This is a genomic window from Pedobacter polysacchareus (assembly GCF_019802255.1).
In the GTDB taxonomy this organism is placed as follows: domain Bacteria; phylum Bacteroidota; class Bacteroidia; order Sphingobacteriales; family Sphingobacteriaceae; genus Pedobacter; species Pedobacter polysacchareus.
Genome location: NZ_JAHYSS010000004.1, coordinates 495,240 through 610,582 on the forward strand (window position 1 = coordinate 495,240; position 115,343 = coordinate 610,582).

The window sequence follows — 115,343 nt, forward strand, 5'->3', positions numbered from 1 at the left end:
CAGCGCTCCAACGCACAAGAAGTGATTACCATTCAGGATGCGATTGATAAAACCTTGAACAATAACCTTCAGGTAAAACAATCCAAATTTAGTGAGAGCCTATCTGACGAAAATTTAAAACAGTCTAAAAATGCGTTACTGCCTACTTTAAATAGTAACAGCAGTTACAATGTTAACTTCGGACGTAGTGTGGATCCATCCACCAATGCCTTTAACAGTTCCAAGTTCTCCTCTCTGAATGCCGGATTATCCGCAGGAGTGAATATTTTTCAAGGCTTTCAGAAGGTCAATCAGATCAAGCAGAACATGCTGTTACTGAGTGCCGATAAAACCAATACCGAAAAGATTAAAAATGATCTTGTCTTACAAGTCGTAACCAGCTACCTGCAGATTCTTTACAATAAAGACCTGCTAAAAGCGGCAAAAGAACAGCAGGCTGTGGCTAAAGCGCAGCTGGATAGAGAACAGCAGCTTTTAGATGTAGGGAATAAAACACTCGCAGACCTTTCTCAGGCAAAATCGCAATTGGCAACTGCCGATCTGACGGTGACCAATGCAGTCAATGCACTAAGCATTTCTTACCTGACGCTGGCGCAATTGATGGATGTCCCTTCTGCTACACAGTATGAAGTCCAGGCCCCATTGTCCAACCTTGTGACACCTGCCGCTTCCAGCGGCAATGCCGAGGAAATTTACGAATCTTCTATGAAGCTTTTCCCGGATATCAAACTGGCAGGTTTGCGCGCTGAAGCCGCAAAAAGAGGCATTGAAGTAGCGAAAGGAAACTATTACCCTACCTTATCTTTTGGTGCAGGTTTAAGCACGAACTGGTCGAGTGGCAGAAACCAAATTACACGTACTAATGAAGTGATTGGTTTGTCACCAGTAGGAGTGGTGGAAGGTTCTGGTGCGATTGTAAATACCCCTATCTTCAGAACGCTGAGTGAAAAATATCATTTTGATGATCAGATCCGTGATAACTTTGGTCAATATGTAGGTCTTTCCCTGCAAATTCCAATCTTTAATGGCTTCCAGGCTAGATCAACGGTAAGAAAGGCAAAAATTAACCACCTGCAAAGCCTGGCCGAAGAACAACTAACAAAAAACAATTTAAATAAAGTGATTTATCAGGCCGTTGCCGATTTAAAAGCCGCAGAAGGCCGTTTAAGCGCAACTACCAATACTTTTATCGCACAAAAAGATGCTTTCCACGTTATTGAGCAGCGTTATGCAGTTGGATTGGTTAATTCTTTAGATTTCAGTACTTCACAGTCCAACATGAATAAAGCAGAGGTCGACATGATACAGGCGAAATACGATTTAATATTCAGGGCTAAAGTAATTGATTACTACCTGGGCAAACAGATCGTTTTTTAAGCCTTCACAAGATCCGATTGATATAAATATATAAACAAAAACAAATGAAACTAAAACCGATACTCATTACACTAGGCATCCTCATTGCTGTAGTCGTTACTTTAAAGCTTACGGGCGTTATTGGTGGTGAGAAGATTGAAAAAGTGACGATTGAAAAAGCTGCGGAGCGTGTCGTAACTGAAACCGTTACTGCGAGTGGAAAGGTGCAACCTGAAACCGAAGTGAAATTAAGTTCTGAGGTTTCCGGTGAGGTGACAGAACTATTAGTGAAAGAAGGTGACGTCGTTAAAAAAGGTCAGCTGCTGATTAAAGTTCGTCCGGATGTATTGAAATCGGGTTATGATAGAGCCGTAGCTTCTTACAGTTCACAGAAAGCAAGTGTGGCTTCTGCCTTACAGGTAATGAAACAAAATGAAGGTAATTTTGTGAATGCTGAGGCGACTTACAAACGTAATGTAGAACTGTTCAAAAAGAAAGTAATTTCTGCTTCGGAGTTTGATGCCGCTAAAGCGGCCTACTTAACCGCAAAAACAAATCTTGCCAGGTCTAAAGAAGACTATACTGCGGCTAAATTCCAATTGGAGCAATCAGGAGCAAATGTTCAGGAGGCAAATGCAAACTTAGCAAAAGCAACAATTTATGCACCGGTTAATGGAGTGATCTCGAAACTATCTGTAGAGTTAGGTGACCGTATTTTGGGTACTGCACAGATGGCTGGAACTGAAATTATGCGGATCTCTAACCTGACTACGATGGAAGTAAACGTAGATGTAAATGAGAATGACATCAACAGGGTAAATGTTGGCGATAGTGCAAAAATCGAAGTAGATGCTTTTGCAGATAAAAAATTCAAAGGTGTAGTGACTGAAATTGCAAGTTCTTCTAAAGATATTGGTTCAGTAACGACCTCTGTAGATCAGGTGACCAATTTCGTCGTGAAAATCAGAATCCTTGCTGATTCTTATGAAGGCGTTAAAGGTGGTGCTAAAGATCTTCCTTCTCCATTCAGACCAGGTTTATCGGCAACGGTAGACATCATGAGTCAGTCAGAGAAAGGCCTGGCCATTCCAATCCAATCTGTATTTACAGAAAGTAAAAAAGCAGAAGATAAAGGCAATGAAAATGACCAGAATGCAGACAAGCAAAAAACAAAACTAACCGATAAAACGGTGAAACAATTCGTCTATATTTTCAATGCCGGAACAGTTAAAAAAGTAGAAGTAACGACTGGCATTCAGGACGATCAGTATATCATTATTAAAAGTGGTGTGAAAGCCGGACAAGAAGTCGTATCGGGTCCATACTCCGCCATTCAGAATAAATTGAAAGATGGAATGAAAGTAGAGAAAACTACTAAAGATCAATTGTTTGTCAATCCAGACAAAAAGTAAACTTTTTCAATCCTATTTAAATGAGTAAATTGCCCCGGTTAAAACAATAACCGGGGTTTTTTTATTTAATACTGTATGATACCTAAAGTTGCAATGATTGGTGGGGGTAGTTGGGCTACTGCTATTGTAAAAATGCTTTCAGACAATGAAACACCAAAAGAAATCTATTGGTGGATGCGCAATGAAATCGCCATCGACCACCTTCAAAAGTATAAACACAATCCAAATTACCTGAGTTCTGTTGAAATCAGGCTTCCTGATACCCATATCTCCAGTAACATCGTGAGTATCATTCAGCAGTCGGATTACATCATTTTAAATGTTCCTGCTGCGTTTTTAAAAGAAACACTGAAAGAAGTAACCCCGGAACTGTTAAAGGGTAAGAAAATCATTTCTGCCATTAAAGGGATTGTCCCAGATGAAAACCAGATTATCGGTGAATTCCTGCAGCAGAAATATCAGGTACCATTGAAAGATATTGTGGTGATTAGCGGCCCATGCCATGCAGAAGAAGTGGCACTGGAAAAGCTGTCTTACCTGACCATTGCTTGTTTAGATGAAGAATTATCCGGAGTCTTTGCCGGGTTACTCCGCAATAGATACATCAAAACCAATGTCTCCGACGATATTTTTGGAACGGAATACGCTGCGGTATTGAAAAATATTTACGCAGTAGCCAGTGGAATATGTCATGGTGTAGGTTATGGCGATAACTTCCAGGCCGTATTGATCTCCAATGCCATTCGTGAGATTAAAAGGTTTGTGGATGCAGTACACCCTATAGACCGCGACATTAAAGAGTCTGCCTATCTGGGAGATTTACTCGTCACCGCTTATTCTCAGTTCAGCAGGAACCGTACTTTTGGAAACATGGTAGGGAAGGGCTATACCGTGAAATCTGCACAGTTGGAAATGAATATGGTGGCAGAAGGTTATTACGCCGTAAAATGTATGCACCACATCAACCTCAAGTATAAAGTAGATATGCCCATCAGCAGAGCTGTATACGCGATTCTTTATGAACAGCATGCCCCACAGCAGGAAATGCAGCTGCTCACCGAACAGCTCAATTAAAAACAATTCCTCAAATCACTTGTTATCAGATCATAAAAATAACATCGTGCTATGAGAAAACAAATTTTAGTTGCCGGACTGGCATTGGCATGCTTTACCGCATTCGCTTTTAACGCCACTGCGCAGGAGAAAAAAGAATCCGTTGGCCATGCCATCGGTAAAACCGCTACCAAAGTAGGGAATAAAACTGCAGAAGTAGCTGTAAAAGGAGCTTCAAAGGTTGCAGATAAAACTTATAAAGGAAAAATGGCACCGGATGGTTCTGATGTATACATCAACGGTAAAAACAAGAAGTATTATATCAATAAAAAAGGAAACAGGATTTATCTGAAAGAATCTCAGATTAAAAACAGACCGGAAAAGAAAAGTTAATCGCATAAAGATACAGGTTGAAAAACCTGATTTACTAAAAAAGCCGGTCTCCATATGGAAACCGGCTTTTTTGTATGATATGGGATTAAGATCTACGTCTTCTGTCGCCGCTACCAGCACTGCTTCCGCCTTCGCGTCTGCCTGCACCACCAGCGTTTCCGCCACGATCTTCACGGCTTCTTCCAGAGAAATCTCTGAAACCACCGCCGCCGCTTCCGCCTTCGCGTCTGCCGCCACCACCGCTGCTTCTTCTATCGCCACCGCCGCTTCTTCCGCCACCGTAACTTCCGCCTTCGCGTCTGCCACCGCCACCGAATCCGCCACGACGCTCACCGCCACCACGACGTTCGCCGCCACCGTCTCCATCAGCAGTTTTCTCAATTCTAACACCACGGTTGTTGAATTCAACACCCTTGAAATTATTGAATAAAGATTCTACAGTTGCATCTTCTACTTCAAAGAATGAATACACACCTTTTAAGTCGATTTTGCCAATGCTTTTTCCACTGATTTTACCGTTGTTACAAACAAAAGATAATAAATCACCTCTTGTAAAGTCATCTACCGAACCTAAGTTGATAAACAAACGGGTGTAACCTTCACTGTTTCTTGGACCTCTTTCACCGCGCTCTCCACGTTCACCTCTCTCACCGCGATCATCAGCCGAAGAATTCAAATCAGGAGCGTTTTTGTAATACTCTAAAAAGCGGTTAAACTCTAAAGATGCAAAACGTTTGATCACTTCTTCTTTACTCAATTCAGCAAACTCATCCATAATTCTAGGGATGTATTGCTCAATTTGAGATTCGTTAACTTCTACATTGTGAACCTTGTGTACCAAAGCAAATAATTGCTTCTCACAAACGTCAAAACCTGTAGGTAAAGTAGCTTTGGTAAATGGTTTACCAATGATTCTTTCAATCTGACGGATTTTTCCAAGTTCTTTAGAGTTAACGATACAGATAGAAATACCCGTTTTACCAGCACGGCCAGTACGACCAGAACGGTGGGTATAACTTTCAATTTCGTCAGGCAATGAATAATTCACAACGTGTGTTACGTTCTGAACGTCAATACCACGTGCCGCAACATCAGTAGCAATTAACAATTGCATGTTACGCTCACGGAAACGCTGCATTACTTTATCACGTTGTTGCTGAGATAAATCTCCGTGTAAAGCATCTGCATTATAACCGTCTTTGATCAAGTGCTCAGCAACGTCCTGTGTATCCATTTTGGTTTTACAGAACACTACCGCAAAGATCTCTGGGTTAAAATCTACGATACGTTTTAAAGCAGCGTATTTATCTCTAGCACGTACAATATAGTACTCATGCTCAATATTTACGTTACCAGTGTTTTTGGTACCCATGGTTAACTCTACTGGAGAGTCCATGTAGTTTTTCGCTATTCTTCTAACCTCTGGAGGCATAGTAGCGGAGAATAACCAAGTTTTTTTGTCGTCAGGAGTGGTAGACAAAATGTCGTTGATGTCTTCCTGGAAGCCCATGTTCAGCATCTCATCAGCTTCATCTAAAACTACATATTTCACATTCGTGAAATCAATAGCTTTTCTGCCAATAATATCCAACATACGACCAGGTGTAGCCACAACAATTTGTACACCGTTTCTAATCTCACGCAACTGTTGCATAATGTTAGCGCCACCGTAAACGGCAACTACACTAGCACCAGAGATGTTTTTTGAGAAATTCTTGATGTCATTAGTAATCTGTAAGCAAAGCTCTCTCGTAGGGCATAAAATCAATGCCTGAGGCTTATTGCTTTTAAAGTCTATCAATTCTAACAGCGGCAAGCCAAATGCGGCTGTTTTCCCTGTTCCTGTTTGGGCCAAACCAACAAAATCGTTATTGCCCTCTAACAGCACAGGAATACTTTGTTCCTGAATAGGTGTTGGATTTTCGAAACCTAAATCCTTTACAGCATTAACAACGTCATCACTTATCCCCAATAATTTAAATGGGTTTATCATGTATTTATTATAATTAAGCCGCAAAGATACAGTTAATTATTGGCATTTCACTTGTGCGTAACTAAATAAAAATGAGGTAATTAATTATCGGAGCCGATCTGCAGACTTCAATAATTGCTCGTCTTTTCGGATTCCGCGAATCGCTAATGCGCAAAATATTAGGCTGATAAGGGGTAAGAAAGCACCAATACCAAGGTTTACTGAAGCGATTCCACCAGGCATATTTTGTGCCGCATCATAGACCCAAAAACCTAAAAAAAGTGTAGAAACCATCGCAAAAATAATTAAACGTTTTTGTCCGACTCTGTTTTTAAAAGTGAAAATCGTAGCCAAACACAGCATACTTACCGCAACCGTATTCATAAATAATGGCTTGAAGTATTCGATTTTTCCCGCAACACCATTTGTTTTCTGGTATAAGCCTGTCGCAAGAATCCAATATTCTGAACCATTAGACTGGCTGCTCACAATCGGAACAAATAATAAAAGTAATATAGTCAGGCCCGCCAATAGCAGCCAAATTGATTGTACTCTTTGTATCATATCTTTCAATAATTTCAACAAATATATTAAAAGGGCCATACTAAGCAATCAATATCTTGATCCAAAAGTTTAAATTTGCCCTATTGAAACCGAACATACAACGATATTTTGTGGAATTGTCCTATAACGGGACGGCTTACCACGGCTGGCAAATTCAGCCGAATGCAGTCACCGTACAGGAATGCCTGGACAAAGCTTTGTCCGTTTATTTCCGTCAGCCAGTAGCTTCTTTAGGCTGCGGCCGTACCGATGCAGGAGTTCATGCGACCCAGTTTTTTGCGCATTTCGACCTGGAAATCCTATCGGATAAGCCGGTTGAAGTAGAACGCTCCATCGCAGGAATCAATTCCCTGCTGCCTTACCAGATTGCAGTGAAAAGAGTTTTCCCAGTCGCAGATGATGCACATGCCCGTTTCCATGCCACGCAAAGAGCTTATCATTATTACCTCCATTTTCATAAAGATCCTTTCAAACTGGATCGTTCCTGGTTGTTTAAAGGAGATTTGGATGTGGCAGCCATGAATGAGGCCGCAAAGTTGATTCTGGAACATACCGATTTCTCCTGCTTCAGTAAATCCAATACCCAGACCTTTACCAATAACTGTAAAGTGACGGCCGCTTATTTTGAAGAAATAGAAGGCGGATTGAAATTTACGATTTCCGCAGACCGGTTTCTGAGGAATATGGTACGTGCCATTGTGGGCACCTTAATCCGTGTGGGTAAAAAGGAAATCAAGAAAAAGGATTTTCAGGAGATTATGGAGCAAAAAAATAGAAGTAATGCCGGACAATCAGTTCCTGCATGCGGACTCTATTTAGTAAGTGTTGTTTATCCTTATGTAACCTATTGATATGTCTAAAATAAGTGGTGATGCGTTAAATGTTGGCCTGTTGAAAAGAGTTTTTCAATACGTAAAACCTTACCGTACTATCTTTATATGGGCAATCGTATTGACAATATTGCTGGCCTTAATTGCGCCTGCAAGACCTTTCCTGATTCAATATACACTGGATCATTATATCATGAAGGGGGAGTACAGCGGATTGCTAAACATGACGATCCTGATGCTGGTGCTGCTGGTGGTTCAGGCAGGAATTCAATTTAGCCAGACCCTGCTGACCAATACCCTCGGGCAATCGGCCATTCGTGACCTCAGGATCAATGTATTCAACCACATCACCAAACTGCGCTTAAAATATTTCGACAATACCCCAATCGGACAATTGATCACCCGTACCGTTTCCGATCTCGAAACCATTGCAGAGATCTTTTCCGAAGGACTGATTGTGATCATCGGAGATATTCTGATGGTGATTGTCATCATTGGCGTCATGATTTACAGAGATTGGGCTTTAACTTTTGTGGTATTGCTGCCCATGCCTTTGCTCATGATCGCCACCTCCGTTTTTCAAAAAGCGATCAAATCTGCCTTTCAGGAAATCAGGACTGAGGTTTCCAACCTGAATACGTATTTGCAGGAGCACATTTCTGGTGTTTCTATCATCCAGTATTTCGCCAGAGAACAACAGGAATATAAAAAGTTTGTCAAAATCAATGCCCGTTACCGCGATGCCAATATCCGTTCTAACTGGTATTATTCTATATTTTTTCCGGTAGTAGAGATCATTTCTGCAATGTCATTGGGCTTACTGGTTTGGTATGGCTCAAAAAGTATCCTGGCTAAGCCAATGGATGTGACACCTGGAACTATTGCTGAGTTTATTTTATACATTAGTATGCTTTTTCGTCCGATCAGGGAGCTTGCGGATAAGTTCAATACCCTGCAGATGGGGATGGTTGGTGCCGAAAGGGTGTTCAAAGTATTGGATACCGATGAACATACCGAGGATAAAGGCACTTATGCGCCCGCAAAAATGGCTGGTTCTATTACTTTTGATCAGGTATGGTTCGCCTATATCGATGAGAACTATGTACTGAAAAACATCTCTTTTGAGGTGCAGGCAGGAAAAACCATTGCCCTGGTAGGCGCTACCGGTGCCGGTAAATCTTCAACCATTAATATCCTGAACAGGTTCTATGAAATTCAGAAAGGGGAGATTAAAATTGATGGGGTGCCAATTCAGGATTATAAACTGGATTTTCTTAGAAAAAATATTGCAACCGTACTGCAGGATGTGTTCCTGTTTTCGGATACTATATTTAACAACATTACCCTGAACAATCCGGAAATTGGAATGGAAGAAGTAGTGGATGCCGCTAAAAAGGTAGGCGCTCATGATTTCATAGAGCGATTGCCGGGCGGTTATCAATATAATGTGATGGAACGCGGTGCTACGCTTTCTGCCGGACAAGCACAGCTGATTTCATTTATCAGGGCATTGGTGTATAACCCATCTATTTTAGTGCTGGACGAAGCCACTTCATCGGTGGATACGGAAACAGAAATGCTGATCCAGCGGGCCATTGAAAACTTGATGAAAGGAAGAACTTCTATCGTAATCGCCCACCGCTTGTCTACCATTCAGAAAGCAGATCAGATTCTGGTGCTGGATAAAGGGGAGATTAAGGAAATGGGAACACACCAGCAATTGTTGAAACTGGATGGCTACTATAAGCGATTATATGACCTTCAATTCAATTCTGGCGGAATAGTATCGACCTAAAAAAAGAATTAAATATTCAGAATTGTGACCTTGTAGTCCGGCGCACTTATTGGGCCTAAACAGGGTCTTGGTAGTGGGCTGGTAGGGCCCTGCTAGGGCCAGTTTGCCTGAAGAGGCTTAGCCAGCCCTTTGATATGATACTATTGGAGGAGGGCAGTTCCTCTTTAGTCCTTCACGATTACACTAATCGTTTTGTCTAGTTTAATCGTGTGAATCACTTTTGTTCTTTCACTGTAAACGACTACTTTATTTTCATCCAGATATTGAATGAGTTTATAGGGTTCAGACAGCTGTACAAATCTCCATTGGGTATAAAACTGATCTGAAAGCGCTTTTTCCTTAGGAAGGTAAGTAATGGCGATTTCCACATCTGTGATCTCGCTGATGAAAAAATATTCATTGCTGGTGAGGACTTTCTTTGCGGTCGGAGCTTCCTGGAATTCTTTAATCGTAAGTGCTCTTAAAATATTAGAAGGCTGTGTTGGATTTCTGTTGATCACGTCTACAATCAGGTTGTTCACTTCGTTTTTGGTCGTCAGGAATTTTCCGTTTCCTATGTTAGTGATTTTGAATACGATATTAAGGGGGCTCATGGCAGGAAGTTTTTTTTGTAAAGAAAGTGGTATTTGTCATAATTATCAAAAAATTTGTAACAATGATTGGCTGATAGTGGAAATGGGTGTTTTTTGGATGATCCAAAAGGAAAGAAAAAGACGCCTTGCCAAAAATGAAAATAGATCGCCATCAAAAATAAAAATGGATTGTAATAAAAATGGTAATGAATTTGACAATCCATTCCAATTAGCTTAGATTTGCACAAAAAAAAATAGATACATGAGTGTTTTAGTAAATAAGGATTCAAAAGTTATTGTTCAGGGTTTTACTGGAAATGAGGGTACTTATCATGCCTCTCAAATGATAGATTACGGAACTAACGTTGTTGGTGGTGTAACCCCAGGCAAAGGTGGCCAGACTCATTTGGAAAGGCCCGTATTTAATACGGTAAAGGATGCGGTTGATCAAGCCGGTGCCAATGTATCTATCATTTTTGTTCCGCCAGCTTTTGCTGCAGATGCCATTATGGAAGCTGCTGAAGCAGGTATTAAAGTGATCGTTTGTATTACTGAAGGTATCCCAACAAAGGATATGATTCAAGTAAAAGAATATATTTCCGACAGAGATTGCCGTTTAATCGGTCCAAACTGTCCAGGTATCATTACTGCTGATGAGGCAAAAATCGGTATCATGCCAGGCTTTATCTTCAAAAAAGGTACAGTAGGTGTGGTTTCAAAATCAGGCACTTTAACTTATGAAGCGGTTGATCAGGTAGTGAAAGCAGGTTTAGGTATTACTACTGCAATCGGTATCGGTGGTGACCCCATCATTGGAACCACTACTAAAGAAGCGGTTGAATTGTTAATGAACGATCCAGAAACTGAAGGTATCATCATGATTGGTGAAATCGGTGGTGGCATGGAAGCTGAAGCTGCGCTTTGGATCAAAGAACATGGTACTAAGCCTGTTGTTGGTTTCATCGCTGGTCAGACTGCGCCTCCGGGACGTAGAATGGGCCATGCTGGCGCAATCGTTGGTGGCGAAGATGATACAGCTGCTGCAAAAATGAAAATTATGGCTGAATGTGGTATCCGTGTAGTAGAAAGTCCTGCTGAAATCGGAGAAGCAATGGCTGCTTTATTGAAGAAATAATAAGATCTTCTTGTATAAATCAAAAGCTCTGGTGAATTTTTCATCGGAGCTTTTTTTATTTAAGGATGACGGTATTATGGCAGTTTTGGAAAACTTTAAAAACCATTTAGCCGTATATTGTATTAAATAAAGGAGATACCGATGAAAGCCCTGATCAACAAAGCATTTATATTGGCCGGTTTACTGGTAGTCACTAGTCTAACGGCCTGTGCACAAAAAGAGAAAAAAGAACAAGTAGTCCAAAAAACAAGTAAGAATCCTATGGAATGGAATAAATTAACCAAAGCTGAAGAAGACGTAATCGTTGGTAAAGGGACTGAATACCCTGGAACCGGAAAGCTGCTGAATAATAAAGAAAAAGGAACTTATATCTGTCGTCGCTGCAATGCTCCATTGTTCCGCTCTGAGAATAAATTTGAGTCGGAATGCGGATGGCCTAGCTTCGATGATGAGATCAAAGGGGCAGTATTGAGAATTCCTGATGCAGATGGCATGCGTACCGAAATTGTATGCGCAAATTGTAAAGCACATCTGGGTCACGTATTTATTGGCGAAGGCTTCACAAACAAGAATACAAGGAACTGTGTGAACTCTATTTCTATGTCATTTGTTCCTGATAAGAAATAATCGAATTTTTCTGGAAATTACCATAATGCTCAGTGATAACTTGCTGGGCATTTCTTGTTTATCCGGATGTACTTTGCTTATGTTTGTCCTTTCACCAACAATTGTAAATATGAAGTATTGCTTATTTTTATGTTTGATGTTGTCTTTCACAGGCATTTCTGCCGGAGTCGACAATACCAGCGGAACAATAGAAGCGGATACAACGGTACGCACAAAAACAGGTTATGCCACTTATTACGCCAGGAAATTTGAAGGACGCCGGACCACCAGCGGACACCGGTACCGGGCCAGTAAAATGACCGCAGCCCACCTCAGTCTACCTTTCGGAACCATGGTTAAAGTAACCAACCTTTCCAACGGTAAAACAGTCCACGTTAAAGTGAACGACAGAGGTCCCCACAGTAAAAAATACATCATTGATCTTTCCGCCGGTGCAGCAAAAAAACTAGGCTTCTACAGTAAAGGCCATTCAAAAGTTGAAATCAGCTACCAGCTTGAATCAGAATAAGATTTCTTAAATATTTCGGTTTAATCTCTATTTATTAACATCGTTTACAAACTATGGTAATCGATAAAAAGAAATGAATACCAAAATTCAAGGTAATTAGTGTGTCAATTTCTTTTCAGCGTGTTGATAAATATGACCTCTTGTTAACAACTATTGTAAGGGAATCAGAGCGCCAGACTTTATATTTGTTATAGTAAAGTTCTTTAGTAAACCACATCAGGATTTTTAGTTAAAGCTTTAGTATTTAGTGATTTAAGATTGATGGTGAATTTTCTTCCAATCCAATTTAAAAACTGAGTATGGATAGCTTGTCCGCTGGATTCTAAGACGCTTTTAAATTATTCTATACATTTATCCTTATTAAAAAGATGCTTATGCAAGAAGAAGAAGTATTATTAAGAGAAAACAAAGATCGTTTTGTTCTTTTGCCAATTAAATATCCTGAAATCTGGGAAATGTATAAAAAGAGTGAAGCCAGCTTCTGGACTGCGGAAGAAATTGATCTTTCCGATGATCAGAAACACTGGGATAACTTGAATGATGGCGAAAGACATTTCATTTCTCATATTCTGGCCTTCTTCTCGGCAAGTGATGGTATCGTAAATGAAAACCTTGCTGTAAACTTCATGAGTGAGGTACAGCTTCCGGAAGCACGCTGCTTCTATGGTTTCCAGATCATGATGGAAAACATTCACTCCGAAACTTATGCTTTATTAATAGATACCTATATCAAGGATCCTGATGAAAAAGACAGGTTATTCCATGCCATTGATACCGTTCCTTGTGTGAAGAAAAAAGCAGAATGGGCATTGAGATGGATAGAAAATGGTAGCTTTGCAGAACGTTTAGTCGCTTTTGCTGCCGTAGAAGGAATCTTCTTCAGTGGTAGTTTCTGCTCGATTTTCTGGTTGAAAAAACGTGGCCTGATGCCAGGATTGACCTTTAGTAATGAGTTGATTTCCAGAGATGAAGGTTCACACTGTGAATTCGCATGTTTATTATATGGCATGTTGAAAAACAGATTAAGCGAAGAGCAGGTGCATGGCATTATTTCTGATGCAGTAGAAATCGAGAAAGAATTCGTAACGGATGCTTTACCGGTGGCACTGATCGGAATGAACGCCAAACTGATGTCTCAATACATTGAATTTGTTGCGGATAGATGGCTGCAGGAATTGGGTTATACCAAAATCTACAATGCCACTAACCCATTCGATTTCATGGAGATGATCTCGCTGCAGGGAAAAACCAACTTCTTTGAGAAAAGAGTAGGAGATTACCAGAAGAGCGGTGTCCTGACTTCAGCAGAAGATAAAGCAGCAGCTTTCTCTTTAGATGACGACTTTTAAAATACTGTGCTCTTTTTGAGGACAGTAACCTAAAATAAATAATTGAAATTCGGTGCCTTTGCCGGGATCTTTACCACCTCCCGATCAGCACCTCTAAAAAGCTGAAAAATATGTTTGTAATAAAAAGAGATGGCCGTAAAGAAGCGGTGAGGTTTGATAAGATAACGGCTCGCATTGAGAAGTTATGTTACGGTTTTAATGTCGAACTGGTAGATCCGATTGATGTTGCCAAGAAGGTAATTGAAGGTTTATATGATGGGGTAACGACCTCTGAACTGGATAACCTTGCAGCAGAAACCGCCGCCTCTTTAACTACGAAACATCCGGATTACGCTTTGCTGGCTTCCCGTATCGCGGTATCTAACTTGCACAAAAACACGACAAAATCGTTCTCAAAAACGATGGAAAGCCTGTATTTGTACATCGATGCCAAGACTGGAAAATCAGCTTCACTGATCGCAGATGATGTTTGGGAAGTGATTAAAGAACATGCAGATATTCTGGATAGTACCATTATATACGACAGAGATTTTGGTTTCGATTACTTCGGTTTTAAAACACTGGAAAAGTCGTACCTGCTGAAAATCGAAGGTCAGATTGTAGAACGTCCTCAGCATTTGTTCATGAGGGTTTCTGTAGGTATTCATAAAGGAGATATCGACAGTGTGATTAAAACTTACAACCTGATGAGTGAGCGTTGGTTTACACATGCTACACCAACCTTATTTAATGCCGCTACACCAAAACCTCAGATGTCTTCTTGTTTCTTATTGACGATGCAGGATGATAGTATTGAAGGAATTTATGATACGCTGAAACAAACGGCAAAAATTTCTCAAAGTGCTGGTGGTATTGGATTGAGTATTCACAATATCCGCGCTACAGGGTCTTATATCGGTGGTACCAATGGTACAAGTAACGGTATTGTTCCAATGCTAAAAGTATTCAATGATACAGCACGTTATGTAGATCAGGGTGGAGGTAAGCGTAAAGGTGCCTTTGCGATTTACTTAGAGCCTTGGCATGCAGATGTATTCAGTTTCCTTGACCTGCGTAAAAACCATGGTAAAGAAGAATTGCGTGCACGTGACTTGTTCTATGCGCTATGGGTTTGTGATTTATTCATGAGACGTGTAGAAGAAAATGGCGATTGGAGTTTATTCTGTCCGCATGAAGCACCAGGATTAGCAGATTGCTTTGGTGAAGAATTTGACGCACTTTATCAGCGTTATGAGCAAGAAGGAAGAGCCCGTAAAACGATCAAAGCTCAGGAATTATGGTTCGCCATCCTGGATTCACAAATCGAAACAGGTACGCCTTATTTATTGTATAAAGATGCGGCTAACAGCAAATCTAACCAGCAAAACCTGGGTACGATCAAAAGTTCGAACCTTTGTACAGAAATCATCGAGTATACTTCTAAAGATGAAGTTGCGGTGTGTAACTTAGCTTCCTTAGCCTTACCTAGATACGTGATTAACGGTGAGTTTGACCACCAAAAATTATATGATGTGACTTATCAGGCTACTTTAAACCTGAACAAGATCATCGATTACAACTATTACCCGGTAATTGAGGCGCAAAACTCTAACATGCGTCACAGACCAATCGGATTGGGCGTACAAGGGTTAGCAGATGCCTTTATTTTAATGCGTTTACCATTCGAAAGCGAAGGTGCACGTCAGTTGAATAAAGAAATCTTCGAAACGATTTATTTCGCGGCAATGACTGCTTCTCATGACCTTGCGGTAGTGAATGGTCCTTACGAAACTTTCAAAGGTTCTCCTTTGTCGAAAGGTAAGTTCCAGTTCGACCTATGGAATGTACAGCCAGATAGTAACCGTTGGGATTGGGATTCATTGCGCAAAAATGTAGTTAAAAACGGAGTCTATAACTCTTTATTAGTAGCGCCAATGCCTACTGCCTCTACTTCTCAGATCTTAGGAAACAATGAGTGCTTTGAGCCTTATACTTCTAACATCTACACCAGAAGGGTATTGAGTGGTGAATTCGTTGTCGTGAACAAACACTTACTAAAAGACCTTGTTGCTTTGGGCCTTTGGACTCCAGCAATGAAAGACAGAATTATTCTAGCAAATGGTTCGATTCAGGACATCGCTGAGATTCCTGATTATATTAAAGAATTGTACAAAACAGTTTGGGAAATCAAAATGCGCAGCATTATTGATATGGCTGCCGACAGAGGTGTTTACATCTGCCAGTCGCAATCACTAAACTTGTTTATCAATGCACCGAACACTTCGAAACTAACTTCAATGCACTTCTACGCATGGAAAAAAGGATTGAAAACTGGTATGTATTACCTGCGTACACAAGCTGCCTCACAAGCAGTTAAGTTTACAGTAGAGAATCAAGCCGGTAAAAACATGGAGCCAGTCATTCCTGAGCATATTGAGCAGGTAGTAGAAGAAATTACTGACGGCCCGGTTTGTTCAATGGAAGAAGGCTGCATTAGCTGCTCTGGTTAATTCCAATCTAAACGCATAAACCATCAGGGGTAAGCTTCAAAACTTACCCCTTTTTTATGGCTGTATGATGCCTGTTGAACTGAGGTTATCCACATTTTGATTTTCGTTTTTACACAGCTTGTCCACAGCTTCTACCTGGATTTTACACAATTGAATGCTCTTTTTCCACTGTTCTCCACGGTTTTTTTAGAATTACCAACAGGTTACTAACCTGTTCCCCACAGCTTGCCAACAGGTTTTACACAGGGTTATCCACACGTTTAAAAGTTACCCACAGGTTTCCCACAGCAGGTGATGAGTTACAAACAGGTTGTTCACCGACTGCCAACAGGTTGCTAACGCGTTACCCACAGGTTTTGCACAGGGTTATCCACATGCTTTTTACTTGTAAATAAGGCTTTTGTCATATTTATTAACGTTTACACAGCTTCATCTGCGATCTCGTATCTTTGTGAAATAATGGCCAAACACGAAATTATTCCATGCGAACGTTGCGGTGCACCTATAGAGTGTAAGGCCAACTCCTACACGAAATGTCAGTGCAGTTCAGTCCAGCTCAACCTGAATGAAGTACAGTACATCAGCGAACATTATGAAAGCTGTTTATGTGCGAAATGTTTGTTCGAACTTCAGCAGGAATATAGAGACCTGGTATCCGCTTAATTTCATGGCCCACACATCTTTCAAATAACAATTAGAGTGGAAATTATTTTCTGCTAACTTTGTATCACAAAATTTCATAGAATGGCTAAAGTACAGGTTGGATTGGTGCAGATGAGTTGTACCGGTAATAAACAAGAGAATCTAGATAAGGCGATCGTTAAGATCAGAGAAATCGCCGCTATGGGTGCACAGGTCGTGTGTCTGCAGGAATTATTTACTTCATTGTATTTCTGCGATGAAGAGAATTATGAAAACTTTAAACTCGCAGAGGCAATTCCAGGCCCATCAACAGATGTGCTGTCGAAAGTTGCTGCTGAGCTGAATGTAGTGATCGTAGCTTCTTTATTCGAGAAAAGAGCAGAAGGCCTTTACCACAATACCACAGCCGTATTAGACGCTGATGGTGCTTATCTGGGTAAATATCGTAAAATGCACATCCCAGATGATCCAGGATTTTATGAGAAGTTCTATTTCACCCCTGGTGATTTAGGCTATAAAGTATTCAAAACTAAATTCGCTAAAATTGGGGTATTGATCTGCTGGGATCAGTGGTATCCGGAAGCTGCCCGCTTAACCGCATTAATGGGTGCAGATTTCCTGGTGTATCCAACCGCAATTGGATGGGCAACTACTCAGGATGAAGCCACCAATGTAGAACAGTACAATGCATGGCAAATGATTCAGCGCGCTCATGCAATCGCGAACGGTGTTCCTGTAGTGAGCATCAACCGCGTAGGTGAAGAAGCTGGCGTTGCTTTCTGGGGCGGATCATTCGTTTCCAATCCTTTCGGAACGTTGTTGTATCAGGCAGACCATAGCAAAGAAGAATTGAAAGTAGTAGAACTGGACTTGTCAAAATCTGACAGCTACAGGACGCACTGGCCGTTTTTACGCGACAGACGTATCGATAGTTATTCACAAATCACCAAAAGATATATAGATGACGAATCTATTTAATGATAGTCCCAAGAAAGCAGGATACAGTTTCCCTGCCGAATGGGCAAAACACGAAGCAACATGGTTGAGCTGGCCACATAAGGAAGCCTCATGGCCAGGAAAACTGGACACGATTTATGGCCCTTACTGCGAGTTCATCAAAATTGTAGCCACAGGCGAAAAGGTAAGAATCAACATCAATGATGAGGAAACTAAAGCTTTTGCCATTTCAGAACTGGAAAAAGTAGGTGCCGATTTAAGTCAGGTGGAGTTTTTTATGAACCCAACCAACGATGCCTGGTGCAGAGACCATGGTCCGGCATTTTTGTTGAACGCAGCAAAAGATCAAAAAGCAGTAGTAGATTGGGGTTATAATGCCTGGGGTGGTAAATATCCGCCATTTGATCTGGATGACGTGATCCCAACGAAAATTGCCCGGCATTTTGACTTGCCGCTGTACCTTCCTGAAATTGTTATGGAAGGTGGTTCGGTAGAATTTAATGGTGCAGGAACAATTTTAACCACCACCGCTTGCCTGTTAAATGAAAATAGAAATCCTCATTTGACAAAGGAACAGATAGAACAATATTTATTGGAGTTCTATGGTGCTGAGCAAATCCTTTGGCTAGGTGATGGTATTGTTGGAGATGATACAGATGGTCATATCGATGACATCACCCGTTTTGTAAATGAAGATACCGTTTTAACGGTAGTAGAAAGCAACCCATTGGATGAAAACTATATTCTTTTACAGGAAAACCTGGAAGCATTGAAAGAAATGCGTTTACTGGACGGCAGGCCTTTGAATATTGTGAAATTGCCAATGCCTTCTCCAGTAATCCATGAGGATACGCGCTTACCAGCTTCTTACGCAAATTTCTATATTGCGAATGCAGCAGTGATCGTTCCTACTTTCAGGGATGTGAACGACGAGAAAGCATTGAAAATTATTCAGGAGGTTTTCCCGGATAGAAAGGTAGTAGGCATCGATTCTACAGATATTATCTGGGGATTGGGAAGTTTCCATTGCTTGAGTCAGCAGGAGCCGGCAGTTTAATTGTTACAATCATATTAACCAAACATATTTATAATGAAATTATTAGAAGGAAAAACAGCATTGATCACCGGTGCTTCAAAAGGAATCGGCCGTAAGATTGCGGAGAAATTTGCGGAGCAAGGTGCAAACGTTGCTTTTACTTACCTGTCTTCTGTAGAAAAAGGTGAAGCATTAGAGCAAGAGCTGCAAAGCTTCGGTACCAAAGTGAAAGGCTACCGCTCAGATGCTTCGAAATTTGCTGAAGCAGATCAATTGATCAATGATATCGTTGCCGATTTTGGTGCTTTAGATATTGTAGTGAACAACGCAGGGATTACTAAAGACGGTTTACTGATGCGCATGAGCGAAGAAAACTGGGATGATGTAATCAATGTGAACCTTAAATCTGTGTTTAACATTTCTAAAGCTGCTTCTAAAGTGATGATGAAAGCCCGTAAAGGTTCTATCATCAATATGAGCTCTGTAGTAGGTGTTCAAGGTAATGCCGGACAAGCGAATTATGCCGCTTCTAAAGCAGGTATCATCGGTTTTTCTAAATCTTTAGCGAAAGAACTAGGTTCCCGTAACATTCGTACGAATGTGGTCGCACCAGGTTTTATCCGTACAGAAATGACGGATGTATTGGACCCTAAAGTAGTCAAAGGATGGGAAGAAGGAATTCCTTTGAAAAGAGCAGGAGAGCCGGAAGATGTCGCAAATGTTTGCGTGTTTTTAGCTTCTGATATGAGTGCTTACGTGACAGGACAGGTATTGTCGGTTTGCGGAGGAATGTTATAAGAGATTTTCTGCGTTTATTAAGCGCTTAAAGAACTTTAAAAAGGAGTATCGGTGTTCTGGCTGGAACCTTTTGCCTGAAGGGGCAAAATTTCCTAGGCCCTCACACAGATGCTCCTTTTTTATGCGTAAAAATCTGGAAGGTGATAGGCTTTACTGTTAAATAATTTGATTTTATTTTTTAAAAATTAGCATCTTAGCCCTATACTTATGGGCAATTCCTTTAATTTTTATACGGTACTGACTTTGATCGCCTGTCTTTTATTAGGACTGCTGTTTGCTGGTGTCGCTTATCGTAAAACTGCGCATTTGGATTCCAGGTTGCGATGGTTCCTGGCTTCGTTAAGAGCGGTTGTGGTTGCGGTAATTTGTGCCTTGCTGTTTTTACCATTGATGAAGCGTTTAAGTTATCAGCTGGAGAAACCATTGATCATTATTGCGCAGGACAATTCGCTTTCTGTAGGCCATGTAGTGCCTGCCGGCTTTAACAAAGGGCAGTATGAAGCGGATTTGCAAAAATTAAGGGATCAGCTTTCTGGAAATTATGAGGTAAAAGTTTATCATTTTAGTGATAGTATAAAGAACGGCTTTGATTTTGGTAATAAAGGCAAGCTGAGTAACGCTACGGCACTGTTTAACCGATTAAATGAGGTGTACCTGAATAGGAACGTCGGCGCGGTAATTATGGCCTCAGATGGCATCTTTAACCGTGGTGGCAGTCCGTTATATGATTTAAACAAATTAAAGGCGCCGGTATATGCCATTGCTTTGGGCGATACGATTCCTAAGCGGGACCTGAGAATAGCCAATATAAATCATAATAACCTGGTTTATCTAAACAATGACTTTACGATAGAAGTGCAGGTTGAGGCTTTTGAAAGCAAGGGCGAGCTGGCAAAATTGAAAGTATTTGAAAATGGGAAACAAGTAGCTGAGCAGCAGGTGGCGATCAACAGTAATGCTTTTGCCGCCGCGATTCCTGTAAAATTGAAGGCCAATAAATTGGGTCTGCAAAAATATACCGTACAGCTGAGCCCATTGGCCAACGAGGTATCCGAGAAAAATAATACACAACAGATTTTTATAGAAGTGATTGATGCACGTCAGCAGGTATTGATTGCAGCTGGAGGGGTGCATCCAGATCTCACAGTGATCAGGCAGGCACTCAGTGCCAATAAGAATTACGAGATAAAAGTGGTTGTTGGGGAAGAGCTAAACGTACTGAATCCGAATGATTATGGTTTATTGATTTTATATCAATTGCCAGATGTACAGCGAACAGGAGCTGCTTTTATGGGCAAATTGCAGCAGAGTAATGTACCTGCCTGGTATATTGTTGGGGCGCAATCGGACATTAACCGCTTTAATGCACTGCAGAAACTAGTCAGCATTAATGGAGCAAACAGTGCCATTCAGGAAGCTTTCTCTACCGTGAATCCAGATTTTACAACTTTCAATATTGATGCTGCTGCGGTTAAGGTCATCCATGATTTTGATCCTTTACTGGCTCCCTTTGGTAAAGTGATGATCAATGGAGCTGGCTTTGTGGCCTTGAAACAGCGAATTGGAAAAATTAAAACGGATGCACCGCAATTATTTTTTGTGAATGACAATGGCCGTAAAGCCGGTTACCTGATAGGAGAAGGACTATGGCGCTGGAAATTATCTGAAGCAAAAGATGGCTTGACTCCTCCGGTATTGAATGATTTGATTGCTAAGACGGTTCAATATCTGGCAGTGAAGGACGACAAACGTAAGTTCAAAGTCTATCCTTCAAAAAATACTTTCGAGGAAAATGAGCAGGTATTGATCAATGCCCTGCTGTATAATGATAGCTATGTGGCAGTGAATGCGCCAGATGTGAGTCTGCAGTTGAAAAATGAAGCGGGAAAGGTGTTTAATTTTCTTTTTTCAAGAACAACGGCTGCTTATCAGCTGGATGCGGGGATGTTACCTGCCGGAAATTATACGTTCACAGCAAGCACCACGCTCGGCGACAAGAAATACCAGGCCCAGGGTGCTTTCTATGTGAATGCCATGATTGCTGAATATCAGCAAACGATTGCCAACCACCAATTGCTGAATAGTATGGCCATTCAGACGAATGGCAAGCTATATATGCCTTCAGATCTTCTCAAAATCAAACAGGAGATCGAAAAGAATGAAAACATTAAAACGCTGAGTTATGAAGACCTGAAATATGAAGCGCTGATAAATTTTAAATGGTTGTTTGCGATGATCATCTTATTGCTTAGCTTGGAGTGGTTTTTCAGAAAGAGAAACGGCGAAATTTAATTCCCACAGGATATGCAGATTGGTACAATGGAAACCATTGAAGTATTGGGTACGGTTGCCTTTGCAATCTCGGGCTCTTTTGCGGCTATGCAGAGAAGACTCGATCCTTTTGGGGTGCTGATCATCGCATTTGTGACTTCCATTGGAGGGGGTACGGTCAGGGATATGCTGCTGGGGGATACACCGGTAGCCTGGATGCGGGATATCAACTATTGTCTGCTGATTCTGTTCACTTCGCTGGCTACAATTTTCTTTAAAACACACATCAGAAAATTTAGAATTACCCTGTTCCTGTTTGATTCCCTCGGACTAGGTTTATTTACCATGCTGGGTATTCAGAAGGGGATTGCATTTGGATTGAGTCCAGGGATCTGTATCGCTTTAGGAACGATTACCGGATGTTTCGGTGGGGTAATTAGAGATACCTTCTTAAACACGATCCCTTTGATTTTCCGAAAGGAAATCTACGCCACTGCCTGTATTTTGGGCGGCTCTCTCTATTTTGGACTCAAGCATTTTAAAATGGAAGATGATATGGCCAATATCTCTGTAATTGCCTTTATCTTTATATTTAGAGTGGTAGTGGTCAAGTACAGACTCACCCTGCCTAAATTCGGATATTAGTTTTTAGGCGCTTCTTTTACAATCACAAAAACATCCTCATTGTCTTTCTTCATGAAGTATTTCTCACGTGCAAATTTCTCTGCCATGTTCAGATTGGTGCTCAACTCGCTCAGATCTTTCTTTACCTGTGCAGTTTCCTTTTCATAGAAATCCTTTTCTTCCTGAAGTTTGTGCACCTCAGAACGGAATTCGTATTGAGATACCATGTCATTCCTGTCGAAAAACAACATCCATACGATGAAGGCCGCCACAGACAGGAAGTATTTATTGCGTATTAGTTCCAGCAAACGTTCCATGATACAAAGATATAAAGATATGAAAGTACAAACCTATGAAAATATGAACACAATGTGCATAAGAATGTGATATACCCGGAAAAACAAAAACCGGGATACTTAAAAACAAAAAAACATCCGAAGGTTTAACGCTCCGGATGTTCTTTTTGTATGATTTGCAGGTTTTTTACATACGTACAAAATAAATGTCATTTGAGGACAAAAACACTTTATTTTGTGAAGCAATCCTGCTCACAACAAGGTAATGAATGAAACCAATTGGCTCATTCAATTCACTATTTTTTGAAATATTTGAAGTCTTTACCGATGAAACGTGCTGCAGAACCTAGTTCTTCTTCAATACGTAACAATTGGTTGTATTTTGCAATCCTGTCTGAACGTGAAGCAGAACCTGTTTTGATCTGACCACAGTTTAAAGCTACTGCTAAATCTGCAATCGTAGTATCTTCAGTTTCTCCACTTCTATGAGACATTACAGAAGTATAACCATTGGTTTGTGCCAGGCTAACTGCATTGATTGTCTCTGTTAAAGTACCGATTTGGTTTACTTTTACTAAGATAGAGTTTGCAGTTTTCTTGTCGATACCGTCTTGTAAACGAGTTACATTAGTTACGAATAAATCATCACCAACCAACTGAACTTTATCGCCAACTCTGTCTGTTAACATTTTCCATCCATCCCAGTCATTTTCATCCATACCATCTTCAATAGAGATAATTGGATATTTTTCCGTTAGCTGTGCAAGGTATTCTGCTTGCTCAGCACTGGTACGGATCGCACCTTTTTCACCTTCAAATTTAGTATAGTCGTATTTACCGTTCACGAAGAACTCAGAAGCAGCACAGTCAAATGCTAAGAAGATTTGCTCTCCTGCTTTGTAACCTGCTTTTTCAATTGCCTGAATGATCGTCTCCACTGCATCTTCCGTGCTGTCGAATGTTGGTGCAAAACCACCTTCATCACCTACAGCAGTAGAAAGACCACGGCCATGTAAGATTGCTTTTAAGTTATGAAAAACTTCTGTTCCCCATCTTAATGCTTCAGAGAAAGATGACGCGCCTACTGGCATGATCATGAATTCCTGGAACGCGATAGGCGCATCAGAGTGAGAACCACCATTCACGATGTTCATCATCGGGATAGGTAAAATGTTCGCATTCACACCACCGATATAACGGTATAAAGGCTGACGGCTCTCTTGAGCTGCTGCTTTAGCAACCGCTAAAGAAACACCTAAAATCGCATTTGCGCCTAAGTTTGCTTTGTTGTCTGTTCCGTCAAGTTTGATCATTAAGTTGTCAATTGCATTTTGTTCAAATACATCAACACCTCTTAATTCATCAGCGATTTTATCATTTACGTTGGCAACGGCTTTTAAAACACCTTTACCCAAGTACACAGACTTGTCGTTATCACGAAGCTCTACCGCTTCATGCATACCTGTTGAAGCACCAGAAGGTACTGCAGCACGACCAAGAACGCCATTTTCGGTCATTACATCTACTTCAATAGTAGGGTTCCCTCTTGAATCGAGGATTTGTCTGGCATGAACATCAATTATTAAACTCATTTTTATTGGATTTTATTTTGTTAGTCAGCCTTAGTGTAAATCTTACAATTACTATGGCGATATCCAAAGTTAAAAATTAAACACAAAAAAGCCGTAATTAATTTAATTACGGCTTTTAAAATGTTATATAATTAGTTTATAGCGACTTAAAAAACGGCTGACCTATGGTTTTGAGGCAAAAATAGCTTTATAGACCAATCCGGCGAGTATTGCACCAGCAATAGGGGCTACCCAGAACAGCCATAATTGGCCTACAGCTTCTCCACCTACAAATAGCGCCTGACTGGTACTTCTAGCAGGATTTACAGAAGTATTAGTTACTGGAATGCTGATTAAATGGATCAGCGTTAAGCTCAATCCAATAGCTAAACCGGCAAAGCCTTTAGGAGCCCTGTCGTCTGTAGCGCCCAGAATAACGAGTAAAAAGATAAAAGTCATGACTACTTCGCAAACCAATGCTGCAACCATGCTGTACTTGCCGGGCGAATGCGCTCCGTAGCCGTTGGTTGCAAAACTTCCGATTTCGCTGCCATTGCCAGTGGCGATCACATAGAGCACAGCAGCGGCTAAAATACCACCTAAAACCTGGGAAATAATATACGGGATCAGGTCTTTGCCATCAAAGCGGCCGCTCATCCATACGCCAACAGTGACTGCCGGATTAAAATGTGCACCGGAAATGTGTCCAACAGCATAGGCCATGGTCACTACCGTTAAGCCAAAAGCGAGCGCAACGCCCAGGAAGCCGATACCGGCACCAGGAAAATTGCAGGCCAGTACGGCGCTTCCGCAACCGCCAAGCACCAGCCAAAAGGTTCCAATAAATTCTGCAGCTAGTTTTTTCATTTTTTTAAGGTTTTTGTTGTTCGTTAATTTATACAGGAATTTACTAACATGTTTTTAATATTCCTAATGTGATTTTTTTGGTGGTATTTGATTGATTGTCAGATGTCTATGTGCCTATTTTTTTTGTATTTTAAGGCTGTTTTTCGCTTTTTTTGTCGCGCATTCTGAGGATTGATTTCAGCTGTTTTAGCCTGAAATTGTAGCCTGTTTTTGACCTGTTCCGACAGGTTTAATCAAAAAAAAAGCGTCCTTCCTTTCGGAAGAACGCTGAGTATGTTTTGTTTTGATAAGATTTGAAAAACCTGTTGCCAGATTTTACAAGCCAGCTATTCCCATTTAAATACTTTGACGGCCACGGCATAAATCCCGATACCCCATACAATCATGATCAGGATCTGGTGTTTTACATCCCATAATCCAGCACCTTCAAAAGCAACTTTTCTCATGGCATCGTTTAAATAAGTCAGCGGTAATGCCCTGCTAATAGGTTGTAACCATTCAGGGAAGGCATCGATAGAGAAAAATGTACCCGACAATAAGAATTGCGGTAAGGTAATGATGTTGGAAATAGGAGGGATGGTGCTTTCACTTTTAGCAATTCCAGAGACGACGAATCCAAAACCCATAAATACGATCAGGCCGATGATGGCCAGGATTAACATATTAATGACGGTAATTGCGCCATGAACCAGGGTGAAATGGAAAAAGAAATGACCAATCATGATGATAAATACGGCACCCAATAAGGCAAATCCAATCCTGGCAATTCCTTCACCGAAAACAATGCTTGATTTTCTCACCGGTGTGGCGAAAAAACGTTTGATCACCAGCGTCTGACGTAAATTGAAAAATACAAATGCAGTTCCGAATACACCTGTACTCAACAGAGAGAAGCCAAGCTGTCCCGGAAGAATAAAGTCGATGGTACGGTAAATACGACCCTGTACAGTGCTTTCGTTCAATTCTGCCACAGTTGGCATCATATCTTTGGAATTTAAGTTGTACATCAGGTTATGAATCACTGATTTCAGGACATTTCCTTTGTCTATAGAAGCGGAGGTATATGCTACCTTGGCTTTATAAGCAGGTTTCTCCGCTGTATTTTTTTCTACATGGATGAGGCCATCAATGCTGCCTTTCTCCAGATCTGTTTTAATTTCTGTGGCGTCTTTATCCCTGATCAGGTGTACTACCGGGTTTTCTTCCAGCGCCACAATGATCGGATTGTGCAGGTCAGAACCTGGTGCAATGGCCAGGTCGACTTTTATGCCGCCTTTGCCAAGAAATCCAAATACCAGGATAAAAACCAATGGGAAAGCCAGTGTAAATACTACGGCTGATGGGCTACGCATGATCGAACGGAAACTTGCTTTCGCAAGTGCCATGGTAGCTTTAGTATGATTGTAAGGTTTGCTCATGTTCTTATTAATTGTCTTCACGCCATTCTTTGCCAGTGAGCTGGATGAAAACATCTTCCAGATTGGCTTTTTTAACTTCTTTTTTTCTTTCAAAACCGGTGCTGATCAGCTGGTCTATCAGGTTGTCTGGCGTGTCTAATGCAATGATTTCTCCACGTTCTACAAAGGCAACGCGGTCGCACAATTGCTCTGCTTCATCCATATAATGGGTGGTGAGGACTACGGTAGTGCCGTTTTTTCTGATCTCGATGATTAAGTCCCAAAGGTTACGTCTGGCCTGTGGATCCAAACCAGTGGTTGGTTCATCCAGGAAGATGATTTTTGGAGCATTAATTAGGGTAGTGGCAATCGAAAAACGCTGTTTTTGTCCGCCGGAAAGCGCTTTATACTTGGCTTTGGCTTTATCTTGCAGGTTAACCTTTTCCAGCATTTCCATCGGGTTGATGTCTACGCCATATAATCCGGAAAACAATTCCATCAGCTCTACGAGGTTTAGATTAGGGTAGTATCCTGCAGCCTGTAGTTGTACACCAATAATTCTTTTGATCTTATTGGCTTCTTTATCGACATCATAACCATCTACCAGGATCTCTCCTGAAGTTTTCTCACGAAGGGTTTCTATGATTTCTAAGGTGGTGGTTTTTCCGGCTCCATTCGGACCTAAAAGTCCAAAGATTTCGTTTTGATACACATCAAAGCTGATGCCTTGTACTGCGGTAAAGTCGTCGTATTTTTTTACGAGGTTCTTCACACTAATGATGGCATTGGTGTTGTCCATGCTATAAATGTAAGAAGGTTTAGAAGGAATAGAAAACCTAATCCTGCTAAACCTTCGAATATAACGGTAAAATGATGTTTTATAGATAAATGGTCCTAATTACCAGGCCAAGTCATTTTTGATCATTTCAATGAAATCATCAAATAAGTAACGTGAGTCATGTGGACCTGGAGAAGACTCTGGGTGGTATTGTACCGAGAATGCTTTTTTACCTTTCACACGGATCCCTTCGATACTTTGATCGTTCAGGTTCAAGTGGGTAATTTCTACTTTATCCGATTTTTTCACTTCTTCAGCAATTACACCGAAACCATGATTCTGAGAAGTAACTTCACAGTGGTTTTTGATGATATTTTTTACTGGGTGGTTCAATCCTCTGTGTCCATTAAACATTTTCATGGTACCAATACCGTTAGCTTCCGCTAATAACTGGTGACCTAAGCAGATTCCGAACAATGGTTTGTCGGCCGCAAGTATTTGTTTTACAGTTTCAATTGCATAAGGCATTGCCGATGGATCACCAGGGCCGTTAGAGATAAAGTATCCGTCTGCATTCCATTTGTTCATTTCTTCAAAGCTGGTTTTAGCTGGGAATACCTGAACATACATATCTCTTGCTTCGAAGTTGCGCAGGATGTTCTTTTTAATTCCAAGGTCTAATGCTGCAACTTTATAAGTAGCGTCAGGGTTGCCATAGAAATAAGGTTCTTTAGTAGACACCTGAGAAGACAGTTCCAGACCGTCCATAGATGGAACTGCTGCTAATTTAGCTTTCAATTCTTCAAGATCAGTGATCTCTGAAGAGATGATGCCGTTCATTGCACCTTTATTTCTGATGTGACGTACCAAAGCACGAGTGTCAATATCTGAAATTCCTACAATGTTTTCATTCTGAAAATAGTCCTGAATAGACTCTGATGCTTCTTTACGGCTAAATCCGATGTTGTAGTTTTTACAAACCAGACCTGCGATTTTGATGCTGTCAGACTCAATTTCTTCTCTGTGGATTCCATAATTCCCAATATGTGCATTGGTGGTAACCATGATCTGTCCGAAGTAAGAAGGATCAGTGAAAATTTCCTGATATCCAGTCATTCCTGTATTGAAACAGATTTCTCCGGTCGTTGTGCCGATTTTTCCCGCAGCTTTTCCGTAGTAAACGGTGCCATCAGCCAATAACAAGATTGCAGGTAACTTGGTGTAGTTAGTCATTGTGTGTATAAAAATGAGAAATTATGGTGAAAAAAGAGAAAAACGATGGATCATGCGTGATTTTGATATCACTTCTGTAGTTAACAAATGTGCTGTTAAGTAACCCCTTCATTTCGGGATACAAAGATACATTTTTGAGGTTTTAAATCAAGGATTTTTTTCACATTCTGTCACAAAAGCAATTAAACTCGCTTTATTTCGGATGTAAAAAGTAATTTTGCCCAAACTAAAATATAAAAAAAGATGTCTGTAAATAAAGAAGTAAAACGGATCACGACCCATATTTTGCAAGCAATGAAGCAAAATGGTGAAAAGATTGCGATGTTAACTGCTTACGACTACTCGATGGCAACCATCCTTGATGATGCTGGTTTAGATGTTTTATTGGTTGGAGATTCAGCTTCCAACGTCATGGCAGGTCATGAAACTACCTTGCCGATTACCTTAGATCAGATGATCTATCACGCGCAATCGGTGGTTAGAGGTGCTTCACGTGCTTTAGTAGTAGTGGATCTTCCTTTTGGATCTTATCAGGGCAATTCTAAAGAAGCGCTAGTTTCTGCCATCAGAATTATGAAAGAGTCCGGTGCCCATGCGGTGAAGATGGAAGGTGGAACGGAAATCGTTGAATCTGTACAAAGAATCATTACTGCAGGAATCCCTGTAATGGGACATTTGGGTTTAACTCCTCAGTCTATATATAAGTTCGGTACTTACACAGTAAGGGCCAAAGATGAAGCGGAAGCTTTGAAATTGAAAACAGATGCGCTTGCTTTACAGGAAGCAGGATGTTTTGCCGTGGTATTGGAAAAAATTCCGGCGAAATTGGGTAAAGAAGTATCAGAATCTTTAATTATCCCTACGATTGGAATTGGTGCAGGAACGGATTGCGACGGACAAGTATTGGTGGTAAATGACATGATTGGTTTAACAAAAGGGTTCAAGCCTCGTTTCTTACGCCAATATGTGAACCTGTATGATGGTATTTTAAATGCCGCACAGTCTTATATTAAAGATGTGAAGTCGAGTGATTTCCCGAACGAAAAAGAGCAGTATTAAGTTTTATAAGCAGGGCTTTAACCAGCTCCAGACCTACAGATGCCAATAACAGCAAAAGATATACTTTATGAAGACAACCACCTGATTGCGATTAATAAACGCGCAGGTGATATTGTACAGGTAGATGAAACAGGGGACGAGCCCCTGGATGAAAAGGTAAAAAAGTACCTTGCCAAAACCTATAATAAGCCAAATAGTGCTTTCCTTGGCGTAGTACATCGTTTAGACCGTCCGGTAAGTGGCGTGATCTTGTTTGCAAAGACAAGCAAAGCCTTGGAACGGATGAATGCGATTTTCAAAAACAGAGAGGTAAAGAAAACTTATTGGGCAGTGGTGAGAAATAAGCCGGCACAGATTTCTGGAACTTTAGTGCATTGGCTGGTAAAGAATCCACAAAAGAACGTGGTAACACCGCATAATGTAGAAGTACCGGGCAGTCAGCGTGCGGAATTGAGCTATCGTCTGATTGGAGAACTGAACGGTTATTACCTGATTGAGGTAGATCCGCTCACTGGAAGGTCGCACCAGATCAGGGTACAGCTTTCTACGTTAGGATGTCCGATTGTAGGGGATAACAAATATGGTTACCCAAGAGGAAGTAGGAAAGGCAGCATTTGCCTTCATGCCCGCAGATTGCAATTTCTTCACCCGGTGAAAAAAGAACCGGTCAATATTTTCGCAAAGCTTCCGGTGGATGGCTTCTGGGAAAAGTTTGAAAATATGTAATATTTAAGCAGCGCTGCTGCTGTAAACCCCAATAAGCTGATGCGATAGATAGGAGCGTTAACTTATTGGGGTTTTTTATGCCTTTTCAAGCTTTAAGACTAGTTGCAAGGTTTAGGGCTAAAGACAACGTTATTGTCGAACTTCAGCTGTGCGCGGTTCTCAAACCTGTATTTTCCTTTTTCTTCTTTGACCGGGCCGTAGCCTTCGTAGAATTTACCATCCTTTTTAAGGAGCACAATTTCCCTCACAGATCTTAGGCCTTCCGAATCAAAAGTGTATTCTGCAATTAAAGTATCCCCTTTCATTTCTCCGGAAAGCGTGCCTTTATTGGCATCTTTTTCCCAAATGTGGTAATCCAGAAAGCCAGTGATTTCTTCACCATTGGTACGTAGCTGCATGGAAGCGGTATCTTTGTTTTTAATATATTCGTAGCAGTGGATCGAATGCTCAGGCTTGTCGTTGGTTGCGGTAAAAGTGGTGTCCACTGCAATGATTGCAGAAGAGTCTGTCAATTTTTTATCTGCCTGATTACTGGTGCAGGAAGCCATCATGGCAGCTAGGCCTGCAAATAATAAGAGATGTTTATTCATTTTTTTATGATTTGATTTCTTAGTCTACTGCAATTGGCCTGCCAAAAAGTACAAGCTTTAAAACAGCTGAACCAGAGATCATAGCATCTGAGGATACAGAAAGAGGGTGACCATAATTAAATGATACACCCCCCTAAACTGATTTGATGATGGTATGGCTTATAAAATAAACCCATGACCAATATTATTTAGCTCTTGGCTTGCTGTTCCAGACATAAGTTCCAGCAGAACCTGCGGCAAGTGTAGTACTTACCACCTGGCCATTGTATTTAATGTTGAAGGTTTGTGCCTCGTCACTGTTATTCATCGTCACTAATACTAGTTTTCCTGCGGGTGTTTTATAAGCAACGTTCTGGATTTTATCGTTTTGATTTGAAGCAATACGTACAGAACCAGTAGGTACGAATTTAGAAGTCTGACCGATTGAATAGAAGGCGATGTTTTTGCTCCAGGTTTTACCATCTACAGTAATTGCACCTAAACAGCTGGTACAGCCACCATCTGGCGTAAATGGACGGTATTGTGGATCTGCTGCAAGGTTCCATTCCAATACGGTTTTACTCCAATTTCTTGGTGCACCAATCATTAAGGTGGCAACATGCCATTTTAGGTCCTTGGCGAAATCACCAGGGCCACCTACCCATTGCTCTGTAAAATAGATGTTTTTGTTAGGGAAGGCTTCATGCACTTGTGATAAAGCAGAGATTTGTCCGCCATATAAGTGGAAAGCAGAACCATCGATGTACTGGTTAGCTTCCGGATCTTTTAAGATCGTGATTGGATAATCCGGACGATCTGCATTATGATCATAAATGATAATTTTAGTTTTGATGCCTGCGGCTTTAAATACTGGACCTAAAGCAGTTTTCACGAAGCTGGCCTGATCCTGTGGTGTCATGTACATGCTTGGGTTGTTGCCCGGATGTAATGGCTCGTTTTGGATGGTTACCGCATCAATGACGATGCCTTGTGCTTTCATTGCCTCAATATATTTCACGAAATATTTGGCATAAACCTGATAATATTCAGGTTTTAAACTACCACCACGGTAAGCTTGATTGTCTTTCATCCAGGTAGGTGCCGTCCATGGAGAACCCATGATCTTGATTTTTGGATTGATGGCAATGATTTCTTTTAACATAGGAACCAGGTCCGTCATCTCTTTTGCAATAGAGAAGTTTTTCAGTTCCGGGTCAGTTTGTCCTTTTGGCATTTCATTATAAGTGAAGGTTTCTGCACTTAAATCTGAAGCACCAACGCTCAAACGCAGGTAACTAATGCCAATCCCATTTCCGTCCGTAGAGAAAATCTCTTTTAGCATTGCCTTTTTCTCTGCAGTAGGAAGTCCGTTCATCAAGGTAGCACTTCCACCGGTTAAGGTATAGCCAAAGCCATCCATGGTTTGGAAAGTCTGCTGCTCATCTACTACAATATTGATGTGGTTATTCATCGCTGTAGAGAAATGTAAAGGTGTTTTTTGCTTTTGCAATAGGGCAGAGCGATCGCCGCTGGTGATCCATGATTCCACGCCAGTAGTTACTGGTGTTTCTTTTTTACTGGCACATGAACTCAATGCCAGGGCAGCAATCACGCTTAAATTTAATAATCTCATAGATGCTATAGCTAATTAAGGGATGTAGTTAAAATTGATTTTTTGATCTGCAATCTGAAGGGTAAATTCTCCTTCTTCCGTGATCGCTTTGCTTTCTGTATTGATGAAAGCCAGGTCTTCCGGTTGAATTTTAAAAGTAACCGTTTTTGTTTCTCCAGCTTTCAGGTCGATTTTCTCAAATCCTCTCAAACGTTTCACATCTGGAGTGATTAAGGTGGCATATAAATCTGAAGTAAATAGTAATACACTTTCTTTACCAGCTACTTTACCAGTGTTGCTTACGTTTACAGTAACCGTCAGCGTTTCTCCTTTTTTAAGGGTATTGCTGCTCAATTTCAATTGGTCATATTTGAAGGTAGTATAACTCAAACCAGCACCAAATACGTATTGAGGGTTATAATCCGCATCATAATTGTAAACACCTTCTGTGGTGCCTTTATTTTCTGATGGTTTATGGTAATAGGTAAACAAGGCGTTAGGGAATTGTGGGTACGTATAAGGCAGTTTTCCTGAAGGATTAACTACACCATACAGTACATCTGCAAGGGCATCACCACCGAAGTTACCCGGAAGGTAAGTCTGCACTACAGCAGCCATTTTCTTTTCAAATTTGCTGATCACACGTGGACGGCCTTCATTCAATACCAGGATTACTTTTTTACCGGTTGCCGCTAGTTTCTGCGCCAGTTCTGTTTGTAAATCCGACAGGTATAAATCGTTCATATTACCCGGAGATTCTGTATAAGAGTTTTCTCCAAGGCAAAGCACGATGACATCTGCATCTTTCGCTGCAGCAATGGTTTCGTCCATTTTATCTGCATAATCCTCATAATATTTGCCATCCATTTTATAGCTCACACCTGGAAAGTAAGTTACGTTTTCTTTTCCTGCTTTATTTTGCAAAGCTTTCAGGATGGTATTGTATTTAGCGGCAAACTCTTCCACTTTTTCCCCTTGCCATGAGTAAGTCCATGCTCCGTTTAAGGTCCTCATAGAATTGGCATTCGGGCCAGCAACCAGGATTTTTGTTCCTTTCGCCAATGGCAGGATCTGATCTGTGTTTTTCAATAAGGTGATCGATTCTGCTGCGGTCTGATAGGCTGCGTTTTCAAATTCCTTGCTGCCGAATTTCGGGTAGTCTTTAGGATGGGTAGTTGGTTTATCAAATAGGTTCAATTCATATTTTACCCATAAAATTCTTCTTACGGCATCATCAATACGAGATTCTTTAACTTTTCCTTCTTTCACTAAAGCCAAAAGGTTATCGCAGAAAGTCTCGTAGTTATAAGCGATCATCGACATGTCGATACCGGCATTAATAGCCAGCATAATCGCTTCTTTGTCGTCTTTCGCAATGCGATCTCTTTTGTAAAGGTTTTCAATATCACCCCAATCGGTCACTACTAAACCTTTGAAGTTCAATTCTTCTTTTAATAATTCCGTTAGGATATGGTAATTGGCATGAACCGGAACACCATTGATGATCCCAGAATTGATCATAATGGTTTTCGCACCTGCATCAATTGCCGCTTTAAAAGGAGGTAAATGGTACTCTCTTAATGCTTGATCTGAAATAAAAGCAGGAGTTCTGTCTTTTCCTGAAACCGATACCTGGTAACCCAGGAAGTGCTTGATCGAAGAAGCTACTTTTTCCGGATGTGAAACTTTGCCATCTTCACCTTCGTAACCTTTTACTGCGGCTACACCCAGTTCTTTAATCAGGTAAGGATCTTCTCCGAAACTTTCCCACTGACGAGGGAAACGCGGATCAGAACCTACGTCCAATAGCGGGGCAAAGTTCCATGGAATAGCGCTTGCGCGGGTTTCATAAGCAGTAATTGAAGCACCATTTTTTACCAGTGCGCGGTTAAATGTAGCTGCCTGACCAATTTGCTGTGGGAACATTGTTGCACCAACCGTATAGGTAGCACCATGGATTTCATCTACACCATAAATCACCGGGATTTTGTTTGGTGTTTGTTTCATCGCCACATTCTGAATCTTACTGATGATGTTATACCAAACCTGCGGGGTTCTTGCTCTGTTGTTTGAAGTATTTAAGATAGAACCAACATGGTATTTTACCAATACTCTTTGTAATTCTTTCTCGTCTAAACCGAAAGGTTCATCGCTTTCATAGCGTCCTTTTCCTTTTCCAACGACATCCAGTGTAATTTGGGCCATTTGTCCGACTTTCTCTTCAATCGTCATTTTTTTTAACAAGGCTTCTGCTTTTGCCTGGTTGTTATTTTGAGCGATAGCCGTACCAAAAGTACTGGAAAGCAACAATAAGGATAGGGTTGTTTTTAGTGTCATTTGTGTATTTAAAAAGGGAGCAATTGATATTGCTCCCGGTAAAAATTATTTGTTGATGGCCGTATTTCTATCTTGTTCTTTCTGCGACATCGGCAATAAGATTTTGTCGGCAGTAAGGTTATAGTTTAGCGATGCGCCATTTCCGTCTTTCTGTGCGTTCATCACCTGGATGGCACGATTGGTGCGGACCAGGTCATACCAGCGCTGTCCCTCAAAAGCAAGCTCCAGACGACGTTCTTTTTCAATTGCCAAACGCATTGCCGCCTGATCTGCTGCTGGAGTAGCACCAAGGTTCACACGGTTTCTGATTTGATCTACCAATGGTTTTGCCTGCGCCCAGCCACCTGGAGTTAACTCATTTAGTGCTTCCGCTTTTAACAAGATAATATCTGCCAAACGAAGGAAATAGATATTCGTCTGGTCATCATTTCTGTATTTATTGATGTAAGGATATTTCGCTTTTGGCCAAAAGGTATCGCTCCAGCCTTCCGAAGTAGTATTCAGGAATTTGATGCTTGAATTTTTACGGATCTGATCACCTTCTGCATCAAATGCTGCAGCAAGATCGTTAGTTGGGGTACAGAATTTTTTCCATCCGCCACCTACAATCACACTCGGCATCCAGTTTCCACGTTTATTGGCGCCATTGCCGCCATCAAACTGCATTTCCCAGATAGATTCTGAATTGTTTTTGTTAGTCCCTGTAAATAAACCATCATAGCTGCCAAATAAAGTGTATCCACCGCCAATAACCGCATCTGCATACTGGTTTACTTTTGTCCAGTCTGGGTTGGCTTTAGAGGCATATACTTTAGCCAATAACGCATTGGCTACACCTTTAGTGAAAATCCCCTTATTAGGAGCTGTCGTTCTGGTGTTGGCGAGCGCATATTCCAGGTCTTTAATGATCTGTTCGTAAACTACTGCTACACTAGATCTTGGAACCTGCATTTCTGCCTGATTGGCTGGTGTTTTTAGTACAATTGGTACCGGACCCCATAAACGTACTAGGTATAAGTATAGATAAGCCCTGATTCCGGCTGCTTCTCCCAGGATTTGTGATCTTCTATTGCCTTTATCTAATTCAGGATCTTGAATAAGGGGTACATTTTCTAATACCTCATTTGCATTTTTAATCTGTGAATACAGTTCTGACCAGTCTCTTTCCAGTACTTCATTGGTAGAGTTTACCCGAAACTCATCCATTTGAAACATCGCAGGGTTATCACCGCCAGCATAAGCGTTATCAGCAATCACATCCCCATTGAGCATGAAATCCCAGATGTGGGTATTGTTGTACATTCCTCCATAAGCACCTCCAAGTAGCTTTTCGGCCCCTTTAAGGTCTACAAAAGCCTCTTCCGGCGTTTTTTGGTTGAAGGGGGTTTTATCTAAAAAATCTTTTTTACAGCTGGTTTGTAGCCCGATAGTCAGGGCTGCAGCTGCTAAAATTGAATATAATTTAATTCTCATGTCTATTTGTTATTAAAATCCAACGTTTACACCTAAAAGGAAGCTTCTGCTTTGTGGGTAGGTGCCATAATCCACACCCATACTTGGGCCGTTTGCGCCATACTGACTTACTTCAGGATCCAAGCCTTTGTATTTTGTGAAGGTTAGGATATTGTAGCCAGTCACAAATACGGTAAGTCTGCTCATGTTCATACGGGCTAAGAAAGCATCACCGAAATTGTAAGAAAGGGTCGCGGTTTTTAGACGCAGGTAGGAAGCATTTTCTATGAATCTGCTGGAAGTAAGTGAGTTCTCGGTTTTTCCTTTTTCCGATCCTGGAATACTTCCATTCGTGTTTTGCGGCGTCCAGCGGTCTAATACAGTAGCAGACTGGTTTTTAGAGTCGTTAAGACCTTCTAAATCAATTCTGGAAGCATTGAACATCTGGTTACCCTGAACACCCTGGAAGAAGATGTTTAGTCCGAAATTACCATAACGGAAGTTATTGGTCATCCCATAGATGAAATCAGGTTGTGCTGAGCCGATAAAAGTTCTGTCATCCTTTACATCAATTTTACCATCGTTGTTCAGGTCTTCATAAGTTGCTTTACCTGTTGCTGGATCTACGCCTGTATATTTTAGACCATAGAAACTGCCCAATGGTCTGCCTGGAACCACACGAACAGCTGCAGTACGGGAGGAAATACCACCGAAATCTAATGATGGGGTAGAAGTACCTAAACTGGTTACTTTGTTTTTGTTGAAAGAGATGTTCATATCTGTAGACCAGCTGAATTTCTCTTTATCTACGTTTTTAGTGGATAATGTAAACTCCATCCCTTTGTTTTCCATAGAGCCTACATTATAGGCTTGTTCTGCAAAACCTGCCGATGGTGCTAATTGTACTTTGATCAATAGATCATTGGTTTTTTTCAAATAAGCGTCAGCCGTGAAAGTTACCCTGTTATTGAACATGGTTAAATCTAAACCAATATTGCTCTGCGTGGTTGTTTCCCAGGATAGACCCGTGTTTTTCAGGTTGGTCAGGTTATAATCACCCTGTGCATTTTCTTCATAAAGTTTCATCCAGGCATAGTCACCGATTCCTTCATCGTTACCTACTTTACCCCAGCTACCTCTGATTTTTAAATCGTTGATGGTTTTGCTGTCTTTCAGGAAGTTCTCACCAGAGATTCTCCATCCCGCAGATGCAGAAGGGAAATAACCGAAACGCTGCTCATCACTGAATCGCGAAGAACCATCGGCTCTGAAGTTTGCGCTCAATAAGTATTTGCTATCATAAGCATAAGTTACTCTGGTTAGGTAAGATTGCTTAGCCCATTGTGCTCTTTGAGGAACTTTAGGAACGACAACTGGCTTGTCATTTTTCTGATCAGTTTGTGGCTTATAGAACCTGTTTTCTTCATATTCTACGTAGTTGTAATCTGAAGATTGTAAGGTATAACCACCAGTTGCTGAAAATGCATTTTTACCAAAGTTTTTGGTATAGGTCAAGATGTTTTCATTCAGCCATACATTGTCGTTGGTTTTATTGTTTCTATAAATTCCACCTTCTGCACGTCCGTAAGTGGTTTTGAAGGCATCAAGGTTATAGTCATAATAATTCTGATTCACATTGGTACTGATTGTTGATTTGAAAATCAAATCTTTAGTGAATTTGATCTCTCCACCGAATGATCCGATAAAACGGAAGTTTCTGCTTTTATTTTTCGCACCATAAGCCTGGGCAATTGGATTGTCCCATCCACCAGAGTTTGGAATAGTGGTATATGTGCCATTCGGATTGTAAATACCAATGGTTGAAGGCGTAGTTAAAGCCGCTAAAATGGTACCTCCACGTGCAACACCTGCATTATCGGCTACATCAATAGAGTTTCTTGCGGTTAAAGCTGCGGTTCCAGTGAATTTTAACCATGGTGTAGCTACTTGTGAACCGTTAAAGTTAACTGTATATCGGTCCAGTTGTGCGGGAGCTACAATACCTTTGTCTTGTTGGTAGCCGGTAGAAAGGTAAAAATTGCCACCATTGCCACCACCAGATAGGGATACCTGATATTGGTTTTGTTTACCTGTGCCGAATGTTTCTTTTTGCCAGTCAGTATTGCTGCCATCGCCATAAGAAGTATAGCCCATTTCTTTCATCAAATCAATATATTGATCTGCATTCAGTACATCTTGTTTGCGCCAGAAATTCGAAATGCCAGTAAAAGCATTGAATTCCACTTTTACTTTGCCAGAAACACCTTTTTTAGTAGTGATTAAAACTACACCATTCGCACCGCTTGATCCATAAATGGCTGCTGCGGCTGCATCTTTCAAAATGGTTAAAGATTCTATGTCATTTGGGTTTAGGAAACCTGCATTTCTGGAAGTTACCCCGTCAATTACATATAGCGGACTGTTTGAAGCAGTGATGGAAGTATTTCCACGAATGCTGATTGCAATCTCTGCACCTGGTTTACCAGATTGTGCGGTAACCTGTACACCTGCCGCTCTACCTTGTACTGCTTGTAAAGGATTAGTGATGGGCTGATTTTTCAGGTCTTTAGAAGATACCGTGGTCACTGCTGTGGTCAGGTCCTTCTTGGTGGCAGTACCGTAACCGATCACGACCACCTCATTTAATTCATTATTGTCTTCGGATAGATTTACGTTCACAGTGGTGTTATTGTTCACCGCCTGCTCAATAGTTTTATAACCAATAAAGGAAAAAACCAACGTCGCATTGCCTGGGGCAGTCAACGTATACTTTCCATTATTGCCGGTCATTGCACCTTTAGCTGTTCCTTTAATTTTAACAGAAACACCTGGAAGCGGCAGACCTTTTTCGTCTTTCACCTCTCCCTTAACGTTAAGCTCCTGGGCCATACTCACAGAGATGGTACAGAGTAAGCTAAGGATAAAAAGAGTAAACTTTTTTCTCATAATTTTTGCTTTTGTTTAATGAATTTGATGTGATAAAGTTAACGTTGATTTTATGTTAAATCCTAGTGATTGGAAGGTTTTATTTTTGCTAAATCATTGATAATTAGGTTATTGAGTCGGTTTTGATACGCTTTAGTACCCTGGTTTGAAAATGGGCTTAAGTGTTGATAGACAGGGTGTAGTGTTGCTGTTCAGGCTTAGGCCATTACCTGATCTGATACGCTTAAGTACCCTTATCTTAAACACGTAAAAAAAATGTTAAATTACAGGATGGTATCCTGTGGGAGCGTTAAAAATCAGAATGATCAGGGGATTTTTAGTCTAAAACCAGCTGACTCCAGCCGTTTTTGCTGGCTTTTTTAAGCTGAGCTTTTCGCTCCTCCATCACTTGTTTGATACCGGATCCATAGGTCCAGCAGGTGCTTTGACGGATGCCCAGGATCTCCGATAATTTGTGAGAAGAGATTTTTCCCTTAGAAGAGTAAACCAGGAAAACCATATAGAAGGCCTTCACAATTGGGATACGGGTATTGTGGAAAATGGTGAAGCTGGTTACGGATTCTTCATAACCGCATTTGCTGCATCTTCTGCTATAGGCGATGTGTCCACTGTAAAAATGATCGTTCTTACATTTCCTGCAGTGGTAGCCGTTTTTCCATTTTAGTTCAGACAGGAATAGGTTGCAGCTTTCCTTATCCGGATAGATTTTGCTGAATTCTTCAAAGTCTACATCGGTAGACATTACCCGGTCGCGCGTTACCTTTTCTACATTGGTTTGCAGCTCCTGATTGTCCTGCTCCAGCAAAGTATTCATCCTGGAAATCTCCTCCGCCTGTTGTTTTAGCCGGTCGTTGGCATCCAGCAATTCTGCATTTTTTGCCTCAATAATTAGGGATTTATGATATACTTCCCTGGTACGTTCTTCTACCTGACTTTCCAATTCCTGATTTAAGGTGTCTTTTAGCTTCACATTCTCCGCCATAGAACGGATCATCTGACGGTGCACAATGTCTTTTTTCTTTCTCAAAATACTCACCTTATCGCCAATGGCAAAAGACAGAAATACCATTTCGAGGATAAAGCAGAAGCTGAGGCTGTAATAACTGATGGCTCCGAAGTTTAAAAAAGAGAAATGGAGCATAATGAAGAACTTCAGCAAGAAGCCTAAAAACAGGAAACTATACCCCAATACGAAGAATCGGGCCGGGAGATAACCTTGTCGGTAAATGTAAATACCAGTAAAAAAGGCCACCGACAAAGGAATGGCATCGAGAAATTTATAGCTGAATAGGTTTTGATTAAACACCAGACAGTATAAAAACCATAGGGTACGGAGGGCAATTACACCTAAAATCAGACGATTTAATTTTGGTGCTTTAGACTTGACAAATAACAGTTCCCGGGTAAAAAGCAGGGCAAAAATACTGACTGCATATAAGGCTACGGCATAGGCGGTCTGGTTCCATACAGGCTGATTTGGCCATAAATACTGATAGGCGATGCCATCAGTACTCATTTCAAAGAAGCCAACACTCAGATTGTAAAGTACATAATATAGGTATTGCTTCTGGCGCATAGCAATAAACATGATCAGGTTGTAAAAACTGAACACCAGGATCATTCCATAGAAAATACCAAAGTAAAAGTATTCGTCCAGAGCGTAGGAAATGAACCAGTCTACCGAGCGCAGTACGATAATAGCGTCACCAATTTGTGACGACTGAATCTTAAAATAATAGGTTTGTACCTCGTCATTATCGTTATTTAGATAGAATTCGAAGTTTTTATGGTGCAATTTCCTGCTGTAGAAAGGAAACTGATCGCCAAATTCTTTTACTTTATAACTGCCATCTGCCTGGGGGATATAAGCGGTAACATGGTCTAATGTCTGATCAAAAAATTCCAGCAAGAAGTACTTCTCTGCCTTACTGTTATTTTTAATATTGATCTTGAACCAATAGACTTTATTTAATTTAGTGGTTTGAGGGGTGCTGGTTTTACTGGGTTTAAACTGCTGAGAGATGGCTTTACTGCGAATCTGGTCAAAAGTAAGCTTCCCGGAAGTATCCGAAAGGACCTCAATCTGTTTAAAGGAAAAGATGTGCTGGTCAATTTTGTCGTTTATTTCTACAACTTCCTGTGCCCTTAAATCTTTGCTTGTAGCAAAGGAAAGTAAGATGATCAGGAAAATCGCTTTAAATAGAAATAAGAATTTTGAAGACATAAGGGCACACCGCAAATTAAATTACGGCGCGAAGGTCGGGTTAAAAATCTTAATGCACAACATCGATCCTGTCGTACTCAGCAATAGGGCAGGGATTTAGCAAGAATCAGATTTAATTTTATAGTCAAATGACTATTTTTACGGGATGCTAGCATCGTGTTTCTTTCTTGCTGTTCCCGCTGATTTTAACTTTGGAGAATGTCTGTGGTTTTTAGACCGTGGCTTTGATGATTGCCTATACAGTGTAGCTAAAAACAGTGTGACCAGGGCACTGCAGTTGACAAATGGGCTCGCATTGGTTCGTATCGAAGAGGAGGATGAACAGTTAAAGGTTTCTGTTTTAAATCGGGCTTTAAGCCCTGAAGAAATTGTTGAATTGAAAGGTTTTGTGAATGACTGGTTTGATCTGGACCTGGATCTTAAGCCATTCTATGAATTGATGCTCAGAGATCCTCGTTTGTCTTTTATGAAGGCACACTATTTTGGTCTTCGGCTGATCGGCATCCCCGATTTGTTTGAAGCCATCTGCTGGGCCATCATCGGACAGCAGATCAATTTAACTTTTGCCTATAAGCTCAAAAGAAAACTGGTAGAACGCTACGGAGAAACATTGGATTTTGAGGGGCAACAGTACTTTCTTTTTCCAAAGCCAGAAGTTTTAGTAAATGCAGTACAGGAAGAATTGCAGGCCATGCAATTTTCTAGAAGCAAAGCGGCGTATGTCTTACAGATCGCCGCTGCTTTTGATGATCAAAGGCTCAGTAAATCCGGGTTACTTGCAATGCCCGATCTAGCCTCCCGTCAAAAGGCTTTGATCAATGTGAAAGGAGTGGGGGTTTGGACTGCAAATTACGCACTGATGAAAAGTTTGAAGGAGCGCTCTTGTATCCCTCATGGTGATGCTGGGTTATTAAACGCATTGGTGAATCTAGGCATCATCAAAGATAAAAAGGACGTTGACGAAATTGAAGCCTTTTTTTCTGGATATGAGGGCTGGGAAAGTTACCTTGTTTTTTACCTCTGGAGAACGCTTTCTAAACGAGTGTAATTATACCTGCTCTCCTATTGGTGTATCATTTTTTGATGCTTCCCAACCAATCATTGCTGTTTTTCTGCTTGCTCCCCAATGGTATTGCCCCAATTCTCCTGTAGATTTAATCACCCTGTGACAAGGAATTAAGAAGGCTACCGGGTTTTTGCCTACTGCGCTGCCTACTGCACGATTGGCTTTAGGGTTTTGCAGGTCATTGGCAATGGCAGCATAAGTTGCCAGATCTCCAGAAGGAATTTTTAATAGCGTTTGCCATACTTTGATCTGGAAATCCGTTCCTTTTAAATGAAGTTTTACTTCGGATAACCTGCTCCAATCTGTGCTAAATATATAAAGTGCATGCTGTTGCAGCTGATCAAGCAGCTGCTGGTACTTTGCATTAGGAAATAGTTGCTGGAGTTCATGGAATGCCTGATTTGAATCGTCAGAAAAGGCCATGTAGCAAATGCCTTTAGCGGTGGAAGCCACCAATAATCGCCCAAAAGGACTGTCTGCGAAACTATAATTGATTTGTAACTGCTGTCCGCCATTTTTAAATTCTCCGGGTGTCATTCCTTCGATTTTGATGAAAAGATCGTGGAGCCTGCTGGTGCCTGATAAACCGGTTTCATAAGCAGCCTCAGCCAATTTGCCATTCTGATTTTTCAAGATTCCTTTCGCATACTCTATGCTTAGGTATTGCAGAAACTGTTTAGGACTCACACCGGCCCACTCCTTAAACATACGCTGGAAATGAAAAGGACTTAAATGAACATGTGCAGCGATATCTTCCAAAGAGGGCTGCTGTTTGAAATTCGTCTTTAAATATTCAATCGCTTTTTCAATTCTTTGATAATCGATTTGATCTGATGTTTCCATGGTTTTAAATTTATATCCCAAAATTAAGGGGTGGACGGCGCTGTGGAAACCCGAAACTTGCGCTATTTAAGTACTGTATTTCTTGTCTGGTGTAGTTTACAAGGGGTTCTGCAGATTAGGGTAGTTTTACAATTTACTATTCCTGATCTGAAATCGTAAGATTTAGTTCTTCTAGTTGTTTGTGCTTGTTTTCTGCAATTAAGGTATGGTGTTTTTGTTGCGTATCTGTGAGCAGATTAATCAATAATTTCTTGTTCGATGCCGAAAGGTCATGGAATAACAATTGATCCGCTTTGAATAAACTGGTGTGTAACAGCTGGAGGAGTTTTTCTCCTTTTGTACTCAATTTAACCAGCTTTGCTCTTTTATCTGAAGGGTCACTTCTCTCTAGCAATAGCCCTGCTTTTTTGATTCTGTTGAGGATATCGATGCCGGTAGATTGTTCAAAGAATACTGCCGCAACCACATCTGATTTCCTCGCTTCACGATAGCGGGCGATCGCCTTCATGAAGTAAAACCATTCCAGTTCAATTCCTGGAAATGCTTTGAGTACGGATTTTGCATAAACCACATGAATAGCATTCAATTGGCCGATCAGAGTAGCTAATTCCTGATCGACATCTTTATCCTCCAACGTAGCGGGTATTTGATCCGGTGCTACGGGGCCTTTATGATCCATCAAAAAATGACTGCAGAATTCCGCTGCATTGGCAGCGGGATTCTTGCTTTCATAATCGGCCCATGCCGTAATCAGTTCTACAATTGGTTTCATAGTCTTCAATTCATCTGCTGAAATTAGTGCAGCGAGTTTAAATACTGACGGAAGTAACCGCATTCTTGTATTGCTTCCTGGTAGAACCTGGTGTCAGCATATTGTCTTGCCAGCATGGCGAAGTTTTGCCCATAATAAAGTGCCTTGGTTTCTACACTCCAGGAATTGGCATCTTTATTTTCTGGAAGATCAAAAGAGCGATTATAACTTTCATTGCGTTCAACTTTGCTGGCCATAAAGGTACAGCGTGCCTGCTGTTCTTTGTTTTTTGTCGCCATTCTTGCCATCAGGTAATACTTTTCGGCTATTTTTCCCGAAAGATACATTGGTCTGAATGGGGCAGGAACACTGAAAGCGCTGCTGCCATAAGTATCAGTTAAACTGGAAATATAGAACCCACGGTTATTGCCATAATAACTAATATTGTAATAAGCATTGGCCAATAAATAGGCGTTATTGTATACATTTCTACCTGCTTTAATCTCCGCCTTCATGCTTTTCATCATCCTCAGTAGCTCAAGTGATTTGAACTTTTTAGATTGTGCCATCTGTTGATCGCAATCATGGCAATCATTTAAGCGCATATTGAATGGATTGGCCTGCAAGGTATCTGTTTGACGGCCGCTTTTCTCTAAAAATGGAATCGCTGCTTCTGGCTGATCCTGAAAAACAAGTGCCGTAGCCTGATAGAAATAAAGATCTTCCACTTTGTATGGATAATAACGAAGCATCGCTTTCTCAAAGGCGGTCTGCTTTTCATTGAGCATTAATGCCTTTAACTGCTCAATACGCTGATTATTGGTGTAAAACTCATGATAACTTCTGAAGATATTAGCTTTAACCAGATCCCCTTGTTTTTTATATAGATCGGAAATGACACCCATACTTTCATTTAGCGATTGATAAAACCTAAGGTCTTTGACTTGCTCTTTCCCATCTCTGAGGTTTGCGAACCAGTTTAGCGGTTCTATCATTTTAGCTTCTGCAGCTGCATCAATCTTTTTCAGTTGTCTCAGATACAAGCCCCAATCCAGGATTTTATACTGTGCCATTAACAGGTTGTTATCTGCTGGGAGCTGTGTTTTTGCCATTTTATAGAATTTCCCTGCAGTTTCATAGTTTTTGTCCATGAAGTTCAGGTATCCTGCAGCGAGGTTCCAGATATAAGGTTTTGAGGTATTGTTTTTTAAAGCAATCCCACTTACTAAGGCCGTGTTTTTCTTTAATATAGAGGTCGAATCTTCCTTTCCACCGTAATAATTGCGGAAACCAGATTCTGTAATATTGATTACCCGGCTCAACAGTAAGTCCAATTTTTCTGATTTAGGATCTAAAGCGATGATTTCTGGAATCGCCCTTTCTGTATCGTAATAGATACCCATTAAATGCCAAAGTGTGATTTTTTCTTCGGGTGTCTTCGCCATCTCTAAACTCTGTTTCCAATCGGCATCCGCATTTGGACGGAAAGACCATTTTGCCGGAATCTTCATTTCACTGCTGTAGTTATAGCAAAGGCTGAACAGGTAGTTGGAAGTCGCATAATCTTCCGCATAATAATACCTGCCCGCTACATAACCCAAAGTTCTGTAATACATCATGTTTTTAGGAAAAACATCCTTGTAGAGATTAAAGGCCTGTATGGTGGCTGCATCTTTTAGCGGTTTTACACCTTCGCTTCTTTCTGCAAAATAATAGTAGCGAACCAATTGAAACCACAATCGTTGCTTAATAAAAGGATCTTTAGCCTTTTTTAAAGCCAGTAACAAGTCCATCTCAAATGCTTTAGGCACACTGAATTCCTGTTTCTCATCCCAATAGTAATAACTTTTATAGCTGGCTGCATAAGTCTCGCTTTTCTTTGCCAAGTCCAGGTAATCAAAGAAGGCCGTTAACTGCTTTTTATTTATTTTTAGTTTTTTTAATTGTGGCAGGCTATCAGGAAGAACTGCAATTTTGCCTTTGTAATTTTGATAAACAGAATCAATTCCTTTTTCGCTGGCACGCAGTAAAAGATATTGAAGGTCAGCTTTGCTGAGTTTTTGTCCGAAATAATCATACCATTCGTCTACAATTTGCTGATTGAAACGGGTGTTGGAGTTATCGTCGTTATAATTATAGTCTTGTCCGTAATAAGCGGAGAAACCAGAATAGAAAAAAGGAGTATATTCTTTGGCAACAAAGGATTCCGGACTGAAACTTGAATAATCGTCGTCATAACCATAGTCTGCACATGCCCAAACTACTCCGGCAAGGGATACTGTGGAGATACCTAGTAGGGTCAGGAACTTTTTTGGTAGGTACTGCTTTAATAATTTGGTAGCTGAATTTAATGTTTTCATAGAAGCTGGTAGTAGTAATAGTATGCTATTGTATTTTAAGATGTTTTAATGAGGTGATCGTACTGTGTATTATCGTTATTGTTGGCGTTGGTAATCATATCGTCTTGTTGTTTTTAGTATGCAATGGTGTTTTTTGCTCAGCAGGGATAAAGGTACGAATGGATGATAATCCATTCCTTAAAATCTGGCAGAAACTTCTAATAGGTCTTTTGCTTTAAACATAGCTGGATCTAAGTTGCCAATTTCATAATAGATAATGGTTCTTTTTTCATCTTTGCTCAAATGTTTGGCCAATTGCTCAGCCGCCTGATCTAAAAGTTCTTTATCAGTTTCTTCAAGTTTGAAAAGATCCCCGGCTTTGACATAGACTCCTGCTGTAAAGAAACTTCTAAGGGCTTTAAATACATGTTTGTCGGAAGTAACTTCGAAATTATTGACATCAGACAGAATTGATTTGCCAATTTTTCCATAGACCTGGATCACCTGGCCATTTCTAATGTGAATAGACCAGGAGAATAAGGGTAGGGCAATGTCCAGTGGCAAAAGATATTTAGGAAGATGACTGACGTAGTTTGCTGCATCTTTAGAATTATAAATAGAATTCGGATCTTCCGGCTTAGCCGAAATTTTACCCATATTATAGAACATCAATATACCTCGATCCACAGGAGGAACACCGGTTCGGATTTGGTATTTGACTTGGTGTAATCTAATGGTCGCTTCCAGGCTTTTGTGACTAATGGCTTTGAAAGTTTTTAGAAAATGAAAGTATTTATCTTTTGTCCCCAGGCTCCAATCGCAATCAAATTGTACTTGTTGGTAATTGAGCTGTTGATCCATGCTAAGTTTGGATAACAATCGCTGTGTATGTTCCGCCAGACTATCTATTCCAGGTAGGGTTAGATTTTCGAAAGTCTGGTTGGTGATAAAAATGACCGGAATAACCTGCGAAGTATTTATTCCTTGTGTGAAATGAATGACTGCTTCCGGATAAGCCCGATTTTCTTTTGCATTCCATTTAATGTCAAAAAAACGGAGATATAGTTTATGCCCTGCCACTTTTTCCAGAATCTCTTGCTGCGGTTGCTCCAGGGAGAAACTTTGTTTCCAATAATAGAAAGCAGTATCAGCCTTGCCAGAAGGGGAGCAGGAGGCTAAAAAAGCAATACTAAGGAGTAAGCACAGGCGTAAAAGGAAAAAGGAGTACTTCATAATTCATTTTGATAGATGCGGCAAAGTTAAACTTATGTATGGATCCAAAATATTTTTTGGAAATAACAATTATTCATTTACTTTTGTACTGTAATAAAAATAATTACAGAATGAACAACGCAAGATTCGCCATTTCTTTACATATCCTGACTTTGCTGGAAAAAGCAAAAGGAGACTTGCTGTCTTCTGATTATATCGCTGGAAGCATCAATATCAATCCTGTTCTGGTTAGAAAAGAATTAATCAACCTTAGAAATCAGGGTTTTGTGGAAAGTAAGGAGGGTAAAAATGGGGGTAGTTTCTTGTCAAAATCAGCAGATAGCATTACCTTAGATCAGATTTACACCGCTGTACGGCAAAATAACTTATTAGGAACTTCTAAAAATGAGCCTAATCCACAATGCCCGGTAGGTAAACAAATCAATCAGCATTTAAATTCGTTATATGATAGTACTGAACAGGTTTTAATCCAGGAATTGTCTAAGAAAACTTTAGCTGATTTTAGCAAGCAGTTCATTTGATTTTTTTTACCTATAACTGTAACAAATAATATTACAATATATAATAATTAAAATAGAAAAGATGAAAGTATCATTAATTGGAGCAAGTGGCTTTGTAGGGGCACACTTATTAACAGAATTATTAAATCGTGGTCACCAGGTAACAGGGATTGTAAGAAACGCTGCTCAGGTGAAAGAAAACAATGCACAGCTCACAGTGAAAGCGGTGGATGTCCTGAATACGGTTGAATTAGCAGAAGCCATCAAAGGATCTGATGCAGTGATCAGTGCTTTTAATGCGGGTTGGACCAATCCAAATCTTTACGATGATTTTCTAGCGGGCTCAGAAGCCATTCAAAAAGCAGTGAAAGATGCTGGTGTACCTCGTTTAATTGTGATCGGTGGTGCTGGAAGTCTATTTATTAACGGTGCTCAACTGGTAGATGGACCTGATTTTCCGGCGGATTATAAAGCTGGAGCAACTGCTGCAAGAGATTACCTGAATGTACTAAAAAATGAAGAAGCATTAGATTGGACCTTTTTTAGTCCGGCAATAGAAATGCACCCAGGAATTACTACGGGACGTACAGGTCAATACCGTATAGGGACAGAGCATCCAGTATTTGATGAAGCTGGAAGAAGCTCACTTTCTGTGCAGGATTTGGCGGTTGCCATCGTTGATGAATTGGAACAACCTCAACATATAAAACAGAGATTTACTGCGGGCTATTAGTCAGTTGATGATTTCAAATGTCTCAAATAATAATAGCCAATTAAGAATGGAATGTGAAGGCCTTTCCCCTGGCAATGTAGCGCTGAACCAGGAGAAAGGCTTTTTTTGAATTGCTTTTATTCTTTTTAAGAAAAAGAGTTTTATATAAAGGCAGAGGTGTGGATTGAAATAATGACTTTTCGGTTACTGGATTTTCAGCTGATATTCTGGTACTTTTGCGGAGAATATATAACGAATGCCAAGACAGATTATAAGAAAACATTATCGAAGAGCAAGGTACGTATTGTACCGCGAGACCTTAATTGATGCCAAAGAGCATGTGCTGACTTTTATTGGCTCATTTATAGGAATTGGTTTAATTGGGCTATTGAATAGCCAGTACATGGTAGCCAACGACAATTTATTTATGATTGGTTCATTCGGGGCCTCCTCAGTATTGATTTATGGAATTATCAATAGTCCGCTTGCACAGCCTCGAAATCTGATCGGTGGTCATGTCATCTCTGCAATTATTGGGGTAACGATGTTGAAAATTATCCCAAATGAAGTCTGGATCGCAGGGGCATTAGCCGTTTCTCTTTCTATCGTAGCGATGCAAATCACGAAGACGCTCCATCCACCAGGTGGTGCAACTGCATTAATCGCAGTAACTGGCGGTGCGAAAATTAAGGAAATGGGTTACCTATATGTTTTCAGCCCTGTGTTTACGGGGGTTATGATTCTATTTCTAGTTGCTCTGGTATTCAATAATATGAGGCATCGTCATTATCCAGCTAAGCCGATCTTTAGGAAGAGAAAGCATCCTAAACAGGGGCAGGTGAGTTCTTAAAATAGAGATGGCCTTGAATTAGGGGCGATCTTGAAGGAATAATGATCCTGCGGAAATTACCCTAAAACATCATTTCATTTTTTTGATGCCCATTGCGTATTGCATTCCAGCCCATAAATGTTGTAAGAATAATGGCTCAGTATAGGATTCTGCAGTATGTCCTAGTCCGGTATAGAAAACCCTTCCTCCCTCAAAATCATGGTACCATGCCATAGGATGCTGCTGGCCGTTGCTGCCTCCCTGATAACTGCTTTCCTGAAGATTGAGTAATACATTTATAGTCGGAGAAATGTCCTTAAAGTTATACCATTCGTCTTTTCTGTTCCATACCTCGGGTAGATGCGCCGTAGCAATGGTCTTCGGATCGATCACTTCTAAGTTTGCGAACTGCTGTGCAGGGTGATTTACAAAATAAGCACCAACTAATTTCCCATACCATGGCCAGTCGAATTCCGTATCTGTAGCCGCATGCACTCCAACAAAGCCACCTCCCGAACGGATATAAGCCTCAAATGCTTTTTCCTGCTGAGGATTTAGTACATCACCGGTGGTATTCAGGAATACAACTGCCGCGTATTGTTTTAAGTTCTGGGTATTGAATTTTTGAGCATCCGTAGTTGTATCTGCTGTAAATTTATAGGCTACTGCCATCTTTTGTAAAGCGACAACACCTTCTTTAATCGAAGAGTGATGAAATCCTGATGTTTTAGAAAATATCAGGACCTTTTTTTGCTGAGCAAAGACGCTGGAATTACTGTTAAAAGCGAAAATAACCAAAAGGACGAAACTGAGGTGTCTATACATAATTAAGGAGCTTGAAGACTAATATATCATTTATACTTTATAATCCCCAAGCATTCATCTTTTACTTAGATTTTTAGCATCGGTTTGTTTTCTGTGAGGAAATAATATTAATAATGATTTAATTTTTAGCAATAAAAGCTTGGTAATTTTCTAAATAATGCAGTTGTTAGTCTTATCGGTAATCAGAGCGGTTACTGTTATGAACCTTAATGAATTGTCATTATATGAAGAATTTTAGAAATAGTGTTTACCTCACAGGTCTTGCAGGTGGAGATCCTACAGTGGTTAATTTTTCCGAGGAAAAGAAGGTAGCAAGAGTAAGTCTGGCCATTAATGAGTTTTATAAGACCCAAACCGGGGAGGCCGTTTGTCAGACGCAATGGATCAACCTGGTTTTCTGGAATAAGAAAGCAGATCTTGCACAATTACTTATTAAAAAGGGGGTCGGGATCAGTATTGAAGGCAGCTTAAAAGTGCAGGCTTATACAGATAAGTTAGGGGAACAGCGCTCTAGCACAGAGATTTTTGTAAACCAGCTGGAGTTGATTACAGCAACTGAATGATAAAGAAAACAAAAGCATTTCGGATGAGGATGAACCAACACCCGAAATGTTTAATTTAAGCATTTCGGATGAGGATGAACCAACACCCGAAATGTTTAATTTCTTTTCAGTTGTAAGGATAAGCCGGCATAGAAGTTTCTACCGGCTGCAGCATTATAATAACGCCCGCCAGCAGCATTCAAGTCGTTGCCAAGGCTATATTTCTGGTTCAGCAGGTTATCTGCTCCGGTAAATAGTGACAGGTCAGATTTACCTAGCTTTAAGCCCTTCCAGTTTAGTCTGGCCTGGACAAGGTGGTATTTCCTGGCATAAACAGTATTGGCATCGTTTAAAGGTACACTGGAAGTGTAATTGTGCTGTGCAAATACAGACCATTGCCCGGGGAAATAACAATCAATACTGCTGATGATGACCTGCTTCGGAACTCCAGTCAGTTGATTTCCGGAATAATCAGCTGCATTGTCTGCATAATGGTTGAATTTAAAATTACTTAAAGTAATGGCATTATAGAACTGTAAGCCACGTATGAATTTAGAGGGATTAACTGGAACCAGCCATAAAGAGAAAGTGCTTTCCAGACCCCATTGTTTGGTGCCGCCGGCATTGATGAAATACTCATTTTCATTCCCATTTAAGCGTCGAACAATGGCACTTTGCAAACGATAATAAAACCCTGTCAGGTCAATGTTGAACCTGCGGTTAGTGCTTTGGTAACGAAGGCCGATTTCATGATTCCAACCATATTCTGGTTGTAAGTCCACATTTATAATCTGGTCTGAAGCCCTGATCTCGGCTATTGTGGGCGGAGAATAACCTTTGCTGACTGTAGTGCGCAATGCAAGTTCTGGTCCCAGTAAATACGATAAGGCAATTCTTGGCATCAGCTGAAAATTAAAGCGGTTGGTTTTTTGATCACTGGCTACAGGAGCAACGCTTTGATAGGTGTATTGGTATAAATTACCGCTTGCAGATAATTCCAGCAGCCATTTGTTACGGAAATCAATATTCAAATGTGCAAAAGCAAAGTTAGACACTGCTTTTAATTGATCACTGGATTTCAATGCAGCAGGTTGGCCCATGTTATTGTTATAATTGAAAATATCAGAGGAGGTTTGCGAGCTTTCCAGTCCAATATTGAACCTGTAATTAAAACTGGCTGCTTGTTTTTGGTATTCCAGATAGGAGCGGAGTCCTAAAGTCAGCTCTTTCCGCTTCTCGTAATTGGTGATAAAAGGGTTTTTGAAATCGGTATAAGAAGAAAATAGGGAAACCACATGTTTAAAATGATCATTGATGATCCAATCATTGGAGAGGCCACCGAAAAGGGTATTGCTGTAAATCCCAGCGTTTTGCTCAATAGCACTTTTCAATGCACCAGCAGCTGGCCTGGAAGCCTGAGGCCGATCCGTGTATTGTGTGATGTTCAATCCTCCTGGAGTATTGTAATGCAGGTCAGAATAGAAAATCAAGGCTTTTAGCTTGTTTTTCTTACTATAATCAAGCTGTTGTGAAATCTGGAAATATTTTCGGTCCATGGCACTATGGTCGCGATAACCGTCACTGCGCTGGTAAGCCTGGGTGATGTTGATGCTGTATTTTTTGAATTGCTGTCCGGCAGATAAGCTCTGGCGAAAGGTACCATAAGCACCGGTTTCCAGTTTTAATATGGCGGATATACTGTCTGCGCTAAGCTGCAGCGGCTGAATCAATACGACTCCTCCGGAATTCGCACCAAAAAGACTGCTTTGCGGGCCCTTTAGGATTTGAATGCGATTTAGAGCGCTCATTTCTAATGCATTCAAGTAGCTGTTGCCTCCGGCATCTGTCAATGGAAACTCATCAAAATAGATTTTGACATTTCTGACGCCAAAAGGAGAACGGAGCAAGCTGCCACGTATGGACAAACGATAGCTGCCTGGAGAGCGTTCTTCCATGCGTATTCCAGGAACCGTATTCATCGCAGCTACCAAAGAACCTCCTGCTTGCTTGTCAAGCACAGAACGGTCAACCAAACCAATAGCGCCCGTCGCTCTTAATAAAGGCTGTGTAGAAAAATAAGGTCTGATTTCTACCTCTTTTAACTTTTTTGTCGTATCCTGCTGCTGTGCAGCTGCAGTAAAAGAAAGTAACAGCAATGAAGCCACTATAAATATTCTCATCAGAAACAAAGCTAAAATTTATACCCAAAGAAAGTATAAACCTCAGTTAAGAAAACGTAAAACTCCTTTTGTCAGCTGATAACAGCAGTGTAGCCGTATTTTATGGAAATAACAAAAAACAATTCAAGATTTTATAACGTTATGATGTTATAATTTGATCATTATGAGTACAGAAAAAAAGGATAAACTTCATCCGACAGACCTGGGAGAAACGAAAGATTTTGACAATTTATCTTATGATAAAGACAAAAATAGCTTTGTATTTGATGTAAAAGGGGAAGAAAAAGATTACGATCACCCTTTACCTTATGATACTTCGGCACCCAATGGGGAAGATAGTAGTTCTTCTTATGATGAAGCTAACCCTTATATTGGAAGCGAGTATAATGATGAAGAACAAATAGGCGAAAACCTGGAAGAGGCAGGTATGCACATAGATAACGGAGAGATTGTTGCTCTTGCTCCAGAAGATGAATTACTAGCAAGAACAGCAGAAGATGAACGCAAAGATCTTGATGAAGAAGGGTATCCCATCAATGACACTCCAGAACAGGTTAGGAAAATTAAGGGTTTACGTCAAGGTTAAACTTACGACGGAGTTCCTCTAATTTCGGGTTTTTATCAAGTAAGAACTGATACTTCTCAGTACTGGTATATAGTCGGTTTACCACTTCACGTGCTGCCTGAATAGTTTTCACAGAGATGCTGAAGTTTTTCAATCGTGGTCTGAGGAAATTCATCAGATCTACCATTTCTTCCTGTAAAAGTCCTTCCTGAAGCTTATGTTCGACCTTGGCGATGATCAGTTCTGTGCCCTCTAATTGTGGTTCAGCACCAATCATTAAGGTGTAAATGTTAATTTTTCCGGCGGTTTTTGCATTTTCCGCATATTGATTCCATAAGCTCAAAAACTGCTCGTGCGAAAAAGATTCTCTTGAATCCCCACTAATATATTTAGGTTCATCGCTGTCAGCTCCGGCAGATTTGGCATTCATATCTGTTAAAGAAGGAATGAACGTACCAGTGGTATTGCTGCCATTCAGACTGATTTTTTGAGTTAAAGCAATTTTTGAAGTAGGAGCAGTGGAAGATTTCACAGGTGCACTAAGGGCTGCTGCGGGAACAGGTTTCGGCGCCGGTTCAGCAAGGACAGGAACACTCTGGGCTGTTGGATAGGGTACAGAGGCAGGTGTAGCTACAGGCGCTGGTGTTGATGCTTGTGTTTCGGCAGAAACCTGAGATAGCATTGGCGCTGCCGGCGGACTTACATTAGTTTTTTTTTTAATCTGATTTTGGTCAGTTGCGGCGTTTTGTACAGGTTGCTGGGCAAGTTGCAGGACTGATGGAATATGACACATCTTGATCAGTGCCAGCTCCACCTGAAGTCGCTGGTTCTTGCTGTTCTTATAAATTAGGTCACACTGATTGGCAAGGTTTAAAGCGGTCAATACAAAGGAAACAGGTGTCTGCTGACTTTGGCTGATGTATTTTTGTTTAATATTCTCGCTAACCTCTAATAATTTCGTGGTTTGCGGATCTTTCGCTACCAATAAATTTCTTAGGTGACTGGCCAATCCGTTGATGAAGTTATTTCCATCAAAACCATTGTTCAGGATCTCATCAAAAAGGATCAAGGCATTGCTCACATCAGCGCTTAGCAAATATTGAGTCAGCTTAAAATAGTAATCATAATCCAGGATATTCAGGTTATCAATTACCGATTTATAAGTTAGGTTCTTATTGGTGTAACTCACAATCTGGTCAAACATGGAAAGGGCATCCCTCAATCCACCGTCTGCCTTTTGTGCAATAATATGCAGGCCGTCTGCTTCTACACTGATATTTTCACGTACTGCAATTTTATTCAGTAAGCTGGAAATATCATCCACCTGAATCCTGTTAAAGTCAAAAATCTGACAACGGGAAAGGATGGTTGGAAGTATTTTATGTTTTTCTGTAGTAGCTAATATAAATATAGCATAGGATGGCGGTTCCTCTAATGTTTTCAGAAAGGCATTAAATGCATTTGCCGAAAGCATGTGTACCTCATCAATGATATAGATCTTATATTTTCCTGCTTGAGGCGGAATGCGTACCTGTTCAATCAGACTACGGATGTCGTCAACAGAGTTGTTGGATGCCGCATCTAATTCGTGAAAATTAAAAGAATGACCGGTTTGAAAAGAAACGCAGGAATCACAAGTACCACAAGCTTCCTGTTCAGGAGTCAGATTGGTGCAATTGATCGTTTTGGCAAGAATCCTTGCGCAAGTTGTTTTACCCACTCCCCTCGGCCCACAGAATAAAAAAGCCTGAGCTAATTGATTATTCTTGATGGCATTTTTAAGTGTACCTGTAATGTGATGTTGACCAACAACGGTTTCAAACGTTGCCGGACGGTATTTACGGGCTGAAACTATAAAATTCTCCATTCGCCAACGAAATTATAAATTTTTTATGGAGCAGAGGGGATTTGTTGGAAAATAAAATGATCTGCTTTGGAATTTTTGGTTTTTATGTTTTCTTAATTGTAAATTTCATGTATATTTGCGCAAATAACGTAAACTTCATTTATGAGACGCTTTCTTTTCGGGCTCTTTATGGTTCTTCCATTCCTGAGCTACGCCCAATCCAATTTCCAAAAAGGATATTTGATCACTAATAAAAAAGATACCTTGAAAGGTTGGATCGATTACCGGGAACTGGCACACAATCCAACTTCAGTAAGTTTTAGTGACAATGGTCGTACAGAAACGAAGGTATATACGCTAAAAGATTGCGCCGAATTCCATATCAATTATGATAACACGACCTATCGACGTTTTTTAGTAGACATCACTACGGCTTCAATTGAATTCTCTGAACTTACTGACAAGATAGATAAGAGTTTCAGAACGGACAGTGTTTTCCTTCTGGTACTGCAGGAAGGACCAAATGTTACGCTTTATAGCTACACAGACCGAATTAAAGAAAGGCTTTACATTCAGGATAAAACTGATGCAGTTCCGGTTGAACTGATCAGAGAGCTTTCTCATCAGCCGAAGGATCCGAGTAAAATAATGATCAATATTCAATATGTCAGACAGTTAATGAGTTTGGTCAGGAAATATGGGAAATGGACGGAGGCTATGGAGAGAAAACTTTCAATATTAGATTACCAAAGAAAAGAGCTGATTAGGATCGTGCTAGTGATCAATGATCAGCAGCTGGCGCCTTCAAAATTTCCTAAAACAAGATGGTTTGCAGGACTGAATATGGACCTGGGACGTACTAAATTTGAAGGATCGTCCGGACTGGCTTCAAAAGAAGCGAAATCAAAGACAACTGTAAGCCCAATGGTTAATGGCGGGGTTGATGTTTTCGTTAATCCGGCTATCCGTAAACTAGTGTTTCGTACAGAACTTAGCCTGGTTAAAACCAATAGCGAAGTTTCAGGTCCAAGAGGATATGATGCCTTTGATATGCTCACTGCCACATTGAGCTCAGGTATTTTATACCACCTTTATAGCAAAGAGAATTTTAAGATTTATATGAGTGGAGCATTTGGGATCAATTTTTCTGATTTCAGCAAGCACAGCGGATATAAGATCTTGGATGGGGCCCTTAACGAATTTAAAGTAGATTATTCATTAACGATGAGGACCATACACCTTTCTTTTCCTGTTCATGTGGGTGTAGTACTGAATAAAAAGATGGAATTCCTTGCAGGCTATAATTTCCCCACCAACATGGTGGATTACGTACATATAGGGATGTACAGACAACGAATGAGGGTTGGATTCAACTATCTTTTTGGTAAATACTAATGATTAAAATTTATAATATATGAAGCGTATTTTTCTTTTCTTAATGATGGCTATTCCTGCCATTGGAATTGCTCAGTCTAATTTCCAAAAAGGGTACTTAGTGACAAATGCGGGAGATACCCTTAAAGGATATATTGATTATAGGGAAGGATTGAAAAACCCGACTTCATTTGTCTTTAAAACCGAATTAAATTCAGCAGCCCCTAAGACTTACACGTTAAAAGATTGTACAGCCTGGCACATTGATGATATGGTATCCTACCAACGTTTTCTGGTAGACATCAGTTTAGGTTCAGTTGAAATTTCTAAAATCTCCTCCCTGGTGGATACTGCATCTAGAAGAGATACTGTCTTTCTACAAGTATTGCAATCAGGGCCGAATGTGACTTTATATGCTTACGTGGACCACATCAAAACCAGGTTTTACATCTTAGATAAAACCGATATTCTTCCTACAGAATTAGTGATGCAGCTATATTATAGAGATGATGAATCTGGAAAGCTCATCACCAACCTGAGGTATGCCCGTCAGTTATTAAGCCTGATGCAAAAGTATGACAAGTTGACGCCGCCAAATGAACGTAGACTGTCGACATTAAAATATGAGGAAGATGAGCTCATTAAGGTGGTGGCTTTAATTAATGGTCAGGAGAGAATTAAGTCTAAGTATAAGCAATTCAGGTGGTTTGCTGGACTTAGTCTGGACATGGCAAATACGAAGTTCCGGGGGGAAACTCCACTGGCCTCATCAGATGCAAAATCAAAAACATCTTTCTCGCCAATGTTTAGCGGTGGTGTTGATTTATTTGTAAATCCTGCAATCCGAAGACTGTTATTTCGCGTAGAAATGGCTTTCGTAAAGAGTAACAGTGAAGTAAGCAGCCCTGCAGGAGGAAACTCCTTTGATCAGTTGAATTTTATACTCGGCCCTTCCATACTTTATCACGTTTATAATGCTGATCACCTAAAGGTTTTTGTGAGTGTAGGAGCAGGCCTGAATTATTCAAAAGTCAATAATCTGGTGAATTTCAAATATGAAAAGGAGATCCTGACTGATGATATGAGAAAAGTTGCGGTTCCGCTTGAACTGGAAAAATTTTACTTAACCATTCCTATTAATGTAGGAGTGGTGCTGAATAAAAGAATCGAATTGCTGGCCGGTTATAGCGTTCCTACTTCCATGACTAGCTACGTTTATTATAGTGCAGAGCGACAAAGATTTCGTGTCGGTCTTAACTATCTGTTTGGTAAACACTAAGATGATTTGATTTTTAATATATAATTGCTACATTTGCATCCCCGTATTTGATGCGGGAAATAAACATAAATTAATCATAACAATGAATCAGTACGAAACTGTTATCGTTCTAACCCCGTTGTTATCAGAAGAGGTTGCTAAAGAGGCATTAGCCAAATTCAGCAAAATCATCACTGATAGCGGAGCCGAGATTGTTCAAGAGGACAATTGGGGTTTGAGAAAATTAGCGTATCCGATTGAAAAGAAAGCAAGCGGATTCTTCCACCTTACAGAATACAAATCTTCAGGTGAATTAGTAAGTAAATTGGAATTAGAACTAAAACGTGATGAGCGTGTTCTACGTTTCCTTACCATTAGATTAGATCGTCATGCGGTTGCGTATAATGAGAAGAAACGCAGTGGTGCTTTTAACAAAAAACCTAAGAAAGAGGAGGTTGCAGGATAATGGCTAAAGATCAAATACAATATGTTACTGCTCCAAAAGTGGACGATAACAGAAAAAAATATTGCCGTTTCAAAAAGAACGGAATTAAATATATTGATTACAAAGACGCAAACTTTTTGTTAAAGTTCATCAATGACCAAGGTAAAATTTTACCTCGCCGTTTAACCGGTACTTCATTGAAATTCCAACGCAAAGTGGCACAAGCGGTAAAACGCTCACGTCATATTGGTTTGTTACCTTTTGTTGCTGACCAATTAAAATAGGAGCTGAGAAATGGAAATTATTTTAAAACAAGATATCAAATCCCTAGGGGAGAAAGACGATATCGTTAATGTAAAGCCAGGATACGGTCGTAACTACTTAATCCCTCAAGGATTCGGTCAGTTGGCTACTCCTTCAGCGAAAAAAGTATTAGCAGAAAACTTGAAACAAGCTGCTTTTAAACAAGATAAAATTAAGAAAGATGCTGATGGTATCGCTGCACGTTTAGTAGATGTGAAGTTAACTATCGGTGCTAAAGCTGGTGAAACAGGAAAGATTTTTGGTGCAGTAAACACTATTATGATTTCTGATGCATTGAAACAACAAGGTTTTGATGTTGACCGTCGCCGTATCACTTTCGAAACTGAACCTAAATTTGTTGGTGAATACATAGCCAACTTAAACTTACACAAAGAAGTGAAAGTTAAAGTTCCTTTCGAAGTTGTAGCTGAGTAATCTTATCTGCACGATATAAAAAGGGTTCTGATTTATCAGAGCCCTTTTTATATTGCCTTTTTTGCCAAACAACAGATATGGAATTCCCCAATCTTCTTACCTTTGAGTAATGGCAACTAAGAAACGCAACCCTCGTAAAACTAAATCCCCTTTATTTCAAAAGATCACCCGCATAGTTACCAAAGTATTCCTTTGGTTTTTGATGGTATCTGTGCTTTGGGTATTGTTTTATCGATTTGTAAATCCGCCCATCACCTTGTTAATGGTCCAAAGGAATATCGAGCGTAAAGCCGATGGCAAGCCTTATAAAATGGAAAAGAAATGGGTAGACTTTGATCAGATTTCAGACAATATGAAAAGGGCTGCTGTATCTGCAGAAGATCAACTTTTCCTAAAACACATCGGCTTCGACGTAAAAGCGATCGAAAAGGCTTTTACTGCCAATCAAAAAGGTAAAAAGATTAAGGGAGGAAGTACGATCTCTCAGCAAACTGCCAAAAATGTATTCCTATGGCCAGGTCGCTCCTGGATCCGTAAAGGTTTTGAAGCTTATTTTACTTTGCTCATCGAAATCTTTTGGAGCAAAGAGCGCATATTAGAAGTCTACCTCAATGTGATAGAAATGGGAGATGGGATTTATGGTGCCGAAGCCGCTTCACAGGCTTATTATGGAAAATCCTGTACTAAGCTGAGCAGGGCACAGGCCGCATTAATTGCCGCGTGTTTTCCAAACCCTATCCGCTGGTCGCCGAAACATGCAACTCCTTATATTCGCCACAGACAATACCTGATCATGAAAAATATGCGCAGATTAGGTCCGCTTGATTTTTAGTCTGTTTATATGATAATGGTTAGATTTCTATAACTTTAACCGGCTTTAACATTATAATATGCTAAGAAAGATGATGAACTTTAAAATAAACTATCTTTTATCCTGCTTGCTGCTCTTTTTTTGCAGCACAGTTTACGGACAGCAGAAATATGTAATGGTGATTCATGGCGGTGCCGGAACCATCCTGAAAAAGAACATGAGCCCTGAAAAGGAAGCGGCCTATGTAGCTGATTTAACAAAGTCTTTACAGGCTGGGTACAATGCGATCAAAGCAGGTAAATCAAGCCTGGATGCTGTAGAAGCAGCGATTCAGGTGATGGAAAATTCTCCTTTATTTAATGCAGGTAAAGGTGCTGTTTTTACCCATGACGGTAGAAATGAAATGGACGCTGCGGTGATGGATGGTAAAACATTGATGGCCGGAGCTGTTGCCGGAGTAACCGTAATCAAAAATCCGATTAGTGCAGCAAGGGCAGTGATGGAGAAATCCGAACATGTGATGATGGTGGGACCAGGTGCCGAAGCTTTCGCTAAGCAGGCAAAACTGGACATCGTGGATCCTAAGTATTTCTTTACTAAAGAACGTTGGGATGGCTTGCAAAAGGCGATCCAGCAGGATTCTGTGAAAGCGGTGCTGGATCACGGTAGTAAGAAAACGGAAAAATTGGGAACCCAAAATAGTGATTACAAATTCGGTACAGTGGGTGCTGTGGCATTAGATAAAGCAGGGAATCTCGCTGCAGGAACTTCTACCGGTGGTATGACCAATAAAAAGTATGGGCGGGTTGGAGATGCACCAATTATCGGTGCAGGAACTTATGCAAACAATGCGACAGCAGGAATTTCCTGCACTGGCTGGGGAGAGTTTTATATAAGAAATGTAGTTGCCCATGATATTTCAGCCATGATGGAATATAAAAACATGACCGTAGCAGAGGCTTCAAAAGCAGCCCTGGAAAAAGTAGGTAAAATGGGTGGAGATGGAGGTTTAATTGCCATGGACCAGCAAGGACACGTGGCTATGCCCTTCAATACCGCAGGGATGTATCGTGGTACGATTACTGCAGACGGAAAAATAGCGGTATTCATCTATAAATAAAAAAATCTATATATAAAAAAACCTGAATGGAGCGATTGAATTTCAATCGCTCCATTCAGGTTTAATGCTGTTATTGAGGACTATAACAAATGTGCAAACACTTTGCTATGCCAGCTTTGCTCAAAAGGAACTTCCCATTTGGTCTGGAATTCTTCCAATGTCTGAACCATATTGTTAAATACAGTCGTTTCCTGGTTTACTTTTTTAATGCTCACTAAGGTCTCGAAATCTTCTTTGTTGGTTACGATCACCTGATCGTCGATCTTATAGGCCATGTTAAACCTGTTGAAAAGATCTATGCCGTATTCCTGTTCAATTTCTTTAATCACCCTTACGGAGGCATCTATAGAACATCCCGTTACGCCAGCACTCGCTTCATCTACTGTAAGGACAATAAAGAAGTTGTATAGTACCGATGCTTTGGCAGCTAATTGATGGCCGTGCGCTTTCCAGTTTGCCGCAAATTCATTCAGTTTTTGCTGAATGGCATCGGCTTCAGTTTCCGTGAATGCACGGTTGCTTTGGTATACCCAAACTTTTGATTGTGGAGAAAAAGACATACCTCAAATTTAGTAATTTATTTAAATTGATTTCTCTAAAACGTGATCATGATGAAAAAGTTTACATTAAACTTGAAAATATGCCTCTGGGTATTGTCATGCCTGATTTTTATGGCTTTTAAAGTGCAATCCTTTCTGGATGAGGAACTTGTTTATCTTCAGAAAAGGCTGTTGGAGTTGTATGATCATACAGCCGAAAACCAGGAAGTAGCACGTTATGAACTGAATGTTACCAACAGTGGTTTCTGCCGATATAAACGTTTTTTCTCAAATGGAAAAGTGGAGTACTTCTCTTTTAACCTGATGAAATTTAAAGGATTAGACTATGCTGAAACGGATACCACCGGAAGGTTGTTTTTCCTCACCAGGGGTGAGGATGTAATCGTACAAACCTATAATGATAAAAAGGATGGGGATGTAGATAGCATGGCTTCCTTTATGGTGATCCCTACAAAAAAGCTAGAACCAAAAGACTTAACCGAACTCTCCAACCGACTGATTAAAATGAATGGGCAGCTACAGGTTCAGAAATAGTATATACTGCAGTTTCTACATACCTGGAGGCTACAATGATCTCTGTTTCGAGCGCGTGCTCTTTAAATAAACTGGCGACCAAATCCGGACAATTATTGTCTTTCGAAAGGTGAGAAAGCAGCAGATGACTCATGAAACTAGGTTTATGTGTGGTAAAGAGTTCCAGTGCCTGCTTATTGGACAAGTGACCTCTTCCTCCACTGATCCTTTGTTTTAGGAAATAAGGATAAGCACTTTTACTCAGTAAATCATCGTCATAATTGGTTTCCAGAAAAGCAGCATGACACTGTTTAAAATAATGAGTCAGTTGTTCACAAACGGCTCCCAGATCGGTAAAGACACCAATATTTGTCTCGCCATAGGAAACCATAAAGCTGTAAGGTTCTGAAGCATCATGTATTTTAGGGAAACCTATAATGGATAAGTTTCCTACAATGATGGCCTCATGGCTTGGTAAAGCTCTGATTAAATCAGGTCTAAGCTCAAATTTACAGCCTTTTAAAGTTCCTGGGCTAATGTATACCGGTAAGTTGAATTTTTTAGAAAGAACAGAAAGCCCTTTGATGTGGTCTGTGTGCTCATGGGAAATGAAAATCGCCCTCACTTTATCCATGCTCAAGCCTAATCTTGACATTCTCTTTTCTGTCTCCTTGCAAGAGAGTCCGGCATCTACCAGGATCGCATCCTCGTTATTGCCGACGTAATAGCAATTGCCATTACTCCCTGAATTTAAGGAGGCAATAGAAAGTGGGTTATAAGCCATTCGCTCTGGCGGTAATTTCTGCAATATCTAACACCTGTACATTTTGATCCTGATCTTTCATTTTCACACCGTCACTCAGCATGGTCATGCAGAATGGACAAGAAGCCGCGATTACTTGTGGCTGAGTTTCCAATGCTTCCTCAATTCTCTCGATATTGATGTCTTTATTTCCTTTTTCAGGCTCTTTGAACATCTGTGCACCACCGGCACCACAGCATAATCCATTAGATTTGCAGCGTTTCATTTCCACTAACTGCGCATCAAGTACTTCCAGCGCTTTACGAGGCGCTTCATACACATCATTCCCGCGGCCTAAATAACAAGGGTCATGATAAGTGATCTTTTTTCCTTTGAAGCTTTCTCCGCCTTCCGCTTTAAGTTTTCCATCATTGATCAGGTCTTGTATCAATTGAGTATGGTGGATCACTTCATAGCTGCCGCCTAACCCCGGGTATTCGTTTTTAATAGTATTGAAACAATGAGGACATCCGGTTACAATCTTTTTAATATTGTAGCCATTCAGTACCTCTATATTGGTCATGGCCTGCATTTGGAAAAGAAACTCATTTCCTGCGCGTTTTGCCGGATCTCCTGTACAACTTTCTTCCGTTCCCAGAACGGCATATTTAATGCCTACATGGTGCAGGATCTTACATATATCACGAGTGGTTTTTTGCGCCCTTTCATCATAACTTCCAGCACAGCCTACCCAAAAAAGGATTTCTGGTTCTTCGCCTTTCGCTATCATTTCTGCCATTGTAGGCACTTCAAAATTTAGTTGCTCGCTCATCTTAGCTAAATAACAGATTTAATATTTTGATTAACTTTTCTTGGCCCAGTTCAACCTGTCGGCCGGAGAATATTTCCATGGTGCACCATTGTTCTCAATGTTGCCCAGCATGGCATTGATACTGGCCGGAGCCTGTGACTCTTCCATCACCGCATATCTTCTCAGTTCGGTGATGATGGCCAATGGGTCAATGTTGATTGGACAGGCATCTGTACAGGCATTGCAGCTGGTACAGGCCCATATTTCTTCCCTGCTGATGTACGAGTCGATCAGCGACTTTCCATCATCAAATCCGTTTCCTGTTTTGTCAATGTTTTTTCCTACTTCCTCTAAACGGTCGCGGGTATCCATCATGATTTTTCTTGGAGACAATAGCTTCCCAGTGATATTTGCCGGACATACCGAGGTACATCTACCACATTCTGTACAAGTGTAGGCATTCATCAGATTCACCCAGCTCAGGTCGTTCACATCTTTAGCGCCAAATCTGCCAGGTTCTGCTTCTGGTGGACTAAATGAGGGATCCAGCATGGCTTTTACCTCATTGGTCACACTCTGCATATTGGTAAATTCTCCTTTAGGCTCCAAATTGGAGAAATAGGTGTTTGGAAATGCGAACAAAATGTGGAAGTGTTTTGAGTAGGGAAGGTAGTTCAGGAAGGCTAATATTCCAATGATATGGAACCACCAGCAGCCTCTTTCTATCGCAATCAGTGCCCCTTCCGAGTTTGGCAATAAGTTCGTCAGGTACTGGCTCACCGGAAAAGATCCGGCTACTGTATAATGTGAGGCACCCATGGCCTGTAATTTTGCATCTGCTGCATTCATTAATAAGAAGGCAGTCATCAATAAGATCTCTGTGATCAAAATATAGTTGGCATCAGATTTAGGCCAGCTCTTCATCTCCACACCACTGAACCTTTTTAATTTGAGCACATTTCTTCTGATCAGGAATACCGCACAGCCTAACCATACGCCTAAAGCCAGAATTTCAAAAGACCCAATTAAAAAGTTATAAATAGGTCCAAGGCCACCAAAAATCCGGTGTGTACCGAAAATTCCATCAATCATGATCTCTAATACCTCGATATTGATGATGATAAATCCTGCATAAACGATCAGGTGCAGAAAAGCAGGAACCGGACGGAAGAACATTTTTGTTTGTCCAAGGGCTACTTTGACCATGGTCATGAACCTTTTTTGAGGTTGATCAGTGCGATCTGCCGCTTTCCCTATGCGGATATTGCGGATCACTTTCTTTAAATTATAACTGAACAAGGCTACTGCTGCCAGTGTAATTGCTATAAATAGGATTTGTAACACCATATTTCTGATTCTGATTATAGTCTGGCTAAGTTAAAAGAAATCCTGCAAAACAAATTACTATGCAAGCATAAAAATAAGCTTTATTGCCTTTTTAAATAAAAAAAGAAGATTTATATTTGAATTACAAAAAAAGATGCTACATTTGCAATCCCAAATAAGGGACAAGATTATTAAACGGTGCGGTAGCTCAGTCGGTAGAGCAAAGGACTGAAAATCCTTGTGTCGCCGGTTCGATCCCGGCCCACACCACTTCAAAAGCTTCAGAGAAATCTGGAGCTTTCTTGTTTTATCAACTTTTATATTTCCTTTTAACTTCTTTCCAGAACATCATGAAGATGCAATGGCTAACTAAGGTCATGGCTAACTTTAACTAAACGGTCTTATCCGGATAGAATAGAGCGAGGACTGACCTAGGCTAATTGATAAACAATGTTTAAATGTACTGATGACCATTTTTTTTAAAAAAATATCCCTAATAGATTTCATTGGTTTATAAATAGTTAGGTTCATTTTTTTAATTCAGCACCCATAATTGTTTAACTATTTTCAAATAATATTTTGTTTTTCAAAAAAAGACCCTACATTTGCAATCCCAAACAACGGGACAAGATTATTAAACGGTGCGGTAGCTCAGTCGGTAGAGCAAAGGACTGAAAATCCTTGTGTCGCCGGTTCGATCCCGGCCCACACCACTTCAAAAGCTTCAGAGAAATCTGGAGCTTTCTTGTTTTAAAGATTTTTTTCGCGTTATTTATTGGAACCTTTTAATTATCTTTCTTTTCATCCCTCGAAATTCATCATGAAAAATAAAAATCAAGGCTTTTTAAAGAAGTAAAATGAGCAAGAAGGTATCTATTAAAGACATCGCAAAATTAACCAATACATCAATTACCACGGTTTCCTTTGTTTTAAATGGCAAAGGACATATCAGTAAAGAGATCAGCAAGAAAATTCTGGATACCGCCAAAGAGATCGGCTATGAACCCAATAGGATGGCGATCGGTCTCCGAACCGGTGTTTCTAAAGTAATTGGTCTGGTGGTAGAGAATATTGGTGGACCGTTTTTCGGCGAGATGAGCAAGGTGATCGAGGCAGAGGCAGAAAAATCTGGCTACCGCATCATCTATTGCAGCACAGACAATAATGTTAAAAAGGGGAAAGAAGCCATCCGTATGCTGACACAGCAATTGGTAGATGGCTATATCATTACGCCTTTTAAAGGGCTGGAAGAAGAAGTTCTGAAACTTATTGATCAGGGGAAGCCAGTGGTGCTGGTAGATGGGTATTTTCCCGGTCTTAACATTTCCCATGTGCTGGTCGACAATTATAACAGCGTGCTAAAAGCAGTCAATTGTTTTATTGAAGGAGGATATAGAAATATAGGTTTTGTGACTTCAGATCTGGATTTGATTCAATTGGATGAACGTTTGTCTGGTTATAAAAGCGCTTTAATCAGTAATGGGATCAAAGAAAATCCAGCGTTGATTTTTAAACTGCCCTATCTCCTGGATAAATCAGAAGGACTGAAACAAATTAAAGCATTTATAAACGCACATCCCGAAATGGATGCCATTCTGTTCACCACAAATTATCTCGGAGTGATGGGCATCATCAGCGTTAAAGAATTGGGACTGCGTATTCCTCAGGATCTGGCCTTTATCAGTTTTGACGATACAGAGATATTCAGTGTCTACCCACCTGGAATTACTACCATTCAACAGCCCGTTTACCAAATTGCAAAATATGGCATTGATATTTTACTCTCTCAAATGAAAGGGATTACGCCGGAAAATTCTGCTGCAACGAAATTGCAGATCGCATCAAACCTTATAGAAAGAGGCTCAACGGTCGCAAAAAGCGAATCTTGATGGCGACTTGTGAATTGAAAGTCATAACACGTAGGGGCTTGGATATAGGAAGCAATTTGGTCGTACTTTTGTGTTTATTTAATTCACATGAAGAAAGAACTGACTTCCATTCCATATTCTGTATTGGATCTGGCTACTGTTATAGAGGGGAAAACTCCTGCTGATACTTTTAAAAATAGTTTAGACCTCGCGCAGCATGCGGAAAATTGGGGTTATCATCGATATTGGCTGGCCGAACATCACAACATGATCAGCGTAGCAAGCTCTGCAACTTCTGTCGTGATTGGACACATTGCTGGTGGAACAAAGACAATCAGGGTAGGCTCTGGGGGTATTATGCTGCCAAACCACTCTCCATTGGTGATTGCTGAGCAATTCGGTACACTGGAATCTTTGTATCCGGGAAGAATTGACCTCGGATTAGGAAGAGCACCTGGTACTGATCAGGTCACTGCAATGGCGATTCGCGGCGAAAGGATGAATGCTGCCAATAGCTTCCCTCAGGATGTATTGAAACTCCAAGCGTATTTCTCTGCCGAAAACAGCAATAGCAGTGTCAGGGCAATTCCTGGTGAAGGCTTAGATATTCCGATCTGGATACTGGGTTCCAGTACGGATAGTGCACGTTTAGCTGCCGCTTTAGGTTTACCTTATGCTTTTGCTAGTCATTTCGCACCTGCACAATTCCTGGCAGCTATTCAGATTTATAGACAAAACTTTAAACCTTCGGAGGATTTGAAAGAACCGTATGTGTTGGCTTGTGTCAATGTTGTTGCTGCGGATACTGATGAAGAAGCGAACAAAATAGCCACCTCATTGTACCAGTTGTTCAGAGGAATCGTAACTGGAAAACGGATGCTTTTACAACCTCCTGTAGATAATATGGATGAGGTTTGGACGGAATATGAAGAAGAACAGGCTGGACAAATGTTAGCTTGTACCTTTACAGGTAATAAAGCGACAATTGCTAATGATTTACAGCAGTTTTTAGATCAGACTCAGGTGAATGAGATTATGGCTACTTCTCATATTTTTGATCATCAGGCAAGATTAAAGTCCTATAAATTGCTTTCGGAAGTTTTTAAAGGGATTTAATTAAGAGGTTTTTACAAGATGAAATAAGGGAATTTTTACACCTACATAAAAAGAGGATAGGCTAGCACAAAGCCTATCCTCTTTTTATTTGGGTTCCCGCCGATTGGAAGATTATAGCGCTTGTTTGATGTTCATAAAGCCGACTGGACGTTTTCAATCAGGGCGTTTGATGAAGGCTTTTGAAAAAGTAAAGCGTAGCAACTGGTTTTCCTGGCAACTGATACAGCAGTAGAGCTTTTCCAGCAAAATCAATTTTCTTCATCTGATCTGACAGATTTTCACTCGGATAACTGATTTTAAATTCGACCTTTCCACCTTCAGGCTTCAGTTGATAATAGAATAAGGGTTCTTTTTGAATCCATCCGCGTAAGGTTTTTTCTGAGGGCTTTAATACCTGATCGGCTCCGTTATCTGCGGCACGATACTCTGAAACAGATTCAGCTGCATTATACTTGCTTTCACAATACGCACAATCTTTGAAGAATATCTGATAAACTGTTCCCGAATTTTTAAGGAAATAGAAACTTCCTTTATAGTCTTTTCGCTGAAAGCTAAGTAAGGTATCACGGATTTTTAGCATCTGCTCGAAGCTTTTCATATCCTTTTCTATAAATTTCTTCTCTTTTCCTGGTTGATCGGTTATGTGTAGTTGTTGAATTGGTCGGTATTGAAAACTGTGATGTTCAAAATAACCTTTACCGGCATAGATATTTTCCAGGTCGTCCTGGCCAAATAATCCATCCAATTCAGGGGCTGTGATTTCTTTAACAAGATGAAGCTGTTCATCGTAGAGCCTGAATTGGTAATTGTTTTCAGGAGTTTTTTGCGCAGGTTTGATCAGTACAATGAGTCTTTTCTTATCTCTGGTTACGTAAACTCTCCGCACATCTTCTCCGGCTGCACTCAGTTTTTGTAGTTGCATGTTGGGGTTAGATGCATTAAAATCAGGAAAGTACTTTATTTCCGGATGTTTATCCTGCTTGTTGTCATTACTGCAGGAATTGAGGAAAAGCAATGACCAGCAACCTACAAAAAGTAATGGAATAGAAAGACTGATGGAAAGTTTGGGAAACATATTAGCTTTCATTATTTAAAGAAGAGGAGCTGGTAATAGCGCTTCCACAGGAACATTTCCATTGACCATTGCTGCTAATGAATTTATTAGCTTGTTGATCAGGTTTAGCGTTTCTTGATCTGTGATTTCTAAACTTGAATTGATTTTCGTTTGAATGGAGGAAATCAATACCTGGGTATCCGTGGTGATGCTGGATTCAATAATCAGTAATGTACCTAAAAGTGACTGATGACCTCTGCTCCCTGCAGTAGAAGCCGTAATTAGGGCGACAGGTTTTTTGGAAAAGTTCATCGTAGACACGGTCCAGTCGATCGCGTTCTTTAAGGTTCCTGGCACACCAACTGCGTATTCTGGAGTACAAATTAAAATCGCATCCGCAGCACTTATTTTTCTTCTGAAATTTGCTACTTGTGGATCTTCTTCTACTTTTCCATAATCCAGATCTGGGTTGAAATGGGGAAGCGTATCGATTCCTTCAAAAATTTCCACCTTAAAAATGTCTGTAGTCAGTGCGGCTATTGCCTTGATGAGGTTTCCGTTGGAGGAATTTTTTCGGGTACTTCCAGAGATGGCAAGGATATTTATTTTATGAGACATAGCCTAATAATTTCGTTTAGCACTGGCTAAAGATAGGAAATCTCCTTAGGACTGGATTTTGATCTGCCCCATTAAAAAACATATATTGCAGTTCTAAATACTTAACCAAATTTAACATGAGAAATTTCCTTCTGATCCTGTCCCTATTTGTATGCAGCGCGTTTTTTAGTCCGGTAATGGCACAAGAGACACCGGTTTTTACTGGTGCAAAAGCAACAAAAAAGCATTACAAAGCATTGTATGTTTTAAATAATGGAGAAGAAAAAAGAATCAATGGCTGCTTGCGTAACATAAAAAATGCATTGGAAGATCCTCGTCTGAAAGGTAAATTAGAAGTGGAGCTGATTGTGTTTGGAGATGGGGTAGCGGTTTACAATAAAAATAGCAGCTATGAAGCTGCACTAAAGGCTTTACAGGCTAAAGGAGTAGTTTTAGCACAATGTGAAAACACATTGAGAGAGCGAAAAATTGATAAATCTGAGCTGTTTGATTTCATTAGTTTTGTACCTTCTGGCAATGGCGAAATCATCATTCGTGAAGCTGAAGGTTGGGCAATTGTTCATCCTTAAGTTTTTGTAAGCCTAAAAAATGGCTATGTTTGCAGCACATGCATAAACTAATAAAACCCAGAATTCATCAAAATGCCGGCAGAGCGAAGTCTTTGCTGCTATTTGTATTGATGGGCTGTTTTCTACTTTCTGCGTGTGCTGTGAGAAAAGGTCTTCAATCTTTTTTTACGGAAGTTAGTCCTGTCAGCCATACGACAATGAAGCTCAATAAAATCTTGTCGTTAAGAGATTTACTGAGTACGGATGGTGGCCTTTCCTGTGCGCCAGCCATAGCTTCCGAAGATGGAAATACCATTTTTAAATCCAGTATTACGCAGCAGTCGTCATCCGGCCTGCTGTTATTTTTTCTGTTACCAACCTTTCTACTGTCTGTATTGTCGCTTAAAAAAGACAAGCTTTCCAGTGTAACTTCAGGTTTGGTTCCTTCCGGCTCTCCGGTTCCCCTGTTTATCAAAAACAGGCTTTTACTGATATAGAATCCCGCTTTTCATCTATTAGGTGTCACTCTTTCTGAGTTTCACCCTCATTACTTATTTCTAAAATTTTAATTATTGATGATGAAGAAAACCCCTCTTTATTTGACGGGTATGTTGCTGATGCTATCGGGCGTCAGTGGGTATTCGCAACAGCATAAAGAACTTTCTCTTTCCCGCTTATGGGAATTGACAGCGGATCATTATCCATCGCTTACTGAAAAGCAGGCGAGGATTGAGGAGTCCGAATATCGGAAAAAGGAATTGCGCAATGCGGCGATTCCACAAGTTCAACTACAACTACAAAACTCATTGGGCACCTTTGAAGGTACTAATGGTGCCTTTTTCCCAGTTCCGGGTGTATTTAATGTGAGTGGAAATGGTGGGACTGGCCAGCCAGGATCTGGCAGCAATACGATGAACAGCTTTGGCTCTGTGTTGATGGACTGGAAAGTATCCCAGTTTGGAAAGCAGCAGAAGATGATCGAAGCTGCGGGATATGAAGTGCAGGAAGCACAGCATAATTTGGAGGCTTCGAAGCTAGCGCTTCGTGCTAAAACCACACGTCGTTATCTGGATTTACTGTACACCAGCTCGGGTAGAACCTGGGCTGATAAAAATGCGCTTCGGGTAAGAGAGATTCTTGATTTATCCGTGAGTTTGGCTGAAGCGGGATTGAAACCTGGAGCAGACACTGCATTGGCAGCGGCGGCCTATCTACAAGCCCAGGCCCAGCAGGAAGATTGGAACGGAAAATATCAGGCCGGACAAGTGAATGTCAAGGAATTGGCACCCACACTGGTTGGGGAACAATTTGTTCCATTGCAGCAATATATGGGGAAACTCTTTGCCGTAGAAAATGCGGATTCTGTTGCCGCTAGTCATCCTTTCCTGCAAACATTAGACAAACAGCTGAGGGGACAGCAGGTACAGCAGGAAGTGATAGGAAGAAAGCAATTGCCTTCTATTTCGCTGCTGGCAGGGTTTTCCGCCCGTGGTACCGGAATAAATTCCGATGGAACTGTGCAAAATAACTATGCTTCAGGATTCAATAACGGAGCACAGAATTATCTGGTTGGTGTGGGGTTGAGTTGGAACTTAACCGGCCTTTATACCGGCTCGGTGGAGAAGAAACGCGCCCAAAAGCAAGTTGATGCCGCCCAATCCAGGTATCAGCTGCAAAAACTTCAAATGAATACCAGCTTGCAGGCAATCTCTTCAAGGATACAGGCACAGCTGAAACAGGTGTCAAAAACCGAATCGGCAGTGCAGAAAACTACCGCGGCTTATGCGCTTTATTTGTCGAGGTATGAAGCCGGATTGATTAACCTGACAGATCTCCTGCAGATTCAATCTTTATTACAGCAGGTAGAGAAAAGCAATATTGAAGTTCATCAGGAGCTTTGGACCCAGTTAAATACCAAGGCAGAGCTGAGTGGCGACTACAGTTTTCTGTTTAACCAACTTAAATAAGAACTATGAATATGATCAGGTTTGCGCTAAAAAAACCTTTAACAATAATGGTTGCCGTACTGGCGATCGCCTATTTTTCCTTTACCGCCATTAAGAATATCAATGTCGATATTTTTCCTAAAGTGGAGTTGCCGGTGATTTATATTGCCATGCCTTATGGTGGACTAACTCCTGCTTATATGGACGGCTTTATGGCCAATGAGTTTCAAAAGGTCCTCATTTTTGTATCAGGTGTAAAAGGAATTGACTTCAAAAGTGTACAGGGATTCACGTTGATGAAGCTCAGCTTTTACCCTGGTACTGATATGGCCCAGGCATCAGGAGAATTGGCCGCACAAGTGGCCAGGGCGATGGGGTTCCTACCTCCGGGTGCAGTGCCACCGCAGGTAGTCCGTTTTGATGGCAGTTCCCTGCCCATCGGACAATTGGTGTTTGAAAGTTCGCATCGCTCTATTACGGAATTGCAAAACCTCGCGTTGACTAAAATCCGGCCGATGTTTGTCACCATTCCAGGTGTTACCGCACCAGCACCTTTTGGTGGAAATGCCCGTACAATGGTAGTCAAGGTAAATCCAGAACTCATGCTTTCTTACGGTTTATCCGCAGAAGAAGTCACAATGGCTATTGCCAAAAACAATTTTCCTGCACCTGCCGGAAACATCAGAATCGGGGATCAGAACCTGATGAGTCCAGCCAATACGATGGCTACCGGACCAGAAGAGTTTTTGAATATTCCAATTAGAACCGGTTCGGGAACCAATGTTTTCGTAAAAGATATTGCCAGTGTAGAGGATGCAGCAGATGTGACCACAGGATATGCCGTGATCAATGGCAAACGATCTGTTTACCTGCCGGTCATTAAAAAAGCAGATGCGTCCACACTTAAAGTCGTAGAAAACCTGAAGTCTTCCATTCCGAAATTGAAAGCAGCATTGCCGGAAGATGTAGATGTGAAATATGTATTTGATCAGTCCCGTTATATTGAACGATCTTTAGAAAATCTGATTCATGAAGGGGTATTAGGGGCAATTTTAACTGGATTGATGGTATTTCTTTTCCTTGGAGATTCCAGGGGTGCCTTAATTGTGGTACTGACCATTCCAATCGCAATTCTTTCGGCGGTCATTATGCTCTATATGTTTGGGCAAACGATCAATGTGATGACACTGAGTGGGCTGGCCCTCGCCATAGGGATTCTGGTGGATGAGGCTACGGTAACCATAGAGAATATTCACCAACATTTTGAAATGGAGAAGCCCAAACAAAGGGCCATTCTTGATGCTCTGTTAGAAATTTCTGTCCCTAAAATCCTGATTCTTTTCTGTATTCTGGCGGTTTTGATCCCCTCTTTCATGATGACTGGGATTCCAAAAGATATGTTTATGCCATTGTCGCTGGCCGTTGCTTTTGCTATGATTGCTTCTTTTATTGCTTCTCAGACTTTTGTGCCTATTCTGGCCAACTGGTTAATGAAGCCGGAGCTTTTTCAGCACCATAAAATCGCCCTCCATAGCAAGAAATTGACAAGGTTTGAAAAGTTTAAACGTCGTTACCTGATCTTGATCCGTGGAGGACAGCAGCGAATGGTTTTAGTGGTTGGTCTGTACGCATTATTGGTCTTGGTGATGATTGGTGTTTCCGGTAAACAGATAGGTACAGATATTATGCCTGCTAGTAATAGCGGAGATCTTCAGATTCGTATGCTGGCACCAGAAGGCAGCAGACTTGAAATAACCGAAGATTACCTGGCAAAGATGACGAAGATCATCAAAGCCCAAATGCCAGAAGGTGCAGTAAAGATTAGCTCTGCTTATGTGGGTCTACAGCCTTCTGCCACTGCTATTAATCCGATTTTTCTTTTTACCAGTGCTTCACATGAAGCGGTATTACAGCTGTCTGTCGATCAAAAGATCTATACTGAGGCCATAGCAGGATTGAAAGAACAGATCAGGAATGAGCTGAACAAACAATTGCCTGAACTGCGGATCAGTTTCGAGCCGATGGAACTGGTGGAGAAAATTATGAGCCAGGGGGCGATGAATCCTGTGCAGATTAAGGTAGCTGCCGGACAAATAAAAGGAGCAGAGAAATATGCACTGAAGATGGAGAAAGAATTGAAAAATATCCCTTTTCTAAGGGATGTCCGAATTGCTGAACCGCTCAATTATCCAAGTGTACAGATTAATGTAAATCGGGAATTGGCCGCGCAATTTGGTCTGAGCATGGATGATGTGAGTAAAGCGCTAACTATGGCTACCTCTTCTACCAGATTTACCAATAAGAATCTTTGGATAGATCCGAAGTCTGGATTGGTGTTTCAGGTACAGGTTCAGGTGCCGGAACCAGATATGGAATCTTTAGATAAGCTGCGTTCTTTGCCACTTAAAACCGGACAATCGCGCCCGGTATTGGAAGACGTAGCTACACTGGAGATGGTAAAATTACCAGCACAAGTGAACCGTCAGGGGCCAAACAGGTATGTGACCGTCCTGGCAAATATGCATGGTGCAGACCTAGGAGCTGCTTCTAAAGCAGTGGATGAGGTTTTAAAGAAGGTAGGTGAAGTGCCTAGAGGGGTAATCGTCAGCTCAGAAGGTTTGATGCCATTATTGGAGGAAACCTTATCGGGGTTACAAACCGGATTGGCGGTTGCGATTGTGGTGATTTTCCTGATGTTGACTGCCTATTATCAGTCTTTCGCTTTGTCGGGATTGATCCTTGCAGTAGTTCCTGCGGTAATTGGTGGAAGTTTACTGATGCTACTCGCTTGTGGAAGTACATTAAACCTACAATCCTATATGGGCATCATCATGTCGGTAGGCGTGTCCGTGTCTAATGCAGTGCTGATGATCAATCAGGCAGAAGTGAACCGGCTTAAACATGGAATGGCCGTGAAACAGGCGGCATTATTGGCTGCTTCTTCACGTTTACGCCCGATCATTATGACTACAATGGCCATGATTGCCGGTATGGTGCCCATGGCCATTGGAATGGGAGAAGGTGGAGAACAAATTGCCCCATTGGGACAAGCGGTAATTGGTGGTTTAATTTTATCTACCATGACTGCCTTACTGGTCTTACCACAGCTATTTGTTCTGGTGATGAAAAATAAAACCACAGATAGCCTGAGCCTGGATCCTGATGACCCATTCAATAAAAACGTATTAAATTCTTCTTTATAATTCTCAAATAGGAAATGATCATCAGCATGTCACTTACACCGCTTATAGTCATGAGCCTATCACTTACAAATAGTAAGGAATATGCTGATGATCGCTTCATAACCGTTGACAAATAAATGTATTCCAATGAAAAGTATTTTTCTGAAAAACTATAATTATACCCTGTTACTGTTGATCCCTATGGTTTTAGCGGCATGTGCTTCCGGATCCTCAAAGCAGGAGAATGGGGGGAAGGCCGGCACTGAAAAAAATGTAGGCAGTTCTTCTGGGGAGGGCGATGGAAGTGGTAAAGACAAAATCGAGGACAGTGGCAAAACTGGTGAAAGCAGTAAAGCAGAGGGGACAAATCTTACAATTGCTGGAAAAGGTGATGCTGCAAAAGATGCCGAAAGCCAATTTGTAAAACCTGTTTTGGAACAGCCCATATACCAGCTTTCTTTACCTGGAGAATTGAAACCTTATGAAGAGGTTTTGGTGTATCCAAAAGTGAAAGGCTTTGTGAAAAAGATATTTGTAGATCGAGGTACAAAAGTGAAAAAAGGGCAGTTGCTGGCAGTGCTGGAAGCTCCTGAAATCGCCCAGCGTTACCAATCTGCAAAATCTGATGAACGGAAATCTTATGAAGATTATTTGTACAGTCGCCAGAGTTTTGAGCGTCTAAAGAAGGCAGCCAGTAAATCCGGAGCAGTAGCAGCGATTGAGCTGGATAAGGCCTGGAGCAAGTTGAGAAGTGACAGTGCTGCGTATGCAGCCATAAAATCTAATACTCAGATCTCCAATCAATTGCAGCAGTATTTAAACCTCAGAGCTCCCTTTGATGGTACAGTAATGGACAAAAATGTGTCTGTTGGTGCATTGGTGGGTGAGAACAGTACAATTCCTTTGTTCTCCATTGTTCAAAACGACCGTCTGAGATTAACGGTGGCAATTCCAGAGAAACACAGTCGGGCGATTTCAAAAGATACGAAAGCTTCTTTCACAGTGAGCGCCTTGCCAGGCAAAGTATTTCATGCTTCATTGTCTAGAAATGCAGCTTTCCTACAGCAAAAGCTGCGGGCAGTAACGACTGAGTTTGATGTGGCTAATAAAGACGGACAACTGGGAGGTGGAGAGTATGCACAAGTGATTATGGACATGCGAAGACCGCAACCTACTTTTTGGCTGCCAGCTTCGACGGTTGTGCAGGCACAATCAGGTGTGTTTATTGTGAAACTGGTAGATGAGGTAGTGAAGAGAGTTCCAGTCATGATAGGTACACGTAAAGGGGCATTGCTGGAAGTATTCGGCGACTTAAATGTGAACGATCAGGTCTTCAGAAAGGGAACTGAAGAGTTAAAGGAAGGAGAGCAACCTTTACCGTTTAAAGAATAAAAACTATGCTTTCCTTTCAAAAATAACGAAGGCTAGAAAGCCACTATTAAATTAAATCGCGGGCTTCCCCGCGATTTAATTGATAATCGCCGAAATTAGTTACACAGGATCTGTAATATATTATACATATCACAAAATATTTATTTTTTGAATACACTTTTTGTTATTTTTATGTTAGATTCGTTTTGAACAACTAACCAAACTTCTAACCAAACTGTGATTGCTAACCATTCAACTCCGGACGATGGACTTATGCTGCGCCTTAAACAGGGTGATGAGCTCGCTTTTACAGAAATTTACAATTTGTATTGGGACAAACTCTATTATATTGCCCATAAGCTTTTAAAGGATCAGGAAGCAGCAGAGGGAATTGTTCAGGATGTTTTTCTGATGATCTGGAAAAAAAGAGCAGGGCTAAATATGGAATGTATTCCTTCTTACTTAGCAGCCATGACCCGTTATGCAGTATTCCGTTATCTTTCCAAAGAGAAAAAATCAAAACAACAGGAAAACATTGTTGGTCTTTTAACAGCCAATGCCACCTCAGAGATCGATATTGACCACAAGATACTTTTAGAGATCATCACCGAGCTGTCGAATAAACTACCCGAAAAATGCCGTCTGGTATTTCAATACAATAAATTGCAGGACCAATCGCTTGCCGAAGTTGCTGCTCAATTGAACATCTCCCAAAAAACAGCAGAAGCTCACCTGACTAAAGCCTTACGGATTATCAGATCCAATGTAGGTGATGTACTTCATTTCCTTATCGTACTGTATACGATCACCATGTTTTTTTAAGCATCTTATTATTCTGTGTTCTGTCGGAATAGCCCATTTAACCTTATTCCTAAAATCAGTCAATTATGATCTTAAGCACCTTTCGATGCCTTAATTTGATAGACCTTGTCTTCATTTAGGAATCCTTTCCTTTTCATCTTTTTCCGCACACACACCAATTATTATCTCCTCTTAAAAATATATTTTTTTTAGACTAAGGGTATCTTCCTTCCATCAGACTCTATAAGAGAAATGAGGGTTATTAAATTCAGATGAATAGGAACGAACTGAAACGATTGGCACAAAAATATCTCGCTGGAGAAGCTAGTACCGAAGAGAAAGCGTTGCTGAATCAATGGTATGATGATGCTGCTGAGCAGGGCTGGCTGGAGAAAGTCGAGACCAAAACACCGGAAAGCGAAGGAGAAGTGAAACAAAGACTTTTTGAGGACCTGAAAAGCAAAGGATTCCTGAACAAGGAGCCTTTGGAAACTCCGGTTAAAAAACAGCTGACACTTCGTAGCCTGATTTTCAGAATAACTTCAGCGGCTGCAGTATTGGCCTTGGTATTTTTTGGCTGGCAGTTGGGCACAGATCAGTTTATTCAGGCAGACAAGAAAATGGTGAATGTTCCGGAGAAGAAAATCATGGAGATTCTTTTACCTGATGGTTCCAAAGTATGGCTGAGTTCCGGTTCTGTATTCAAATACCCGAAAAAATTCAATAAGGAGAACCGTACGGTAGAGCTGGTAGATGGACGTGCGTTTTTTGAAGTAAAACATAAAAGCGGTCAGCCCTTTATCGTGAAAACAAACAGCCTGAATGTAGTAGTACTTGGTACCTCATTTGATGTTCGCGCTTATAAAAAAGAAGGCAGCACCAAAGTAAGTGTGGTGACAGGTAAGGTAGGCGTCACCATGGCTGGAACGGAGAAAAAGCCGGCCATTATGTTGCTGCCAAAGCAACAGGTGGTATTGAGTGAGATTAAAAACAACCTGATTAAAGCCAAAGCACCGGAAATCGCAGTAAATGCCTGGTGCAGGAGTAAGCTGGTATTTGAGCAGGAAACTTTAGGAAATGTCTTTTCTGTCCTGGAAAAGAAATATAACGTTAAAATCAACGCAGAAGACAAATCACTGCTAGATGAAAAGATCTCGATCACCCTTGGAGATCAGCATTTATCCGTGATCATGGATATTTTAGGCTTTACTAAACATTTTAAATATAAAATCGCCGATGACAGTATAACGATTAAGAGCGCCTCCTCCTTAGTAGCTAAGTAAGGAACCGGGGACAAAAGATGCCCCCGGAAAAAGATTAGCCACTGTGTACATGCTTGAGACCCATAGACAGTAGGCTTCAGTTTAAAAATTAAACCAAAACAAATATGATGAATTTTTACGGCAAATTCTTGCCTATATTCCGAAAATGCATGCGCATTTCTACAATTATTATTGGCATACAAGTGTGTTTTAGCACACTACTGATGGCGAACCACACAAAAGCCCAGTCAATGAGCTTTAAAGTAGTGAAGGCCAGCGTCAAACAAGTCTTTAAGAAAATTGAACAGCAGGCCAATGTGACCTTCGTTTATGATGAAGAAGTGATTGCTGCACTGTCAAACCTGACCCTGGATTTTAAGAATGAACCACTTCAGGATGTACTCAATAAACTTCGTGAAAAGACAAGTCTGGAATTTAGGTTAATGGGAAATTATATTGGCGTTGCAGAAAATGTAGCCAGTATGCCTAACCTTAGTCTTTCTGGTGTTGCAAATAGCAATCGCTTGAAGGTTAATGGGGTGGTGAGAGATGCGAGCGGTCAGCCTTTGGTTGGCGTAAGCATCCAGGTAAAAGGTACTCAGGTAGGAACCAGCTCCAACTCAAACGGCCAGTTTGTGATTGATGCAAATATTGGGGATGTGTTGGTGTTGAGCTATTTGGGCTATATCACTAAACAAGTTACGATCACCACGCCTGGTGCATTGAATATTTTATTAGATGAAGATTCTAAGCTCCTGTCTGAAGTTGTAGTCACAGCCTTAGGCATCAAAAAAGAAAGAAAAGCCTTAGGATACTCAGTTACAGAGGTAAAAGGTGATGAGCTGACTCAGGCCAGAGAGAATAACGTGATGAACTCATTAGTCGGTAAAGTTGCCGGTCTGAATGTAAGTTCTATTGCAGGTGGGGTTGGAGCCTCTACTAACGTTACGATTCGTGGGGTTTCCAGTATATCACAAACCAACCAGCCATTATATGTAGTGAATGGTATTCCAATGGAGAACAAACCAAATGGTGCAGCAGGACAGCAGTACGACAATGCTCCGGATCTTGGAGATGCGATTGGTAACCTTAACCCTGATGACATTGAAACGATCTCTGTGCTAAAGGGAGCTGCGGCTTCTGCACTTTATGGTTCACGTGGTAAAGCAGGTGTTATTTTGATCACTACAAAAAGTGGAAAAGGAAATTCTATTGAATTCAATTCTAACTATGTGATTGAAAAAATGGTGGATCCAACAAATTGGCAATATGTGTATGGAAATGGCGCAAACGGAATAAAACCGACTACGCAGGCAGGTGCTTTTCAAACAGGACAGTCGAGCTGGGGCGCAAGATTGGATGGCAGCGATGTAATGCAGTTCGATGGTGTTTTACGCCCTTATGTAGCGCAAAAAGATAACCTGGAGAATTTTTACCGTACCGGAGGAACCGCTACAAATACAATTGCTTTTAACCGTGGTTTTGAGGGAGGTTCTATTCGTTTTTCGGCAAGTGATTTATCGAACAGAGCGATTACTCCGGGGTCTGGGCTAAACAGACAATCATTTAACTTAAGCGCGAACTATAACATCACTAAAAATCTAACAGTAGATGCTCGTGCAAACTATATTTTGGAGCAGGCAAAAAACAGGCCTTTCCTAAGTGATGGTGCGGGTAACTCCAATTACAATGTGACGTTATTACCAACTAGTGTAGACGTAAGAACATTGAAAAAAACAGTAAATGATGATGGATCAGAATACGCTTATTCTGCAAATACATTTGCTACAAATCCATGGTTTGCAGCTAATAATTTCATTAATAATACCAAAAGACAGCGATTGATTTCCTCGGTAAGCCTTCGTTATAATTTCAACAATGGTGCATTTCTTCAGGGACGTGTAGGTCGTGATGCTTATAATGACCGTTATACAGCGGTAGTGCCTACTGGAACTGCTTATCGTCCAAAAGGAACGATTTCTGAAACCAGCACTAATTTCTCGGATATCAATGCCGATGTGTTAACAGGAAAGGCATTCACCATAGACGATTTCACAATTACCCCTAATATTGGTGGAAGTTATAGAAGAACGAAATCGGAAACCTTTACCATGACAGGTAATGAATTTGCTGTTCCTTATGTATATGTAATTACCAATGCCAAATTACAGTCTACACCAGTATATAAACCTTCGGAAAGCGAAGTAATGGCCATCTATGGTACTTTAGATGTGAGCTATAAAAACTACCTTTATTTGAACGGATCATTGCGTAATGATTGGTATTCTACATTGGCTACTCCAGGAAAAACAAATGCTTTAAACGCCTTGTATCCTTCAGTAAACGGTTCATTTGTGTTTTCTGAACTGGTTAAAAATGATTGGTTGAGCTTTGGTAAAATCCGTGCAGGTTTTGCACAGGTAGGACAGGCTACGGATCCATATCAAACACAATTAGCCTATAATTTTAATACAGCTTCCCTAAATGGAAAACCACTTGGACTGATTTCCAATTTTTATATCCCGAATACAGATTTAGTAGCTTCCATTGCTTCTGAGTTTGAAATTGGTGCAGAAGCACGTTTCTTTAATAACCGCTTAACAGTAGACCTGACCTGGTATAACAAAAAATCTAAAGATGAGATCGTAAGGGCTCCGGCATCAATTACTTCCGGTTATTCTGGCGCGATATTGAATATCGGTGAATTACAGAATAAAGGAGTGGAATTATTGCTTTCTGGTATTCCTGTTCAAACAGAAGATTTCCGTTGGACGACCTCATTTAATGGTTCTGTGAACAATAACAAAGTGCTTTCTCTTGCAGATGGTCAAACCATCTTACCTGGATCAACCTCACGTTCAGGAAATGGCTTTACCCAGAACATCGTTGGCCTTCCTTTTGGACAAATTGTAGCTTTTGATTATAAATATGATGCAAATGGTAATGTGGTGCTGAATAGCGCTGGTATTCCTCAAAGCAGCGAATTGAAGCCTTTTGGGTCCGCTTATGCAAAATATGTAGCAGGTTGGAACAATGAGTTCTCTTACAAAGGCCTGAACTTGTCTTTCTTGATTGATAGCAAATTTGGTGGTAAAATCTTCTCTGCAACAGATTATTATGGTTATGTACTTGGTTTACACAAAGCGACCTTGGAAAATCGTGAAGCACTTGGAGCAAATGCTGCAACCTATTATACAGGAGTAGCCAATAATATATCTAGCAAATTTGTACAGAATGCAGATTTCATTAAGCTTCGTCAGTTAATGTTAGGCTATACCTTTCCAGGTAAAGTGTTTAACAATGTGATCAAAGGAGCAACATTAAGCTTAGTAGGACGTAACCTGTTTTTCTTTAAGAAGCATACAGACAATATCGATCCTGAGTCTGATTATAGCATCAATGCTAAAGGAATGGAGTTAGGTGGTGTGCCCCCAACCCGTACTTACGGACTAAATCTAAGTGTGAAATTTTAATAATGAAATCAAATATATTTGATATGAAAAAGATATTTAAACTGACTATAATCGCTGCTGTTTGTTTGCTTACTTCAGTAGGTTGCAGAAAGAATTTCGATGTGATCAATACAGATCCTTCTACCTATAATCCAGGAAACTTTGACCCTAACTTTGTACTGACCAGCGCCCAGCTTGGGTATTCTGGAAGTATAGATTTTAGTTACGATACCTGGCGCGCAAATTTAATCTATTGTTCTACCATGATGCAGGGCATGTCTTCTGTAATTGGTTACTGGGCAGGGGATAAGTACATTCTGAATGCAGGATATACAGCCGCTTACTGGGGCTTTAAAGGAGAAAATCCAACAGGTGGTGATGGTGCTTATGCAGAACAGGTAAGACCAATTGTAGATGTGGTTAAATCTACGCAAGACAAACCTCAATATGCTAATCTACACCAGATTGCTCGTATCATGAGGGCTTTAGTGTTTCAGCGAATCACCGATTTATATGGTGATGTCCCTTATTCTCAGGCAGGGATTGGTTATTACGATAAAACCTATTTCCCAGTGTATGACAAACAACAGGCGATTTATGCAGATTTGCTGAAAGAAGTGAGTGAAGCAACAGCTGCTTTGGATCCTGCTAAAGACAAACCAAGTGGTGACGTTTATTACAATGGCGATGTGAATAAATGGAAACGCTTTGGAAATACTTTGCTGTTAAGAATCGCGATGCGTTTGAGTAAAGTTGATCCGGCAACGGCACAAACCTGGGTTCAAAAGGTGGTTGGTAATACCATGACCAGTAATGACGACAATGCTTTCCTGATGGGAGATGAAAAAGGGGATAGGATTACGATCAATAGAAACAGCCAGATTTTAACAGGTGGCGGTGGACAGGAGAATTATTACACCAGATGGTCAAAAACATTTATTGATTATTTGAAAAGTACGAATGATCCACGTCTGGGAAAAATTGCAGTGACGAACTTATATGTGAATGACGCTACTAAAGATCAAAATCCAGCAGCGAATGCCGATCCGGCAGTACAAAAAGGGATGCCAAATGGCAAGGATTTAAGTCTGGTGCCAAATCTGGGGATTTCTTTTGATCCAAGTTTTACGACTTTCACGGCTTACTCATCGCCTAGTCCGGCGCTGATTAAGAAAAGTGGACCAACATTCGTATTGACTTATGCAGAATCTGAATTGCTGCTTGCTGATGCAGCACAGCGTTTCGGAATTGCTGGAAGTGCTGCTGATCATTACCGCAAAGGAGTAGTAGCTGCAATGACTTACTTGTCGCAGTATGATGCAGCTGCAGGTGTTCCTGAGGCTACAGCAAACGCTTATGTAGATGCTAATCCTTACAATGCAGTGAATGGTTTAAACATGATCAATACGCAATATTGGGTATTAACCAATTCAAAACTGGATTTCTATGAGTCCTGGTCTAACTGGAGAAGAACAGGGTTCCCTATATTGACACCGGTAGTTTATCCTGGAAATTCTACGAATGGTACCATTCCAAGACGCTTCCCTTATCCTATTGATGAGGCTGGTTTCAATACGGCGAATTATAATGCTGCGGTAGCTTCGATTCCTGGAGGAGATGTACTGACTTCCAGGGTATGGTGGGATAAGCAATAAATAAACTAATTACGCTCTCTTTTAATAAATAAATCAAATCCCAGCTTCGGCGGGGATTTTTTGTTTTAGCCCCTGGCCAATTCTTTGTATCCCCTGGGAAGCTCTTTATGGCCTGCAGAAAGAGCTTGTAAAAAAGTCCTTAAAAAGGAAAACGGGAGCAAGTCCTCCGACTTACCCCCGTTTAAATTAACGCTCTCAAGGACAAATGTAGAAATAATTCTAATTTTAGAAAACAGGAATTCAAATTATTGAATTGAGATTACAATTTGAGGACGAGGTATATAGCCTGTAAGGGGTCTCAAAATGGTAAAATCCTTGATTACAGCCTAAAAAATAAGGTTTCGACAAAAAGACTGAACTTTATGACAATTGCATATACTTTTTTTTTAGTCTTTCATTTGGATTAAATCTAAATAATAACAACCTTTGCATATCAACAAGGTTTAATACATGCAAAAGACAGCTATAGCATCTCCAATCCATTTTGAAGAAGTATTTAGTACCACTAAAGGTTCCATCTATCAGTCAGACAGCGAAAACTGCTGGTATATCGACTTTGCCGGAAAACTTGCCCGTTTTGATTACCGCAACCTGTTGAAATTACAGAAAGCAGTTTATAAGATTGATATTGAAAACATCTTATTAACCAGCGATAAATCTGCAGACGTAGAGATCATCTTCATCTGTGCCTGTGATCATTGTTACGTATTGTCCTTAATTCAGATCATTGCTTTAAAGGAATTACTGCAAGGAACCTTTGTGATGCTGGAACTGAACCACATCATCCAGGACCGTCTTTTTAGGCTACCTGCCTGATCTAATTAGAATTAGAATCTTTCCATATTGCTTTTAAATGCAGTATTGTTCATTTTTAGCCTTATTTTTGTTTCAACAATTAGGAATTAAATCTACAATATTATGAAAGATATCATGCGCGTAAAAAGTCTAATCTCTACAGATATAGAGATGCTTTTAAACCAACAGATTAAAAAAGAAGCCCTTTCCTCTTCCATTTATCTTTCAATGGCATCTTGGTGTGGCCGTAATGGATACGACAATTCAGCGGATTATTTCTTTAAACAAGCTGAAGAAGAAAGAATGCACCAGTTAAAATTTTACAAATACGTTCTTGATATGGGCGGAATGGCAGTTTCACCTGAAGTCACCAATATCAAGTTAGAATATAACTCTTTCCGTGAAGTGTTTGAAGAAGCATTAGAGCAGGAAATCAGTGTAACACAATCTATTAAAAACATCGCTGCACGTTGTCATAAAGAACAAGACTATGTGACTTTAGAGTTCTTAAACTGGTTCTTCAAAGAACAGCGTGAAGAAGAATTTAAGGCGAGACGTGCAGTAGAATTGTTCGACGTAATTGGCGAAGAAGGAACTGGAAGATGGCAGATTGACAAAAACGTTGGTCAGATCGTTTACAACGAAGGATAATCCATAGCGATTAGCTTCAAAATAAATTTATAAAGCACATGCGGATGTTAAAACATCACATGTGCTTTTTTTGTTGTCAATTAAAACCAGGGGGATGTCAAAGAAGGGAAAAGATAAGAAAAAGGATAAGCAAGATAAAAAATCTAAGCTGAAAAAGGAGTGCTGCGAAAAATACCTGAAAGGGAAACGCTGCAAGAATTGTCCTAACGGATAAGTTGTCTGCTTTCGGAAGGATGCGCTATTCAGTAGCTGCATCCTTATTCGATTCAATATATTCAGATGGTGTTTTTGAGAACTGCTTCTTAAACTCCCTGCTGAAATACTTTCGGTCTGCAAAACCGACCATATAGCCCACTTCATACACCGTATACTGCTTTTGTAAAAGTAACTGGGCTGCCTTTTTGAGTCGGATGGACTTGGCAAAATCATTGACTGATAAATCCGTCAGTGCCTTCAGTTTTTTATACAATACCGATTGACTCATCCCTATTTTCTCGGCCATCAGGTCTACTCCAAAATCTTCCTGCTCCATATGTGACTCAATAATTCCAATCAGACGAGATAAAAACCGCTCGTCAATAGGGTCAACTACCAGTTCATTCGGTTCCAGCACCAGCGCTCTGCTATATTTTTTTCGCATCTGCTCCCTTGCCATTAAAAGGTTGCGTACTTGCAGCTGTAAAATCTTAGTGCTGAAAGGTTTGCTCAGGTACAGATCAGCACCCTGTGTAAGTCCGCGGATTTGATCATTTTGGCCGCTTTTAGCGGTCAATAAGACCACAGGGATGTGACTAGTCCGCTCGTCAGTTTTCAATTGATGACAGAGCGTTAATCCGTCCATTTCAGGCATCATGACATCACTGATGATCAGGTCAGGGATTTCTTCTACCGCCGCTTCCCATCCTAACCTGCCATTTTCCGCAAGGATCACGTGGTAATCGGCTTCCAGCGATTCTTTAATCAGCTGGCACAGCTCTGGATTGTCTTCGACCACAAGAACTGTTGCTCTCTTCTGCCGAGCCTGTTTTAGATCAGACACAGATAATGACCCTTCTGCAGGCTTAACCGGAAGCCCGGTGTTGCTGGTTGCAGAAGGGTTGGGCTCCGGCACGGAAAGTTCCCATTGGGATTTTAACTGCTGTGCCTTGAAATGTGTGTGGCCTAGTAATAGAGTCACATTAAAGCAGGTATTTCCAGCTTTCTTTTCTCCTCCAGGAACGCTGCTGACCTCAATAAGGCCATGATGTAATTCAATGATATGTTTTGACAAGGCCAAACCAATTCCATATCCGGTATTCTGTATGTTGTGGTCATCTACCTGGAAATAATTCTCAAAAAGCTGCTCCAGGTATTGGGCCGCTATTCCTCTGCCAGTATCTGTAATGCTGATGTTCAGCGCATTTGTATTCATTTTGATCTCGATGGCAATTCGACCGCCTTCTGGCGTGAATTTAAAGGCATTGGAAAGCAGGTTAAAAAAGACTTTTTCCAATTGTTCTTTATCAAAGTAAAGCAATGGAATACCCTCATCATAGCGAAGTCTGAAATCAATATCCTTTTTATTGGAGAATTCCTCAAAGCTGCTAAAGATCTCCTTCATAAAAATGATGAAGTCGTATGCAGCTACTTTTAATTTTAGATTTTTAGTCTCTGCTTTCCTGAAATCCATCAGCTCACTCACCAGTTTTAACAGGCGGTCTGCATTTTTCTTTACCTGGTTTAACCGTTGTTTCATTAATCCGTCATGGTGCTGCCCTTCCTGGAGTTTTTCTATAGGTGCCATAATTAGGGTGAGGTGCGTACGGATTTCATGGGAAATATTCGTAAAGAAGTTGAGCTTGATCTGGTGCAGTTCTTCGTCTTTGAGTAATAAACCTCGCAGATAAAAGAATCGGGTAATAAAAAATAGCATGATGCCAAAGATGGTCAAATAGCTGAGGTAAGCCCACCAGCTCTTCCAGAAAGGCGGTAGGATTTTGATTTTCATGCTGACAGGGCTGCTCCAGATTCCATCATTATTAGCGCCTTTAACCCATAAAGTATACGTTCCAGAGGCTAGGTTGGTATAAGTTGCTGCGGGGGTATTACTTTCCACCCAACCTCCGTTGACACCTTCCAGGCGATAGGCATACCTGTTTTTTTCGGATTTAATGTAATTCAGCAGGGCAAACTCAATTGTAAATATATTTTTATAATAGGGGAAAATGAGTTGATTGGTAAAACTGATGTCCTGCTGGAGGATTCCATCTGCCGAATTAATTTTTACTGGCTCATTAAAAAGTTTTAAAGCAGTAAAGATCAAGGGTGCAGAATAATTGTTTCTTTCTATCTCTTTTGGAGAAAAATAACTCAGGCCATTATAGCCACCAAAATAAAGGTCCCCGTTTTTAGCCTTAAAAAAAGAATTGTAGTTGAACTCATCTCCTGCAAGACCATCACTAGTCGTATAAGTCAGGAAGCCTTCTGATTTCGGATTAAACTTAGCTAAGCCATTAGAAGTACTGATCCAAAGGAAATGAGCATCATCCTCCAGTATCCCTACCACATTGTTATTGGGCAGGCCATGTTTTGTGGTATAGATTTTTACAAACTCTTTCTTTTTGTAATCATACTTGCTAAGGCCCCCGTAATAAAGCCCTACCCAAATATTCCCCTGGTCATCTTCCTGAATGCAATTAATGTAGTTGGCATTATTGTTCACACTGTTACTTCCATTCGGAAGGTTAAACGATTGAAGCTGCCGTTGGTCTGCAGAGAGCAGGAAAAGACCTTTTGTAGTCGCTATCCAAATGTTTTGCTGCGTATCTTCGAATAATACCTTGATGTTGTTGTTCTTTATGCCTTGCAAAGCTGGGATTTCCGGATAGGGTTCTAACAGACCTCCTTTCTTCGTGAAAATACGGATGCCACTCTGACTGCCGGTCCAGAATACGCCATTGTGGTCTTCCAGTAGGGCCACCATTTCAGAGCGCGTGATTTTAGCCTTTTCTCCACTGATGAAGAAGCGTTGAAAGCTGCTGGTACGGTGGTCAAAACGATTTAAACCGCCACCATGTGTGCCCACCCAAATGTCCCCAGCTTTATCTTTGTAAATCACTTTCACCAAATCTGAGCCCAGGCTTCTTGGATCTGAGGCTTTTAACTTATAAGTGCTGAACTGCTGCGTTCGCTGATCCAGATGGTTTAATCCGCCACCTTCTGTTCCTATCCAGAGGCGATCATCTTTATCGGCAATAATAGAGCTCACTACATTATGACTAATGCCTTTCAATTTTTCATTGTACTGTATGGTCTTGAAATTGGTAGCATGTGCATAAGCCACATTTACACCACCATAATAAGTACCAATCCATAGAGAACCGTTGATGTCTTCAAATATGCTGTAGATAGAATTTTGGTTTAAACTGCGCTCAACCGATTTTAGGTGCTGATAGGTTTTGAATTGTTTGCTCAGTGGATCCAATATACTCAGTCCTTCCTGTGTCCCAATAGCTAGTTTTCCATCCATGTTTTTTGTCATTCGACGAACGGAATTATGTACTAAACTATTTTTATTACCCTCTTCATGTACAAATCTGCTAAAGGTATTTGTGCTGGGATGGAACAGATTAATTCCAGCACTTTCCGTGGCTACCCATAAATTATGCTGGTTGTCTTCCGCAATGGCCGTAACGGAATTATCGCTCAGGCTATTTTCCTGACCATCCACATGACTGAAATTCGCCAGTGCTTTGATTTTACCATTAAAGATCAGCTTGCTCAGTCCATAATTAGTACCCAGCCATAAGTAGCCTTGCTGATCTTCAAAAATACTGAGTACCTCCGCATTGGCCATACCGTTTTTAAGGCCTAGTTGATGAGCAGGGGTAAAGGTGTTTTTTTTTCGGTCTGTCAATAGGTAAAGCCCTGTCCTGGCTGCAATCCAAAGGTTCCCTTTTCGGTCTTCATAAATTTCGTTGACTGGTGCATACCGCTTGTTATACTTGTTGCCATCTAAATAGATGCGTTCAAAAGTGTTTTTTTTCGGATTGAAGCGGTTCAAGCCATTTGCTGTGCCTACCCAAAGCACATTTTTTCTATCGCTGTGCAAAGCGGTAATGTAATCGTCTGAAAGGGTAGTGCTGTCATTCGAGTTGCTTTTGTACAATTGAAACTGATTTCCATCATAGCGGTTGAGTCCAAATCTGGATCCAAACCACATAAAGCCGCGGCCATCCTGAGTAATGGCGAATATAGAGTTTTGCGACAGCCCGTTCTCTGTCTTCAAGTGATTGAAATTTAACTCCTGCCCATTACTGTATAGCTGTATGAGCATCAGGAGTGTGCTAATAATTGTCCGCTTTATCATACCCCTATAATAAATCTGTTTCAGTAAAATTTTATCCCTGTTAAAATTACAATTTCAACTGACATTAAGTTGGTCATTAGTGCTTTATTGCCCGCCCCAGTTAAGTAAAATGGATTTTCACCCCATAAACAACCGTTTTTCACCCCCCGGTTTTTTGAATTGGCTACAACTTTACGAGAAACCAAATAGCTGTTGTCTCCCAGGCAACAAACAAACCAAAAAAACAATTATGATGAAACCTTACTTAAAAGTAAAGGGTATGAATGGATGTGGTAAGTCTCTTTTTAAGTGGCTGATGATACTCCTATTTTTCCCACTTTCTTTAGCTGCTCAAAAAAATAAGGGCAATAAAGGAACCAATAGCTCAGCTGAAACCCCTGGATTGCTGAAGGGTAAAATCACCAGCATTTATGGCGAGCCACTGTTCGGTGTATCCGTTAAGAATAAGACCGCTGGAACGGATGTGATTTCAGGTAAGAATGGTGATTATGCACTTTTGATTGATTCAGGAGAGGTCATTGTCTTTTCTTTAAAAGGATATCTTGTTCATGAACAAGTGGTAACCGGAAATAAATTGAACATGGTATTGACGGAAGCCGAAAAACCACAATCGGTTGTTCAGCGACTATATGATACTCAGAAAAAGTCGACCAGCATCTTATCCACTGAAAGTGTATATACTAAAGACCTGCTAAGTTCTCCTGTTACCGCACTAAACAACGCATTATCAGGAAGACTTTCCGGCTTATCAACCCTTCAATCTACTGGAATTCCAGGTTTGGATGCTGCGGGATATGCTTTACGGGGACAGGATCCAACGATACTTGTAAATGGAATCCCCAGAGACCTGATTTCCATTGATTTTGAGCAAATAGAATCGGTAACCGTGCTTAAGGATGCTTTGGCAACGGGAATGCTGGGGCTGAGGGGTTCAGGCGGTGCCATACTGATCACCACCAAACAAGGAGAGGTTGGTAAACAGAAGATCTCATTTACTGCTCAAACGGGGTTACAAAGCCCGGTTAAGCTGCCTAAAACATTAGCTGCCTATCCATATGCGAATTTATATAATGAAGCTTTGTTGAATGATGGCAAGGCGCCTGTATATTCATCAGCTGATTTGGAAGCCTATAGAACAGGATCTGATCCGATGGGACACCCTAATGTAGATTGGTATAAAGAAATATTAAGGAACAATGCGCCATTTACACGTTATAACCTGAACACTTCCGGTGGAGGTAATAATGCCAGGTATTTCCTGGATGTCGATTACCTGGATCAGCAGGGTTTGCTAAAAACTTCCGATAAGAATAGTTACAATACAAACGCTGATTTTAAAAGATACATCGTACGTACTAATATTGATGTGGACCTGACAAAGAACCTGACGGTTAATTTAAACCTGTTTGGGCGTATTGAAAATGGAAATTCACCGGGGGCGAGAAATGTAATCAACTTTAACGGGCGTGAGGTAAATCTAGGCGTAAATAGTATTTTCAATTCCCTTGCCAGTACCCCTAATGGCGCTTATCCGATGCTGAACCCAGATGGTTCTTTAGGAGGAAATAAGGACTTTCAGAATAATATTTATGGACAGAGCACACAATCTGGTTATACGCTAAGCTATGGCAGGGAGATGTCGGCAGATGTTTCATTTAAACGAACACTGGATGATGTGACTAAGGGATTATGGTTAAAAGGGCTGGTTTCTTTTAATACTAATCTTTCGGAAGTGACCTCCAGAGGTAAAACATTTGCAGTTTATCAAGGGCAAAACGGCCCATCAGGAACCACTTATCAGCGTTTTGGTACTGATGGAACGATTGTGGCCGGTACCAGCTTAAACACTTACCAGTATAAAAACTTCTATTCAGAGCTTTCATCAGGGTACGATAGAACCTTCGGGAACCATCATGTGAAAGCCCTGGCAAATGCCAATATTCAGAACATATCTATCTATAGCGACCTGCCTTTAACTTATCAAACGCTTGCTGGATCAGTAGCTTACGATTACAAGGAAAAGTATCTTGCCGAGGTGGTTATGAGTTATAGCGGTTTAAATCGTTATCCCGACAACAAAAGATTCGGCCTTTTTCCTACTGCTGGCCTAGGTTGGAATATTGCTAAAGAAAGCTTTATCGCTGATCATGTGAAATGGTTAAACACCTTGAAACTTCGTGCTTCTTATGGCCGCACAGGTAATGCAAATGCAGGATATTTTGTCTACAATCAATATTTCGCAGATGGTGATGGTTATTATTTTGGCGGTGGCTCAGGAACGTTTGTGTATTCCGTTAGGGAACAAACCCTGGCCAATCCTAATATTACCTGGGAAAAAGCAAATAAGCTGAATCTGGGTATAGACCTGAGCTTGTTTAATGATAAGCTGACGTTAACGACCGAATATTACCGCAATAAATACTTTGACTTGCTGCAGGTGAGAGGAAAAAACACGGCAATTATTGGAAATACTTATCCGCTTGAGAATATTGGAACCACCAATTATACCGGGCTGGATTTTACGGCGAGTTATCGCAATCACCTCAACAACTTCAATTATTTTGTTTCTGGAAATCTAACCGCAAACAACAAAATCATCAAATATCAGGATGAAGTATTTCGTGAGTATGATTGGATGAAACGTACCGGACAGCGTACAGACCAGGTTTATGGTTATCAGGCGGATGGTTTTTACCAGAATGCAGCGGATATTGCAAACAGTCCAAAAACAGAGGGGTATAATCCTGTTCCCGGCGATATTAAGTACAAAGACCTCAATGGTGATGGGGTGATCAACCAATTCGATATAGAAGGTCTAAAAAATAATAAGGCGATTATTTATTATGGATTCTCTCTTGGTTTTGATTTTAAGGGCTTTGACTTCAGTGCGCTTCTGCAGGGAGCCGCAAACCGGATGATCTATCTATCGGGCCCTACACAATGGGAATTCCAGAATGATGGAAAAGGACAGGCATTTGAGCATCATCTGGATCGCTGGACTCCTGAAACAGCTGCCACCGCTACTTATCCAAGACTTGCAGTGGGCAGTAATCCAAACAACCAGGCGATGTCTTCCTTTTGGCTGCGTTCTGGAAATTATATGAGGTTGAAAAATATGGAAATCGGGTATACCCTTCCACAAAGATTTGCGGCCAGAATTAAACTGGCTTCCGTAAGATTTTTTGCCAATGGCATGAACCTGTTCACCATTTCGGATAACAAGGATATCGATCCTGAGGTTTACGGGACGGCATATCCTGCACTAAGAACGATCAATGCTGGTATTAACATTAAACTATAACCTTATGAGACATTTTATATACATCATATTCGGCGGATTACTGTTTTTAACCGCCTGTAAGAAAAGCAATATTGAACAGACGCCATTGGAGAAATGGACTAAAGACGTCATTTTTGATCCTACTGATTCATTGGGGAATTATGCTAAAAACTTCCTGAATGATACTTATGTACAGCTGCCTACCGGTTTTAATCGTTTAGGAACCACATTCGGTTCCATCAGTGCAAATGATATTTTGGATGCAGCCAGCGATGATGCCATTTCATCGAGAAATGCCAGCAATGTGGAGTCTTTTACCAATGGAAGAATTAGCAGTAATGCACCTGTAGATGATGCCTGGGCAAAAAACTACATTGGAATCAGAAGGGTAAATTACTTTTTGGCAAACATCGGCATCGTCCCTTTTAAGCAATCTATGGTGGTAGAAAAAAACTATTGGATTGCAGAAAGTCGCTTTTTAAGGGCGATGTTCTACTTTGAATTGTTCAAACGTTATGGTGGAGTACCTTTATTGGGAGATAGAATACTTAGTCTGGATGATGACCTTTCTTTTAAAAGAAACAGCCAGGATGAAGTGGCACAATATATCCTTTCAGAGATAGAAGCCGTTAAGGATAAGCTTAGACCTAACCCGATTCAGGATGCTGATATTGGCAGGGCTTCAAAAGCGGCAGCATTGGCCTTAAAGTCGCGCCTGTTATTGTACCTGGCAAGCCCATTGTACAATCCAGGGAATGACCCTGCGAAATGGCAGGCTGCGGCCTTAGCGGCCAAAGACCTGATGAGCCTTACTTCCACTCTCGGATTGGAAACCAGCTTTCAGAGTATGTTCTTAAACCGTAAAAATAAAGAGGTGATCCTCGCTTTTCAACGGAATGTAGGAACAAGTGTAGAGGTAGATAATGCACCAATTGGTTACACGGATGCGGTAGCTAGTAATGGATTAACCAGTCCGACTCAAGAGCTCGTTGATGCCTTTGGAATGAAAAACGGAAAAGCAATTACAGATCCTACCTCAGGTTACAATCCGAACAATCCTTATTTAAATCGTGACCCAAGATTTTATAGCACCATCTTTCATAATGGAATGATGTGGGTAAAGCGAGCAGTACAAACATTTGAGGGTGGATTGGATAAACCAGGAGGTATTGTAACTCAAACCCGTACCGGTTATTATATGCGCAAATTTATGGCTGATTTTTCTAATGCCACTACTTATAGTAACCAGACACACAATCCTGTGATCTTTAGATACGCAGAAACCTTGTTGAATTTTGCGGAAGCACAGAATGAATTCAGTGGGCCGAACTCAGAAGTGATCAAAGCAGTGGAAGACATCAGGCAGCGTGCTGGTCTTGTTCCTTTTGCCTTGCCTGCTGGTCTTTCAAAAGAACAAATGCGCATCGCCATCAGAAATGAAAGAAGGGTGGAAATGGCTTTCGAAGAGCAGCGTTTCTGGGATATCAGAAGGTGGAAAATTGCCGAGCAGGTATTAAATGGAAAATTACATGGGATGAAGATCACGCAAACCACTCCGGGAGTATTTACTTACGCCCCTTTTGAAGCATCAACCGTGAGCTTCAATGCCGCAAAGATGTACAGCTATCCGATTCCATATTCTGAAATCACCAAAAACACAAATTTAACCCAAAACCCAGGTTGGTAGGCCCTTCCGGTTCATATAAAATAAACAAAACAGGTTATGCAAAGATTTATATATATCACACTTGCAATGGTTTTTTTCCTGCCAGGGCTCCTTTTGGCACAAACCAAAGTGATCAAAGGTTTGGTAAAGGAAAGCGGAGGGCCGCTTCCGGGGGCTACTGTTGTGGAGAAAGGGCTGGCTGGAAATGGCACCCAAACCGACAATGATGGCCGATTTCAGCTGACCTTAAAAGGCAGCAGTCAGACCATATTGATCAAGAGCATTGGTTTTATCAGCCAGGAAATAAATGTATCCAATAAGAAAGAAGTCACAGTAAACCTTGCCGTAGATGCGAAAGGACTGGAGGAACTCATCGTTGTAGGTTACGGTAAACAAAAGAAGATCACCAATACTGGAGCAGTAAGTTCTATTAATGGGGCAGAAATCAGACAAAATCCTACCGCTAGTGTACAGAATACGCTCGCCGGGCGTTTACCTGGTTTCTTTTCTCAGCAAAGATCCGGACAACCGGGAAAAGATGGAGCAGATTTCTTTATTCGTGGGATGAGCAGCTATGCAGGTACTCAGCGTCCACTGATTATTGTGGATGACATTGAATACAGCTATTCGGATGTTTCACAACTGGATCCTAATGAGATTGAAAGTATTTCGATTTTGAAAGATGCTTCTACCACGGCTATTTACGGGGTAAAGGGAGCAAACGGGGTAATGGTGATTACCACCAGAAGAGGAATCTCTGGCGCACCAGTGATCAATTTCAAAACGGAACTGGGCTTACAGCAAAAAACCTTTACACCTAAGTTCCTGGGTGCTTATGATGCAGCAATATTGACCAATCAGGCATTGCGCAACAGTGATCAGTCTCTGCGTTTTACGGATAAGGATATTCAGCTTTTTAAAGATGGTACTGACCCTTATGGGCACCCGGATGTAGATTGGTACAGTACTTTGATGAATCCTACCGCATTGATCTCCAGAAATAACCTGGACATCTCCGGAGGTACAGAAAGCGTAAAATATTTTGTTTCGATGGGCTACTTATGGCAGAATGGTGCCTTAAAAGATTTCAGTTCTAAAAGTGAAGTGAACAATACCCATTACTACAAACGTTATAATTTCCGTTCTAACTTAGACGTACAAGCCACGAAGACACTGAGCTTTAAGTTGGATATGACAGGTCGTTTTGGAGAAACAAATGACCCTATTACCAACAGCCCTAATGGGAATGGTCTGATTGGCGAGATCTATAGTTATAACTTTTTACCGCCATTTGCTTATGCAGTATATAATCCAGATGGCAGTTACGCGACCGGTTCAAACCTGGGAGGCGTCAATATTGTTGGGCGTCTGGCCACACAAGGGTACAACAGAAGTTTCGACAACGATTTAAACATCACCTTTGGTGGGGTTCAGAAATTGGATATGCTGACTCAGGGATTGTCAGCGAAAGCTTTAATTTCTTACGCAAGTGCTCAGGTGAACAAAAGAGGTCTGGCAAGAACCAATACCAATTTCCCAATGTATTACTACAATCAGGAAACGGGTGTATACACGCCAAAAGATGCAACGGTATATCGGATTCCACCATATAACCTGACACGTTCTGCGGGAGGAGCTTCCAGAACTACAAACGTTCAGGCTTCCTTAAACTACGATCGCAACTTTGGGGACCATAGGATATATGCCCTCGGACTGTATAATCAAAACAGTTACATTCAGAATGACAACGCGGTAACTGATTCCAGTATTCCAGCCAATTTTAGAGGGATGACGATGAGAACCGGTTATGATTATAAACAAAAGTATTTATTGGAGTTCAATGCGGCTTATAATGGAACGGACAAGTTTGTCGGAAAGAAACGCTATGGATGGTTCCCGGCTATATCCGGAGGATGGAACATTGCGGAAGAGTCATTCTTTAAGAAGAAGGTTTCCTTTGTCAATTTGTTTAAAATCCGGGGTTCTTATGGTTTAGTAGGTTCAGATAATATTGGTGACGGTAAGTTTGTCTATGAGCAGGTGTATACCAACGACGGCTCTTATTCCTTCGGACAGCAGCACAACAATTACGCTGGGATCAAAGAAGGTACATTAGGAAATGATAACGTGACCTGGGAAAAAGAAAATAAACTGGATATCGGTTTAGATGTTTCCATGTTCGAAGGAAAACTTTCCTTTACCGTGGATTATTTCAACAACAACAGGTATGATATTTTAACGCCTAGAGCAAGTGTTCCCCTGATTATGGGGGTTGGATTGCCACCGATGAACCTGGGTAAAGTGAATAATAAAGGATGGGATGGAGAGATCAATTACAGGAATAGCTTTAAAGGCGTGCAATACTTTGCCAGAGGAACTTTCTCTTATGCGAAAAATAAGATTGTTTTCAGAGATGAAGCCAATCCTCGGTACCCTTGGTTAGCAAGAACAGGACAGCCAATCGGACAAGGATTCGGGTATATCTTTGATGGCTACTACCAAAGTCTGGAGGACATTGCCAATAGCCCTAAGCCAACTACGAGCATCAAACCAGGGGATTTAAAATACAAAGATCTGAATGGAGATGGAATTATTGACGCATTGGATCAGCGTGCTGTGGGTAGTCCGAATTTACCAAGTACCACTTTAGGACTAACCTTAGGCTTTACTTACAAAGGAATTAGCTTCAGTATGTTACTTCAAGGTGCTTATGATTATAGCATGTACTTTGCTTCTGAAGCAATTGAAGGACTAAGTGCGAATTTTCAACCGATTCATCAGCAAGCATGGACACCGGAACTGGGTAATAATGCAAAGTTCCCATTGTTAGGTACCAATAGCACGATTAGCCGTGCCAATGTATCCCTTTCAGACTTCTGGTTAGTGGATGCGCGTTACCTGCGTCTAAAAACTATGGAAATTGGCTATCAGCTGCCAACATCATGGGTGAAACCAATTGGCTTTAAAGGGATCAGGGTATATACCAATGGTTATAACCTGTTAACCTGGACTAACGTTGATAAATTCTATCAGGCAGATCCAGAGTCGGTGAATGCCTCCGGTGGAATTATCAATACCGGAGCGATTACCGCATATCCAAATCAACGCATCTATAATTTCGGTGTTACTTTCTCATTATAACGACAAAATTTCAAGACCATGAAGATAAAATTTATACACCTGGTGATGGCAGTATTTCTGCTGATGGCAGGGGCTTGTAAAAAAGGAGGCTTCCTTGATGCAAAACTGGCCAGCGACCTGAATGAAACCACTACTTTTACAGATAGTGTACGTACTATTTCTTTTTTAACCAGACTCTATACGAATGTCGGATTTAACTTTGATGCCAATAGGTGGGAAGGTGGAGGACATCCCGTGCTGGCAGATGAAGCGATCCCGGTTCGATACACAGGACCACAAAATGATGCCATTCTAATGGCCAGTGGCGCCCTTTCGGCCTCGAGTACTAACGTCGCGAAACAAGCCGAAGTACTGAACAACTGGAAATTGCCATGGGAGAATATCCGTAGGGCAAATGTATTCCTTAGCAATATAGACCGCAGTCCGCTGAGTGCCGGTTTAAAGAAAAAACTGAAAGCCGAATCCCGTTTTTTACGCGCATGGTATTATTTCCAGCTGGTAAAAGTATATGGAGGGGTGCCTTTGATCGGTGATGTGAATTATGGAATTGCAGATAATATTGATTTGCCGCGTTCCAGTTACAGCGACTGTGTAGATTATATCGTGAACGAATGTAATGCGGCAGCAGCAGATTTACCAGATTTCGATACTCAGCTGCAGCAAGATTATGGGCGTGCTACAAAAGGAGCCTGTATGGGCCTTAAATCAAGAATGTTATTGTACGCAGCAAGTCCATTGTTTAATGGGGAAGGAATTGCAGGAGATGCGGCACTGAAAAGTATCACTGGTTATACAAATGTAGATCCGGAACGCTGGAATAAAGCAGCACAGGCCGCTAAAGACATCATCAATTCAGGTACATATTCCTTAAGAGAAGATAATATTACTCGTCGCGGATATGGTTTTTATAGTGTGTTTTTGACTCGTTACAATAGAGAATACTTGTTCGGAGGAATGAAAGCACCTAATAGAGAATATGAAAATAACTTGCTGCCAACTTCCAGAACAGGTAGCGGAAAATCAAGCGCGCCAACACAGCAATTGGTCGATGCTTTTGGAATGGAAAATGGCTTGCCGATTACCGATCCTGCTTCCGGATACAAACCTAATGATCCTTATGTGAAACGTGACCCTCGCTTCGGAAATAGTATCATTTACAATGGCTCTACATTTTTCCTGACAAGTAGTAATGCCATGGTAGCGGTAAATACATTTGTAGGCGCCAGTCCCGATGGACCGGCAGCAACAGGGCCAATCGCTATTCCAGGCTATTACTGGAGAAAGATGATGGTAGAAGATGGTGCTGGTAATACCGACCGTTGTTATCCATTGATCAGGTATGCCGAAATTCTGTTGAATTATGCAGAAGCCTTGAATGAATATCAAGGGCCGACCACTGAAGTGTACTCAACGCTGATCCAAATCAGGAAACGTGCAGGGATTTTACCTGGTTTAGATGATAATTATGGCCTTAAAACAGGCATCAGCAAAGCAGATATGCGTTTGGTAATTCAGAATGAACGTAGAGTGGAACTGGCATTGGAAGAACACCGCCTTTGGGATGTGAGGAGATGGAAAATTGCAGAGGTGACTGATAACGTGATGCTAAAAGGCATGAAAATTACTAAAACAGGAAATACACTGACTTATGAAGTGATAGATATCAAACCGCATTTTTTCAGACCAGCCTTTTATTTATTCCCAATTCCGGAGTCAGAAATGGCCAAGTCACCAAAGTTTGTGCAAAATCCAGGCTGGTAAGTATTTTTTTCTTTAAAAGAGGCGGGAATACCCTCGCCTCTTTTAAGTACTTTAACGGCAATAAATTTAATTTAAAATAAACAGGTCGGTGATCTGTTATATGAAGTAGATAATGAGAGATAAATTCCTGTTTTCCTGTTTGATAGCGCTGATTTTTTTTGTTGGAGGAAGCTCCACAATGAAAGCTCAGAATTTGATCAGCAAGAGTAAGTATTATGTGGATAGTGAGAATGGTAATGATGACTATTCTGGAAAGTCACAAAAGTTAGCCTGGAAATCATTAAATAAAGTTAACGCACAAACATTTATTCCCGGTGATCGCGTTGCCTTTAAAAGAGGCGGTAAATGGAAAGGGCAATTGCTGCCTCAGGGCTCCGGAACAAAGGAAAACCCGATTGTTTTTACCGCTTATGGAAAAGGCGAGCTTCCGGTTGTTGCTGCAGAAGGCAAGTTTAAAGATGCTGTACTGCTAAAGAATATCAGCAATATTGCTCTGGAGAATTTAGAGCTATCTAATTATGATGCTCTAGTCAAAACGCAGAAAACAGGTCCCACCGGGGTCCGTATTCTTGCGGAAAATATTGGAACGATTAGTAATATCCGCCTTTCTAACCTGTATGTACATGACATTAATGGCGACAATAAAAAAGGAAGCAACGAAGGAAACGGAATTTTCTGGGATTGTCAGGGGCCAAAACCAAGTAATATTGAAAACCTGCTGATCGAAAATTGCAAAGTGGTTAAAGTGGATAGAAACGGAATTCGTGGAAATGGAACTTTTGCCTTCCGTGACCAATGGTTTCCAAATAAAAATTTAATCATCCGTGGCTGTACCCTGGAAGATATTGGCGGAGACGGGATTGTAGTCAAAGCATTTGATGGTGCTTTAGTAGAGCACAATAAGCTGTTTCACATCAGAACCCGTGCTAAAGACAATGCAGTTGGTATTTGGCCGCATAGCAGCGACAACACGATCATTCAATACAATGAAGTAGCTTTTACGAAAAACCTGGATTGGTCTAATGACGGACAATCATTTGACATCGATGGGAATTGCAACAACACCATCATTCAGAACAACTATAGCCATGACAATGATGGCGGGTTTATGCTGGTGATTTCGGATGCGATTAATGCAAAAAGTAAAATGACTACTAACAGCATCATCAGGAATAACCTGAGTATAAATGATGGCAATAAACGCAAGCGCCTGTTCAATTTTGCTTTAGTCACAGACAATACCCAAATCAGCAATAATATTTTTTATAACAGTGGACAGGATTCCCTGAAAATGGAATTGATAGACATCGAACATGGCGTACCTAAAAACGTAGTGCTGGATGGTAATATCTTCGAATATCAAGGATTAGCCACAGGGATTTTTACCAAATCTGCTAAACAATATGCCGCTCTAACCTGGACTGGTAATTTGTTTAAAGGTAATATTTCAGGAAATGATCAACTACTAAATGTTAAACAAGGAACAGCGATTAAGAAAAAGAATTTGAAAGAATTTCCTTGGAATTTCATAAAGGTGTTAAAACTTGAAAAATTATTCTAATTTATTATATTTAAACTATATGTGAATATTTAAATAATCAAACAATCATCCCTAAACCAAATTTATGAGAACCAAAACTTTAGCCCTTTGCCTATTAATGGCAACTAGCCTCTTTGCGTGCAAGAAATCTCAGGTTGCAACTGACGTAACTGCGTTAGCAATGAGTACGGATACGGTATACACTAGTCCGCAGTCGCGCAACTTGAACCTGGTTTATTTTGTGCCCAACGACCTTGATACGCTTCCTGCGTATCAAAAGCGTTTAAGTGAGCTGATGTTATGGACGCAGAATTACATGAAACAGGAAATGCTGCGTAACGGATACCCAAATAAAACCTTCGGAATGTTTGCCGATCTGAGTATTAACCGGGTAAAGATCATCACCATCAGAGGTACCAAACCAAAAATTGATTATTCGTATTCCAGCGGTGCTGGAAATGTGCAGGCGGAGATTAACGCCTATTTTACCGCACATCCCACAGAGAAAACAAGTGACCATACGCTGGTGATCTTACCGAGATATAGTTTCCGCCCAGATGGAACACCGGATGGAGGACCTTTCTTTGGCTTGGGGAGATGGTGCTTCGCATTGGATTATGAAGGACTGGACATCAAAAACCTTGGAAAAACTGATACCGAAGGCAATCGTTTCAGTGTTTGGTTCGGCGGACTGGTACATGAGCTGGGCCATGGATTGAACCTACCGCACAATTGCCAGAAAGTTTCTGAAAATGCAACACTTGGTATGGCTTTAATGTGGGCAGGAAATGGGACGCTAGGGAAATCAAACACCTTCCTGACTGCTACAGATTGTGCCATTCTAAATGTCAACCAGATTTTTAACAACGACAGCAAAACTTATTACGGGGCTGTGAATGCCAGGGTAACCAGGATTCATGCGGATTATTCGGCCACAAAATCAGCAATTGTACTTTCCGGTAGATTTACCAGTGATACGAAAGTAAACAGCATCGTATATTACAATGATCCGAATGTAAACAATGAAGGGGTAGGGGCAAACAAAGATTATAATGCCGTCACCTGGGAATCTAAAGCGATTGGAACAGACAGCTTTTATGTAGAAATGCCAATTGCTGATTTTAAATATAAAGATGCTAGTCCTTATGAATTGCGCTTAAAATTGGTCCACGATAATGGAACAGTCACACAGAATAGCTATGCTTATAAATTTGTGAATGCCTTACCAGTTCTGGAATTCAGTACTAAGAATGAAATCAGTAAAGCAGGCTGGTCTATTGCCGCTTTCAGCTCCCAGCAAACTACTGCTATTGCAGCAAATGTGATCGACAACAACTTATCAACCGGATGGCATAGCCAGTGGTCTGTAGCGCCAGCCGCAAGCTATCCACATTTTATTACGGTGGATCTGGGACAACTTAAAACCCTGGATGGCTTTACTATTTTAAATGGCGATAGACGTGCGATTAAAGACGTGGATATTTTATACAGTACAGATGGGATCAATTTCAGCCTGGCCTCCACTTTACAAATCCCTAAACTAGGTTCTATTCAAAACTTTGCTTTTCAAGCACCATTGAGTTTCAGATATTTTAAAATCCTGGCGAAATCAAGCTGGGATGGCGAACAATTCGCACAATTTGCCGAGTTAGGCTTCTATAAAAATTAACATAATGCATCGACAAAAAATTATTGCCACGATCCTTTTCTTTCTATTTCAACTGGCTGTGACAACAGCAAAACCTGTTTCTAGTGTATTCAATGGGAGGGAAACCATTCCGTTTAATGCCAACTGGCAATTTTATTTTGCATACAACTTTGAACAAGGCATCAAAAAAGAAACTGTCAATCTGCCACATACCTGGAATGCCAATGAGGTATTGGAAGGACTGGCGGAATACAAACGCAGTTCGGCGATTTATGAGAACAGTCTGAATGTTCCAAACGAATGGGGTGCTAAAAGACTATTCCTTTATTTCGAAGGTGCGAATAGTGTGGCCACAGTATTTGTAAACAACAAAGCAGTTGCGGAACATAAAGGTGGTTATACCGGATTTGCGGTAGAAATCACCGACTATGTGAAGACCGGTCATAATTCGATCGCGGTTCAGGTGAGCAATGCTTACCGTTTGGATGTGATTCCATTACATGGCGATTTCAATATTTATGGTGGCCTGCACCGTCCGGTTTCTCTGATTGTCACAGAAAAAAACTGTATCAGTCCGCTGGACTATGGTTCTTCAGGCCTGTACCTGACGCAGAAGGCCGTTTCTGAAAAATCCGCTGATCTGGAAATCCTGACAAAATTATCTTTGTCCGATGCTAAAAATCTGAGCCTTAAAACGACCCTTTTCGATCAGGCTGGAAAGGAAATACGTTCCATCACTCATCCAGTAAACGAGGGAGAAGGTACTGGAACAGCCACTCAATTTAAGACACAAATGCACATCCTAAATCCACATTTGTGGAATGGTAAAGCCGATCCTTATTTGTACAGGGTAGCCGTAGATTTGCTTCAGGATGGAAAAGTCATCGATCATGTCTCTCAGCCTCTGGGTTTCCGTTATTACCACGTAGACCCAGATAAAGGTTTTTTCCTGAATGGGAAATACCTAGATTTATATGGTGCAGGAAGACATGAAGACTGGTCCGGGAAAGGTTCTGCCTTAACCGATGCAGATCATGATCAGGATATGGAGCTGATGAAAGAAATGGGAGCAACAGCTGCCAGGCTGACCCATTATCCGCATAGCAAGCATTTCTACGATTTATGTGATCAGAATGGCATGGTATTGTGGTCGGAGATTCCATTTGTAGGCCCAGGAGGGTACACTGGAACTGGCTATGTGAAAGATCTGCAGCTGGAAGAAAACACAAAGAAGATGCTGAAAGAACTGATCCGTCAGAATTACAACCACCCTTCAGTATGTTTTTGGGGCTTATTCAATGAGCTAAAACTCAATTATGATGATCCACAGCCTTTTATTAAAGAACTGAATGAATTGGCGAAAGCTGAAGACCCGGGAAGATTGACCACATTGGCTTCTAACCTGGGGCCGGCTAATTTCACTGACCTGACAGACCTGATGGGTTGGAATCAGTATTTTGGCTGGTATGGCGGCAGCTTTGATCAGGTGGCCAAATGGGCAGATCAAACGCATAAAGCCTTGCCTGCTAAACCAATTTCTATCTCAGAATATGGTGCAGGGGCGAGTCCCTTCAAACACATCGAAGAATTAGCTGCTCCGGAAGCAAAAGGGCGCTTTCATCCGGAAGAATGGCAAACCGCATTCCATGAAAAACATTGGGAAGAACTGAAGAAACGTCCTTATATCTGGGGTAAATTTATCTGGGTACTGGCAGATTTTGGTTCCGCAATCCGAACGGAAGGCGACAACAATGGCATTAATGATAAAGGGCTGGTGACTTACGATCGCAAGATTAAAAAGGATGCTTTCTATTTTTATAAAGCAAACTGGAACCCGGAGCCGATGGTATACCTTACTTCCAGAAGAAATACGATGCGTACCAAAGCAGTCACGCCAGTGAAAATCTTTAGCAATTTACCATATGCAGAGCTTTGGATCAATGGGAAAAGCCTGGGTAAAAAGAAAAAGAATGCGATGAACACGATGATCTGGGAAAATGTGAAGCTGAATAAAGGGAAAAATGAGATTCTGGTAAAGGGGAAGTCCGCTGGTGGAACGCTAGCAGATACCTGCATCTGGGAACTTCAATAATGGTAGGTCAGACTGTGCTGAACTGAGCCCATGCCGCCTACAAAAAACGCCCTCTGAATCTTCAAAGGGCGTTTTTGTTGAAGCGATCAACTTTTATGCAAATCTCTTTTATTTTTAAAGGTGATAACCCTGACTTTGCATTTCTGCAGCAATAAAACGGTGATATTGCTCTGTATCCAGCGGATAATCCCAGCAGCCCATTCTATGGTATAACTCTCCTCCAAACCCTGTTTTAAACTTATAAAGACCATATAAGGGATGGGCAGGATCTGGCTGCGGAGCTACCCCAAAGAAATCGTATTCCAGGCATCCTTTGTTTTTAGCAATTTTCATCGCTTCCCATTGTAAGGCATATGTGGCCATGTAATTTCGGTTACTGGAGGAGGAAGCCCCATAAAGATAGGTGCCTCTTTGTCCGGCAATCACGAGAAACATGGCTGCCAATGGTTGCCCCTCGCTATCGGCCAGCAATAGCTCTACTTCTGCCGGCGAAGCGGTATCGGCTGCACGCGCAGAAAGCACCGTTCTGAAATACTCAATATCATTGATATGGATGCGGTTTCTGATCGCAGTTTCCTGATACAACGCGTACCATACATGAAGGTTTTCCATGCCTACTCTGGTTACATTTACCCCTTTTCTATGAGAAAGGTTGATGTTATACCTGGTTTTAGGCTTCATGGAATTCAGCAAAGTGCTTTCGTCTTTTTGCAGGTCCAGGAAAATAGTGTTTGAAGGCAGGATGTCTGAATTTGTCTTTTTCAGGTTCCAGTTCGTCGTATTGAAATTAAAACGAAACTCCTGGTATTTCTTTTCCGGCGGACCATTCCAGATTCCAGACTCATCAAAGCTGTCGTTTTCTTTTGCCCAATGAGACTCCCAGGCCAGGTCATACCTGATCAGGATACATTTTTTAGGAAGATGGGCACGGAGGTTCTCCGACAACTCTTCCAGGAATTTACCCTGGTATTCTTCATTGGGTTCGATTTCTGGCCCATAAGGAACGTAAGCAATGCTATGTTCGCTATCCAATGGCTGAAGTAATACCAGAAAATCAGCATGGGTATAAGTATTCGTTAAAGCATCATGATAAATGTCTTCATTGCCGACTTTAAAATTGAATGCTTTAGATTGGAGGCCTTGTTGGGTTTTTACTTCCGACCAGAATGCAGTTTGCTGAACTATTGAAGTCTCATAAACTTCTTTAATGTCTTTTTTGTCAATGGCTATATTCATCTTTTTCCTTTCCAACCGCAAAGGTCGGGAATTATATGATGATAAGCCAATTTAACACAGATTAGTCCCTGGCATGGAAGCAGGGCCGGCATCTTGGCTCGTAACTATCTTTCTCTCCAAGAAGGACTTTTGACTGATCGGCTGCGGTGCGGTAAGAATAGGCTGCGGGACTGCCGCAACGGACGCATATCGCATTTACTTTGGTCACCAGTTCTGCAATGGCCATCAAATTTGGCATTGGACCGAATGGTTTTCCACTAAAATCCATATCTAAACCTGCAACAATTACACGGATGCCGCGCTGCGCTAGAATATTACAGACTTCAGGAAGATTTTCATCAAAAAACTGGGCTTCATCGATGCCCACCACCTGCACATCCGTATTTAGTAACAGAATGGCAGCAGAGTTGTCCACCGGCGTAGAAGGGATAGAATTCCTGTCGTGGGAAACAACGTCACGATCATCATATCGGGTATCAGTGGCGGGTTTGAAGATTTCTACTTTTAATTTAGCAATCGTTGCACGCTTTAATCTTCTTAATAATTCTTCTGTTTTACCTGAAAACATAGAGCCGCAAATTACCTCTATACTCCCGCAAAACTCTCCTCTTCTGTAATTTTGTTCGCTGAATAACATCTATGATTGTGATCTTTATAGCCCACTAATATCGAAATTTTGTAGTACTTTTGAGTAGCAAGTTACCAACATAAAACATCAAATCTGTCGTTATTAAGCCTATGATGAACCAAGAAGATATTTTTAGAAAGATAGGATTGATTTTAGAAGAGCTTCAAGATCAATACGCCTATCTGGCGAGAAACCAGCAGCAATTGAATGAGTTAGAGCTGGAATTGTTTATGGCAAATGCCAACTTTCTATCAGATCATGTTCAGATTGTCAGGAAATTAAACTCCGCTAAAATTCTAAAGGAAATCCCAGCACATACGAGTCCGGATGCTGTTTCTGAAACTGCAAATGCTGAAAATCAGGTGACCTGGGATCAGCCATTAAAATCTCAACAGGATTGGGATACGCCTGCGGAAAATGTAATCATGGAAAACACGACTAAGATTTCCGCGCAGGAATCGGCAACCGAAGTTCCAGTGGCAGGTGTAAATTACCAAAAAGAAGAAGAAATAACACCTATTGCAGCGCCGGAACTTCCAACATTTGTTCCTCCCGTAATTGCGGAAAAGCCGTCATATTCCAATGAATTGTTTACAGAATCTACGACTGAAAAGGAGTCCTTCAAGTTGGATAAAGAACCATCAAGCTTTGAATTTATTCTTAAAGATCTTGGTGCTACCGATAAATTCGATTTCGAAGAGAAATCTGTAGATGCCATTTTCGACCGACCGCTGACTGAAGACGAAGCGCGTATCATTGCCGAAAAGCAAAAGTTAAAAGAACAGGAAGCACAGCAGCAAGAAACAAAGCAGCAGGCTGCAGCAGCTGATCAGAATGACGAGATTGGTCCTGAGCCATTTTTGGTGGCTAAAGAAGAATTACAGCCGGATCCAATCCTAGAAAATACCTTTACAGAAAGGATGGTTTCTGAAACGATCTTTGTAGCGCCTATTGTTCCAATTGTAGAAAGACCCGCTCCAGTACAGGAAAATACTCCTGCTCCGCAAGATGCTCCTGCAGCGCAAAATACCCCGCCAGTACAAAGCAGTCCTGAAGCACAAAATACTCCAGTAAGCCCAACTAAAACCGACAACTCCGAAGCTCCGGCCAAACCAATGTCTTTAAATGAGCGATTGGCAAGTCAGCTGGGAACAAATTCGAATACCACCCATACTGATCCAAGTAAAAACACCATAACCGACTTGAAGCAGGGCATCAATCTAAACGACAAAATGTTGTACATCAAAGACCTGTTTAATGGTTATAACCTGGCTTATGCAGAGGTGATCGACTTGTTAAATAAGATGGCTGATTTTAAAACGGCGGATGCCTTCCTGCAAAATAATTATGCAGAAAAGAACAACTGGGCGGCGAAATCAGGAACGGTAACGAAGTTTTATGAATTGTTAAAACAGCGCTTTCCCGTTAAATAAAGCCCATCCGGTTAGAGTCCAGTTTTAAGAAGATGAACAGCAATACGGTGAAACTCCACAGTGAGGAACCACCGTAGCTGATAAAAGGCAAAGGAATTCCAATTACGGGAATGATCCCTATGGTCATTCCTATGTTAATGAACACGTGGAAAAAGAGAATACTGGCCACGCAATAGCCGTATACCCTGGAGAAGGTAGAACGCTGTCGCTCGGCAAGATTGATGATCCGAAGGAGCATAAATATATACAGTGCAACCACGGTAAAGCAGCCCACAAAACCCCATTCTTCACCAATGGTGGAGAAAATGAAGTCAGTACTTTGCTCAGGTACATAACCGTATTTTGTTTGTGTACCTTCCAAAAATCCCCTTCCGGTTAATTGTCCGGAACCAATGGCAATCTTCGATTGAATTACATTGTATCCAGCTCCTTTAGGGTCTGTTTTAAGGCCCAACAGGATTTCAATCCTTGTGCGCTGATGAGGCTCTAACACCTTTTCGTAGGCAAATTTTACCAGAAACAAGTAAGCCACTGCGACCACCGTGACGATGATACAGGAGATCATGACCTTGTGTTTTCTTCTGTTTTGATAGATAAACAGACCACCTATGGCTAGGATGAGTGGTATTAATATCTCTGCGGGAACGAGGAAATCTGCGATAAACAGCACGATCATTCCTAAAAAGATCAATAGGAAATAGCCCGATAGTCCTTCTCTGTACAATGGAAACATGAAGGATAAAAACACCAACGCTGAACCTGTATCCGGTTGAAGCATGATCAAAAACAGTGGAATCCCCACGATCACAGCAGCGAAAAATATAGATTTTACATCCCTGAATTTGGGGTTAAAGGAGCTCACATACCTTGCCAGGAGTAGGGCGGTACCAAATTTCGCCAGCTCAGAGGGCTGGAGTCTAAAGCTTCCCAAAGGGATCCAGGCCTGGTTTCCAGCTACTTTTCTTCCTACAACGAGTACTGCAATGAGCAGCAGCATCGTGAGCCCATACACAATGGGAGAGAAGACACTAAAGAATTTGGCATCCAGTAATAAGATGGAAAATCCAAGAATCAATCCGGTAATGATATAGATCAGCTGCTTCCCGTATTTGGCGGCAAAGCTAAAATCATTAGACTCCACGCCATTAAAGATTGAAGCGTAAATATTTACAAACCCAATGGTACACAAGGCTACGTAAAGCAGGATGGTGATCCAGTCTACATTGAAAAAGAAACGGTTGCCTTGCTGTGTTGTCATTTATGGTGTTTGTGAAATGGGTTTACTATTTGTTGTTTTTGCAGGTATACCTGCTGGTTTTACGGGTACGATCGTCGCCTTAGCGGGTACTGTACTTGCTGCTGCTCCAGCTGCTGTTGCAGGTAAGACCTTTGCTGGAGTCAGGGACTTTCCTGTAGAATCTTTTTTCAAAGAATCGGTCAGCAATGGCTTCGCTTTTAGTTTCGGTTTTTTCGGCACAGGTAAGATGACTTGTTTTTTCATCCATTCTGCACCGGCCCTTTTATTCACAGAAAGACTATCTTTCAGATATTTCTCTGCAATGTAACTGGCAATAGGAGCAGCATACGTACTTCCAAAACCTGCATTTTCAACGACTACTGCGATGGCAATCTTTGGATTGTCGCGGGGGGCAAAGCCGATAAATACGGAGTGATTTTTTCCACGCGGATTTTGTACCGTTCCTGTTTTACCGCACATCACAATGTTTTCAATTGCAGATTGTCTGGCAGTACCCCAAGGTGCATTTACCGCATCTTGCATCCCATCGATAACGGGCTCAAAATGTCTGGCATCTACATCCACATAGTTTTTGCGGGCATATTCTTTCTTGATGACTTTATTCTCACCGATGGCTTTAATCAGATGGGGTTTTACATAATAGCCTCTGTTGGCAATGATGGCCATGATATTGGCCATCTGTAATGGTGTGGCATCCATTTCACCCTGACCAATTCCAAGGGAAATCACCGTAGTATATCCCCAGCGATTGCCGTATTTTTTGTTGTAATGATCGGAGGTATATAAGTTTCCCGGACGTTCTGAAGGAAGATCTACCCCTAGCTTTTCACCAAGGCCAAATTTCTGTACCCGCTTCTGCCATTCATCATAGGCAATCCGTTGGTTTTTGAATTTCTTCTGTGTCATAAGTTTCTGGAACACATACAAGGCATACGTATTACAAGACCTGGCCAAACCTTTACGCAGACTGATATTTCCGTCTACGTGTTCACATTTCACCTTATGGTTTCCGGCCATGTAATAACCCGGACAGTTAAATGTGGTATTTGGATCTATGACACCTTCCTGTAAGCCTAAAAGCGCATCGAGCGGCTTAAACGAGGATCCTGGGGAATAATACCCCTGGATTGGACGTACCGTAAATACGCGGTTTGGATTTTTCTCCTGATTGATCAGGTCCATGTAGTTGTTACCCTGCTGACGACCTACCATGAGGTTGGGATCGTAACCTGGGCTGCTGACAAAGGCTAGAATTTCTCCTGTTGCAGGCTCAATGGCTACTATACTGCCCACTTTATTTTTCATTAGCTCTTCTCCAAGCTTCTGAATGCGAAAATCCAGGGAAGAAATCACTTTTTCTCCAGATCTGGCAAGGGTATCAAATTTTCCTTCGGCATAACTTCCTTTCGGTACATTTCGGGCATCATAAAGCATATTGATGATGCCCTTTTCACCACGGAGTACATCGTTATATTGTTTTTCTACGCCTGCTTTTCCAATATAATCACCGGGACGGTAATAGCCATCGCTCATTTCAATGTCTTTCTTGGACACCTCCTTTACATAGCCAAAGAAATGGCCTGCGAGACTATCCGGATAATACCTAACCGTTCTGCTCTGTACGAAGAAGCCTGGAAAACGAGCAAGCTGCTCGGATAAAGCAGCATAGACTTGTACAGAAAGTTGTTTTTCAAAAATACTAGGCTGATACCTGGATTGGACGCTCGCTCTATTGAAACTCTTCTTAAAGCGTTTCATGTCAATGCCAATGATGTTGATCAGCGATAGCGTATCAAATTCTTTCACCTGATTTGGGATCACCATTAGGTCATATACCGGTTCATTCTGAACCAGCACCTTTTCATTTCTATCGAGGATTACCCCTCTGGCAGGGAAGGTATAGATCTTACGCAATACATTACTTTCGGCAGAAAGGAAGTACTTGTCGCTGGCCACCTGGATGTAAAACAGGGTACCGACCAGGATTAAGGCGACCAATATAAATAAGCCTTGAATAATATATTTACGGTTAAATAGATTGTCCATTAGCGTGCCTTCCTGTTATAGAACATGAATTCTATAAGTATAATTAAAAATAACGTAAATACACCACTCAAAAGACACCTCAATAGGGTGTAAGAGAATTCTGTTAAGCGGAATGTTTCCAGGAAAAAGAGCACCAGGTGATGGGCAAAAGTACAAAGGGTCGCATAAATGCTGAACCATTTGAAACCCATATTTCCGAGCGTAGGCTCCGGTTCGTCAAAATTGTCTTTGTTTACAGTCAATGCGATAAAGGAGATCCTGACAAATACCAGGGTCACACAGGCAGTGGTATGTACGCCCAAAGTATCATAAAAAGCATCCATGGTTAAACCGGTTGCAAAAGCGATCAGGTATAACAGGAGGTTTGGCGTTTTAAAGGGCAGTAACAGTAAAAAAAGAATATAAACAAAGGGAGTGGCCAGGCTGTAAAAGCTCAGGTTTCTAAGGAGTAGGATCTGAATAAAAAGTAGTAAGAACCATCTGAAGATGTTTACCAATATTATTTTACTGTTCATTTGGCAATTTTGATTCTAAAGCTTTCTGTTCCTGTGCTAATTTGTCTTTAATGACATAAACATATTGTAAGGTACTAAAATCATTGAAAAGATCGATTTCGATCGTCATGAAATTATCCCCTGTGGAGATGCCGGTATTGCTCACTCTGCCCACAAGGATACCTGGAGGGAAGTGGGAATAACTGGAGGTCACTACGGTGTCTTTTAAGGCAATTTTGTAGTGATTTGGTACATCTTTGATATACGCTTTTCTATAGTCAAAATTCTTAGTTCCCCAGACTAGGGTACCCATGGCATTGTTTTTCTTTAAGGTGACACTCACTTTGGTGTCTTTATGCAGTAAAGACTCAATGGTGGCCAGGTGTTCTGAAACATCTCTGATATAGCCCACTACACCTTTTCCCTGAGAAATGACTGCCATACCACTTTCAATACCATCGGCAGTACCGCGGTTGATGGTGATGATGTTATTCCTGAGCGTAATCGAATTCTTGATAACCCTTGCTGAGAGATAAGTGTATTGAGTTTTGTTGAGCGTGTCTTTAACGACTACATTTTTCGCACTGTCGATACTGTTGAGTGCAAGAAGTTCTGTTTTTAGCTTCGCATTTTCTGCTGCCAAGCTATCATTTACATCCCCTAAATTGATGTATTTTTTTAATACATTCAGGTTTTTATAAGCGGTACCGACTACTTCATTGGTGGAGTTAACGGTTACACTACGCTGATAGGAGTTATTGCTTACTGTCAGATAAATTCCGATAGTGAAGAAAATGATAAAAAAGAAAAATGCGTTGTATCTGTTTATAAAAATCCAAAGGTTACGCATACTTTTCGATTCGGGGTTTTAGTTTTTGTAAACTGAGTTTAAGCTTTAAGCTCGCCAAATGGCCTGATCAGCCAGGAAAGACTTAAAACTTAAACTCAGGCTACTTTTATTGCATTAAGAATTTATAACCACCAATATTTTTCAGGGCGATACCTGTTCCACGTACTACTGCACGAAGTGGATCTTCGGCAACGTGTACTGGAAGTTTGGTTTTTGCCGCTACACGTTTGTCTAAACCGCGTAATAGGGCACCACCACCTGTCAGGTAAATACCAGTCTGATAAATATCTGCAGAAAGCTCCGGAGGAGTAATCTCTAATGCTTTAAGAATTGCTTCTTCAATTTTTGAAATAGATTTGTCCAGGCAATGGGCGATTTCAGTGTAAGAAACGGTGATTTGCTTCGGAACACCTGTCATTAAATCTCTACCTTGAACTGCGAAGTCTGCAGGTGGATCAGTTAATTCCGGCAATGCCGCACCTACTTCAATCTTGATTTTCTCCGCAGTACGATCTCCGATCATAATGTTGTGCTGACGACGGATATAGTTCACAATGTCAGAATCAAAGTTATCTCCGGCAACGCGGATCGACTGGTCACATACGATACCTGATAACGCGATTACCGCGATCTCAGTCGTACCACCACCTATATCAATGATCATGTTACCCATCGGCTCTTCTACGTCAATTCCGATCCCTACAGCAGCTGCCATAGGCTCATGAATCAGGTAAACTTCTTTTGCGCCTGCGATTTCCGCTGAATCTCTTACTGCACGTTTCTCTACCTCAGTGATACCGGAAGGGATACAAATGACCATTCTTAAGGAAGGGAACATCCATCCTTTACCACCATTCAGCATACGGATCATTCCTTTGATCATCGCTTCTGCAGCATTGAAATCGGCAATAACGCCATCTTTTAGTGGTCTTACCGTACGGATGTTATCGTGCGTTTTTCCCTCCATTTGCATGGCCTGACGGCCAATAGCGATGATTTTATTTGTTTGTCTGTCGAAAGCAACAATGGATGGCTCATCCACTACTACCTTGTCATTATGTATGATTAGAGTGTTAGCCGTTCCTAAATCGATAGCAACCTCTTGTGTAAACCAATTAAATAAACCCATTTATTAGGTGATAATTTAAGTATTAAAAATTCTGTATACTATAGTAATGTAAAACTACGTCTTTTTATTGTATTCGCAGTTAAATAAATTAGTGTTTAAAATGTCTAATACCTGTGGTAACCATTGCGATGCCTTTCTCATTCGCCATATTGATCGAGTCGGCATCTTTAATTGAACCACCTGGTTGTAAAACGGCAGTAATGCCTGCTTCAGCTGCGATTTCTACACAATCAGGGAAAGGGAAGAATGCATCAGATGCCATTACTGAACCTTCCAATGGGAAGTTGAATGCATTTGCTTTTACGATGGCCTGTTTCAAAGCGTCTACTCTTGACGTCTGACCTACACCACTCGATAGCAACTGGTTGTTTTTTACAAATACAATGGTATTAGATTTGGTATGTTTAACGATTTTATTCGCAAAGAAAAGATCCTTAAGTTCTTCAGCAGTAGGTGCTTTCTCCGTAACTGTAGTCATTTGATCTGCGTTTTCGATGATCAGATCTTTATCTTGTTCAATTACACCATTCAATAAAGTTTTGAATTGTTTTTTGCTCAATTCTACTTCATTTCTCTGTAAGATCACTCTGTTCTTTTTCGCGCGGAAAAGTTCAACAGCTTCCGGCTGATAAGCAGGGGCGATCAATACTTCGAAGAATAATTTGTTGATTTCTTCAGCTGTGGCCAGGTCGATTTCGCGGTTGGCAATTAATACACCACCGAAAGCACTTACCGGATCGCAAGCCAATGCGGTATCCCATGCTTCTTTAATGGTTGCTTTTGAAGCTACACCACAAGCATTGGTATGTTTTAAGATGGCAAATGTTGGCTCTTCGAATTCATCAATTAAAGCAACAGCAGCATCTACGTCAACCAGGTTGTTATAAGAAAGCTCTTTACCATTCAGTTTAGTGAACATAGCGTTTAAATCACCATAGAATACACCTTGCTGATGAGGGTTTTCGCCGTATCTCAGTACCTGAGCAGTATTGATGCTTTGTTTGAATACATTTAGTGGCTCTTCCGTATTGAAATAGTTGAAGATGGCCGTATCATAGTGAGAAGAAGTATGGAAAGCTTTTTTCGCATAAGCTT

At 41.0% G+C, this 115,343-nt stretch carries 92 protein-coding genes and 2 tRNA genes (2 of these 94 cut by a window edge); 57 read left to right on the top strand and 37 right to left on the bottom strand.

The window, feature by feature from the left end:
- From K7X70_RS13395 to K7X70_RS13410, 4 genes are all read left to right on the top strand, one after another.
- Nucleotides 1-1,377, top strand: the 3' portion of a protein-coding gene (locus K7X70_RS13395; RefSeq protein WP_222537535.1) for a TolC family protein. It extends 78 nt beyond the left edge of the window; only the last 1,377 of its 1,455 coding nucleotides appear in the window; its start codon lies beyond the left edge, outside the window; its stop codon occupies nt 1,375-1,377.
- Nucleotides 1,378-1,421: 44 nt separating this feature from the next.
- The gene (locus K7X70_RS13400; RefSeq protein WP_222537536.1) at nt 1,422-2,768 is read left to right on the top strand and encodes an efflux RND transporter periplasmic adaptor subunit; all 1,347 of its coding nucleotides are present in this window, start codon (nt 1,422-1,424) and stop codon (nt 2,766-2,768) included.
- A gap of 75 nt (nt 2,769-2,843) precedes the next feature.
- Nucleotides 2,844-3,842, top strand: a complete 999-nt coding sequence (locus K7X70_RS13405) for an NAD(P)H-dependent glycerol-3-phosphate dehydrogenase (protein ID WP_222537537.1) — start codon at nt 2,844-2,846, stop codon at nt 3,840-3,842.
- 51 nt (nt 3,843-3,893) lie between these two features.
- Entirely contained in the window at nt 3,894-4,214 is a 321-nt protein-coding gene (locus K7X70_RS13410; RefSeq protein ID WP_222537538.1) for a hypothetical protein, read from the top strand.
- Nucleotides 4,215-4,299: 85 nt separating this feature from the next.
- On the opposite strand, the gene K7X70_RS13415 is transcribed toward K7X70_RS13410, so the two are convergent.
- Both K7X70_RS13415 and K7X70_RS13420 read right to left on the bottom strand, forming a co-directional pair.
- Nucleotides 4,300-6,207 (bottom strand): DEAD/DEAH box helicase, encoded by a 1,908-nt coding sequence (locus K7X70_RS13415; RefSeq protein WP_222537539.1) that lies wholly within the window; start codon nt 6,205-6,207, stop codon nt 4,300-4,302.
- A gap of 84 nt (nt 6,208-6,291) precedes the next feature.
- Nucleotides 6,292-6,750, bottom strand: coding sequence for a DUF4293 domain-containing protein (locus K7X70_RS13420; protein ID WP_222537540.1), 459 nt, complete (start codon nt 6,748-6,750; stop codon nt 6,292-6,294).
- Between the two features lie 83 nt (nt 6,751-6,833).
- On the opposite strand from K7X70_RS13420, the gene truA reads away from it, so the two are divergent.
- On the top strand, nt 6,834-7,601 hold the full coding sequence (truA, locus tag K7X70_RS13425; RefSeq protein WP_222537541.1) for a tRNA pseudouridine(38-40) synthase TruA: 768 nt from the start codon (nt 6,834-6,836) through the stop codon (nt 7,599-7,601).
- Between the two features lies 1 nt (nt 7,602).
- Nucleotides 7,603-9,375, top strand: a complete 1,773-nt coding sequence (locus tag K7X70_RS13430; protein WP_222537542.1) for an ABC transporter ATP-binding protein — start codon at nt 7,603-7,605, stop codon at nt 9,373-9,375.
- 164 nt (nt 9,376-9,539) lie between these two features.
- On the opposite strand, the gene K7X70_RS13435 is transcribed toward K7X70_RS13430, so the two are convergent.
- Entirely contained in the window at nt 9,540-9,968 is a 429-nt protein-coding gene (locus K7X70_RS13435) for a hypothetical protein (RefSeq protein WP_222537543.1), read from the bottom strand.
- Here K7X70_RS13435 and K7X70_RS13440 point away from each other — a divergent pair.
- The 12 genes from K7X70_RS13440 to K7X70_RS13495 all read left to right on the top strand — a co-directional run bounded on the left by K7X70_RS13440 (nt 9,967) and on the right by K7X70_RS13495 (nt 22,404).
- Nucleotides 9,967-10,185, top strand: a complete 219-nt coding sequence (locus K7X70_RS13440) for a hypothetical protein (RefSeq protein WP_222537544.1) — start codon at nt 9,967-9,969, stop codon at nt 10,183-10,185. The genes K7X70_RS13435 and K7X70_RS13440 overlap by 2 nt on opposite strands.
- 24 nt (nt 10,186-10,209) lie before the next feature.
- Nucleotides 10,210-11,082 carry a succinate--CoA ligase subunit alpha gene (sucD, locus tag K7X70_RS13445; protein WP_062550384.1) on the top strand — a complete coding sequence of 291 codons (873 nt, stop codon included), beginning with the start codon at nt 10,210-10,212 and terminating at the stop codon, nt 11,080-11,082.
- A 141-nt stretch (nt 11,083-11,223) separates the two neighbouring features.
- Nucleotides 11,224-11,709, top strand: a complete 486-nt coding sequence (locus tag K7X70_RS13450) for a methionine-R-sulfoxide reductase (protein ID WP_222537545.1) — start codon at nt 11,224-11,226, stop codon at nt 11,707-11,709.
- 136 nt (nt 11,710-11,845) lie between these two features.
- A complete protein-coding gene (locus tag K7X70_RS13455; protein WP_255607178.1) occupies nt 11,846-12,217 on the top strand; it encodes a septal ring lytic transglycosylase RlpA family protein in 372 nt (123 codons plus the stop codon).
- A 374-nt stretch (nt 12,218-12,591) separates the two neighbouring features.
- Nucleotides 12,592-13,566 (top strand): ribonucleoside-diphosphate reductase small subunit, encoded by a 975-nt coding sequence (locus K7X70_RS13460; protein ID WP_222537547.1) that lies wholly within the window; start codon nt 12,592-12,594, stop codon nt 13,564-13,566.
- A gap of 110 nt (nt 13,567-13,676) precedes the next feature.
- Entirely contained in the window at nt 13,677-16,055 is a 2,379-nt protein-coding gene (locus tag K7X70_RS13465; protein ID WP_222537548.1) for a ribonucleoside-diphosphate reductase subunit alpha, read from the top strand.
- Nucleotides 16,056-16,514: 459 nt separating this feature from the next.
- The gene (locus tag K7X70_RS13470; protein WP_222537549.1) at nt 16,515-16,718 is read left to right on the top strand and encodes a cysteine-rich CWC family protein; all 204 of its coding nucleotides are present in this window, start codon (nt 16,515-16,517) and stop codon (nt 16,716-16,718) included.
- An 81-nt stretch (nt 16,719-16,799) separates the two neighbouring features.
- A complete protein-coding gene (locus K7X70_RS13475) occupies nt 16,800-17,675 on the top strand; it encodes a carbon-nitrogen hydrolase (RefSeq protein ID WP_187665882.1) in 876 nt (291 codons plus the stop codon).
- A complete protein-coding gene (locus K7X70_RS13480; protein ID WP_222537550.1) occupies nt 17,659-18,711 on the top strand; it encodes an agmatine deiminase family protein in 1,053 nt (350 codons plus the stop codon). Before K7X70_RS13475 ends, K7X70_RS13480 begins: the two co-directional genes overlap by 17 nt.
- A gap of 33 nt (nt 18,712-18,744) precedes the next feature.
- Nucleotides 18,745-19,488 carry a 3-oxoacyl-[acyl-carrier-protein] reductase gene (gene fabG / locus K7X70_RS13485; protein ID WP_062550379.1) on the top strand — a complete coding sequence of 248 codons (744 nt, stop codon included), beginning with the start codon at nt 18,745-18,747 and terminating at the stop codon, nt 19,486-19,488.
- A 207-nt stretch (nt 19,489-19,695) separates the two neighbouring features.
- Complete coding sequence (locus K7X70_RS13490; RefSeq protein ID WP_222537551.1) at nt 19,696-21,780, top strand: hypothetical protein; 2,085 nt, start codon at nt 19,696-19,698, stop codon at nt 21,778-21,780.
- 12 nt (nt 21,781-21,792) lie between these two features.
- Entirely contained in the window at nt 21,793-22,404 is a 612-nt protein-coding gene (locus K7X70_RS13495) for a trimeric intracellular cation channel family protein (RefSeq protein ID WP_222537552.1), read from the top strand.
- On the opposite strand, the gene K7X70_RS13500 is transcribed toward K7X70_RS13495, so the two are convergent.
- From K7X70_RS13500 to carA, 6 genes are all read right to left on the bottom strand, one after another.
- Nucleotides 22,401-22,700, bottom strand: coding sequence for an FtsB family cell division protein (locus tag K7X70_RS13500; protein WP_187665887.1), 300 nt, complete (start codon nt 22,698-22,700; stop codon nt 22,401-22,403). The two genes, K7X70_RS13495 and K7X70_RS13500, sit on opposite strands and share 4 nt — an antisense overlap.
- A 275-nt stretch (nt 22,701-22,975) precedes the next feature.
- A complete protein-coding gene (gene eno / locus K7X70_RS13505; protein WP_187665888.1) occupies nt 22,976-24,271 on the bottom strand; it encodes a phosphopyruvate hydratase in 1,296 nt (431 codons plus the stop codon).
- A gap of 162 nt (nt 24,272-24,433) precedes the next feature.
- Entirely contained in the window at nt 24,434-25,117 is a 684-nt protein-coding gene (gene aqpZ / locus K7X70_RS13510) for an aquaporin Z (protein ID WP_222537553.1), read from the bottom strand.
- A gap of 326 nt (nt 25,118-25,443) precedes the next feature.
- Nucleotides 25,444-26,535 carry an ABC transporter permease gene (locus K7X70_RS13515; protein WP_222537554.1) on the bottom strand — a complete coding sequence of 364 codons (1,092 nt, stop codon included), beginning with the start codon at nt 26,533-26,535 and terminating at the stop codon, nt 25,444-25,446.
- Nucleotides 26,536-26,542: 7 nt separating this feature from the next.
- Nucleotides 26,543-27,313 carry an ABC transporter ATP-binding protein gene (locus K7X70_RS13520; protein WP_222537555.1) on the bottom strand — a complete coding sequence of 257 codons (771 nt, stop codon included), beginning with the start codon at nt 27,311-27,313 and terminating at the stop codon, nt 26,543-26,545.
- Between the two features lie 99 nt (nt 27,314-27,412).
- Nucleotides 27,413-28,525: a glutamine-hydrolyzing carbamoyl-phosphate synthase small subunit gene (gene carA / locus K7X70_RS13525; protein ID WP_222537556.1), complete on the bottom strand. Its 1,113-nt coding sequence runs from the start codon at nt 28,523-28,525 to the stop codon at nt 27,413-27,415.
- A 243-nt stretch (nt 28,526-28,768) separates the two neighbouring features.
- Here carA and panB point away from each other — a divergent pair, with 243 nt between their 5' ends.
- Both panB and K7X70_RS13535 read left to right on the top strand, forming a co-directional pair.
- Nucleotides 28,769-29,584, top strand: coding sequence for a 3-methyl-2-oxobutanoate hydroxymethyltransferase (gene panB, locus K7X70_RS13530; RefSeq protein ID WP_222537557.1), 816 nt, complete (start codon nt 28,769-28,771; stop codon nt 29,582-29,584).
- A 39-nt stretch (nt 29,585-29,623) separates the two neighbouring features.
- Nucleotides 29,624-30,310, top strand: a complete 687-nt coding sequence (locus tag K7X70_RS13535) for an RluA family pseudouridine synthase (RefSeq protein ID WP_222537558.1) — start codon at nt 29,624-29,626, stop codon at nt 30,308-30,310.
- A 98-nt stretch (nt 30,311-30,408) separates the two neighbouring features.
- On the opposite strand, the gene K7X70_RS13540 is transcribed toward K7X70_RS13535, so the two are convergent.
- The 6 genes from K7X70_RS13540 to K7X70_RS13565 form a co-directional block, all read right to left on the bottom strand.
- Nucleotides 30,409-30,900 carry a hypothetical protein gene (locus tag K7X70_RS13540; RefSeq protein WP_255607179.1) on the bottom strand — a complete coding sequence of 164 codons (492 nt, stop codon included), beginning with the start codon at nt 30,898-30,900 and terminating at the stop codon, nt 30,409-30,411.
- Nucleotides 30,901-31,084: 184 nt separating this feature from the next.
- Nucleotides 31,085-32,512, bottom strand: coding sequence for a glycoside hydrolase family 30 protein (locus tag K7X70_RS13545; protein WP_222537559.1), 1,428 nt, complete (start codon nt 32,510-32,512; stop codon nt 31,085-31,087).
- A gap of 15 nt (nt 32,513-32,527) precedes the next feature.
- Nucleotides 32,528-34,828 carry a glycoside hydrolase family 3 N-terminal domain-containing protein gene (locus K7X70_RS13550; protein ID WP_222537560.1) on the bottom strand — a complete coding sequence of 767 codons (2,301 nt, stop codon included), beginning with the start codon at nt 34,826-34,828 and terminating at the stop codon, nt 32,528-32,530.
- 45 nt (nt 34,829-34,873) lie between these two features.
- Entirely contained in the window at nt 34,874-36,301 is a 1,428-nt protein-coding gene (locus K7X70_RS13555; protein WP_222537561.1) for a RagB/SusD family nutrient uptake outer membrane protein, read from the bottom strand.
- Between the two features lie 12 nt (nt 36,302-36,313).
- Nucleotides 36,314-39,226 carry a SusC/RagA family TonB-linked outer membrane protein gene (locus tag K7X70_RS13560; protein ID WP_222537562.1) on the bottom strand — a complete coding sequence of 971 codons (2,913 nt, stop codon included), beginning with the start codon at nt 39,224-39,226 and terminating at the stop codon, nt 36,314-36,316.
- A 316-nt stretch (nt 39,227-39,542) separates the two neighbouring features.
- A complete protein-coding gene (locus K7X70_RS13565; RefSeq protein WP_222537563.1) occupies nt 39,543-41,450 on the bottom strand; it encodes a 7TM diverse intracellular signaling domain-containing protein in 1,908 nt (635 codons plus the stop codon).
- Between the two features lie 145 nt (nt 41,451-41,595).
- Between K7X70_RS13565 and K7X70_RS13570 the strand changes: the two genes are divergently transcribed.
- Complete coding sequence (locus K7X70_RS13570) at nt 41,596-42,498, top strand: DNA-3-methyladenine glycosylase family protein (RefSeq protein WP_222537564.1); 903 nt, start codon at nt 41,596-41,598, stop codon at nt 42,496-42,498.
- Here the strand turns inward: K7X70_RS13570 and K7X70_RS13575 are convergent, their stop codons facing one another.
- The 4 genes from K7X70_RS13575 to K7X70_RS13590 form a co-directional block, all read right to left on the bottom strand.
- Complete coding sequence (locus tag K7X70_RS13575; RefSeq protein ID WP_222537565.1) at nt 42,499-43,359, bottom strand: bifunctional transcriptional activator/DNA repair enzyme AdaA; 861 nt, start codon at nt 43,357-43,359, stop codon at nt 42,499-42,501.
- A gap of 136 nt (nt 43,360-43,495) precedes the next feature.
- Nucleotides 43,496-44,131: a MarR family winged helix-turn-helix transcriptional regulator gene (locus K7X70_RS13580; protein WP_222537566.1), complete on the bottom strand. Its 636-nt coding sequence runs from the start codon at nt 44,129-44,131 to the stop codon at nt 43,496-43,498.
- A 23-nt stretch (nt 44,132-44,154) separates the two neighbouring features.
- On the bottom strand, nt 44,155-46,470 hold the full coding sequence (locus K7X70_RS13585; protein WP_222537567.1) for a hypothetical protein: 2,316 nt from the start codon (nt 46,468-46,470) through the stop codon (nt 44,155-44,157).
- Nucleotides 46,471-46,647: 177 nt separating this feature from the next.
- Nucleotides 46,648-47,682 carry a hypothetical protein gene (locus K7X70_RS13590; RefSeq protein WP_255607180.1) on the bottom strand — a complete coding sequence of 345 codons (1,035 nt, stop codon included), beginning with the start codon at nt 47,680-47,682 and terminating at the stop codon, nt 46,648-46,650.
- 110 nt (nt 47,683-47,792) lie between these two features.
- Between K7X70_RS13590 and K7X70_RS13595 the strand changes: the two genes are divergently transcribed.
- The 3 genes from K7X70_RS13595 to K7X70_RS13605 all read left to right on the top strand — a co-directional run bounded on the left by K7X70_RS13595 (nt 47,793) and on the right by K7X70_RS13605 (nt 49,744).
- A complete protein-coding gene (locus K7X70_RS13595; protein ID WP_222537568.1) occupies nt 47,793-48,203 on the top strand; it encodes an RrF2 family transcriptional regulator in 411 nt (136 codons plus the stop codon).
- A 61-nt stretch (nt 48,204-48,264) separates the two neighbouring features.
- A complete protein-coding gene (locus K7X70_RS13600) occupies nt 48,265-48,915 on the top strand; it encodes an NAD(P)-dependent oxidoreductase (RefSeq protein ID WP_222537569.1) in 651 nt (216 codons plus the stop codon).
- Nucleotides 48,916-49,150: 235 nt separating this feature from the next.
- Nucleotides 49,151-49,744, top strand: a complete 594-nt coding sequence (locus tag K7X70_RS13605; protein WP_222537570.1) for an HPP family protein — start codon at nt 49,151-49,153, stop codon at nt 49,742-49,744.
- Nucleotides 49,745-49,813: 69 nt separating this feature from the next.
- On the opposite strand, the gene K7X70_RS13610 is transcribed toward K7X70_RS13605, so the two are convergent.
- Complete coding sequence (locus tag K7X70_RS13610; RefSeq protein WP_222537571.1) at nt 49,814-50,548, bottom strand: ThuA domain-containing protein; 735 nt, start codon at nt 50,546-50,548, stop codon at nt 49,814-49,816.
- Nucleotides 50,549-50,772: 224 nt separating this feature from the next.
- Between K7X70_RS13610 and K7X70_RS13615 the strand changes: the two genes are divergently transcribed.
- A complete protein-coding gene (locus K7X70_RS13615) occupies nt 50,773-51,111 on the top strand; it encodes a single-stranded DNA-binding protein (RefSeq protein WP_222537572.1) in 339 nt (112 codons plus the stop codon).
- Nucleotides 51,112-51,206: 95 nt separating this feature from the next.
- Here the strand turns inward: K7X70_RS13615 and K7X70_RS13620 are convergent, their stop codons facing one another.
- Complete coding sequence (locus tag K7X70_RS13620) at nt 51,207-53,270, bottom strand: TonB-dependent receptor (protein WP_222537573.1); 2,064 nt, start codon at nt 53,268-53,270, stop codon at nt 51,207-51,209.
- A gap of 163 nt (nt 53,271-53,433) precedes the next feature.
- Between K7X70_RS13620 and K7X70_RS13625 the strand changes: the two genes are divergently transcribed.
- Nucleotides 53,434-53,856, top strand: a complete 423-nt coding sequence (locus tag K7X70_RS13625) for a hypothetical protein (RefSeq protein ID WP_222537574.1) — start codon at nt 53,434-53,436, stop codon at nt 53,854-53,856.
- Here K7X70_RS13625 and K7X70_RS13630 read toward each other — a convergent pair.
- A complete protein-coding gene (locus K7X70_RS13630; protein ID WP_222537575.1) occupies nt 53,834-55,702 on the bottom strand; it encodes a DNA polymerase III subunit gamma/tau in 1,869 nt (622 codons plus the stop codon). The two genes, K7X70_RS13625 and K7X70_RS13630, sit on opposite strands and share 23 nt — an antisense overlap.
- 141 nt (nt 55,703-55,843) lie before the next feature.
- On the opposite strand from K7X70_RS13630, the gene K7X70_RS13635 reads away from it, so the two are divergent.
- From K7X70_RS13635 to K7X70_RS13665, 7 genes are all read left to right on the top strand, one after another.
- Nucleotides 55,844-57,076 (top strand): hypothetical protein, encoded by a 1,233-nt coding sequence (locus tag K7X70_RS13635; RefSeq protein ID WP_222537576.1) that lies wholly within the window; start codon nt 55,844-55,846, stop codon nt 57,074-57,076.
- Nucleotides 57,077-57,095: 19 nt separating this feature from the next.
- On the top strand, nt 57,096-58,334 hold the full coding sequence (locus K7X70_RS13640) for a hypothetical protein (RefSeq protein WP_222537577.1): 1,239 nt from the start codon (nt 57,096-57,098) through the stop codon (nt 58,332-58,334).
- An 82-nt stretch (nt 58,335-58,416) separates the two neighbouring features.
- Nucleotides 58,417-58,779: a 30S ribosomal protein S6 gene (gene rpsF, locus K7X70_RS13645; RefSeq protein WP_062550348.1), complete on the top strand. Its 363-nt coding sequence runs from the start codon at nt 58,417-58,419 to the stop codon at nt 58,777-58,779.
- Complete coding sequence (gene rpsR, locus K7X70_RS13650; RefSeq protein ID WP_008244392.1) at nt 58,779-59,042, top strand: 30S ribosomal protein S18; 264 nt, start codon at nt 58,779-58,781, stop codon at nt 59,040-59,042. The genes rpsF and rpsR overlap by 1 nt, the downstream gene beginning before the upstream one ends.
- Nucleotides 59,043-59,052: 10 nt before the next feature.
- Nucleotides 59,053-59,496 (top strand): 50S ribosomal protein L9, encoded by a 444-nt coding sequence (gene rplI / locus K7X70_RS13655; RefSeq protein ID WP_222537578.1) that lies wholly within the window; start codon nt 59,053-59,055, stop codon nt 59,494-59,496.
- Nucleotides 59,497-59,605: 109 nt separating this feature from the next.
- Nucleotides 59,606-60,328, top strand: coding sequence for a monofunctional biosynthetic peptidoglycan transglycosylase (mtgA, locus tag K7X70_RS13660; RefSeq protein ID WP_222537579.1), 723 nt, complete (start codon nt 59,606-59,608; stop codon nt 60,326-60,328).
- 58 nt (nt 60,329-60,386) lie between these two features.
- Nucleotides 60,387-61,427 (top strand): isoaspartyl peptidase/L-asparaginase family protein, encoded by a 1,041-nt coding sequence (locus K7X70_RS13665; protein WP_222537580.1) that lies wholly within the window; start codon nt 60,387-60,389, stop codon nt 61,425-61,427.
- An 80-nt stretch (nt 61,428-61,507) separates the two neighbouring features.
- Here the strand turns inward: K7X70_RS13665 and K7X70_RS13670 are convergent, their stop codons facing one another.
- Entirely contained in the window at nt 61,508-61,987 is a 480-nt protein-coding gene (locus K7X70_RS13670) for an ABC transporter ATPase (RefSeq protein ID WP_222537581.1), read from the bottom strand.
- A gap of 48 nt (nt 61,988-62,035) precedes the next feature.
- Between K7X70_RS13670 and K7X70_RS13675 the strand changes: the two genes are divergently transcribed.
- Entirely contained in the window at nt 62,036-62,521 is a 486-nt protein-coding gene (locus tag K7X70_RS13675) for a hypothetical protein (protein ID WP_255607184.1), read from the top strand.
- Here K7X70_RS13675 and K7X70_RS13680 read toward each other — a convergent pair.
- From K7X70_RS13680 to K7X70_RS13690, 3 genes are read right to left on the bottom strand one after another with little or no spacing between them, the layout of a single operon-like run.
- Nucleotides 62,487-63,284, bottom strand: a complete 798-nt coding sequence (locus K7X70_RS13680; protein ID WP_222537582.1) for an MBL fold metallo-hydrolase — start codon at nt 63,282-63,284, stop codon at nt 62,487-62,489. The two genes, K7X70_RS13675 and K7X70_RS13680, sit on opposite strands and share 35 nt — an antisense overlap.
- On the bottom strand, nt 63,274-64,074 hold the full coding sequence (locus K7X70_RS13685; RefSeq protein WP_062550343.1) for a (Fe-S)-binding protein: 801 nt from the start codon (nt 64,072-64,074) through the stop codon (nt 63,274-63,276). The genes K7X70_RS13680 and K7X70_RS13685 overlap by 11 nt, the downstream gene beginning before the upstream one ends.
- A 30-nt stretch (nt 64,075-64,104) precedes the next feature.
- On the bottom strand, nt 64,105-65,400 hold the full coding sequence (locus tag K7X70_RS13690) for a 4Fe-4S dicluster domain-containing protein (RefSeq protein WP_222537583.1): 1,296 nt from the start codon (nt 65,398-65,400) through the stop codon (nt 64,105-64,107).
- Between the two features lie 176 nt (nt 65,401-65,576).
- Here K7X70_RS13690 and K7X70_RS13695 point away from each other — a divergent pair.
- The 4 genes from K7X70_RS13695 to K7X70_RS13710 all read left to right on the top strand — a co-directional run bounded on the left by K7X70_RS13695 (nt 65,577) and on the right by K7X70_RS13710 (nt 68,363).
- Nucleotides 65,577-65,649, top strand: a tRNA-Phe gene (locus tag K7X70_RS13695).
- 370 nt (nt 65,650-66,019) lie between these two features.
- Nucleotides 66,020-66,092, top strand: a tRNA-Phe gene (locus K7X70_RS13700).
- Between the two features lie 144 nt (nt 66,093-66,236).
- The gene (locus tag K7X70_RS13705; protein WP_222537584.1) at nt 66,237-67,268 is read left to right on the top strand and encodes a LacI family DNA-binding transcriptional regulator; all 1,032 of its coding nucleotides are present in this window, start codon (nt 66,237-66,239) and stop codon (nt 67,266-67,268) included.
- An 87-nt stretch (nt 67,269-67,355) separates the two neighbouring features.
- Entirely contained in the window at nt 67,356-68,363 is a 1,008-nt protein-coding gene (locus K7X70_RS13710; protein ID WP_222537585.1) for an LLM class flavin-dependent oxidoreductase, read from the top strand.
- A 157-nt stretch (nt 68,364-68,520) separates the two neighbouring features.
- Here K7X70_RS13710 and K7X70_RS13715 read toward each other — a convergent pair whose 3' ends face one another.
- A complete protein-coding gene (locus tag K7X70_RS13715; protein ID WP_222537586.1) occupies nt 68,521-69,450 on the bottom strand; it encodes a hypothetical protein in 930 nt (309 codons plus the stop codon).
- A 3-nt stretch (nt 69,451-69,453) separates the two neighbouring features.
- Nucleotides 69,454-70,035 (bottom strand): NADPH-dependent FMN reductase, encoded by a 582-nt coding sequence (locus K7X70_RS13720; RefSeq protein WP_222537587.1) that lies wholly within the window; start codon nt 70,033-70,035, stop codon nt 69,454-69,456.
- Between the two features lie 116 nt (nt 70,036-70,151).
- On the opposite strand from K7X70_RS13720, the gene K7X70_RS13725 reads away from it, so the two are divergent.
- The 11 genes from K7X70_RS13725 to K7X70_RS13775 all read left to right on the top strand — a co-directional run bounded on the left by K7X70_RS13725 (nt 70,152) and on the right by K7X70_RS13775 (nt 85,698).
- On the top strand, nt 70,152-70,604 hold the full coding sequence (locus K7X70_RS13725) for a DsrE family protein (protein ID WP_222537588.1): 453 nt from the start codon (nt 70,152-70,154) through the stop codon (nt 70,602-70,604).
- 38 nt (nt 70,605-70,642) lie between these two features.
- Complete coding sequence (locus K7X70_RS13730) at nt 70,643-71,080, top strand: hypothetical protein (RefSeq protein WP_222537589.1); 438 nt, start codon at nt 70,643-70,645, stop codon at nt 71,078-71,080.
- Between the two features lie 78 nt (nt 71,081-71,158).
- Nucleotides 71,159-72,550, top strand: a complete 1,392-nt coding sequence (locus K7X70_RS13735; protein WP_222537590.1) for a TolC family protein — start codon at nt 71,159-71,161, stop codon at nt 72,548-72,550.
- Nucleotides 72,551-72,555: 5 nt separating this feature from the next.
- Entirely contained in the window at nt 72,556-75,732 is a 3,177-nt protein-coding gene (locus K7X70_RS13740) for an efflux RND transporter permease subunit (protein ID WP_222537591.1), read from the top strand.
- A gap of 126 nt (nt 75,733-75,858) precedes the next feature.
- Nucleotides 75,859-77,103, top strand: a complete 1,245-nt coding sequence (locus K7X70_RS13745) for an efflux RND transporter periplasmic adaptor subunit (RefSeq protein ID WP_222537592.1) — start codon at nt 75,859-75,861, stop codon at nt 77,101-77,103.
- Between the two features lie 216 nt (nt 77,104-77,319).
- On the top strand, nt 77,320-77,904 hold the full coding sequence (locus K7X70_RS13750) for an RNA polymerase sigma factor (RefSeq protein WP_222537593.1): 585 nt from the start codon (nt 77,320-77,322) through the stop codon (nt 77,902-77,904).
- A gap of 251 nt (nt 77,905-78,155) precedes the next feature.
- Nucleotides 78,156-79,166 carry a FecR family protein gene (locus K7X70_RS13755; protein ID WP_222537594.1) on the top strand — a complete coding sequence of 337 codons (1,011 nt, stop codon included), beginning with the start codon at nt 78,156-78,158 and terminating at the stop codon, nt 79,164-79,166.
- A gap of 230 nt (nt 79,167-79,396) precedes the next feature.
- Nucleotides 79,397-82,618 (top strand): SusC/RagA family TonB-linked outer membrane protein, encoded by a 3,222-nt coding sequence (locus tag K7X70_RS13760; protein ID WP_255607186.1) that lies wholly within the window; start codon nt 79,397-79,399, stop codon nt 82,616-82,618.
- Nucleotides 82,619-82,641: 23 nt separating this feature from the next.
- Entirely contained in the window at nt 82,642-84,252 is a 1,611-nt protein-coding gene (locus K7X70_RS13765) for a SusD/RagB family nutrient-binding outer membrane lipoprotein (protein ID WP_222537596.1), read from the top strand.
- A gap of 450 nt (nt 84,253-84,702) precedes the next feature.
- On the top strand, nt 84,703-85,068 hold the full coding sequence (locus K7X70_RS13770; RefSeq protein WP_062550328.1) for a hypothetical protein: 366 nt from the start codon (nt 84,703-84,705) through the stop codon (nt 85,066-85,068).
- A gap of 102 nt (nt 85,069-85,170) precedes the next feature.
- Entirely contained in the window at nt 85,171-85,698 is a 528-nt protein-coding gene (locus tag K7X70_RS13775) for a ferritin (protein WP_222537597.1), read from the top strand.
- Nucleotides 85,699-85,936: 238 nt separating this feature from the next.
- Here K7X70_RS13775 and K7X70_RS13780 read toward each other — a convergent pair whose 3' ends face one another.
- Nucleotides 85,937-89,965, bottom strand: coding sequence for a hybrid sensor histidine kinase/response regulator transcription factor (locus tag K7X70_RS13780; RefSeq protein WP_222537598.1), 4,029 nt, complete (start codon nt 89,963-89,965; stop codon nt 85,937-85,939).
- A 376-nt stretch (nt 89,966-90,341) separates the two neighbouring features.
- On the opposite strand from K7X70_RS13780, the gene K7X70_RS13785 reads away from it, so the two are divergent.
- The 7 genes from K7X70_RS13785 to K7X70_RS13815 all read left to right on the top strand — a co-directional run bounded on the left by K7X70_RS13785 (nt 90,342) and on the right by K7X70_RS13815 (nt 105,174).
- Nucleotides 90,342-93,347, top strand: a complete 3,006-nt coding sequence (locus K7X70_RS13785) for a SusC/RagA family TonB-linked outer membrane protein (RefSeq protein ID WP_438268960.1) — start codon at nt 90,342-90,344, stop codon at nt 93,345-93,347.
- Nucleotides 93,348-93,351: 4 nt separating this feature from the next.
- Nucleotides 93,352-95,013, top strand: coding sequence for a RagB/SusD family nutrient uptake outer membrane protein (locus tag K7X70_RS13790; RefSeq protein WP_222537600.1), 1,662 nt, complete (start codon nt 93,352-93,354; stop codon nt 95,011-95,013).
- Nucleotides 95,014-95,049: 36 nt separating this feature from the next.
- Nucleotides 95,050-98,133, top strand: a complete 3,084-nt coding sequence (locus K7X70_RS13795) for a SusC/RagA family TonB-linked outer membrane protein (protein ID WP_222537601.1) — start codon at nt 95,050-95,052, stop codon at nt 98,131-98,133.
- 18 nt (nt 98,134-98,151) lie between these two features.
- Nucleotides 98,152-99,894: a RagB/SusD family nutrient uptake outer membrane protein gene (locus tag K7X70_RS13800; RefSeq protein ID WP_222537602.1), complete on the top strand. Its 1,743-nt coding sequence runs from the start codon at nt 98,152-98,154 to the stop codon at nt 99,892-99,894.
- A 178-nt stretch (nt 99,895-100,072) separates the two neighbouring features.
- Nucleotides 100,073-101,455 carry a right-handed parallel beta-helix repeat-containing protein gene (locus tag K7X70_RS13805; RefSeq protein WP_222537603.1) on the top strand — a complete coding sequence of 461 codons (1,383 nt, stop codon included), beginning with the start codon at nt 100,073-100,075 and terminating at the stop codon, nt 101,453-101,455.
- 64 nt (nt 101,456-101,519) lie between these two features.
- Complete coding sequence (locus K7X70_RS13810) at nt 101,520-103,103, top strand: discoidin domain-containing protein (protein WP_222537604.1); 1,584 nt, start codon at nt 101,520-101,522, stop codon at nt 103,101-103,103.
- Between the two features lie 4 nt (nt 103,104-103,107).
- Nucleotides 103,108-105,174, top strand: a complete 2,067-nt coding sequence (locus K7X70_RS13815; RefSeq protein ID WP_222537605.1) for a glycoside hydrolase family 2 protein — start codon at nt 103,108-103,110, stop codon at nt 105,172-105,174.
- Between the two features lie 114 nt (nt 105,175-105,288).
- Here the strand turns inward: K7X70_RS13815 and K7X70_RS13820 are convergent, their stop codons facing one another.
- Nucleotides 105,289-106,410, bottom strand: a complete 1,122-nt coding sequence (locus K7X70_RS13820) for a lipid II:glycine glycyltransferase FemX (RefSeq protein WP_222537606.1) — start codon at nt 106,408-106,410, stop codon at nt 105,289-105,291.
- A gap of 61 nt (nt 106,411-106,471) precedes the next feature.
- On the bottom strand, nt 106,472-107,047 hold the full coding sequence (locus tag K7X70_RS13825) for a thymidine kinase (RefSeq protein ID WP_222537607.1): 576 nt from the start codon (nt 107,045-107,047) through the stop codon (nt 106,472-106,474).
- A gap of 101 nt (nt 107,048-107,148) precedes the next feature.
- Here K7X70_RS13825 and K7X70_RS13830 point away from each other — a divergent pair, with 101 nt between their 5' ends.
- Nucleotides 107,149-108,471, top strand: a complete 1,323-nt coding sequence (locus tag K7X70_RS13830) for a DUF8457 domain-containing protein (RefSeq protein WP_222537608.1) — start codon at nt 107,149-107,151, stop codon at nt 108,469-108,471.
- Here the strand turns inward: K7X70_RS13830 and rodA are convergent.
- The 6 genes from rodA to purH all read right to left on the bottom strand — a co-directional run.
- Nucleotides 108,464-109,729 carry a rod shape-determining protein RodA gene (rodA, locus tag K7X70_RS13835; RefSeq protein WP_222537609.1) on the bottom strand — a complete coding sequence of 422 codons (1,266 nt, stop codon included), beginning with the start codon at nt 109,727-109,729 and terminating at the stop codon, nt 108,464-108,466. The two genes, K7X70_RS13830 and rodA, sit on opposite strands and share 8 nt — an antisense overlap.
- Nucleotides 109,730-111,775 (bottom strand): penicillin-binding protein 2, encoded by a 2,046-nt coding sequence (mrdA, locus tag K7X70_RS13840; protein WP_222537610.1) that lies wholly within the window; start codon nt 111,773-111,775, stop codon nt 109,730-109,732.
- Entirely contained in the window at nt 111,775-112,290 is a 516-nt protein-coding gene (locus K7X70_RS13845; RefSeq protein ID WP_062550315.1) for a hypothetical protein, read from the bottom strand. The genes mrdA and K7X70_RS13845 overlap by 1 nt, the downstream gene beginning before the upstream one ends.
- A complete protein-coding gene (mreC, locus tag K7X70_RS13850) occupies nt 112,280-113,119 on the bottom strand; it encodes a rod shape-determining protein MreC (protein WP_222537611.1) in 840 nt (279 codons plus the stop codon). Before mreC ends, K7X70_RS13845 begins: the two co-directional genes overlap by 11 nt.
- A gap of 106 nt (nt 113,120-113,225) precedes the next feature.
- Nucleotides 113,226-114,248 carry a rod shape-determining protein gene (locus tag K7X70_RS13855; RefSeq protein WP_008246482.1) on the bottom strand — a complete coding sequence of 341 codons (1,023 nt, stop codon included), beginning with the start codon at nt 114,246-114,248 and terminating at the stop codon, nt 113,226-113,228.
- Between the two features lie 88 nt (nt 114,249-114,336).
- Nucleotides 114,337-115,343, bottom strand: partial view of a bifunctional phosphoribosylaminoimidazolecarboxamide formyltransferase/IMP cyclohydrolase gene (gene purH / locus K7X70_RS13860; protein ID WP_222537612.1) — the 3' portion only. It continues 520 nt past the right edge of the window; only the last 1,007 of its 1,527 coding nucleotides appear in the window; its start codon lies off the right edge, out of view; the stop codon is at nt 114,337-114,339.

What these genes read in the sequence shown, in the direction of transcription:
- K7X70_RS13400 (WP_222537536.1), top strand. Translation starts at nt 1,422, where the DNA reads ATGAAACTAAAACCGATACTCATTACACTAGGCATCCTCATTGCTGTA.
- K7X70_RS13405 (WP_222537537.1), top strand. Translation starts at nt 2,844, where the DNA reads ATGATACCTAAAGTTGCAATGATTGGTGGGGGTAGTTGGGCTACTGCT.
- K7X70_RS13410 (WP_222537538.1), top strand. Translation starts at nt 3,894, where the DNA reads ATGAGAAAACAAATTTTAGTTGCCGGACTGGCATTGGCATGCTTTACC.
- K7X70_RS13415 (WP_222537539.1), bottom strand. Translation starts at nt 6,207, where the DNA reads ATGATAAACCCATTTAAATTATTGGGGATAAGTGATGACGTTGTTAAT.
- K7X70_RS13420 (WP_222537540.1), bottom strand. Translation starts at nt 6,750, where the DNA reads ATGATACAAAGAGTACAATCAATTTGGCTGCTATTGGCGGGCCTGACT.
- K7X70_RS13430 (WP_222537542.1), top strand. Translation starts at nt 7,603, where the DNA reads ATGTCTAAAATAAGTGGTGATGCGTTAAATGTTGGCCTGTTGAAAAGA.
- K7X70_RS13440 (WP_222537544.1), top strand. Translation starts at nt 9,967, where the DNA reads ATGGCAGGAAGTTTTTTTTGTAAAGAAAGTGGTATTTGTCATAATTAT.
- K7X70_RS13435 (WP_222537543.1), bottom strand. Translation starts at nt 9,968, where the DNA reads ATGAGCCCCCTTAATATCGTATTCAAAATCACTAACATAGGAAACGGA.
- sucD (WP_062550384.1), top strand. Translation starts at nt 10,210, where the DNA reads ATGAGTGTTTTAGTAAATAAGGATTCAAAAGTTATTGTTCAGGGTTTT.
- K7X70_RS13450 (WP_222537545.1), top strand. Translation starts at nt 11,224, where the DNA reads ATGAAAGCCCTGATCAACAAAGCATTTATATTGGCCGGTTTACTGGTA.
- K7X70_RS13455 (WP_255607178.1), top strand. Translation starts at nt 11,846, where the DNA reads ATGTTGTCTTTCACAGGCATTTCTGCCGGAGTCGACAATACCAGCGGA.
- K7X70_RS13460 (WP_222537547.1), top strand. Translation starts at nt 12,592, where the DNA reads ATGCAAGAAGAAGAAGTATTATTAAGAGAAAACAAAGATCGTTTTGTT.
- K7X70_RS13465 (WP_222537548.1), top strand. Translation starts at nt 13,677, where the DNA reads ATGTTTGTAATAAAAAGAGATGGCCGTAAAGAAGCGGTGAGGTTTGAT.
- K7X70_RS13470 (WP_222537549.1), top strand. Translation starts at nt 16,515, where the DNA reads ATGGCCAAACACGAAATTATTCCATGCGAACGTTGCGGTGCACCTATA.
- K7X70_RS13475 (WP_187665882.1), top strand. Translation starts at nt 16,800, where the DNA reads ATGGCTAAAGTACAGGTTGGATTGGTGCAGATGAGTTGTACCGGTAAT.
- K7X70_RS13480 (WP_222537550.1), top strand. Translation starts at nt 17,659, where the DNA reads ATGACGAATCTATTTAATGATAGTCCCAAGAAAGCAGGATACAGTTTC.
- fabG (WP_062550379.1), top strand. Translation starts at nt 18,745, where the DNA reads ATGAAATTATTAGAAGGAAAAACAGCATTGATCACCGGTGCTTCAAAA.
- K7X70_RS13490 (WP_222537551.1), top strand. Translation starts at nt 19,696, where the DNA reads ATGGGCAATTCCTTTAATTTTTATACGGTACTGACTTTGATCGCCTGT.
- K7X70_RS13495 (WP_222537552.1), top strand. Translation starts at nt 21,793, where the DNA reads ATGCAGATTGGTACAATGGAAACCATTGAAGTATTGGGTACGGTTGCC.
- K7X70_RS13500 (WP_187665887.1), bottom strand. Translation starts at nt 22,700, where the DNA reads ATGGAACGTTTGCTGGAACTAATACGCAATAAATACTTCCTGTCTGTG.
- eno (WP_187665888.1), bottom strand. Translation starts at nt 24,271, where the DNA reads ATGAGTTTAATAATTGATGTTCATGCCAGACAAATCCTCGATTCAAGA.
- aqpZ (WP_222537553.1), bottom strand. Translation starts at nt 25,117, where the DNA reads ATGAAAAAACTAGCTGCAGAATTTATTGGAACCTTTTGGCTGGTGCTT.
- K7X70_RS13515 (WP_222537554.1), bottom strand. Translation starts at nt 26,535, where the DNA reads ATGAGCAAACCTTACAATCATACTAAAGCTACCATGGCACTTGCGAAA.
- K7X70_RS13520 (WP_222537555.1), bottom strand. Translation starts at nt 27,313, where the DNA reads ATGGACAACACCAATGCCATCATTAGTGTGAAGAACCTCGTAAAAAAA.
- carA (WP_222537556.1), bottom strand. Translation starts at nt 28,525, where the DNA reads ATGACTAACTACACCAAGTTACCTGCAATCTTGTTATTGGCTGATGGC.
- panB (WP_222537557.1), top strand. Translation starts at nt 28,769, where the DNA reads ATGTCTGTAAATAAAGAAGTAAAACGGATCACGACCCATATTTTGCAA.
- K7X70_RS13535 (WP_222537558.1), top strand. Translation starts at nt 29,624, where the DNA reads ATGCCAATAACAGCAAAAGATATACTTTATGAAGACAACCACCTGATT.
- K7X70_RS13540 (WP_255607179.1), bottom strand. Translation starts at nt 30,900, where the DNA reads ATGAATAAACATCTCTTATTATTTGCAGGCCTAGCTGCCATGATGGCT.
- K7X70_RS13545 (WP_222537559.1), bottom strand. Translation starts at nt 32,512, where the DNA reads ATGAGATTATTAAATTTAAGCGTGATTGCTGCCCTGGCATTGAGTTCA.
- K7X70_RS13550 (WP_222537560.1), bottom strand. Translation starts at nt 34,828, where the DNA reads ATGACACTAAAAACAACCCTATCCTTATTGTTGCTTTCCAGTACTTTT.
- K7X70_RS13555 (WP_222537561.1), bottom strand. Translation starts at nt 36,301, where the DNA reads ATGAGAATTAAATTATATTCAATTTTAGCAGCTGCAGCCCTGACTATC.
- K7X70_RS13560 (WP_222537562.1), bottom strand. Translation starts at nt 39,226, where the DNA reads ATGAGAAAAAAGTTTACTCTTTTTATCCTTAGCTTACTCTGTACCATC.
- K7X70_RS13565 (WP_222537563.1), bottom strand. Translation starts at nt 41,450, where the DNA reads ATGTCTTCAAAATTCTTATTTCTATTTAAAGCGATTTTCCTGATCATC.
- K7X70_RS13570 (WP_222537564.1), top strand. Translation starts at nt 41,596, where the DNA reads ATGCTAGCATCGTGTTTCTTTCTTGCTGTTCCCGCTGATTTTAACTTT.
- K7X70_RS13575 (WP_222537565.1), bottom strand. Translation starts at nt 43,359, where the DNA reads ATGGAAACATCAGATCAAATCGATTATCAAAGAATTGAAAAAGCGATT.
- K7X70_RS13580 (WP_222537566.1), bottom strand. Translation starts at nt 44,131, where the DNA reads ATGAAACCAATTGTAGAACTGATTACGGCATGGGCCGATTATGAAAGC.
- K7X70_RS13585 (WP_222537567.1), bottom strand. Translation starts at nt 46,470, where the DNA reads ATGAAAACATTAAATTCAGCTACCAAATTATTAAAGCAGTACCTACCA.
- K7X70_RS13590 (WP_255607180.1), bottom strand. Translation starts at nt 47,682, where the DNA reads ATGAAGTACTCCTTTTTCCTTTTACGCCTGTGCTTACTCCTTAGTATT.
- K7X70_RS13595 (WP_222537568.1), top strand. Translation starts at nt 47,793, where the DNA reads ATGAACAACGCAAGATTCGCCATTTCTTTACATATCCTGACTTTGCTG.
- K7X70_RS13600 (WP_222537569.1), top strand. Translation starts at nt 48,265, where the DNA reads ATGAAAGTATCATTAATTGGAGCAAGTGGCTTTGTAGGGGCACACTTA.
- K7X70_RS13605 (WP_222537570.1), top strand. Translation starts at nt 49,151, where the DNA reads ATGCCAAGACAGATTATAAGAAAACATTATCGAAGAGCAAGGTACGTA.
- K7X70_RS13610 (WP_222537571.1), bottom strand. Translation starts at nt 50,548, where the DNA reads ATGTATAGACACCTCAGTTTCGTCCTTTTGGTTATTTTCGCTTTTAAC.
- K7X70_RS13615 (WP_222537572.1), top strand. Translation starts at nt 50,773, where the DNA reads ATGAAGAATTTTAGAAATAGTGTTTACCTCACAGGTCTTGCAGGTGGA.
- K7X70_RS13620 (WP_222537573.1), bottom strand. Translation starts at nt 53,270, where the DNA reads ATGAGAATATTTATAGTGGCTTCATTGCTGTTACTTTCTTTTACTGCA.
- K7X70_RS13625 (WP_222537574.1), top strand. Translation starts at nt 53,434, where the DNA reads ATGAGTACAGAAAAAAAGGATAAACTTCATCCGACAGACCTGGGAGAA.
- K7X70_RS13630 (WP_222537575.1), bottom strand. Translation starts at nt 55,702, where the DNA reads ATGGAGAATTTTATAGTTTCAGCCCGTAAATACCGTCCGGCAACGTTT.
- K7X70_RS13635 (WP_222537576.1), top strand. Translation starts at nt 55,844, where the DNA reads ATGAGACGCTTTCTTTTCGGGCTCTTTATGGTTCTTCCATTCCTGAGC.
- K7X70_RS13640 (WP_222537577.1), top strand. Translation starts at nt 57,096, where the DNA reads ATGAAGCGTATTTTTCTTTTCTTAATGATGGCTATTCCTGCCATTGGA.
- rpsF (WP_062550348.1), top strand. Translation starts at nt 58,417, where the DNA reads ATGAATCAGTACGAAACTGTTATCGTTCTAACCCCGTTGTTATCAGAA.
- rpsR (WP_008244392.1), top strand. Translation starts at nt 58,779, where the DNA reads ATGGCTAAAGATCAAATACAATATGTTACTGCTCCAAAAGTGGACGAT.
- rplI (WP_222537578.1), top strand. Translation starts at nt 59,053, where the DNA reads ATGGAAATTATTTTAAAACAAGATATCAAATCCCTAGGGGAGAAAGAC.
- mtgA (WP_222537579.1), top strand. Translation starts at nt 59,606, where the DNA reads ATGGCAACTAAGAAACGCAACCCTCGTAAAACTAAATCCCCTTTATTT.
- K7X70_RS13665 (WP_222537580.1), top strand. Translation starts at nt 60,387, where the DNA reads ATGCTAAGAAAGATGATGAACTTTAAAATAAACTATCTTTTATCCTGC.
- K7X70_RS13670 (WP_222537581.1), bottom strand. Translation starts at nt 61,987, where the DNA reads ATGTCTTTTTCTCCACAATCAAAAGTTTGGGTATACCAAAGCAACCGT.
- K7X70_RS13675 (WP_255607184.1), top strand. Translation starts at nt 62,036, where the DNA reads ATGATGAAAAAGTTTACATTAAACTTGAAAATATGCCTCTGGGTATTG.
- K7X70_RS13680 (WP_222537582.1), bottom strand. Translation starts at nt 63,284, where the DNA reads ATGGCTTATAACCCACTTTCTATTGCCTCCTTAAATTCAGGGAGTAAT.
- K7X70_RS13685 (WP_062550343.1), bottom strand. Translation starts at nt 64,074, where the DNA reads ATGAGCGAGCAACTAAATTTTGAAGTGCCTACAATGGCAGAAATGATA.
- K7X70_RS13690 (WP_222537583.1), bottom strand. Translation starts at nt 65,400, where the DNA reads ATGGTGTTACAAATCCTATTTATAGCAATTACACTGGCAGCAGTAGCC.
- K7X70_RS13705 (WP_222537584.1), top strand. Translation starts at nt 66,237, where the DNA reads ATGAGCAAGAAGGTATCTATTAAAGACATCGCAAAATTAACCAATACA.
- K7X70_RS13710 (WP_222537585.1), top strand. Translation starts at nt 67,356, where the DNA reads ATGAAGAAAGAACTGACTTCCATTCCATATTCTGTATTGGATCTGGCT.
- K7X70_RS13715 (WP_222537586.1), bottom strand. Translation starts at nt 69,450, where the DNA reads ATGAAAGCTAATATGTTTCCCAAACTTTCCATCAGTCTTTCTATTCCA.
- K7X70_RS13720 (WP_222537587.1), bottom strand. Translation starts at nt 70,035, where the DNA reads ATGTCTCATAAAATAAATATCCTTGCCATCTCTGGAAGTACCCGAAAA.
- K7X70_RS13725 (WP_222537588.1), top strand. Translation starts at nt 70,152, where the DNA reads ATGAGAAATTTCCTTCTGATCCTGTCCCTATTTGTATGCAGCGCGTTT.
- K7X70_RS13730 (WP_222537589.1), top strand. Translation starts at nt 70,643, where the DNA reads ATGCATAAACTAATAAAACCCAGAATTCATCAAAATGCCGGCAGAGCG.
- K7X70_RS13735 (WP_222537590.1), top strand. Translation starts at nt 71,159, where the DNA reads ATGATGAAGAAAACCCCTCTTTATTTGACGGGTATGTTGCTGATGCTA.
- K7X70_RS13740 (WP_222537591.1), top strand. Translation starts at nt 72,556, where the DNA reads ATGAATATGATCAGGTTTGCGCTAAAAAAACCTTTAACAATAATGGTT.
- K7X70_RS13745 (WP_222537592.1), top strand. Translation starts at nt 75,859, where the DNA reads ATGAAAAGTATTTTTCTGAAAAACTATAATTATACCCTGTTACTGTTG.
- K7X70_RS13755 (WP_222537594.1), top strand. Translation starts at nt 78,156, where the DNA reads ATGAATAGGAACGAACTGAAACGATTGGCACAAAAATATCTCGCTGGA.
- K7X70_RS13760 (WP_255607186.1), top strand. Translation starts at nt 79,397, where the DNA reads ATGAGCTTTAAAGTAGTGAAGGCCAGCGTCAAACAAGTCTTTAAGAAA.
- K7X70_RS13765 (WP_222537596.1), top strand. Translation starts at nt 82,642, where the DNA reads ATGAAAAAGATATTTAAACTGACTATAATCGCTGCTGTTTGTTTGCTT.
- K7X70_RS13770 (WP_062550328.1), top strand. Translation starts at nt 84,703, where the DNA reads ATGCAAAAGACAGCTATAGCATCTCCAATCCATTTTGAAGAAGTATTT.
- K7X70_RS13775 (WP_222537597.1), top strand. Translation starts at nt 85,171, where the DNA reads ATGAAAGATATCATGCGCGTAAAAAGTCTAATCTCTACAGATATAGAG.
- K7X70_RS13785 (WP_438268960.1), top strand. Translation starts at nt 90,342, where the DNA reads ATGATACTCCTATTTTTCCCACTTTCTTTAGCTGCTCAAAAAAATAAG.
- K7X70_RS13790 (WP_222537600.1), top strand. Translation starts at nt 93,352, where the DNA reads ATGAGACATTTTATATACATCATATTCGGCGGATTACTGTTTTTAACC.
- K7X70_RS13795 (WP_222537601.1), top strand. Translation starts at nt 95,050, where the DNA reads ATGCAAAGATTTATATATATCACACTTGCAATGGTTTTTTTCCTGCCA.
- K7X70_RS13800 (WP_222537602.1), top strand. Translation starts at nt 98,152, where the DNA reads ATGAAGATAAAATTTATACACCTGGTGATGGCAGTATTTCTGCTGATG.
- K7X70_RS13805 (WP_222537603.1), top strand. Translation starts at nt 100,073, where the DNA reads ATGAAAGCTCAGAATTTGATCAGCAAGAGTAAGTATTATGTGGATAGT.
- K7X70_RS13810 (WP_222537604.1), top strand. Translation starts at nt 101,520, where the DNA reads ATGAGAACCAAAACTTTAGCCCTTTGCCTATTAATGGCAACTAGCCTC.
- K7X70_RS13815 (WP_222537605.1), top strand. Translation starts at nt 103,108, where the DNA reads ATGCATCGACAAAAAATTATTGCCACGATCCTTTTCTTTCTATTTCAA.
- K7X70_RS13820 (WP_222537606.1), bottom strand. Translation starts at nt 106,410, where the DNA reads ATGAATATAGCCATTGACAAAAAAGACATTAAAGAAGTTTATGAGACT.
- K7X70_RS13825 (WP_222537607.1), bottom strand. Translation starts at nt 107,047, where the DNA reads ATGTTATTCAGCGAACAAAATTACAGAAGAGGAGAGTTTTGCGGGAGT.
- K7X70_RS13830 (WP_222537608.1), top strand. Translation starts at nt 107,149, where the DNA reads ATGATGAACCAAGAAGATATTTTTAGAAAGATAGGATTGATTTTAGAA.
- rodA (WP_222537609.1), bottom strand. Translation starts at nt 109,729, where the DNA reads ATGACAACACAGCAAGGCAACCGTTTCTTTTTCAATGTAGACTGGATC.
- mrdA (WP_222537610.1), bottom strand. Translation starts at nt 111,775, where the DNA reads ATGGACAATCTATTTAACCGTAAATATATTATTCAAGGCTTATTTATA.
- K7X70_RS13845 (WP_062550315.1), bottom strand. Translation starts at nt 112,290, where the DNA reads ATGAACAGTAAAATAATATTGGTAAACATCTTCAGATGGTTCTTACTA.
- mreC (WP_222537611.1), bottom strand. Translation starts at nt 113,119, where the DNA reads ATGCGTAACCTTTGGATTTTTATAAACAGATACAACGCATTTTTCTTT.
- K7X70_RS13855 (WP_008246482.1), bottom strand. Translation starts at nt 114,248, where the DNA reads ATGGGTTTATTTAATTGGTTTACACAAGAGGTTGCTATCGATTTAGGA.